General features: G+C 38.1%; 82 protein-coding genes, 1 tRNA gene and 7 pseudogenes (1 of these 90 running past the window's edge). 49 read left to right on the top strand and 41 right to left on the bottom strand.

All coding sequences use genetic code 11. From position 1 onward, the window contains the following. A pseudogene (locus M5121_RS06055) lies at nt 1-114 on the bottom strand (IS701 family transposase); the annotation flags it as partial. Between the two features lie 57 nt (nt 115-171). On the opposite strand from M5121_RS06055, the pseudogene M5121_RS06050 reads away from it, so the two are divergent. From M5121_RS06050 to M5121_RS06045, 3 genes and pseudogenes are all read left to right on the top strand, one after another. Beyond that, nucleotides 172-345: pseudogene (locus tag M5121_RS06050) on the top strand (glutamine synthetase family protein); the annotation flags it as partial. 291 nt (nt 346-636) lie between these two features. Then, nucleotides 637-771, top strand: coding sequence for a hypothetical protein (locus tag M5121_RS15975; RefSeq protein WP_416332998.1), 135 nt, complete (start codon nt 637-639; stop codon nt 769-771). Beyond that, nucleotides 756-995 (top strand): annotated as a pseudogene (locus M5121_RS06045) (metal-dependent hydrolase); the annotation flags it as partial. The gene M5121_RS15975 and the pseudogene M5121_RS06045, both read left to right, overlap by 16 nt. Before the next feature lie 202 nt (nt 996-1197). Here M5121_RS06045 and M5121_RS06040 read toward each other — a convergent pair. After that, on the bottom strand, nt 1198-2316 hold the full coding sequence (locus tag M5121_RS06040; RefSeq protein ID WP_249570641.1) for a Fic family protein: 1119 nt from the start codon (nt 2314-2316) through the stop codon (nt 1198-1200). Nucleotides 2317-2803: 487 nt separating this feature from the next. On the opposite strand from M5121_RS06040, the gene M5121_RS06035 reads away from it, so the two are divergent. From M5121_RS06035 to M5121_RS06020, 4 genes are all read left to right on the top strand, one after another. Beyond that, nucleotides 2804-5122, top strand: coding sequence for a hypothetical protein (locus M5121_RS06035; RefSeq protein WP_249570640.1), 2319 nt, complete (start codon nt 2804-2806; stop codon nt 5120-5122). 271 nt (nt 5123-5393) lie between these two features. Further along, nucleotides 5394-6359, top strand: coding sequence for a YagK/YfjJ domain-containing protein (locus M5121_RS06030; RefSeq protein ID WP_249570639.1), 966 nt, complete (start codon nt 5394-5396; stop codon nt 6357-6359). 341 nt (nt 6360-6700) lie between these two features. After that, nucleotides 6701-8239, top strand: coding sequence for an anti-phage dCTP deaminase (locus M5121_RS06025; protein WP_249570638.1), 1539 nt, complete (start codon nt 6701-6703; stop codon nt 8237-8239). A 295-nt stretch (nt 8240-8534) separates the two neighbouring features. Further along, nucleotides 8535-8849 carry a hypothetical protein gene (locus M5121_RS06020; RefSeq protein WP_249570637.1) on the top strand — a complete coding sequence of 105 codons (315 nt, stop codon included), beginning with the start codon at nt 8535-8537 and terminating at the stop codon, nt 8847-8849. 7 nt (nt 8850-8856) lie between these two features. On the opposite strand, the pseudogene M5121_RS06015 reads toward M5121_RS06020, so the two are convergent. Further along, nucleotides 8857-9156: pseudogene (locus tag M5121_RS06015) on the bottom strand (transposase); the annotation flags it as partial. Nucleotides 9157-9890: 734 nt separating this feature from the next. Between M5121_RS06015 and M5121_RS06010 the strand changes: the two are divergent. The 7 genes from M5121_RS06010 to M5121_RS05980 all read left to right on the top strand — a co-directional run bounded on the left by M5121_RS06010 (nt 9891) and on the right by M5121_RS05980 (nt 14972). Next, the gene (locus tag M5121_RS06010; protein ID WP_249570636.1) at nt 9891-10175 is read left to right on the top strand and encodes a hypothetical protein; all 285 of its coding nucleotides are present in this window, start codon (nt 9891-9893) and stop codon (nt 10173-10175) included. A gap of 4 nt (nt 10176-10179) precedes the next feature. Then, the gene (locus tag M5121_RS06005; protein ID WP_249570635.1) at nt 10180-10491 is read left to right on the top strand and encodes a hypothetical protein; all 312 of its coding nucleotides are present in this window, start codon (nt 10180-10182) and stop codon (nt 10489-10491) included. A 35-nt stretch (nt 10492-10526) separates the two neighbouring features. After that, nucleotides 10527-11150, top strand: a complete 624-nt coding sequence (locus M5121_RS06000) for a hypothetical protein (protein WP_249570634.1) — start codon at nt 10527-10529, stop codon at nt 11148-11150. Between the two features lie 253 nt (nt 11151-11403). Beyond that, the gene (locus tag M5121_RS05995) at nt 11404-12447 is read left to right on the top strand and encodes a DUF932 domain-containing protein (protein WP_249570633.1); all 1044 of its coding nucleotides are present in this window, start codon (nt 11404-11406) and stop codon (nt 12445-12447) included. A gap of 121 nt (nt 12448-12568) precedes the next feature. After that, entirely contained in the window at nt 12569-13618 is a 1050-nt protein-coding gene (locus M5121_RS05990; RefSeq protein ID WP_249570632.1) for a YqaJ viral recombinase family nuclease, read from the top strand. Nucleotides 13619-13715: 97 nt separating this feature from the next. Then, on the top strand, nt 13716-14648 hold the full coding sequence (locus tag M5121_RS05985) for a recombination directionality factor (protein ID WP_249570631.1): 933 nt from the start codon (nt 13716-13718) through the stop codon (nt 14646-14648). Between the two features lie 96 nt (nt 14649-14744). Further along, nucleotides 14745-14972 (top strand): AlpA family phage regulatory protein, encoded by a 228-nt coding sequence (locus tag M5121_RS05980; RefSeq protein ID WP_005402154.1) that lies wholly within the window; start codon nt 14745-14747, stop codon nt 14970-14972. Between the two features lie 53 nt (nt 14973-15025). On the opposite strand, the gene M5121_RS05975 is transcribed toward M5121_RS05980, so the two are convergent. Together M5121_RS05975 and M5121_RS05970 are read right to left on the bottom strand one after the other, a co-directional pair. Further along, nucleotides 15026-16024 carry an NADP-dependent oxidoreductase gene (locus tag M5121_RS05975; protein ID WP_249570630.1) on the bottom strand — a complete coding sequence of 333 codons (999 nt, stop codon included), beginning with the start codon at nt 16022-16024 and terminating at the stop codon, nt 15026-15028. Nucleotides 16025-16078: 54 nt separating this feature from the next. Beyond that, on the bottom strand, nt 16079-16882 hold the full coding sequence (locus M5121_RS05970) for an oxidoreductase (protein ID WP_249570629.1): 804 nt from the start codon (nt 16880-16882) through the stop codon (nt 16079-16081). Between the two features lie 236 nt (nt 16883-17118). On the opposite strand from M5121_RS05970, the gene M5121_RS05965 reads away from it, so the two are divergent. From M5121_RS05965 to M5121_RS05955, 3 genes and pseudogenes are all read left to right on the top strand, one after another. After that, nucleotides 17119-18087: an alpha/beta fold hydrolase gene (locus M5121_RS05965; RefSeq protein ID WP_249570628.1), complete on the top strand. Its 969-nt coding sequence runs from the start codon at nt 17119-17121 to the stop codon at nt 18085-18087. A gap of 41 nt (nt 18088-18128) precedes the next feature. Continuing rightward, nucleotides 18129-18992, top strand: coding sequence for an alpha/beta fold hydrolase (locus M5121_RS05960; RefSeq protein WP_249570627.1), 864 nt, complete (start codon nt 18129-18131; stop codon nt 18990-18992). A gap of 54 nt (nt 18993-19046) precedes the next feature. Beyond that, nucleotides 19047-19424: pseudogene (locus tag M5121_RS05955) on the top strand (helicase). Nucleotides 19425-19466: 42 nt separating this feature from the next. Here the strand turns inward: M5121_RS05955 and M5121_RS05950 are convergent. Together M5121_RS05950 and M5121_RS05945 are read right to left on the bottom strand one after the other, a co-directional pair. After that, a complete protein-coding gene (locus M5121_RS05950; protein WP_004908535.1) occupies nt 19467-19907 on the bottom strand; it encodes a winged helix-turn-helix transcriptional regulator in 441 nt (146 codons plus the stop codon). Between the two features lie 159 nt (nt 19908-20066). After that, nucleotides 20067-20702 carry a TetR/AcrR family transcriptional regulator gene (locus M5121_RS05945; RefSeq protein WP_004908532.1) on the bottom strand — a complete coding sequence of 212 codons (636 nt, stop codon included), beginning with the start codon at nt 20700-20702 and terminating at the stop codon, nt 20067-20069. Between the two features lie 111 nt (nt 20703-20813). Between M5121_RS05945 and M5121_RS05940 the strand changes: the two genes are divergently transcribed. The 4 genes from M5121_RS05940 to M5121_RS05925 are packed head-to-tail and all read left to right on the top strand — an operon-like array spanning nt 20814 to nt 25861. Beyond that, the gene (locus tag M5121_RS05940; RefSeq protein ID WP_004908530.1) at nt 20814-21812 is read left to right on the top strand and encodes an HlyD family secretion protein; all 999 of its coding nucleotides are present in this window, start codon (nt 20814-20816) and stop codon (nt 21810-21812) included. Between the two features lie 10 nt (nt 21813-21822). Continuing rightward, nucleotides 21823-23613: an ATP-binding cassette domain-containing protein gene (locus M5121_RS05935; protein ID WP_249570626.1), complete on the top strand. Its 1791-nt coding sequence runs from the start codon at nt 21823-21825 to the stop codon at nt 23611-23613. Continuing rightward, a complete protein-coding gene (locus tag M5121_RS05930; RefSeq protein ID WP_249570625.1) occupies nt 23610-24737 on the top strand; it encodes an ABC transporter permease in 1128 nt (375 codons plus the stop codon). Before M5121_RS05935 ends, M5121_RS05930 begins: the two co-directional genes overlap by 4 nt. A gap of 5 nt (nt 24738-24742) precedes the next feature. Beyond that, nucleotides 24743-25861 (top strand): ABC transporter permease, encoded by a 1119-nt coding sequence (locus tag M5121_RS05925; protein ID WP_004908521.1) that lies wholly within the window; start codon nt 24743-24745, stop codon nt 25859-25861. 124 nt (nt 25862-25985) lie between these two features. Here the strand turns inward: M5121_RS05925 and M5121_RS05920 are convergent, their stop codons facing one another. From M5121_RS05920 to M5121_RS05905, 4 genes are all read right to left on the bottom strand, one after another. Further along, nucleotides 25986-28346, bottom strand: a complete 2361-nt coding sequence (locus M5121_RS05920; RefSeq protein WP_005402157.1) for an AAA family ATPase — start codon at nt 28344-28346, stop codon at nt 25986-25988. Nucleotides 28347-28863: 517 nt separating this feature from the next. Next, on the bottom strand, nt 28864-30081 hold the full coding sequence (locus tag M5121_RS05915; RefSeq protein WP_004908517.1) for a tyrosine-type recombinase/integrase: 1218 nt from the start codon (nt 30079-30081) through the stop codon (nt 28864-28866). A gap of 174 nt (nt 30082-30255) precedes the next feature. After that, a tRNA-Arg gene (locus tag M5121_RS05910) sits at nt 30256-30331 on the bottom strand. Nucleotides 30332-30401: 70 nt separating this feature from the next. Beyond that, a complete protein-coding gene (locus M5121_RS05905) occupies nt 30402-31760 on the bottom strand; it encodes an amino acid permease (RefSeq protein ID WP_249570624.1) in 1359 nt (452 codons plus the stop codon). 368 nt (nt 31761-32128) lie between these two features. On the opposite strand from M5121_RS05905, the gene prpF reads away from it, so the two are divergent. The 3 genes and pseudogenes from prpF to M5121_RS05890 all read left to right on the top strand — a co-directional run. Beyond that, entirely contained in the window at nt 32129-33316 is a 1188-nt protein-coding gene (gene prpF, locus M5121_RS05900; protein ID WP_249570623.1) for a 2-methylaconitate cis-trans isomerase PrpF, read from the top strand. A gap of 163 nt (nt 33317-33479) precedes the next feature. Then, nucleotides 33480-34391, top strand: coding sequence for a polyprenyl synthetase family protein (locus tag M5121_RS05895; protein ID WP_249570622.1), 912 nt, complete (start codon nt 33480-33482; stop codon nt 34389-34391). 32 nt (nt 34392-34423) lie between these two features. Next, a pseudogene (locus tag M5121_RS05890) lies at nt 34424-34577 on the top strand (DUF3817 domain-containing protein); the annotation flags it as partial. A gap of 47 nt (nt 34578-34624) precedes the next feature. On the opposite strand, the gene M5121_RS05885 reads toward M5121_RS05890, so the two are convergent. The 5 genes from M5121_RS05885 to M5121_RS05865 form a co-directional block, all read right to left on the bottom strand. After that, nucleotides 34625-34945 (bottom strand): hypothetical protein, encoded by a 321-nt coding sequence (locus tag M5121_RS05885; protein ID WP_249570621.1) that lies wholly within the window; start codon nt 34943-34945, stop codon nt 34625-34627. Nucleotides 34946-35065: 120 nt separating this feature from the next. Then, the gene (locus tag M5121_RS05880; protein ID WP_249570620.1) at nt 35066-35917 is read right to left on the bottom strand and encodes an SPFH domain-containing protein; all 852 of its coding nucleotides are present in this window, start codon (nt 35915-35917) and stop codon (nt 35066-35068) included. An 18-nt stretch (nt 35918-35935) separates the two neighbouring features. Then, nucleotides 35936-36397 carry an NfeD family protein gene (locus tag M5121_RS05875; RefSeq protein ID WP_249570619.1) on the bottom strand — a complete coding sequence of 154 codons (462 nt, stop codon included), beginning with the start codon at nt 36395-36397 and terminating at the stop codon, nt 35936-35938. Between the two features lie 152 nt (nt 36398-36549). Next, nucleotides 36550-37467: a patatin-like phospholipase family protein gene (locus M5121_RS05870; protein ID WP_050041556.1), complete on the bottom strand. Its 918-nt coding sequence runs from the start codon at nt 37465-37467 to the stop codon at nt 36550-36552. Nucleotides 37468-37529: 62 nt separating this feature from the next. Beyond that, nucleotides 37530-38156: a 1-acyl-sn-glycerol-3-phosphate acyltransferase gene (locus M5121_RS05865; protein ID WP_050041499.1), complete on the bottom strand. Its 627-nt coding sequence runs from the start codon at nt 38154-38156 to the stop codon at nt 37530-37532. A 144-nt stretch (nt 38157-38300) separates the two neighbouring features. Here M5121_RS05865 and M5121_RS05860 point away from each other — a divergent pair, with 144 nt between their 5' ends. The 5 genes from M5121_RS05860 to M5121_RS05840 all read left to right on the top strand — a co-directional run bounded on the left by M5121_RS05860 (nt 38301) and on the right by M5121_RS05840 (nt 44984). Further along, complete coding sequence (locus tag M5121_RS05860) at nt 38301-39548, top strand: MFS transporter (RefSeq protein WP_249570618.1); 1248 nt, start codon at nt 38301-38303, stop codon at nt 39546-39548. Between the two features lie 336 nt (nt 39549-39884). Next, complete coding sequence (locus M5121_RS05855; RefSeq protein WP_004963704.1) at nt 39885-41015, top strand: porin; 1131 nt, start codon at nt 39885-39887, stop codon at nt 41013-41015. Between the two features lie 304 nt (nt 41016-41319). Next, on the top strand, nt 41320-42960 hold the full coding sequence (locus tag M5121_RS05850) for a phosphoethanolamine transferase (protein ID WP_249570617.1): 1641 nt from the start codon (nt 41320-41322) through the stop codon (nt 42958-42960). A gap of 14 nt (nt 42961-42974) precedes the next feature. Continuing rightward, nucleotides 42975-43652, top strand: coding sequence for a DNA-binding response regulator PmrA (locus M5121_RS05845; RefSeq protein WP_004664536.1), 678 nt, complete (start codon nt 42975-42977; stop codon nt 43650-43652). A gap of 6 nt (nt 43653-43658) precedes the next feature. Beyond that, a complete protein-coding gene (locus M5121_RS05840; RefSeq protein WP_249570616.1) occupies nt 43659-44984 on the top strand; it encodes an ATP-binding protein in 1326 nt (441 codons plus the stop codon). A 42-nt stretch (nt 44985-45026) separates the two neighbouring features. Here the strand turns inward: M5121_RS05840 and M5121_RS05835 are convergent, their stop codons facing one another. From M5121_RS05835 to M5121_RS05825, 3 genes are all read right to left on the bottom strand, one after another. Continuing rightward, nucleotides 45027-45830: a BUD32 family EKC/KEOPS complex subunit gene (locus tag M5121_RS05835; RefSeq protein ID WP_249570615.1), complete on the bottom strand. Its 804-nt coding sequence runs from the start codon at nt 45828-45830 to the stop codon at nt 45027-45029. 61 nt (nt 45831-45891) lie between these two features. Continuing rightward, nucleotides 45892-46608: a phosphatase PAP2 family protein gene (locus M5121_RS05830; RefSeq protein ID WP_249570614.1), complete on the bottom strand. Its 717-nt coding sequence runs from the start codon at nt 46606-46608 to the stop codon at nt 45892-45894. 113 nt (nt 46609-46721) lie between these two features. Then, nucleotides 46722-47909, bottom strand: coding sequence for an ammonium transporter (locus M5121_RS05825; protein ID WP_005161858.1), 1188 nt, complete (start codon nt 47907-47909; stop codon nt 46722-46724). A 413-nt stretch (nt 47910-48322) separates the two neighbouring features. Here M5121_RS05825 and M5121_RS05820 point away from each other — a divergent pair, with 413 nt between their 5' ends. Further along, nucleotides 48323-49993, top strand: a complete 1671-nt coding sequence (locus M5121_RS05820) for a sensor domain-containing diguanylate cyclase (protein ID WP_349628951.1) — start codon at nt 48323-48325, stop codon at nt 49991-49993. Between the two features lie 101 nt (nt 49994-50094). Continuing rightward, the gene (locus M5121_RS05815) at nt 50095-51114 is read left to right on the top strand and encodes a coiled-coil domain-containing protein (protein ID WP_249570612.1); all 1020 of its coding nucleotides are present in this window, start codon (nt 50095-50097) and stop codon (nt 51112-51114) included. 106 nt (nt 51115-51220) lie between these two features. Here the strand turns inward: M5121_RS05815 and M5121_RS05810 are convergent, their stop codons facing one another. Genes M5121_RS05810 through M5121_RS05800 form a run of 3 tightly spaced genes read right to left on the bottom strand, consistent with a single transcriptional unit; the run spans nt 51221 to nt 56162 of the window. Then, a complete protein-coding gene (locus M5121_RS05810) occupies nt 51221-51877 on the bottom strand; it encodes an HNH endonuclease (RefSeq protein WP_249570611.1) in 657 nt (218 codons plus the stop codon). A 1-nt stretch (nt 51878) separates the two neighbouring features. Then, nucleotides 51879-53204, bottom strand: a complete 1326-nt coding sequence (locus M5121_RS05805; RefSeq protein WP_249570610.1) for an ATP-binding protein — start codon at nt 53202-53204, stop codon at nt 51879-51881. A 57-nt stretch (nt 53205-53261) separates the two neighbouring features. Further along, nucleotides 53262-56162, bottom strand: a complete 2901-nt coding sequence (locus M5121_RS05800) for a valine--tRNA ligase (protein WP_249570609.1) — start codon at nt 56160-56162, stop codon at nt 53262-53264. A gap of 404 nt (nt 56163-56566) precedes the next feature. Between M5121_RS05800 and M5121_RS05795 the strand changes: the two genes are divergently transcribed. Then, nucleotides 56567-57229, top strand: a complete 663-nt coding sequence (locus tag M5121_RS05795; RefSeq protein ID WP_249570608.1) for a hypothetical protein — start codon at nt 56567-56569, stop codon at nt 57227-57229. Between the two features lie 18 nt (nt 57230-57247). After that, nucleotides 57248-58054, top strand: a complete 807-nt coding sequence (locus tag M5121_RS05790; protein WP_249570607.1) for an SDR family NAD(P)-dependent oxidoreductase — start codon at nt 57248-57250, stop codon at nt 58052-58054. 19 nt (nt 58055-58073) lie between these two features. On the opposite strand, the gene M5121_RS05785 is transcribed toward M5121_RS05790, so the two are convergent. The 8 genes from M5121_RS05785 to sdsA form a co-directional block, all read right to left on the bottom strand. Then, the gene (locus M5121_RS05785; RefSeq protein WP_249570606.1) at nt 58074-58511 is read right to left on the bottom strand and encodes a YbjQ family protein; all 438 of its coding nucleotides are present in this window, start codon (nt 58509-58511) and stop codon (nt 58074-58076) included. 8 nt (nt 58512-58519) lie between these two features. After that, entirely contained in the window at nt 58520-58870 is a 351-nt protein-coding gene (locus M5121_RS05780) for a YbjQ family protein (RefSeq protein ID WP_005161831.1), read from the bottom strand. A 109-nt stretch (nt 58871-58979) separates the two neighbouring features. After that, the gene (gene adeK / locus M5121_RS05775; protein WP_249570644.1) at nt 58980-60440 is read right to left on the bottom strand and encodes a multidrug efflux RND transporter AdeIJK outer membrane channel subunit AdeK; all 1461 of its coding nucleotides are present in this window, start codon (nt 60438-60440) and stop codon (nt 58980-58982) included. A 5-nt stretch (nt 60441-60445) separates the two neighbouring features. Continuing rightward, nucleotides 60446-63619, bottom strand: coding sequence for a multidrug efflux RND transporter permease subunit AdeJ (gene adeJ / locus M5121_RS05770; RefSeq protein ID WP_249570605.1), 3174 nt, complete (start codon nt 63617-63619; stop codon nt 60446-60448). 12 nt (nt 63620-63631) lie between these two features. Continuing rightward, nucleotides 63632-64894 carry an efflux RND transporter periplasmic adaptor subunit gene (locus M5121_RS05765; RefSeq protein WP_087536964.1) on the bottom strand — a complete coding sequence of 421 codons (1263 nt, stop codon included), beginning with the start codon at nt 64892-64894 and terminating at the stop codon, nt 63632-63634. Further along, the gene (locus tag M5121_RS05760) at nt 64881-65531 is read right to left on the bottom strand and encodes a phosphatase PAP2 family protein (protein ID WP_087536963.1); all 651 of its coding nucleotides are present in this window, start codon (nt 65529-65531) and stop codon (nt 64881-64883) included. The genes M5121_RS05765 and M5121_RS05760 overlap by 14 nt, the downstream gene beginning before the upstream one ends. Before the next feature lie 152 nt (nt 65532-65683). Continuing rightward, nucleotides 65684-67735 (bottom strand): site-specific recombinase, encoded by a 2052-nt coding sequence (locus M5121_RS05755; RefSeq protein ID WP_249570604.1) that lies wholly within the window; start codon nt 67733-67735, stop codon nt 65684-65686. Between the two features lie 14 nt (nt 67736-67749). Continuing rightward, on the bottom strand, nt 67750-68727 hold the full coding sequence (gene sdsA, locus M5121_RS05750; protein ID WP_249570603.1) for an All-trans-nonaprenyl-diphosphate synthase: 978 nt from the start codon (nt 68725-68727) through the stop codon (nt 67750-67752). Nucleotides 68728-69176: 449 nt separating this feature from the next. On the opposite strand from sdsA, the gene rplU reads away from it, so the two are divergent. The 9 genes and pseudogenes from rplU to M5121_RS05705 form a co-directional block, all read left to right on the top strand. Beyond that, the gene (rplU, locus tag M5121_RS05745) at nt 69177-69488 is read left to right on the top strand and encodes a 50S ribosomal protein L21 (RefSeq protein ID WP_004664501.1); all 312 of its coding nucleotides are present in this window, start codon (nt 69177-69179) and stop codon (nt 69486-69488) included. Nucleotides 69489-69505: 17 nt separating this feature from the next. Next, nucleotides 69506-69760: a 50S ribosomal protein L27 gene (rpmA, locus tag M5121_RS05740; RefSeq protein WP_004640422.1), complete on the top strand. Its 255-nt coding sequence runs from the start codon at nt 69506-69508 to the stop codon at nt 69758-69760. 197 nt (nt 69761-69957) lie between these two features. After that, nucleotides 69958-70656: an outer membrane lipoprotein periplasmic chaperone LolA gene (lolA, locus tag M5121_RS05735; protein WP_087546565.1), complete on the top strand. Its 699-nt coding sequence runs from the start codon at nt 69958-69960 to the stop codon at nt 70654-70656. Nucleotides 70657-70776: 120 nt separating this feature from the next. After that, nucleotides 70777-71541, top strand: a complete 765-nt coding sequence (locus M5121_RS05730; protein ID WP_249570602.1) for an RsiV family protein — start codon at nt 70777-70779, stop codon at nt 71539-71541. A 117-nt stretch (nt 71542-71658) separates the two neighbouring features. Next, entirely contained in the window at nt 71659-72930 is a 1272-nt protein-coding gene (serS, locus tag M5121_RS05725) for a serine--tRNA ligase (protein ID WP_249570601.1), read from the top strand. An 88-nt stretch (nt 72931-73018) separates the two neighbouring features. After that, a complete protein-coding gene (locus M5121_RS05720) occupies nt 73019-75904 on the top strand; it encodes an AAA family ATPase (RefSeq protein ID WP_249570600.1) in 2886 nt (961 codons plus the stop codon). Continuing rightward, nucleotides 75901-77274 carry a siroheme synthase CysG gene (gene cysG / locus M5121_RS05715; protein WP_249570599.1) on the top strand — a complete coding sequence of 458 codons (1374 nt, stop codon included), beginning with the start codon at nt 75901-75903 and terminating at the stop codon, nt 77272-77274. The genes M5121_RS05720 and cysG overlap by 4 nt, the downstream gene beginning before the upstream one ends. 37 nt (nt 77275-77311) lie before the next feature. Then, nucleotides 77312-77782 (top strand): tRNA (cytidine(34)-2'-O)-methyltransferase, encoded by a 471-nt coding sequence (locus M5121_RS05710; RefSeq protein WP_004664488.1) that lies wholly within the window; start codon nt 77312-77314, stop codon nt 77780-77782. 41 nt (nt 77783-77823) lie between these two features. Beyond that, nucleotides 77824-78150: pseudogene (locus tag M5121_RS05705) on the top strand (flavodoxin family protein); the annotation flags it as partial. 53 nt (nt 78151-78203) lie between these two features. On the opposite strand, the gene M5121_RS05700 reads toward M5121_RS05705, so the two are convergent. The 6 genes from M5121_RS05700 to rpoD form a co-directional block, all read right to left on the bottom strand. After that, the gene (locus tag M5121_RS05700; RefSeq protein ID WP_249570598.1) at nt 78204-79607 is read right to left on the bottom strand and encodes an APC family permease; all 1404 of its coding nucleotides are present in this window, start codon (nt 79605-79607) and stop codon (nt 78204-78206) included. Between the two features lie 253 nt (nt 79608-79860). Further along, nucleotides 79861-81045, bottom strand: coding sequence for an iron-containing alcohol dehydrogenase (locus M5121_RS05695; RefSeq protein ID WP_005161786.1), 1185 nt, complete (start codon nt 81043-81045; stop codon nt 79861-79863). 1 nt (nt 81046) lies between these two features. Further along, nucleotides 81047-81580 carry a hypothetical protein gene (locus tag M5121_RS05690; RefSeq protein ID WP_249570597.1) on the bottom strand — a complete coding sequence of 178 codons (534 nt, stop codon included), beginning with the start codon at nt 81578-81580 and terminating at the stop codon, nt 81047-81049. An 81-nt stretch (nt 81581-81661) separates the two neighbouring features. Beyond that, nucleotides 81662-82315 carry a lipoyl(octanoyl) transferase LipB gene (gene lipB, locus M5121_RS05685; protein ID WP_005161781.1) on the bottom strand — a complete coding sequence of 218 codons (654 nt, stop codon included), beginning with the start codon at nt 82313-82315 and terminating at the stop codon, nt 81662-81664. A 147-nt stretch (nt 82316-82462) separates the two neighbouring features. Beyond that, the gene (locus M5121_RS05680) at nt 82463-82750 is read right to left on the bottom strand and encodes a YbeD family protein (RefSeq protein WP_004664473.1); all 288 of its coding nucleotides are present in this window, start codon (nt 82748-82750) and stop codon (nt 82463-82465) included. A gap of 130 nt (nt 82751-82880) precedes the next feature. Beyond that, a complete protein-coding gene (rpoD, locus tag M5121_RS05675) occupies nt 82881-84764 on the bottom strand; it encodes an RNA polymerase sigma factor RpoD (protein ID WP_249570596.1) in 1884 nt (627 codons plus the stop codon). Between the two features lie 349 nt (nt 84765-85113). Here rpoD and M5121_RS05670 point away from each other — a divergent pair, with 349 nt between their 5' ends. Beyond that, nucleotides 85114-85314, top strand: coding sequence for a PA3496 family putative envelope integrity protein (locus tag M5121_RS05670; protein WP_004664469.1), 201 nt, complete (start codon nt 85114-85116; stop codon nt 85312-85314). A 76-nt stretch (nt 85315-85390) separates the two neighbouring features. Next, nucleotides 85391-85915 carry a YecA/YgfB family protein gene (locus M5121_RS05665; RefSeq protein ID WP_005161776.1) on the top strand — a complete coding sequence of 175 codons (525 nt, stop codon included), beginning with the start codon at nt 85391-85393 and terminating at the stop codon, nt 85913-85915. 171 nt (nt 85916-86086) lie between these two features. Here M5121_RS05665 and tmpT read toward each other — a convergent pair whose 3' ends face one another. The 3 genes from tmpT to trhO form a co-directional block, all read right to left on the bottom strand. Next, complete coding sequence (gene tmpT / locus M5121_RS05660; protein WP_249570643.1) at nt 86087-86731, bottom strand: thiopurine S-methyltransferase; 645 nt, start codon at nt 86729-86731, stop codon at nt 86087-86089. A 47-nt stretch (nt 86732-86778) separates the two neighbouring features. Continuing rightward, on the bottom strand, nt 86779-87390 hold the full coding sequence (locus M5121_RS05655; protein ID WP_249570595.1) for a DedA family protein: 612 nt from the start codon (nt 87388-87390) through the stop codon (nt 86779-86781). Nucleotides 87391-87536: 146 nt separating this feature from the next. After that, nucleotides 87537-88469, bottom strand: a complete 933-nt coding sequence (gene trhO / locus M5121_RS05650) for an oxygen-dependent tRNA uridine(34) hydroxylase TrhO (protein ID WP_249570594.1) — start codon at nt 88467-88469, stop codon at nt 87537-87539. Nucleotides 88470-88578: 109 nt separating this feature from the next. Here trhO and M5121_RS05645 point away from each other — a divergent pair, with 109 nt between their 5' ends. Next, the gene (locus M5121_RS05645; protein WP_004664457.1) at nt 88579-89070 is read left to right on the top strand and encodes a DUF1289 domain-containing protein; all 492 of its coding nucleotides are present in this window, start codon (nt 88579-88581) and stop codon (nt 89068-89070) included. Here the strand turns inward: M5121_RS05645 and M5121_RS05640 are convergent. After that, on the bottom strand, nt 89067-89723 hold the full coding sequence (locus M5121_RS05640; RefSeq protein WP_249570593.1) for a DUF2306 domain-containing protein: 657 nt from the start codon (nt 89721-89723) through the stop codon (nt 89067-89069). The genes M5121_RS05645 and M5121_RS05640 overlap by 4 nt on opposite strands. 69 nt (nt 89724-89792) lie before the next feature. On the opposite strand from M5121_RS05640, the gene M5121_RS05635 reads away from it, so the two are divergent. Next, a complete protein-coding gene (locus tag M5121_RS05635) occupies nt 89793-90458 on the top strand; it encodes a YARHG domain-containing protein (protein WP_249570592.1) in 666 nt (221 codons plus the stop codon). Between the two features lie 72 nt (nt 90459-90530). Here M5121_RS05635 and gltA read toward each other — a convergent pair whose 3' ends face one another. Further along, entirely contained in the window at nt 90531-91805 is a 1275-nt protein-coding gene (gltA, locus tag M5121_RS05630; protein WP_004664452.1) for a citrate synthase, read from the bottom strand. Between the two features lie 900 nt (nt 91806-92705). Between gltA and sdhC the strand changes: the two genes are divergently transcribed. The 3 genes in view from sdhC to sdhA are tightly spaced (at most 12 nt apart) and all read left to right on the top strand, a layout consistent with a single transcriptional unit that may run on beyond the window. After that, nucleotides 92706-93107 (top strand): succinate dehydrogenase, cytochrome b556 subunit, encoded by a 402-nt coding sequence (gene sdhC / locus M5121_RS05625; protein WP_249570591.1) that lies wholly within the window; start codon nt 92706-92708, stop codon nt 93105-93107. Beyond that, on the top strand, nt 93107-93472 hold the full coding sequence (gene sdhD / locus M5121_RS05620; protein ID WP_004664449.1) for a succinate dehydrogenase, hydrophobic membrane anchor protein: 366 nt from the start codon (nt 93107-93109) through the stop codon (nt 93470-93472). Before sdhC ends, sdhD begins: the two co-directional genes overlap by 1 nt. A 12-nt stretch (nt 93473-93484) precedes the next feature. After that, nucleotides 93485-95218, top strand: partial view of a succinate dehydrogenase flavoprotein subunit gene (gene sdhA, locus M5121_RS05615; RefSeq protein ID WP_249570590.1) — the 5' portion only. 162 nt of this gene lie beyond the right edge of the window; only the first 1734 of its 1896 coding nucleotides appear in the window; the start codon lies at nt 93485-93487; the stop codon falls past the right edge of the window.

Raw genomic sequence — 95218 nt, 5'->3', positions numbered from 1 at the left:
ATAAGTCTCGGCAAGTTGTGTGCAGCTAATAGAGTTCGGTTCTGTCATGAGAAAGCCCATATAAATGGGTAGAGTACAGGTTGTTGTAGAAGCATGTTTAATTCGTCTGATCACAGATACTTTATAAAGCATTTTAATACTTTTTTGAATCCGTCAATGCGTAAGTCCTAACATTATTTATTGCCAATTGAGCAAATTGAAGCTTTAAAATTATTTAAAAATAACAAGATACTTACAGAATATTTAGGTAAAGAATTTATGGAACTATGGTGCACAGTAAAACAAGCAGAACATCAAAGCGTTCACAGTCAAATCACATCAATTGAAAAGTCTTGGGATATTTAGGCGCATCTATTGTTTTATCTAGCCTTGATTTAGCAAATAACTGCTTTAAGGTCACAAAATATCTTTATAGGACAAATTGAGAAAATACATGAAAAACAAATTGACAGCATGAATAGTAGATTATAATTCAATCATAGTTCTAATTTGGAACTATGATTGAATTTATATCTAAGCTTGTTCAAGGGATGATGTAGCTCTTGTCGGTTTTCTGTTGAATATATGATTTCTTGATGGTCTTGTTAATGTAGTTCAAGCTGTTTGCGTTTTAGTTTTAGGGGAAGGAAAGCCATAATGTTACATAATACAATTACGGTGCGCCAAACGCAGTTTAAACCTGAGAAAATTAAAGCGCACTATACTGAATCTACGCTAATGTCACATTTTCTCACAGCACTATCGATGAGCTTTCCACAGTGGGATTTATAACTAGTACGATTGTGATGACCAGTCATCTTGCCTGGCAAGACCGCAAAAATACCTTGTACTCCGCAGCACAACTTTTAAAAAATGCTCAAACGCTTTTAGGGCTGACTCAAATGACATGGCGTTTACTGCCTGATGATTTAGCATTCTATAAAGCTAGTTTTCATCCGTCTGAGATAGACCAGCAAGATTTACTCACCGAAGTGAAAGGATTATTAGCTAATTAAATAGTTAAATTTATTTTTAAAAATTAATTATTTATCGATTTTTACTTTATTCAAGGATGCGAGTGTTTATATCTCAATTATCTAAATGGTGCGCTCAGCGGGACTCGAAACGTTGATTTATATGGTTGAAAAATAATGAAAATATTTATGCGGTAAGTTGATTTTACCGCAAAATATACCGTAAAAAATAAAAGTACGATTTTTATAATTGAGTATTGATCTGATAGCGAGTATTGCGCCCACCACCTTCCAATTTGATTATACACTCTTTTTCGAGCAAGTCAGATAAGTGACGGGTAGCCGTTGCTTTACTGACTTTAGCAACCTTCTGATATTGTGAGGCGCTGATACCATGCTCAAAGCCATTTTCACCACCATCTAATAAGCGATTCAATACTTTGCGTTGTCCTTCATGAATATCTAAGTTTGAATATTTATGCCAAAACTGACTTTTAAACAATGTTCGATTAATTTGCTTTAATGTCGTTTCAAGGCTGTCATTTAAGGTGTCTAAAAACCAAACAAGCCAATTAGTGATATTGGAATCATTTTTTTGGGTTTGTTCTAATATTTCATAGTAACTTTTGCGTTTATTTAATATAACGGGGGATAGTGCATACAAGCGAATACTCTGTTCATCCATTTGTGCCAAGGCAAGGTCTGTGAGGGTACGTGTAATACGACCGTTACCATCATCAAAAGGATGGAGTGTGATAAACCATAAGTGAGTAATACCTGCACGAAGTAAGGGGTCAAGCAAAGCGTCGGTTAGACTGTTATTAAACCAATTTATAAAGGTTTCTAAACGTTCTTCTAGTCCTTTTCTGGGAGGTGCTTCAAAATGAACTGTCGGATAATCTAATCGACCAGAGACAACCTGCATTAGTTCTGAACCTCTGAGTTGACCAATACGTAAACGTTGCATTGTCCAATCAGGATCATTAAAAAGCCATTGGTGCCATTGCATGAGACGTTTAACAGTAAGAGATTGGTTCACATTGTTAAGTGCATCTAGCATGATATTGGCTAAGCCTTCAGATCTGTCTGAGCTTGGATACGGTTGGTCAAGCGTAACACCCAAACGACGAGCAAGAGAGGAGCGTAATGAATAAACATTCAAAGTCTCATTTTCAATCGCTGATGATGCTACAAGATTGGCAAGTAGAGTATCTAAGGTGAATTGTTCTTTGGCTAAATCATGTTGACTTTGCCCAAGTAGGATTCCAATTTTTTGATGAATCTGTCGGGTCTTAGGCAAGATGATTTCATCTTCCCATGTGAAGTTTACCCAATTGTCACTTTGCCAAATCCAATCTTGCATCTTAATCTCCACTCAGAAGCTTTCCAAGATGAGCTAAATATAGCATACATTCGGCTTATTGAATGAGTTGAATATGGTGCTTAATTAGCTCATTTATATTGATGCAACTCTATCGCATGAGGGTGCAGTATTGTTGAGTTGCTGTATTTTGTTTAGTAAAAATAAACAATAACCACCTAATCCAATTTGTACTCATTGCGAAGCCTATGCTTTGTCTAGCTCGTTGATCGTTCTCTATCCTGCTTTAAACGTATCACACCATCTTCTTTTTGAAAGCTTAGCTCAGGTCTTAAGTTTTCAATAATCCTTAGCTTAAGTAATAGCGAATACAGACAGCTTTGATACATAGATTTGTTCTTTTTATTATTAATTAATATCTTACTATGTAGTGAATTATGACTTAGAAAAATAATGATTTTAATATAGAATAAGTACTGATTAATAAAAGTAATGGCTTATTGTAGTCTTGTAAATATAAGGGATTAACGTGGAAAAGTATCATTATCTTAAAAGAATAACAAAGAGTGATTTATATAAGGTACTTCGCTATAAATATCATTTGTCGTTTCAACGCATAGCAAAAAGAAATCAGCAACATGAAGTTGTTATTTTTAGAGAGACGATTGATCTGTTGGAAAACTATGATCAGTTGTTGCTGATGCTCAAAAATGATCAGGAACCAACACTTGAGGAACTTCCATATTTGACTATTGGGCAGCGTGTAGGGCTGAATAAATGGATTAATTGTCTCAGATATCCTCGTGATGTTTTAACTGAACGGGATCATTTTGATTTTTTTATCTTTAGAAAAATTTCACAATATCTAGGTTTTAATCATGAGCTTGATCAAAGCAATCATGGCCTAATACAAAATTTGAATATGCGCTTAGGGCAAAGTGCAATGAGATTGTGTGTTGATTCTCATCCGCTTGTAGCAAGCGAATTTAAAGATTATGAGCTTGATGTTTTTTTTGATTTTTTAGAAAGATTGAAGCCGAAAGTATTAGCAGACTCTTCTATTGATGAACAATTGGGCTTAGATGTTTATGAGGAACAGTACGAGCAAACATTCAAAAAAACTTTAGATGAACATGAGCAGATTTATGTCTTTTGCTTCGATGTCATAATTTACAGAGACCAGCCAAAGGGGGAGGGTGATTACCTAAAATTGTATTCAGACTATGAGGATAAAATAAAAGCGATCTTGCAGAAAGTTGATGGATTAAACACACTTATTCATTACTTGGTTAAACTGGAACCAAGTCAGGAATTTGGCATCAATCTACATTTTGTTTTGATTCTTAAGGAAACCAAGTACTTTCCTGAAAATACATTTATCCTAAAATTCAAGAAAGAGTTGGCAGGTATTTTTTCTACTTTGTCGGATAAGTACACTGTTAGAAATTGGAATGATGTTGTTCGCAAACACTTTAATAAAAAGGCAGTTGGCTTCATCAAAAAAAGTGATGTAGCGGCCATAAACGAAACTTGGTACTGGATATTTAGCTACTTCTTTGCTGTAGAACAGGTTTTCAAATTTAATTTAGGTTTTAGTGCACATCAAATCAAATATGGATGTTTAGCTCAGCAATCATCATTTTTACCTCTTTCTAAGAATTTAGAGTCGCTATCCAAAGGCTATTTTACCCTCAATGATCTAAGTGAACAGGATACAAAGATATTTGCTCATCGAAAACATTTAGCAAAACCTGTACAGCAGTATTTGAGCTATGCTGACCTTACTTATTCAGAATATCCATATTTGCCAGTTAATGAAGGTGGACATTTAACGATAGGTTATCTGTTGGGGCGAATAGAAGTGTTTTGCGAAACCCTAAAAGCGGTGAAACCTGAATTATTCATTATTCCAAACAAAGTGTTGTTTGGTTTTTTCTCACCTGAAGAATATTCAAAAATGCACACTCGATTGGGTCGGATGTGGTTGAATATTTGTAAAACTTTACTTGATGAACCAAACCTCTTTCAACATCTATCAAGCGCACCATTTCGATCTCAAAACGTAGTGTCCTTTTTAAATTTTTTGCAGGAAAATAGGGATGAGCTACAACAGCTTCATTCCCAACAATTGAATGAACCCGCCATCTTTCAATTAAATGAAAAACTAAGCCTGTTAAAAAATGAATTGGTATACCCCAAAAAATCAACTCATGGTGTTTTAGATGGTAGATTGAAAGACCTTACCAAGTACGTTCGTTATTTGCTAGCCAAAGATGTTTATGTTTTACGTATACGGATTGAATTTACTATCCAAAACAAAAGTTTGAGTCAAGCAGAGCAATCACCGATATTGACTGAACTCTTACGAGTGGGTCAGTCAGCGCAACCGCTATGTTGGCTTAGAGGCTATTTGCTGCGTTGGGATCAATATGACTGTCCACGGCGGCAGAGCAGACAAACCTATGCCGATTTAACCTTGTTTTTTGAATATCAACCCAAACTGCAAGATGTCAATTTGACAGAGATGCTAAAGCAGTATTTGGCTAAATTTATCATACGCTATAGCGAAAAGAAGAAACTGAGGAACTCAGCGAATGAAATACATTACAGCATGCGTAGTTGCAATGTTTTTACTCCAAAGGCTGAGTTAAGGCATGAGGTCTTAAAAATTGAAACCATTGATAAAGACCTTCGAAAAAGTTTTATGAAATACTATTTACCTTATTTTTGCTTTTTGGACTTTTTCATACTATGGGTAGAAATGGGAAATGCTAAGAAAATCAAACGTTATACGAGAGGGCAAGAACCAAAAGCTAAGAAAAATTCAACTCAAAAGGACAGTGAATAGTCATGATCAATGGTTCATGTTTTGCTTGATTTTTTCCTTAAGATTTGACAGTAAGCGTTGAATAACTTTAGCTTTGCTGAAAATGATCAATTTCCTAACATTCCCTAGGATAAATAGATTGAAATGTTTCTATATTTCAATGAATCCTAGGGCATTTTTTTCTCTGAAAAGCTGTAGTAGATATTATATATATGAATTATATAACTAAAGATTAAGAATTAAAAAATACTCAAACACCTGATCTGATGAGCATATTACGGAATTACTCATCATGAACATTCACCAACACACTCTCCATGAACTAAAGCGACTGATTGAAATTGAATCTTTTACTAAAAGGATTATTAATGATGGCTTGAAGAGAAAAGACCTACCTGAACTGGTTAGATTGCTAGATGCTTTTGAACAGATCTATTCCTGTAATCATGTATATGCAGACTACGTTGGTTTATTTGAGTTCTTGGCTAGCTATGAGTTTTATGACTTTAAGCAAATGCAAGATGGTCAATACACCTATGCATCGCTTTTAGAAATCAGTGATTGGTTATTAGATGCTTATAGCTGGTCATTCCAAGTTAATAAGAAAAAGGTCCTGAGTGATCTACGTCAGTATAAGTCTAGTGTTAAGAGGAGATTAGGAAAACTTCGAACAACGGTAGAGATATTATTTCACCGTTATTGCCGTAATCTCATTGTCAGGGTAGATTTGAAGTATCATGTGGATAAACAGCATATGGTTGATATTGAAATGTTTAATCTACATGTTCAAACGCTTCGTAACCGTATGGCTAATAAGCATAAGTGTTTTAAAAACCTGAAACTTAATGCTTGGTGTTTAGAACAGGCTCCACTAGGGAGTTATCACGTTCACTTGTTTTTGATCTACGATGGTTCTGCATCTACTTATGACTGCAAATTAGCTCGATGGATTGGTAGGGTATGGATGGATGAAATCACGGAAGGGCTTGGCTATTATTGGAATTGTCATACGAATAAACATGCGGATGAAGATTTGGAAAACAGTGACACGATGGTAGCTAATACAGAAAACATTCAGCAAAAGGAAAGTTATAAATATCTTAATGGGTTAGGGATGATTAAGCGTGAAGACCCAATAGGATTGGAAAGGCTCAAATCTGTGTATAGCTATTTTGCACGTATGACTGCTGAAAAGATAGATCAACGGCTTAGAGTGCGTGTGAAAGGTATGAGGGCTTTTGGTTGTTCTTCATGTTGATTGATTAAAAGGCTATACATCTCAATACAGTTGGATAGAGTTATACATTATTAGCTAAAACAGTCATTTGAGGTTTTTGAAGGAATTGAGTCATACTCGGCTCAACTCCTATAGGTAAAATTTGGATGTTATACTTGAGTATACATTGTTATTCCCAAGTAGAAATGTCCTACCTAATAACTAAATAATTCTTGTAGTGTACTAAAAATGAAATCCCCTCGGGAATTTCGATCGCTTAAATTAGCAAGTTAACTGTCCGTTTTTACGGGGGGAAATACATTTTTAATACTAATATTTTTCAATATTTTAATTATAATGTAAAAAAATAGAGGGTAATGAATGTGACTATAATTATTGATGATTTATTAAGACTTAATGACGATGGCTTAGAAGAAGTTATTATTGGTCTAGTAGGAGCTGTAGGCAGTAATTTATCTACTGTTCAGAATATCTTAAAAACTGAATTAGAAGATACATTTGGTTTCGACACTTTCATTGTGAAAATTTCAGAAGATATTTTATCTAATCATCCTAACATTAAAGATGTTCCTAACTTCGATATATCAACAAAATTCAAAAGAATTCATTCTTTGATGGATCTTGGTAACAAATTAAGAGAATTTCACGGTGAAGATTATATCGCTTTAGAAGTAGCTCAGAAAATACATGATTTAAGAAAGTCCTATACTGGCTCTAAAAAAAGAGTTGCATATATTATTAACTCTTTAAAACATGACGCTGAGGTTATTTCGTTAAAAAAGCTATACAGTCATACTTTTTTTCAAATTTCTGTATTTGAATCAAAAGATAAAAGAAAGGAAACTTTAAATAATACTGTTGGTATGTCTGTAGAAGAAGCCAACTTATTAATTAAAAGGGATGAAAAAGAAAGTGAAAAGTGGGGGCAAAGAACTAGTGTTGCATTTCCCCGAGCTGATTACTTTTTAAAATTAGATGAAAAATCTAGTATTCATATTAAGAATGCTGTTATTAGATTCATCAAATTAATTTTAGGTAATCCTTATATAACTCCGACTTTTCCTGAATCTGCAATTTATATGGCTTTCATGAGCAGCTTAAGTTCAGCTGACTTATCTCGCCAAGTTGGTGCAGTAATTGCGAAAAATAAAAGCATTTTATCTACCGGTACTAACGATGTTCCTAAGTTTGGGGGAGGATTGTATACACCTGAATATATGGAAAGTGATGGGACAATAGTGGATCAAAATGAAGGAAGAGATTACAAGTATAAGGGTGGTCAAGACTGCAATCATATTCAGCGTAATCACTTAATTGAAGATATTTATGAAGCTATAAATCAAAATTTAGAAGGCATTCTTTCAGAAAATATTCCCAGCCAAAAGCAAGTTTTAGCAGATATTAAAAAAGTTCTTGAAAAGAGCGATATTAAAGATATTACAGAATATGGTCGCATGGTACATGCTGAAATGGATGCCATTTTAAATTGTGCTAGATCAAATAACTCCACAGAAGGTGCAACATTATACGTTACAACATTTCCTTGCCATAATTGTGCAAAACATATTGTTGCTGCTGGGATTAAAGAGGTTATGTTCGTTGAGCCTTATCCAAAAAGTAAGGCTTTAGAATTTCATGAAGATTCGATTTCTCTTAGCAAAGCTAACAATAAATTAAGATTTAAGCCCTTTGTAGGGGTAGGGCCTAGAAATTTCATTAATTTTTTCTCATTAACTTTGGGTATCGGAAGGGAACTAGAACGTAAAGATGATAAAGGCAAAAGTATAGAAAATAAATGGAATCCAAAAACAGCTCAGCTGAGAATCAAAGGAAACCCCTCCTCTTATAAATATTACGAAAGACAAATAATTAGTAAATTAAAGGAAATTAAAGGAAGCTAATCTTTAGTTAAGGATGGAACGTAAATGGGAGATTAAAGCTCTAATTTTTATTGTATTTTTTAATTTTTAGGTGTGTTGTACTTTAAGTTTTAAGCCTAATGCATTCACTACACGATTATACGGACATCCATTAATTTCGTATAACAGCCATTATATTAAATGGACAGTAAATTAGTTGAAGATTCTAATATTTTAATTATATTGAGTTTATCTCTATAAATTTACTATTACTTATATTAATAATCCAGAGGATCATTTAGCTGTTAGCGTTATGAGGCTAACTGGAAAAGATGAAATGGGGGCGAAAATAATTGAAGTATGTGGTCTTAAAGGAACTAGACTTTATCGTCCATATTTTGAGTTATTGGTGCAATTTTTTCAGTACGAAGATGACTTATCCGTTGCGTTAGAGGAATATAGTTTTAAAAGCACAGTTATTACGAAAAGAAATCAATTACTTAGAATCATTGAGTCAATTGAAAGATTACAGTGGCTTATGGACAAAAAGTCTAAATATTCATTTTTTTGTTCAAGCTTTATTTTATCAAGTAAGTCTTATCAAGCTGCTAAGGAGTTAATAAGTAGTTCGTCAGAAGATTGGTTAACCTGAATCCTGTTTAAGCTAGCGCTTCACTCACTTGAATCGTTGGCTTATTTTGATGGCAAAGCTGATAAGCACATAATGATGCATAAATCCCTGCAAAATATCCTGTGACACTTCGAGCTTTGCTTGTTACTAGATTGTATGTTCCTTTGAGCAAGCTAAATAAAGTTTCTATTTTATTCCGCTGTTTTAAGTGATATTCATCTTCTTTTGATAATTGAACCGACTGCATGTTTTTACGATGATATGTAATCAAATCAATGTATTGATCCTTCAGTTTTAATCTTAGTTCTTGACTGATATATCCGCGATTCAGGTTAGTTAATAATTTCTAAAATTAACATCATACGCCTTATACGAAATGCTTAAATTTTTCATATAAGCAGCAATATTTTAGTCTAAGCCGTTTTAGGGTTCAGCGCACTGGAACGGTTTTTCATGATTATTCGCGTTTCACGTCTGATATTTAATTAATATTCCACGGTTTTTGTAATCAGAATCAAAATTTAGAAATTGAGTCATGCCGTTTTGTAAGTAAGCAATAAATATATAGAAATATAAAACAAGCAATTTTCATGTGTCCGAATTGACTTCAATCTCCCTCACTATTATTCTTAGCATGCTGACCTACATTGTCAGTCGGTTTTAGCAGACCGAGCGTATAGCGTATCAGGTACTTATATTCTTCCTGAGTATAAGTCTTGTGCGAAACCTTCTCGTCCCCCTTTGCGGTAGAACGGGAGGGGGACGCGTTCGCGCGTGCTGGTTCTATATGCCCAGTCTGCTAACCCCCTTTCGTTCTGCCACCATAATCAAATAGCAGTGATTCGGTAGAACTTCTTATGCATATAGGAGTCCGTCATGGTCATTCAAAACATCCCCTTACTGTACTGAATTCTATTTCAAACAACTGACTTCTGGCCAAGCAGTTGATGGGATTTATTCGTCTCATTTTATTCATATTCGCACATCTTCCTGACTCGGGAGCATGCGTCGTTGTGTCTTAAATTTTGATTTCAATACAGAACAATACCAGAGGGGAGCTTTATGAAAATTCAAACATTCAGCATGCTTGCTGTATGCCTTTTACCTATTTTATCTGCCTGTTCATCTACGGATGCCAAAGACCGTAAAGCCTATATCGAACAATGCATGTATCCAAACGCTGCCATTAAAACCGCAGTGGAAAGTGAAGCAACCTGTAGCTGTCGCTATGACAGCATTCGTGAACAATACGGCAAACCATTCTTTACTGTACCGATCACTAATGATGAAGACAGACGTCGTTTGGACTTTGCCAGAGGTTATACCGTAGGCAAATGCAGAGGATAGGAACATGCTAAACAAAAAATTACTTTTCATTATTGCCGTTGCGTTGCTTACAGGCTGTAGCTCCAAACAAGAGAAAGCTTGTCAGGAAGAAGCCAATGTGGCTGAAACCGTGATGCAGGCACGTTTGACCTATGGTGGCTTTGCCGAAGCGACTTATATGCTTGCAGGCGATAACGATGAACTGAGAGAACAACTCAGACCCATCATTCATGATGCTTTTGAATATGAACGCGGTGGTACAACGACTTTTGAAAAAACCAAACAAGTCTTCAAAGACAAATACTACCAACAGTGCATGGACAAACCAGCACCTTGATGTGAATGCCTAAGCAATATAGGCAAAGAGGCACAATGAAAAAGATCATGATGTTGGCGACCATCGCCATGTTGACGGTCGGTTGTGAAAAGCAACCAGAAGCAGCACAAGCGCAGAATACCGCAGTGAAAACCGAAGCAGTCAAAGCAAAAGTTCAAACAGACAAACTGACTGAGAAAGAACTACAGGATTTGGAGTCTTTAGAAAAATCACCCAGTGAAGAAACGGCAGCTACCGCAGGCTATTATCTCAGTAATTTAGAAGTGACGCCCGTTGCGGAAATAAGAGAATTCATTGCCAAAGGCTGGGAGGAGTGGGAAACCCTGAATAGACAAGAAGCCGAGAAGGATGCGCAACAAGCGCCATCTGACCAAGGCGATGCCTCCATGCAATATCGTATTGAAGTGAAGAATCAGGTCTTTGGGCCAAACAATGTGGTTGAAACTGCCTATCTACATTTAATCTCATTGTCTGATCGCATTGTTCTTGATCGAGTGGTGGTGAATCGGGGCAACTGTAAAGCGGATTACCGTGATGGTGCCAATCCAATTCTGTACGGTAAAACCATGCGCTTCTTCTTGAATTGTGATCCACGGAATGTCAGAGAGGTGGTTGCGGTACTCAAGGATGGACGTGAAATTGTGATGTCACCGCAATAAGCTGAAGGTAATATTTATTCTACATACGCATCACGTACTATACGGTTGAGTCGTTGAGGCTTTTGAACGGATTGAAAGAAATTTCACTTATATAACATAAAGATGAATCAATACACAGAATGCGTTTATTGAGTCCAATTACACGCAGGGCTCAATAAGCATATTCACAAGACCAATCTGAATCAGGCTGCTGGACTTCATTCCAATCAAGGGATGAAGTCCAGCAGCCTTTTTGTTTATAAGGAAACAATACATGGCACATCAACTTGAACAAATGGCCTATATTGGCGAAACCCCTTGGCATGGCTTAGGCAACCAACTCACGCAAAACCAACCGATTGAAGTCTGGGCACAGCAGGCAGGCATGGACTGGCGCATTGAATCGTCCAATGTTAGCTATATGGCACAAAATGAACGAGGGCAGAGCATCATCATGCCCTATGAGGAACAGCGAGTACTTTATCGTTCCGATACCCATGCACCTTTATCTGTAGTCAGTCAGCGTTATCAGGAAGTGCAACCAATGGAAATCCTAAATTTTTACAAAGACCTGACTGAACAATCAGGCTTTGAATTAGAAACCGCAGGGGTACTTAAAGGTGGCAAGAAATTCTGGGCATTGGCACGAACAGGACAAACAACATCACTCAAGGGGAAAGATGTCAGCAATGGCTATATTCTCTTAGCAACGGCTTGTGATGGCACATTGGCGACCACTGCTCAATTCACCTCAATCCGTGTGGTGTGCAATAACACCTTAGCCATTGCACTAAAAGGACAGAACAGCAGTGCAGGCGTGGTCAAAGTGCCACACAGCACCAAGTTCGATGCCGAGAAAATTAAGCAACAATTGGGGATTTCAGTGCGTGCATGGGAAGAGCACATGTATGAAATGAAACAACTCAGTCAACGTAAAGTCACACAGCAGGAAGCGGCTGCTTATTTCGATGCCGTGTTTAACAATACCAGTCTGAGTATTGCTGAACAGGATGACAGTATTATTCAGTTCTATCGTAATGTAGCGATACCCATTACCCCAACAGCCGAATCCACAAAAGCTGAACCTAATGGACGCGCGATGTCCAAAGTCATGACCATGTTTAATGGGCATGGACGTGGGGCAGAACTCAGTTCAGCCAAAGACACCGCTTATGGCTTATTGTGCTCGATCACAGAATTTGCCGACCATGAACGTCGTGCTATGAGCCAAGATCATCGGCTTGACTCCGCTTGGTTTGGTGCAGGAGCAGGCTTAAAGCAACGTGGCTTAGAACAGGCTTTAAGAATGATTGCCTGAGCTCAAACACTTAAGCTAACCAATTCAACAACCAATTAACCAATACAACTTTAGATACCTCACAGCCACATCTTCGGATGTGGCTTTTTTATGCCCGAAATTTACAAAATAGGAAATCATCATGAATACAGCATTGAACACGCCTCTGAACGTAACACCGAATCCAATGGTTAATATCCATGCCAATCGTCCCAAACTGTTTACCGCCAAACGCTTTGTGGATACCAAGAAACTTAGCCAAGCCGAGTGGTTGGAAGTACGTCGGCAAGGCATTGGTAGTAGTGACTGCGCCGCAGCCTGTGGACTCAATCCCTATATGTCGATGCTGGAACTGTGGATGATTAAAACAGGGCGGATTCAACAATCGATTGAAGATGAAAGCGAGGGACATGCACCCTTGTACTGGGGTAAACAGCTTGAACCTTTAGTGGCTGAATACTACAGCATGCACACCAACTATAAAGTCCGTCGAGTCAATGCAGTGCTACAACACCCTGAACCTGATAAGCATTTTATGTTAGCCAACTTGGATTATTCGGTGGTGGGTGATGCCGATGTACAGATTCTGGAATGCAAAACCGCAGGGGAATATGGCGCCAAACTGTGGCGAGAGGGTGTGCCTTTATACGTGTTGTGCCAAGTACAGCATCAATTGGCGGTGACAGGTAAACAAGCTGCACATATCTGCGTCTTGATCTGTGGGCATGAAACCCGAATCTTTAAAGTGACCCGTTCAGAATCGGTGATTCAACACATCATCGATGCAGAGCGTTACTTCTGGGAATGTGTAGAAAAGGATACTCCACCCGAAGCTGATGCCAGTGAATCGGCAGCCAAAGCCTTACAACTACTCTATCCCGAACATGTACCACTCAGTACCACGGACTTATCTGAAGACAAAATTGCTAATCAACAGTTTGAACAACTGCTACAAGCACGTCATCAAGTTGAAAAGCATCAGGAGCAATTCGATCAACTTAAACACCAACTGCAAGCCAAGATGCAGCAGGCTGAACGCGCAACATTCACCAACGGCTCAGTGACGTGGAAAAAGTCCAAGGACTCGATCAGTTTAGACAGCAAGGCATTACTGAAACAGCATCCTGAATATCTGAGTCAATTTCCACAAAGTAAAATAGGTTCACGGCGCTTCAATATTTATACCGATTAGCCTAAGCGAAATATCCAAGCCCACAAACCAGAATCCCATACCTCAGCGTATGGGATTTTTTTATGCAAATTTCATTTACACAAAAGAGGAAATCACCATGATCAAAGGTTTAGCAATCACGCCACCCATACTTGGCAGAATCAGTATTGGTAAAGTGGTAGAAAAGAATGGTAAACGATTGCCCGAAAAGGATGACCAATTCACCATTACCAGTCAAATTCAAGGCAAAGAAGGCTGGATTAAACATCCATTGGATGAACAACTTCGTGCCAAAGCACAAAACCAAAAGCTCAGAACTATTCCTGTACGAATGATCTTTAATGACCCTGAATTGAATCTAAGAGCAGAGTACAGCTTATTTGATCGTCAGACTGGACGTCCCGTGTGTGTAGGCAATGGTGAAACTTGCCAACGATTGACCAATCAAGGGGTAGAACAACATTCATGTCCGTCACCTGATCTCTGTCCATTGGCACAAGGAGGTCACTGTAAACCTTATGGACGTTTGCATGTCAACTTAGATGAAAGTGATGAACTTGGCACCTTCATTTTTAGAACCACAGGTTTTAATAGCATTCGGACTTTGGCAGCACGCTTGTCCTATTACCATGCAGCTTCCAATGGCTTACTGTCCTGCCTACCGTTGCAATTAACCTTGAGGGGTAAGTCCACCACACAAAGCTATCGTACGCCTGTGTATTACGTGGATTTAACACTCAGGGATGGCGTCAATCTGCAACAAGCGATTCAAGTGGCGAAAGACATAGATCAGCAAAGCAAAACTTCAGGATTTAATCAACAGGCTTTAGATCAGATGGCACGGCAGGGGTATGGCAATGCACGGTTTGAGGTGAATTCAGAGGAGGGATTGGACTTGGTGGAGGAGTTTTATACGGATGAAAGCTCTGAAACGGAGCAACAGCTTGTAACAACAGCGAGAACCAAGGCAAAGCCTAAATTCAATCAGGGTGATGGTTTTGTACAGGATATTCAGAAAGGCTTACAGCAGCATGTACGGGCTGTGAATTAGATCGGGGTGGACGAGATTGGACTCAGTAAAATTTTATTGGACTGACCTATTATCTGAGCGAATCACCGCTCGCATCAATGATCAGGAGTCAACATCATGAATGCGTTCACAGGTCAAACTTTTCAGATGAATCAGATTATTAATTTGAAAGAGGTTATGCTAATTACAGGGTTAAGTCGTGCAACGATTTATAACATTATGGATGAGCGTCATAAGCAATATGATCCAACATTTCCGAAACAGACGAATTTAACAGTTGGTCGTGTCGGTTGGTCAGCTTGGGAAATTAATCAATGGATTGAATCCAAGTTGGCAAGTCGATAGAAGGTGGGAGCCGAGGCTCCCTTATTTTTTTGTTTGAATCTCTGGTTCTCACATTAATCTACAATTTTTAAGATGATTTTACCTTTAGCTCGTCCAGTATTTACGTATTCAAGTGCTTCTTTTATTTTAGAAAAATCATATTCTGTATCGACCACAGGCTTTATCTTTCCTATTTCAACAAGGTGTGAGATTTGAGATAGCTGTTGACCATTTGGCTGCATAAACAGAAATGAGTAGGTGATGTCTCTTTTTTTTGCTTTATTGCGAATTGACCAACTTAAAAGTGGAATGATAAATTTTAATAACCAGTTGGCTTTGATCGTTTCAGCAAAAGCACGGTCAGGTGGTCCAGAAATACTAATAATACGCCCGCCACGTTTTATAACACTCAGTGATTTCTCTAAAGTTTTTCCACCTTGAGTGTCTAAGACAACATCATAGTCTTTTAGTTCTTGCTCAAAGTCCATCGTTTTGTAGTCAATAATAATATCCGCACCTAGTTCCCTGACCCAGCGAGTATTTTTACCACTTGTCGTTGTTGCAACGGTTGCACCTAGATGTTTAGCAAGCTGAATTGCAATTGAGCCTACTCCACCTGACCCCGCATGAATCAATACTTTGTGTCCTGCTTTAACATTTGCAATCTCTACTAATGCTTGCCATGCAGTTAAGGATACAAGCGGTAGAGAAGCAGCATGTTCCATTGGGATATTTTTAGGTTTTAGTGCAAGTGAAGCTTGCTGAACGACTGTATATTCGGCAAAAGCACCATTCAAATCTGTCTTGGCATACACTTCATCACCGACTTTGAACTGAGTAACATTTGAACCAACTTGAGCAACTGTGCCTGCAAAATCATTGCCTAAAATAAATGGAAACTTAATGGGCAGGATTGCTTTGAATTCACCTTCGAGTACTCGTAAGTCAAGAGGATTAATACTTGCTGCATGAACCTTAACAAGTACGGCATTTTCTGTAATAGATGGTTCAGGCTGTACATCTAGCTGTACGTCTTCGATTTTTCCATAACGTTTAATGTAGGCTGCTTTCATTTGGGACCTCTATATATTTCTTTTTTGATAATTAGAAATGGATGTATTGAAGGGTTAGACTTTCAAACTTCGCTGAATCAATGTGTCAAAGAGATTTACAGGCGCAAATCGTCTTAGGTTTTTTAATCGCTTTGCAGTTTTACCTGCGGTATAGCGCGAAAGTATCTGTGGGCTATTGATTACTTTTAAAATAGTTTGGGCAACAACATCAGGACTGCCTGATTTATTTATTGATTTTATCATTTGTTGATGTAGCTTCTTGCGAATGTGGTCATACGCTAAGATTTTTGCATCTGCTTCAAGTAAGTTTATGCCTAATGACGTTTTAGTGTAAGCAGGTTCAATCAATGAAACACGAATCCCTTGTGTCCTCAGCTCATGATCCAAAGACTCTGAATAACCTTCAAGTGCATGTTTTGACGCAGAATAAAGCGCACCAAACGGCATGGGCAGAAGTCCTAAAATAGAACTAATATTCAGGATAAGTCCTGATTTCTGTTGACGCATAATAGGGATCACTGCACGGATCATTCTGACAGCACCAAAAAAATTGGTATCAAAAATAGCTTGAGCTTGTTGCATCGAACTTTCTTCAGCACCAGCGGGTGCGATTGCAAATCCAGCATTATTGATCAAAACATCAATTCGACCTTCATTTTCAAGAACTTGCTCTACTGCATGAGTGACTGATTCATTGTTATTTACATCTAGTTCAATTAGATGAAATTTATATTGAGCAGCATTAGTTATATCTCTACTCGTACCATAAACAATAAAACCAGACTCAAGTAATCGTTCTGCCGTTGCTAAACCAATGCCAGAAGATGCACCTGTAATAAGAACTATTTTACTCGTCATACCAAATTTCCCACTCGTAGTGTGTAGGTGATTGGGCAACCAATTTCACCGTGATGTTTTGATCATAATCTAAAATTAAAATAGTTACTACTAAAAAGATAGTGACAATGTGTTTTTGCTGATGTATGGTTAATATTAAATTGATACTGACCTTGTTTTTATTCTCTTTACACAGGGGATAATTCATAAAACTCAGTGAAATCAGCTTAATGCATTAAATCCGAGGATTAAAAGAAGTGAATTTTGTACTGAATACAATTGCGATGGGATTAACGGTAGTCTCTATTTTTAGCGCACCATCGATTCAAGCAACTGAGATTTCATCTAATATCGTTGCCAATCAGCAAGTTGTTGAAATCCGTCAGCTAGATACAAATTGGAAAAATGTACCGACCCAATTTATTAATGCTGGTGGAATTAACTTCGCCTACAGAGAATATGGTCAAGAAAACAGAGGAACACCTGTCATTTTTCTCAATCATTTGGCTGCTGTGTTAGATAATTGGGATCCACGAATAGTTGATGGAATTGCAGCGAAACATCATGTTGTTATTTTTGATAATCGTGGTATTGGCGCTTCTACTGGCTTACCTGCAAAGTCAATTGAACAAATGGCAGACGATGCAATTACTTTTATCCAGGCGAAAGGATTTAAACAAGTCGACTTATTTGGTTTTTCTATGGGAGGGATGATTTCTCAGGAGATCGCTTTAAAGCAACCTCAATTGATTCGAAAAATGATTTTGTCTGGAACTGGGCCTGTGGGTGGGACAGGAATCAGTATTGTTGGACGCGTTTCGAATTGGGATTTAATCCGTGGCATAGCGACTCGCCAAGACCCTAAAGTCTATTTATTTTTTACGCGTACAGATAATGGTAAAGCTGCTGCAAAAGAATTTGTGCAACGTATCAATGAACGTCGTGAAAATCGTGATAAGGAAATCACCCTTTCTGCTTATCGTGCCCAGCTTAAAGCATTAAAAAAATGGGGAAATAAAAAATCTGTTGATCTCTCCGTCATTCAACAACCCGTCTTAGTTGCCAACGGTGATCATGATCGCATGGTTCCGACAATCAATAGCTATGACTTGGCAAAACGCCTACCTAATAGCAAGCTCATTATCTATTCAGATGCAGGGCATGGTGGCATTTTTCAATTTCATCAAGATTTCGTAAAGCAATCACTCACTTTCTTGGCCAAATAAAATTAGACCCAACCCAATATTTAAAAATTAGGACGATGAAAATGACCACAATTACACACCAAACAGCTAAAACTCAGTTCATTGACGTCAATGGAACAACATTCGCTTACCGTCGCTGGGGGAATACTGAGACAGAACAGCCTCCTTTATTTTTTCTTCAACATTTTCGTGGTGGTTTAGATAACTGGGATCCATTGATTACTGATGAATTGGCAATCGGAAGAGAGGTTATTTTATTTAATGGTCGTGGTGTCGCTTCATCTACAGGTCAGCCACGTACCCGTATTGAAGATATGGCTGATGACGCAGCTTTGGTAATTCAGGCTTTAAGTCTAAAACAAGTTGATGTATTGGGTTTCTCATTAGGAGGATTTCAGGCACAGGATTTGGCACGTCGCCATCCTGAGTTGGTCAGAAAATTAATGCTTTTAGGAACAGGGCCACGAGGTGGAAAGCCTAGAGGCGATGATCCAGATGTTGCTGCTTTAGTCTTAAAGCATGCAACCAGTGCTGTACCATCTGAAGAAGATTTTCTGTTCTTATTCTTTGGTCGGTCAGAGGCTGCAATTCAAGCAGGCCATGATTTTTGGCAACGTCGCCATCAGCGCAAAGATCAAGATCCCGCAAGTTCTGTTGAAGTAATGCAAGCTCAGATTGAAGCCAATATGCATTTTTTACCGAAACTTGATGAACAAGACCCTTTTGCTCATTTGCGCGAGATTAAACAGCCTACTTTTATTCTGAATGGTGTAGATGATGTGATGATTCCAACCATCAATGCTTATCAGATGGCGCTTAATATTCCTAATGCACAGCTATTTATTTATCCAGATGCTGGACATGGTGCACAGTTCCAATACCCAGAACGTTTCGTCAAGCATGCAATACAGTTTCTGGATGAGTAATTCATCAGAATACCAACGCATTTAATTTTTTAAATTGATGAACTGAGAAATAAAATGATGAGATTTAAGTTATTACTATGGATGTTGACGAAATTACTGCAACGGGCTGTGAAAGCCAACCCAAAATGTGCAGCCTATGTGAAAGATAAAAAAGTCACATTTCAAATCCAAACGGCAAGTGGTAAAGGGCGTTATTTTGAAGTCAAAAACGGCAAGATAAACTCTCATGCAGGACAAACCCAATCACCTAGTTTTACTTTTACGTTTAAGACAGGTAGTACAGGCTTTGCTGTGTTATCAGCGAAAGATAGTGTAAATACATTCCTCTCTGCCATCAGAACATAGGATCTTGTGATCACTGGAAACTTTGTAGATGTCATGTGGTTTCAGAGTTTGGTAGATTTTATTCAGCCTCATCCTGAGCCATCTTAATGTTGAGAGCGAAAAAGCACTCAGAACGAGTGCTTTTTGGTTTTATCCAGTTTGTTGATGAATCATTCGAGTGCCAATTTCAGCTCCCGTGATTTGATCAATGACAATAGGTTTGATTTCAGTCCCTTGTTCTGCATCAATAAATACAGGCATCTGTTCAGGGTTTTCATAAGGTTTATGTTTACGCCCCCATGCACCAATCACAAATAACACTGGTAAAAAATCTCGCCCTGCTTGAGTTAATACATATTCTTCACGTGGAGGATGCTCTGAATATTGCCGTTTCTCAAGTAATCCTTCCTCAACTAAAACAGATAAACGTTTTGTGAGCATCGTGGGTGCAATGCCGAGGCTTTTACGGAATTGATCAAATCGTGTAAATCCTGCATGTGCATCGCGTAATATCAACATGCTCCAAGCATCACCAAGAACGGATAGGCTTCTTGCAATAGGACAGACGTCAAGGCTGGTATTTTTACTCATGATAAATTAATAAACTGAAAAGTAACTACTGAATAAATAGTAACATGATTTTCTATGCTTAACTATGCCAATCGCCTTTAAGAGGAAAGGGCTTCGTTATTGTCGCTTAATCTATAATGTTTGCTTAACTTTACGCGATGAAGTTTCTTACCTCATTATTTAGTCTTGATTATGTTTAATCGCTTCGAGCCCAGCAATAGAAAAAGTCATTAAATGTTTAACGAGTTGATTTGGTTTCATTTGTGATACATGTTGTATTGGTGTTGGGATATTGGTACTTGCAATAATGAGCATCATACACGGTGCTATTACACTCAGTACACAAGGTAATAGAGCAGGGTTATTCTCATCCAAACCTGATACTTGGCTAATTATTTTACGAACGTATTGGAATTTTCTAGCCCCATCATTTGCCATAAATTCTTGTAAATATGGTGTCGGGGAAAATAGTTCACGAATAAAAACTTTACTGTGCCAAATATCTTTCTCGACTAGCTTACTAATCAGTGTTTCAAAGAAAATTTCAAGTTTTTTTATGGGAGGAATAGAGCTTTGTACCAACTCAAATAACTGTTGTTCATTGATATAATGCGTGTGTGCTTCGGCTAGTACGGCTTTATATAAACCATCACGACCTTCAAAATGATAGTTAATGGCAGCTAAATCGACTTCAGCAATTTGAGCAATCGCTTTATTTGTCGTTTGAGCAAAACCGTTTTGAGCGATCAGGTTTCCAGCAGCTTCTAGAATCTTCGATTTAGTTACATCACCATCACTTCGCCTAGTTCTAGACATTTTTTACTCTGAATCAAACGTTACTTTTTAAGTATAGCTTTTTTTATTAAATTGATATAGTTTAAATTAAAATTGAATTTAAACTTTGGTTTTGTCGAAAAGGACTATTCCATGAAAAAGCGCATGATTGCTGGTACTCTGATCTTCATCATCGTTATTTTAGCAATTGCGATATGGTTGATTAATAAAGATAAAAAATTAGATCAGGATCTGACTCTCTTTGGTAATGTGGATATTCGACAGGTTTCTTTAGCTTTTGAACAAGCTGGACGGATTCAAACTCTTTCTGTACAAGAAGGAGATAAAGTGAAAAAAGGGGAGCTGTTGGCAACTATAAAAACAGATGCCTTAAGGATTCAAGAGCAGCAAGCGGAAGCACAGCTTAATGTGCAAAAACAGATGATCATTGCACAAGAGGTTGGAACCCGACCTGAACAAATTGCTCAGGCAAAAGCACAATTAGTTTCAGCAGAGGCTCAATTTGAAAAAGCAAAAAAGGATTATCAGCGTTTACAAGTTTTGATTAATACCACCTCAGGGCAGGCAACGAGTAAGCAGGAGTTGGATTATGCACAAAGTAGTCAAGCTACTGCTGCTGCTGCCGTAAAGGAGCGTGAAGCTAATTTACAATTATTACAAAAAGGAGCAAGAGCAGAAGACCGTGCAGCAGCCAAAGCGCAATATCAGGCGACTCAAGCCAATCTGAATTTAATTCAATATCAAATCTCTCAAAGTGAGTTACGTTCACCTGTCGATGCTGTGGTACGAGCCAGATTACAGGAGGTCGGTGATATGACTACAGCACAAAAAACAGTGTATACGCTTGCTTTGACTAACCCAAAATGGGTGCGAGTCTATGCCAATGAAAAAGATTTGAGTTCAATCAAGATGGGAGCTAAAGCTCAGGTTATTCGAGATACCGTACCTGATCAGCCGATTATAGGACAAATTGGCTATATCTCATCTGTTGCTGAATTTACCCCTAAAACGGTACAAACTGAAGATATACGTACCACATTGGTTTATGAGGTTCGTGTTTATGTTAATGATCCGAATGATCAGCTTAAAATGGGGCAGCCTGTAACGGTGAAAATTGCTAAGGTCAATTGAGTATCTCCATATGAATGCCTCGCAAAATAATATTCCTCATGTCGTGATTGCTCATAATTTACGGCAACTGTTTAAGGCAGAAAATAAGAAAAGCCCTGATATTTGTGCGCTTGAGGATTTAAGTGTGCAAATTCCATCAGGACAACTAACAGCTTTAGTTGGGCCTGATGGGGCAGGTAAAACGACTTTCTTACGTTTGATTGCGGGATTGTATCAGCCTTCAGCAGGTTCATTAGAGGTATTGGGCATTGATGTTGCGAAGAATCCTCAAATGGTACAAAACCGAATTAGTTATATGCCACAACGCTTTGGTTTGTATGAAGATCTAAGCATTCAAGAAAATCTAGATTTATATGCTGATTTGCATGGCGTCCCACAAGCGGAGCGCAAACAACGTTTTGCTCGCTTACTTGAAATTACTGATTTAAGTAAATTTACACAACGACCCGCAGGTAAATTATCTGGTGGTATGAAGCAGAAGCTTGGATTGGCTTGTACTTTAGTACGATCACCAGAATTATTATTATTGGATGAGCCGAGTGTTGGGGTTGACCCACTATCGAGACGTGATCTATGGATCATTATTGAACAATTAGTCAAAGAGGAGAATTTGAGTGTCATTATAAGTACTGCATACATGGATGAAGCTGAACGTTGCGCTGATATCTATGTCATGTATGAGGGAAAAATTTTAGAGCGAGGTGCTCCGAGGGAGTTGAGTGAGCGAGTGCGTGGTCTAACTTGGCAGGTTGAACCTCCAACAAATATGAAAGCACGCATTTTACAGACCCAGTTATTAAATATGCATCAATATATTACGGATGCTGTGCCTAAAGGTGATATCGTCCGATTTATAACCAAGCCTGATTTTCCAGAATTAGGCATTAAGCAGTTACCACAAGGTTCTATAATTACTCGTCGAGAACCAGAGCTTGAAGATGCTTTTATGTGGTTTTTACATCAAGCTCAGCAAACAAAACATAATCTGAAACAGAACAACATTAGTGTAATTGAAAGTACAGTCGTTAATGATATTGAACAACGACAACCTATTATCATCGTTAAGGATTTAGTTCGAAAATTTGGTGACTTTACTGCTGTGGCAAATACCTCGTTTGAAGTGAGGCGAGGAGAAATTTTTGGGTTGCTTGGGCCAAATGGGGCAGGTAAAACCACCACATTTAGGATGCTATGTGGCTTGTTGCCAGCTAGTAGTGGCACATTAGAAGTTGCGGGTATGAACTTACGTACTGCTCGGGCGCAGGCAAGGGCAAAAATTGGCTATGTCTCCCAAAAATTTTCTTTATACAGTAATTTGACCGTATTGGATAATCTAAAGTTTTTTGGTGGTGCGTATGGATTATCAGGAAAAAAATTAAACCAACAAATCAATGAAATCATCGAGCGTTTTGAACTAAAACCACATGCCAAAAGTGGTGATTTACCGAATGGCTTTAAGCAACGTTTGTCTATGGCTGCTGCTTTGTTACATCAACCTGAAATTGTATTTCTGGATGAGCCTACGAGTGGTATTGATCCTTTGGCGAGGCGTTCATTTTGGTACACCATCGGTGAACTTGCGAATCAAGGTATTACGATCATTATCACGACGCATTTTATGGAAGAAGCAGAATATTGTGATCGTATTGCTATTCAAGACGCTGGGAAATTGTTGGCACTAGGTTCACCCAAGCAGGTTCGGATACAGGCTGGGGACAGTGGTCTAAATGACATGAATAGTGCTTTTATTGCGATTGTTGAGCAAGCGCGTTTTCAGCAATCTAAGGAGGATGGTGTATGAAATTACCTGCATCTGTCCTACGTCTGATTGCTTTAACCCGTAAAGAAAGCCATCAATTAATGCGAGATAAGAGTAGTCTAGCAATTGGACTAATTTTACCTATTATTCTAATTTTATTATTTGGTTACGGTTTATCTTTTGATTTAAGTAATGGTCGTGTTGGTGTTGTTGTACAAAACATGACTCCTCAAAGTAATCAATTCATCACTGGATTAAATGGAACCCCATATATAACAGCAACGGTTTATCAGAATTTTCATCAAGCTGAACAGGCAATTCGGCAGGCAGAAATAGATGCGATTGTTGTATTGCCATCCAATTTTGCAGAGCAAAGTGCCAATAACAATGCTCATGTTCAAATTATTAGCAATGGTCGTTCAACGAGTATGGCTTCAGCATTACAAGGCTATGTGATTGGTGCTTTGACCACAGCTCAAACGATTCAAGCTGATCGCAGTCATATGAACTTATCAAATGGCATAATCGTTGTTGAACAACGTATGTGGTTTAATGAATCAGCCAATAGTACTTGGTTTTTAGTTCCTGGTTTAATTGTATTGGTACTCACTTTAATTGGTGCATTCCTGACAGGCTTATTAATTGCCCGAGAACGTGAACGGGGAACTTTAGAAGCTTTATTTGTTACGCCTGTGCGTCCTCTAGAAATTGTGTTGGCAAAATTAATTCCATATATCGTTATTGGTATGGTTGATATTGTGATGTGTTTGTTCGCTGCTTCTTTGGTATTTGATGTTCCAATTCGTGGTTCATTATTGTCGATTATCAGTGCATCATTTTTGTATTTGCTGGTTTCATTACTATTAGGCCTAACCATTTCTGGTATTTCTAAAAGCCAGTTTCAAGCGAGTCAAATGGCGCTATTGGCAAGTTTTATGCCTGCATTGATGCTTTCGGGCTTTGTTTTTGATACCCGAAACTTACCAATCATTGTGCAGGTGATCAGCCAAATACTACCTGCAACTCATTTCATGACACTAATCAAAACCTTGTTTTTAGGTGGGGATGATTGGGGGTTATGGTTCAAGGAATGCTTCATTTTAATGATCTATGTGGGCGTTTTTACAGTTGCGTCTTGTATATCATTGAAAAAACGTTTGAGGTAATCCGAATGATTCAAGGTGTTGTCGAATGGTTTAGTTATCTGTTGGTATTGGTGAGAAAGGAATTTCTAACCATCTTTAGCGATCCAGCAAATAGGACAATTTTATTTGTTCCTGCTTTGATGCAAGCTTTATTGTTTGGCTATGCTGCTAGTTATGATGTGAATCATGTTGATTATGCTGTCCTAGACCAAAGTAAAGGGCAAGTATCTCAGCAATTTCTATCTCACCTAGATGGTTCTGGCATATTTAACCGAACTGTTACTTTGGAAAATAATACACAAATCAAGCAAGTGATAGATGATCGACAAGCATTGGCTGTGATTACGATTCCTGCTGATTTTGAGGACAAATTGAATCGGGGAGATGTTTCTGCGATACAAGTGATTTTAGATGGACGGAATTCTTCTACGGCAGGAATGGCAGGTTCATATATCAATAATGTCGTTGCAAAAGTCAATCAAGAGCGCTTAGGTGTAGCTTCCACGATCAATATTGAAACACGTACTTGGTATAACCCAAATCAGGAATCGAGATGGGGAATGATGCCCTCTTTAATTGCAGCTCTAAGTATGATGCAAACCCTATTGTTATCTTCTTTATCTGTTGCTAGAGAAAGAGAGCAGGGAACCTTCGATCAATTGTTAGTTACGCCATATACACCTATTCACATCATGATTGGGAAAGCACTCCCTCCAATTTTTGTAGGGCTGATGCAGTCTACAATTATTCTGGTCATTATCATGTTTTGGTTCCAAATTCCCATGAATGGCTCGCTGCTCTTACTCTATTTTGGGCTGCTGTGCTTTAATGTTGCTATCGTCGGTGTTGGTTTATCTATTTCTGCAATTTCATTGAACATGCAGCAATCAATGTTGTTTACTTTCTTTTTGATTATGCCATTAATGTTATTGTCAGGGCTTTTAACTCCTGTCCAAAATATGCCACATATTTTGGAATTAGCAACTTATGCTAACCCATTACGTTTCGGTATTGACCTTGTGCAAAGAGTTTATCTAGAGGGCGCGACCTTTTCACAAGTGAAATGGGATTTTGCGCCTATGTTTGTATTGGCAGTGATAACTTTACCTTTAGCCGCATGGCTGTTTAGAAATAGATTGTCATAGAGTTAGGTCTTTTAGATTGAAGAATAATGTGTTGGGCTGAATTTAAATTTAAGAACTAAAAAAAGAAGAGATTTCTCTCTTCTTTTAAATAGGTGATCCATTCTAGATCAGGTTTAAAACTCTTCTACAATACTGTTTCAATATTGTTAAATAAGTCCTGTTCGATAATTTTGGTATTTTCAATATCATCCCCCGTTTGTAAAGCTCGATTAACTGCATGACGTGTTGCACGTGTGATCAATGAGTTTAAATCACGACCTGAATAATTTTCAGTTTGTTTTGCAAGCTGTATCGCAATGGTTTCAACATCAAAATTAGTTGGTTTTTTCCGTAAAATATTTGCAATGATTTGCGAGCGGGCGAATTCATTCGGTAAGCCAATCTCGATCTTTCGTTCTAAACGAGACATTAAAGCACTATCAATATTTTCAGGGTAGTTACTTGCTGCTAATAAAAAGACTTGCCCTTCTTTGGTTGCAATACCATCTAACTCTTGTAGCATTTGCCCTACAATTTCTTGAATAAAGCTGTCATTTGACCCATTACGTGCTCCAGCCACAATATCAATTTCATCGATAAAAAGAATACAAGGGGCTTGAGAACGGGCTTGTTCAAATAATTGTTTTACTTTGCTACCAGACTGTCCAATGTAATTTGCTTTTAAATCTGATGTTGTTGCACCAATGAAGGATAGGCCTGATTGGCTTGCGAGTACGCGTGCAATTTGGGTTTTACCTGTCCCTGGTGGGCCGTAAAGTAAAATACCTTTTGGGGTAGAAATACCTAATTCAGCAAGTTTTTCAGCATTACGAAGTTCTTTACCTAAATTTTGAAATTCCGACATCGTTGAATTTGGTAAAACAATATCATCCCATGTCATTGCTTTTACATTTGTTGAGCCTTTTCCTCGAATTTTACGGATATGTTCAAGTAACATATCTGCATTCAAGTCACGGTTAAGGCTTTCTGCAACTAAGGAGGCAATCAATGTATGTAAATCACGCCCTGACATACCTGCTGTTTCATGCACAATATCATCATTAACTTTAAACTGCATGTCGGCTTGGGCAAATTCATTCTCTAAAATTCGTTTGCGTGCTTTGCCATTTGGTAGACCAATCTCGATTGTTGTTGTAAATCGTGAAAGAATAGCATTATCAATAATATCCTTACGATTCGTTGCAGCAACCACAAAGACTTTACCTGCATCTTGATTAAAACCATCCCATTCAGAGAGGAAGGTTTGTACTAATTCATTGCCAAAAGCATCCGTATCAGCTCCACCTCGACGAGCAAACGTACTCTCGCATTCATCAATAAATAAAATTGTAGGTGCATTGTCTCGGCATCGTTGCCATAACGCTTTGACTTTGGGTGCAGTTTGACCAATATATCCTGCTTTTAGGTCAGAAATATTGACTGCTTCAAAATGGCAATTTGCATGCTTTTGTAATTTACGAGCTATTAATGTTTTACCTGTTCCAGGAGGGCCGTAAAGTAAAATACCTTTAGGCGTGGGTTTTCGATCTGAAATGAACAAATCTACGAGTTTTAAAATTCTATCTAAAGTTTCTTCTTCAATCGCAATATCTGACCATTCCTCAACCACAGTTGATAAGGTCTTTAATCGTTGTTGTAAGGTATTGTAATATTTATGGTCTTTAGCCCAAATTTCAGCATATTCAGAAAAAACTTGAATTGGTTTGACATAGTTTTCTAGTTTTGAAGCAACTTCTTGCAAGAATGCTTTTTGAATACTCCAAATACTTTGTTGTATTGCTCCTGCTTTGATCGGGATTAGGGCAGCTTTCCGATCATTCTTAGGCATTGATAAGACCATATGAATGTTTTCAGAGTCTATAGGCATATTCAAGGGATGAAATACAATAAAATCTGCTCCAAACAGTGGACCAAATTCGTTATTAATACGCCATGAGGAAAACACATCTTTATTGGGCCAAGGTGCTCTAACCACATCATAAGGATAAGCGCTATCACCACTTTCCTTTTCAGTAAAATGCATAAAAGAAAAGGAGTACTGCTTTAAAGACTGAATGGCATCAATTGTGTTTTGGCTTTTTTTGGTAGCAGCGATTTGTATACTTTTTTTGGATAGAAAAACATAAAGTCCAATAGCAATAAGATAACCTAAAAATTTACTACTAATTAAAAATCCAATCAGAAAAGGGATAACTAATATTAGGCCAATCCAAAGCATAATCACAAATTTTTGATTGATAAATAAGGGGCGTAAGCTTAATCCTAATCCAATACATTCTTTTCGAGCTTGAGTTAGAACTTGATCAATTCTATTTTGTACAAGTGTGTGAATTGTGAGTTCTACATCCTGTACAGCTGTTTCAACATCTGAATAGTACTGAAATGCTTGCTCTTTAGATGTATTGACTTCTTTTGCTGCTGCCTCCAGTGCTTGATTGGCTTGTTGAAGTTGTTGACCAAGGTAACTTTCCTGACTTTTATCCATTATTGTTGCCACCATTGCACTGAATGAGATTGTTTTTTTATTATGCAATAAAAAAGGTGGCATTAACAACATGGATTTTATATATAATTCAAGTGAAAACATGGGGTTATTATTGTTATTTTATTTAAATAACTTTGTGATTATTGCAAGCTTATGAAAGCAGTAAATAGTCAAAAAATATTTTTTGGCTGACAATGTATTCAGCTAAAATACATTTAAGAAAAATTAGTTACGTTGGATGATCTCAGTCAAAATAAAGGTTAATAGATTTTAATATTGGTACAATAAAGAACCTCTACTTTCAGTGAATTTAGATGCTTTCATGCAGAATCTCCTACCTATACTGTAATAGAAAATTCTACTTTTAGATCCTTTTATTTTTTAGGGGGAGATGACCCTGTATAAGTGTCCTTGCATTGATAGTATCTTAAAATAAACGATTAAAATTATGGTTTGGTATATTTTTAATAGTTATCAACTTTCGAATCAGGTTATTGAATTAGTAATATTCCAAAAACTATTCTGTAATCTTCTTTATTTCTCCACAATAATCCGCCCATCTCTGCATCATGATTTTTCTTTTCTCTAAATGCTTGGTACGGTTATACGCACGACCATGCATATCTTTTACTTGATGTGCCAGTTGTTGCTCAATCAGTTCAATTGGAAATTCTAAGACCTCTTCTAAAATTGTACGAGCAGAAGCACGGAAGCCATGTCCACATGCTTGTTCACTGGTATAGCCTAAGCGACGTAAAGCTTGATTGATGGTATTTTCAGACATCGGCTTTAAGTTGGAAGTCGTTGCTGAAAATACATACTCACTCTTAGCTTTTGTTATTCGAGCAAGTTCAGAAAGTAAATGAATGACTTGAGTTGATAGAGGGACAATATGCTGAACTCCTGTCTTTGATTTTGTTTTGGGAGGGGTGTAACTCCACAAACCTTTTTCAAGGTCGATATCTTGCCATTTGGCATGTCTTAATTCGCCTGGGCGAACAAAAACTAGGGGCGCAATACGAAGAGCATATTGGGTGACTACTGAACCCTCATAGTGATCAATATCTTGTAAGAGCAAGGCAAAATCTTTAGGCTCAATCAAAGCTGCCATATGTGTCACTTTGGGTGGGGATATCGCACCTTTTAAGTCTTGAGTAACATCGCGATCACATAATCCTGTTGAAACTGCATAGCGCAGAACTTGACCACATTTCACTTTGACCTTTTTAGCAGTTTCTAATTTTCCTTCTTTTTCGTAAATCCGACAAACTTTAAGGATATCCATAGCTTTAATTTCATGGACTGGGATTTTTCCAATATGCTGATTAATTACGTCTAATAAGCGTTGTTGTCCTTTAATTGTTGATTCAGCAAAGTCTTGCTTTGCCATCCATTCATTTGTAATATTTTGGAAATTATTATTATTCGTACTTAATATCTCATTCTTAATTCTAGCCTTTTCAACATGTGGGTCGATATTTTGAGAGAGAAGGGTACGGGCTTCTTCACGTCTAATTCTTGCATCTGCTAAAGAGACTGTAGGGTATGAACCAAAGCTTAAGGAATTTCTCTTCTTGGTATAGGGGCGTGAGTAATCAAATCTCCAGCTCTTATCCCCAGTCTTAGAGATAATCAGAAATAAACCATTACCGTCGGAAAGTTTCTGTACTTTCGTAATATCTGCTTTGATAGTTTTAATCTTGGTATCTGTAAGTGGTATAACGATTTTTGGCATTTTTACGGTAGGATTTTCTTTGGTAATAGATCTTACCGTAAAAATTACCGCAAAGAAACACGCATTAAGTTGGAGTTCTCTAGACTTATTTAGATTTTAATTTTATTAAACAGTTGAATTTTATATATTTTTAATATTGGTTTGGAGTGTTGTAGATCAAACTAAACCACAAAATGGTGCGCTCAGCGGGACTCGAACCCACGTCGGTCGCTTAGGAGGCAACTGCTCTATCCAGTTAAGCTATAAGCGCATAATTTTATGATTATAAACAAAAAAGTGATTGCCTAAGCAATCACTTTTTGATGAATTTGATCAGATATTTAATCTTTCGCTTTAAGATTTAAAGCTTTATATAGCACAAACATCAATACAATCCAGATTGGGATCATCAGCACAGATTCTTTGAAACCTTGTTGCCACATGATGTACAGTACGACTGCAATGAAAACTAAGACTAAGTAGTTACTGATTGGTGACCATAACGCAGGGAAACTCGTTTTTAAATTCTTTTCCTTGACCATCGCTTTGAATTTTAAATGAGTTAAGCTGATCATCGCCCAGTTAAGCACTAGAGCGCCAACCACCACATACATCAAATGACCTAAGGCATCTTCTGGAACAAAATAGTTCAACAGTACGCAACCAAAAATCAATAAAGCAGATAATAAAACAGCAGGAATCGGTACACCTTGTTTATTTACTTTAGCGAAAACTTTAGGCGCATTCCCTTGTTGTGCTAAACCGAAAAGCATACGGCTATTGGCAAACATACCGCTGTTATATACAGATAAAGCTGCTGTTAAGATAATGAAGTTAAGTAAATGAGCCGCCCAACCAATTCCCATTTGACTAAAAATCATCACAAATGGACTTTTGTCTAAACCACCTAAATCCAGTTGGTTCCAAGGCACAAGTGAAAGGAGAATCGCTAATGAGCCAACATAGAAAACCAAAATACGCACAACAACTTGATTAATTGCTTTTGGAATGGTTTTCTTTGGATCATTCGCTTCTGCCGCAGCCATACCAATCAGTTCGATTCCACCGAAAGCAAACATAATAAAGGCAAGCATGTAAAACAAACCATCAAAACCGTTTGGAAAGAATCCACCATGTGACCAAAGGTTACTAAAAGAGGCTGTTGAATTCGCATCTGCTGTGAAAAGTAAAAACAAACCAAATAAAATCATAGCGACAACAGCTGTGACTTTAATGATAGCTAACCAAAACTCTGATTCACCATATAATTTAACGTTAGTTAAATTAATTGCCGTAATAATGACAAAGAAAAATAACACTGATTGCCAAGCCGCAATATGAGGCCACCAGTAGTTAATGTATTTTGCAACCGCAGTCAGTTCACTCATCGCAACAAGGATATATAGTACCCAATAATTCCAACCTGATAAGAATCCTGGAAACTTCCCCCAATATTGATAAGCAAAATGACTAAATGAACCAGCGACAGGTTCTTCGACAATCATTTCACCTAATTGGCGCATGATGAGAAATGCAATCAAACCACCGATTGCGTAACCCAAAATAATTGATGGTCCAGCAGACTGGATGACTTGCGCAGAACCTAAAAATAAGCCCGTACCAATAGCTCCACCCATAGCAATGAGCTGGATATGGCGGTTTTTTAGTCCACGCTGAAGTTGAGAAGAATCGTTGTTCAAAGGACTGAGCTCGACGAGGAATAAGTGGAATATTCTAATAGATTGCAAAGTTTTAGCCTAGTAAAAGTACAGCTTGGCTATGACTGGAAAGTAGTTTTTAAAAGTTATTTAAAATCATATATTTGAACGAATGGTAAACTAGGTGGTGGTGGTATTTTAGACATTTAAATCAAACTTTTGTTTTTTAAACAGCAGTTGTTTATTTTCGTGCCATTGTTGAGTTATTCAACTTTACTCAATATATACGATGTGCTTTATCTATTCCGTTTTGCTTTAATCGTATAGTCGTATGGCATTTCAGATGACTCTACGATAATTTAAGCTCACATTCACTTGCACCAAGAACATGATAAAAGGATGAAATTGACATGAGTTCAGTACCACAAATTAAAGTCCCTGCAACCTACATGCGTGGTGGCACGAGTAAAGGTGTCTTTTTCAATCTCAATGATTTACCTGAAGCCGCACAAGTTGCAGGAAAGGCACGTGACTTGCTCTTGCTACGAGTTATAGGAAGTCCAGATCCTTATGGTAAACAGATTGATGGTATGGGCGGTGCAACTTCAAGTACCAGTAAAACTGTGATCTTGGCAAAAAGTGCCGAGCCAGAGCACGATGTCGACTATTTATTTGGACAAGTTTCAATTGATCAAGCTTTTGTAGATTGGAGTGGTAACTGTGGCAACTTGACAGCAGCAGTCGGTTCATTTGCGATTTCTAATGGTTTGGTCGATGCAGATCGTATTCCTGAAAATGGGATTTGTACGGTACGCATTTGGCAAAAGAATATTCAAAAAACCATTATTGCACATGTCCCAGTAACTAATGGTCAGGTTCAAGAAACAGGTGATTTTGAATTAGATGGAGTGACTTTCCCTGCAGCAGAGGTGCAAATTGAATTTTTAGACCCTGCTGATGATGGTGAAGAGGGTGGGGATATGTTCCCTACAGGAAATGTTGTTGATCAATTGGTTGTGCCTGATGTTGGAACATTCCAAGCGACATTTATTAACGCAGGTATTCCAACTATTTTCTTGAATGCTGAAGATATTGGCTATCAAGGAATAGAATTACAAGATCATATTAATGGGGATGCCGCAGCCTTAGCACGTTTTGAAAAAATTCGCGCATATGGTGCAGTTCAGATGGGCTTGATCAAAGATATTTCAGAAGCAGCAGCACGTCAGCATACACCTAAAATCGCTTTTGTTTCAGAACCTAAAAGCTATACTTCTTCAAGTGGCAAAACTGTTGAAGTATCAGATGTTGATTTATTGGTACGTGCATTGTCTATGGGTAAGCTACATCATGCCATGATGGGGACAGCAGCCGTGGCGATTGGAACGGCAGCCGCAATTCCGGGTACTTTAGTGAATTTAGCAGCAGGTGGTGGCGAGCGTGAAGCAGTTCGTTTTGGTCATCCATCAGGCACTTTACGTGTCGGTGCTCAAGCCGAGTTAATTGATGGGAAGTGGGCTGTCAAAAAAGCGATTATGAGTCGTAGTGCACGTGTATTGATGGAAGGTTGGGTACGTGTGCCGGGTGATACTTTCTAAATGCTGATTTGATTTTATGAATAAAGCCTTCGTTTGAAGGCTTTATTATTTTAAAGTTATTAAAAACACAAAAACAATTTCTCTAAATAAATAATGTTATGATGTTGTCATTCTGGCAAGTTTTTGTCGGTTGATCCTTTCATTAAAATTTCCCGAGGCAATCGTGTCATCTATTTCTCAAGTTAATGCGGATGTTTTACAACAATCTCAACAACGTATTCAACAAGATTTATTGACAGCATTGGCTGCATTTTCTATTCCTGAACCTTTAAAGTCAGCCGTTCATCATGCAGTAATGTTGGGCGGCAAGCGTGTTCGTCCTGCATTATGTTATGCAACAGCAGCTTTATTGCCAAATCATAATTTTGCAGCGGCCCGTCGTGCTGCCGTTGCAATTGAGTTAATACATTGTTATTCCTTAGCACATGATGATTTGCCGTGTATGGATAATGATTTGTTACGTCGAGGTCAACCAACTTGTCATGTAGCATTTGGCGAAGATACTGCACTATTGGCTGGTGATATTTTACAGTCCATGGCATTTGAGATATTGGGCAGCCGTTTGTTTGATGAACAAGGTCAAGGTACAGATGCAGCCATTGTCTTAAAACAAATGCAGATTTTGGCGACAGCAAGCTCTAAAATGGTTTGCGGACAGGTGCTTGATTTACAAGCTGAAGGTAAACAAGTTGATCAAACTGAATTAGAAAATATTCACCGTAATAAAACGGGTGCATTGATTCAAGCTGCGATCATGATGGGTGCAGTGACTATCTTTACTGGGACAGATCAAGCAATTCCTAAACTACGCCAATTTGGGCAAAGCATTGGTTTAGCTTTTCAGGTTCAAGATGATATTTTAGATATTACAGCAAGCACTGAAATTTTAGGTAAAACTGCGGGTAAAGACGAGCAAGTGCAAAAATCTACTTATCCTGCATTGATGGGATTGGCTCAAGCTCAGGCTTATGCTCAAACTTTACACGATCAAGCTTTTGAAGCATTAGCATATTTCGGGGATGATGCTAAAGAACTTGTTGAAATTTCTCAATTCTTGTTAGCACGCCAAAGTTAACTAGAGGAACATAATGAATATTCAGTCGTTACGTGTTGTTTTTACTCTTTTTAGCGATGCTCTTTGTGGTGTGCTATCGTATGAAGTGGTCGTTATGTATTTTTAATTTGGGCTTAGTTGCAGCAATTTTACCTTTTGGTCCTTTTATTTTTGATAAAAATTAAACAACTGACTGAAAATCGCTGAAATTAGATATGTATGGATGATTAGAGTGTATATAAAATATGCTCTCACTATTGTTGATTTTGATTAAAGATTTTCAAAAGTTCATTAAACTCTTTGTGTTGTCCTTTAAAAGCAATAATCCAAAAGATAAATTGGACCATAAATAGAATACAGAAAATTTGAATGGCAAATTGATGAAAGAAATAGTTTAACAGCCATGCAAAGCTTAAAAATACAATTTGGAAAAATGGGATAGCTGGAATGATGGAAGCCCCAGCATTAGGCTTTCGATCATTTTGGAGGTGGACGATATTACCTTGTAATGCTGATAAAATTATGTTTTGCCAAGTGAAAATAAAGCTTAATACAAATGCAATGATGTATATCATCTTAAAGAATATTCCTATAGGGTTGGATGGTAATCCAACCCTATATTTAAGTAATATTTTATAGGGTAATGATTTTAGGACAGATTGTTATCTGTCCTGACTATAGCCTGATTAATGATATTAATGTTTCCCCATAATTCCACGGATAGCATTAAGTACATCCGATGGGAGTACCACAGTTTTTGCATTGTTTGATTTAGATAGATCCTGCATTGCTTTCACATATTGCTCACCCAATAAATAAGCAACAGGAATTTCTTTATCGCCTACAGCAGTGGTGATCATTTCAATCGCACGTTGTGAAGATTCAGCAAGGACTACCTGAGCTTCTGCATCACGACGGGAAGCTTCTAAACGACCATCCGCCTCTAAAATCGCAGCTTGTTTTTCACCATCTGCTTTCGTCACCGTTGCACGACGTTGACGTTCAGCCGCTGCTTGTGCTTCCATCGCAGCTTGCATGGTGTGAGATGGTTGAATATCTTGAATTTCAACTGTTTTAAGGGTAATGCCCCAATCTGAAATGTCATCAGAAATGGCAGCTTTTAATTTCGCCTTAATGTGGTCACGAGATGATAAAGCATCATCTAAATCCATTTCGCCGACGATCGAACGTAATGAAGTTTGCACTAGATTTTGAATCGCCCACGTATAATTTTCAATTCCATACACGGCTTTTTCTGGAGTTGTTAGATTGATATAAGCGACTGCATTCATCACTAAAACAGCATTGTCTCGAGTAATCACTTCTTGTGATGGAATATCTAACACAATATCTTTAGTTGTAATTTTATATGCCACTTCATCGATATAAGGAATAACAAAGTTCAGACCCGGGTTTAGGGTGGTATGGTATTTACCTAGACGTTGTACAATCCATTTATACCCTTGAGGAACAATACGCACCCCTTTAAAAATAGTTATGCCAATAAAAGCTAAAAGTGCTAAGACAACAATATTACCGATATACATTGGAAACCCTCTTTATGTTTATGAGTTGCTGTGTGGTTGAACGACTAAATCATTACCTAAAATATCAATTACTCGGACACGATCACCAACTTGTACTGGAGCTGTAGAACGGCAATTCCACTCATCAGAACCTAAAAGGGGCATGGGAAAGCGTACGACGATTTGTCCATGATCAAGTCCAGTTTTAATCACCATACCCACTTGCCCTATGGTTGATTCACGCGCTAGACCTGCTTTAGTTTTATCAATTGAAAGTGGTTTGATAAACTTGAACCAAAGAATCGTACATAAAATGGATAAAATTCCCCATGTGATCACTTGAGTGGTAAAGCCGATCATTGGGAAAAGCCATAGTAAAATGCAGACCATAATTGCGGCTACGCCAAACCATAACGCAGCAAAAGCGGTCAAAATCAACTCTGAAAGGATCAGCAAAATTCCTAATATAAACCAGTGCCAAGGTTCAACTACAAACTCCATAGATTTGCTCGCATCATTAAACTGAGTTAGGTGAAAAACATTCACTTTGGCACTGTAGCAGATCATTATGTTTATGAATATAAAAAGATTGTTTTTTTAGATATTGGGGCTGATGATTATTATAAAATAGCAGCAGCCCCTGAAGATAATGATTAGAATTTAGCTTTTGCTGCAGGTTTAAATGCAGCAGGAGATTTCTTAAATGTTGCAATTGCATTTTGGATTGATGTAATTTTCGCTTGAGCCGATTTTTCGCCTTCTAAAATTGCTTGATTACTCGATTTCAGATCAAGTACACCCAAATGACCGACTTTCGGTTGAATTACAACATTTGCTTGGCTCAATTCTTGATTAATACTTTGTTGCCCCATAATATTAATGGTCTGATCCAATAAACCCCACATGCTTAATGGTTTATCACCTGTTGGACGTGCAGATATATCGACTGCAATCACAATATCAGCACCCATATCTTTCGCAGTTTTCACAGGAATAGGACTGACTAAACCACCATCTACATACTTGGTATTACCGATCACAGCTGGAACAAAGACGTTGGGAATACTGCAAGAGGCTCGTACGGCTTGACCTGCATTTCCTTTAATAAACTCAGCTTTTTTACCATTGTCTAAACGAGTGGCAACCGCCGCAAAGCGAATTGGAAATTTTTCAATTGGTTTGTTACCAACTTGCGTATTGACATAGTTTTGCAGTTTTTGCCCAAGGATAATGCCTTGGCTATTGATGGTAAGATCACGCAAATCAGATTCTTGCAGTTTTAATGCGAGATTTTGCATTTGATAAGGGGTTTGCCCACTTGCATAAATACTTCCAACAAAGCTACCTGCACTTGTTCCAGTGACAATCTTAGCTTTAATACCATGAGATTCTAAAACTTTAATGACGCCAATATGCGCAAAACCTTTTGCACCACCTCCACCTAAAGCCAAAGCAATAACAGGTTCACGAGCTTTAATCGAAGTCGTAGGAGGAGCATTTTTTACAGTTTGATCACAACCAAATAAAGCTAAGCTGAATAAAGCCAAGCAAGACAGTCGAGCAATTTTCATATGAAGTGGAGATAAAATAGACAAAAAGATGGGCACATCAGAGCAGATTTACCCCTAATTTTCTAGTCCTTTTTCACTAGTTTTTGTAATGGTTCTGCCAGCCAAGCAGGATTCTTTGGAGAAAAATGACCAACATAATGCTGCATAATCTGTTCAAGGTCATTTTGATAGTGACCTGTTGGTGTAAATGCTCCTAGGCTGTAAATAGTTTTGCGATCGTAGTCGAAAGCAAACATCACTATGGGTATTCCTGCTGCATGAGCTATATGATAAAAGCCACTTTTTATTTTTTCAGCTTTTTTCCGCGTTCCCTCGGGCGCCATGCCAACCCAAATTTTGTCATATTTGTGAATAGTCGCAACCACTTGCTCAGTGAGGCCATTGGTGCTGTCACGGTGAACAGGAATGAGTCCTGCCCAATCTAAAATTGACTTAAAAGGTGGTTTAAATAAAGTATCTTTTCCCAAAACTGTAATTTTTAAACCGAGCCCTCCAATTGCCAAGAAACCATACCAACCATCAATATTTGAAGTGTGTGGAGAAATAATCGCAACTGCTTTGGGTAAGTTTGGAATTTCTCCAACCACAGTCCAACCTTGTCCTAAAAACAGTTTTCTACACAAAGTACGACTGAAAGCCGTTCCACGTTGCGGAACTAACGGAGGTAAGTCAGGAAAATATTGTGGCATAAATCTGTAAATACGATGACAACTACAACTTATGTTAAACGCTCATGAGTGGTCTAGCATTGGCAAAAACTAAGATTTTATTGCCAGATCAATGAAAGGATTGGATACTTGAGTTCTCTCTTTTGTTACTCTGGAAAACTGTAAATGCTTAATCTTCGACAGATTTACATTTTATTGTTTTCTTTATATTGGGCACAGGGATTACCTGTAGGTTTCATGACCCATGCCTTACCCGTAATTTTAAGGGCACAAGGTGTCTCTTTAGCACATATCGGTGGTTTTGGTTTACTGATGCTACCTTGGTCGATCAAAATCTTTTGGGCGACGTATGTTGATCGTTTTGCACTTTCTCGTTTAGGGCATTACCGTAGCTGGATTATTCCGACGCAATTATCCAGTGTTTTTATTTTGGTTATTTTGTCATTTTTCCCTATTCAAGCACTTGATCAACCGAGTTATTTATTTATTTTCTTTGTCTTACTTTTTTTGATGAATTTTACTGGTGCGACACAAGATATTGCCACAGATGCTTTAGCTGTCAATTTACTCAAACAGGATCAACAGCATTGGGGTAATACTTTTCAAGTGATTGGTTCACGCTTAGGATTTATTGTTGGTGGTGGAGCAGTGCTTTGGTGTTTAGATTGGTTAAATTGGCAAAAGACATTTCTTATTTTAGCCATGTTGGTCTTTTTGAATACCCTACCTATTTTGTTTTATCGAGAGCCTAGGCATGATTTTACAAATAGCGCGCAGACAACTTCTTCGATTTCATTTAGCCGATCAATTAAAAATTATCTTACGTATTTTACATCTTCTCAAGAGTTAAAAACGTGGTTGATGGTCTTATTGAGTTTTAAAGTTGCTGATGGTTTGGCAGGACCAGTATTAAAACCTTTGATGGTAGATATGGGCCTAAATTACACCCAAATAGGTGTTTTTATCACCATATTTGGTGCTATGGCAGCGCTGGTGGGAGCAGGTGTTGCAGGGCTTTTATTGAAACATTTTTCCAGAATACAATGCTTAATTACTTTCTCAATCCTGAAGATCATCAGTTTAGTTGCTTATACGGGCATTGCTTATGGCTATGAAACTAATCAGCAGATTACGCCATTTTGGTTATATATCGTCAATGCATTTGAAGATGCATGTTCAGCAATGTTATTGGTGGTCATCTTAACTTTGATTATGCAGTACAGTCGCAAAGCATTTGCAGGTACAGATTTTACTTTCCAGGTATCGATTATGGCTACCATGAGTGGTTTACTCTACTTAGGAAGTGGAATTTTGGCTGATGCGATTGGGTATTATCGTTACTTATGTTTGATTTGTATGGTTGCTATTTTGTGTCTATTCCCGATGTTCTATTGGAAAGAAAATACAAGATGAAAACAAATTTTTATTACAAATTTCTTTTAATATTTCTTAATTTTGAAATATAAAGGATAGTTTTTATATTGCTTCATTCGCAAAGTTTATTGTTTTAACTCAAAGTCTCGTGATTGCGTATAAGTATTTTTCATGGAATAGTGTTTTTAATAATATTATTTAATTCATTGAAATTTATTAATAAAAAACAATTTTTTATAAAATTCATAAAATGTAATTGATGTGTGTAAAAATTAAACTTTAGTCGAAAATAGAATAAATAAATAATATTTTAATCGTTTTGTCATATAAAGTTAATGTGTAGGATTTGTTACAAATTTAGCTAGGACGTAAACAATGAAAATCAAAATTGTAACAGCAGCAGTGCTTGGTTTACTCGCAACATCAACATTTGCAGCACCAACAATCTATGGTGAGATTGATGCCAGTGTTGATTATTTACCAGAAAAAAATGCAACGATTGGAAATAAGGATGTTTGGGAAATTAGCTCAAATATTTCGTTCATTGGGATTAAAGGCGATGAAAAACTCACTGATCGTTTAAGCGCTGTATATGCTGCAGAATGGGGTTTAAGTGCTGATGGCGATACCACTGATTGGAGCCAACGTAACCGCTTTGTTGGTTTGAAAGACGCTCAGTTAGGTACAGTTAAAATTGGTAAACATGACACACCAGTCAAGCAACTCTCAAGTGTTGTAGATACCTTCAACAACTATGTTGCTAACAAAGCAGATGTAACAGGGATTTTTACTGGCGAAAACCGTATTGATAATGTAGTGATCTATGAGTCACCTGCAGTCAAAGTTCTTGATGGTGCATTTAAATTTAATGCTTTACTGGCAACAGGTGAGGCGACTGGGATTAAGCAAAGCAGTGGTGGTGCTAAAGTTGAAGGTCAGGGCTTAGGTGATGCTTGGTCAGCTTCGGTAACTTATGAAAATCCACTTTTTGTTGCGGGTCTTGGTTATGACAAAGCGATCCCAAGTACGTTCTTAGGTAAAGGTATTTTAAATGCATCTGATCCTGAAATTGCTGGCGGATCAGTGTTTGCTGCTGCAAATACAGTTCGTGCGATTGGCCGATTAAATCCAATTGAAGGTTTAGCGCTTAAAGCACTTTATCAAAGTTCAGAAGTTGAAGAAACTTCTTATGCTGATGCAGGTGATGCAACTAAATGGGCTGCAAAAGCTAAAAATATTGATGATGCACAAGGTTGGTTAGTTGGTGCTGAATATAACATTCCACAGTCTAAAAACTGGACAGTGAAAGCTCAATACAGCCAAAACGATACCAGTTTCAAAGACAACAGTGCAGACTTCAAAGCCAAACAAGTGATTGCTGGTGCTGACTATGCATTTAGCAAACAAGTTAAAACATACGGTTATGCAGGTTATCTAACGCTTGAACAAGCGGACAAAAAAGATAAGCAACCTGTAGCAGGATTAGGTTTAGAATTTAAATTCTAATATCTTGTATCTAAAAACACCCCCTAAGTTTGACTTAGGGGGTGTTTTTTTATTTCTATTTTATTATGTTGTAATATAATCATTTAACTGAATAAAATGATTTTCGATAATAAAACTAAGATAAATTTTAGATGGAAAGTAAATGGAATTCATTGTTTTAAAATGAATTATTTTGAAATATACTTTGATGTCTAGATATAGATCCATTGTTTTGTTAACTCTCAATTATTTAGTTTAAGTCATTTTTAAGTTTTTATTCTTATCTTAAGCAAGTTAAGAAATCTATTTTCAGACTGTGAAGATCATGTTCCTACAGAAACTCAAGACCAAATCGATATCCTTGTTTGCATTTAATCTATTGCTTGCAATATGGTTAGGTATTTTTCTTAACTTAGCTTTTTATGAAAAAATCCAATCGCTTACGCCCTATACTGGGATAAAAGCGGGAATGTTTGTCGCAGCATCCGTTATAGTCGTTGTTGCAGCTTATCATTTTATTTTTCAGCTTTTTAACTGGAAATGGACAGCAAAACCAATAGCGATTGTTTTAGTTTTTATTGGTGGCTTTGCTTCATATGCTGTGAATACGCTTGGTGTTTTAATTACATCAGACCAAGTGCAAAATTTAATGCAAACTGATGTTGCTGAAGCACGTGATACATGGTCTTGGCATTTAGTTGTATGGACATTAGGAATGATAGTACTTCCCATCATTGCTATTTTAATGGTGAAGTTAAAGCCTGAACCAATGCTGCGTCAAATTGTAAAAAAAGTGATTGCTTCAATTGTTTCATTGGCTTTGGTTGGTGGATTATTGTTTGTTTTTTACGTTGATTTTGCAGCGATATTCCGTGAACACCGTGATTTAAAGGGAATGATCTCACCGCAAAATATGATTGCTTCATTTGCTTCATATTATAAGAAGAAAGCACCTAAAGAAAATTTACCGTTAGTGACTTATGGTGAAGATGCTTCAATGCAGAAAGCGAATGTTGCTGCTTTACCTAAATTGATGGTTTTAGTGGTGGGTGAGACGGCACGTGCAGAAAACTTTTCTTTGAATGGTTACGCTAAGAATACCAATCCGAAGCTTGCGAAACAGGATTTAATTAATTTTGCTCAAGTGAGTTCTTGTGGTACAGCGACAGCTGTTTCCGTACCATGCATGTTCTCAGGTATGCCACGTAAAGAATATGATGAACGACTTGCAAGCCATCGTGAAGGTCTACTCGATATTGCAAAACGTGCAGGTTATCAAGTGACATGGATTGATAATAATTCTGGTTGTAAGGGAACTTGTGATCGAGTTGAACAATTTAAGATTCCAGAGCCAATTCAAAAGAAATGGTGTAAAGATGAAGAGTGTTTTGATGATATTTTAATTGATAGCCTGAAAGCTTATCTTGCAACAATTCCTAAAGATGATACGCGCCCACGCTTAGTGGTACTACATCAAATGGGTAGTCATGGTCCAGCCTATTACAAACGTATTCCAGCAGAATTTAGAGTTTTTAAACCAACATGCGATACCAATGCGATTCAGGGTTGCTCGCGTGATGCACTTGTGAATAGTTATGATAATACCTTGCTTTATACGGATTATGTTTTGGACTCATTGATTGAAACGTTAAAAGGTCAAACACAGCACGAAGCAGGTTTGTGGTATTTATCGGATCACGGTGAATCAACAGGTGAAAGTGGCATGTATTTACATGGAGCACCCTATGCAATTGCCCCGACCCAGCAAACCCATGTTCCAATGTTTATGTGGTTCTCTGATCTTTGGAAAAAACAAGCTCCAGAACAAATGAAATGTTTAGCGAAGCAAAATAAGAGTGAATTGAGTCAAGACAATTTGTTTCCAACGATGTTAAGTTTACTTGATGTCAAAACTAAGGTGATTGACCCTAAAAATGACATGTTAGCGACATGTTCTAACCCATAAGGTGAGATAAAGTCATGACCAAAATCTTGATGATCGAAGATGATTTTATGATTGCAGAGTCAACATTGACTCTGTTGCGCTACCATCAATTCGAGGTAGAGTGGGTCAATAATGGCGTAGATGGGCTATCCTTATTAGCAAAGCATAATTTTGATTTGGTTTTGCTTGATTTGGGTTTGCCTATGATGGATGGTATGCAGGTATTGAGACAAATCCGTCAGCGTAGTGCACTTCCAGTATTAATCATTTCAGCCAGAGATCAACTGCAAAACCGTGTCGATGGATTGAATCAAGGTGCGGATGATTACCTAATTAAACCTTATGAGTTCGATGAGTTATTGGCACGAATTAATGCACTATTACGTCGAGGTCATGCAGAAACAGCACAACTTAAAAATCAATCGCAGTTATTGAAAAATGGTGATTTGGTTCTTGATGTCGAGCAGCATTTGGCGACCTTCAAAGGACAGCAGATTGAGTTATCAAACCGTGAATGGGCAATTTTAATTCCGCTTGTAAGCCATCCAAATAAAATCTTCTCCAAAGCAAATCTTGAAGATAAGCTTTATGATTTTGATAGTGAGGTGACCAGTAATACCATAGAGGTTTATGTACATCACTTACGTGCAAAACTAGGGAAAGATTTTATTCGAACCATCCGTGGTTTGGGTTACCGACTAGGACAATCATAAATATTTATGAAAATATCTAAGCAATACTCACTGAAAAAAAGACTGATTTGGGGAACCTCGGTCTTTAGTTTGCTGCTTGGATGTTTATTAATTTTTACAGCTTATAAAACAGCTTTACATGAAGTTGATGAGATTCTTGATACACAAATGCAATATATGGCTGAGCGTTCGACTGCTCAGCCATTAACAACTGTTGTGAGTAAAGTTGAATTGCATCGCACATATCACGAAGAAGATTTATTGGTTGATATTTGGGCTTATAAAGATCAAAGTCATTTATGGCATCAAACACACTTACTCATTCCCCCTGTAAAACAAGCGGGCTTTTATAGCCAAGACACGCCACAAGGCAAATGGCGTGTCTATGTCATTCCTTTAAAAGACTATCAAATACAAGTTAGTCAGCAGGAAGATGTTCGCCAATCATTTGCTTGGGAATTGGCAGGGAGTATGTTTGTTCCCTATATTATTTTATTGCCTTTTGCGATTTTGGTTTTAGCTTTTATCATTCGTTTGAGTTTAAAACCTCTCGACGATTTCAAAACAGAATTAAGGCAACGTGATTCAGATGGTTTAGCACCTATTGATGGCAATGATTATCCTCAAGAGTTGATCCCAACTATTGAGGAGATGAATCATTTATTTGAACGAATTCAACATGCTCAAACCGAACAAAAGCAGTTTATAGCAGATGCTGCACATGAATTACGAACACCCGTCACTGCACTCAATTTACAGACCAAGATTCTGATTAGTCAATTTCCTGAACATGAAGCATTGCAAAATTTGAGTAAAGGCTTGGCACGTATTCAGCATTTGGTGACGCAGCTTTTAGCTTTAGCAAAACAAGATGTTGGATTAAGTTTAATCGAACCAAATACTCACTTTCGTTTGAATGATGTCGCACTCAATTGTGTTGAACAGCTTGTTAATCTTGCAATGCAAAAAGAAATTGACTTAGGTTTTGAACGTAACGATTTGATTGAAATGCAAAGTCTTGAATCAACTGTTCATTCAATTATTTTTAATCTGATTGATAACGCGATTAAGTACACGCCAGATCAAGGTATTATTAACATTTCGGTTTACAGTGACAGTGACGATTTTGCTTGTATTCAAATTGAAGATAGCGGTGTTGGTATTGATGCTGAACAATACGATAAAGTTCTAAAACGTTTTTATCGAGTGCATCATCATTTAGAGGTGGGCAGTGGTCTTGGACTTTCAATTGTCGATAAAGCTACGCAGCGACTAGGTGGAAGCCTAGTTTTGTCTCGAAGCCTTGATTTAGGTGGTTTATCGGTTTTGGTTCGCTTACCTAAAAAGCTCTAAGTTTAGCTATCGATGATTTGATTGATTGAATTATCAAATGAGTTAAGTAATTGTTTCGGAATGCTCTTTTAAGTAACGTAAAAATAAAACACATTTCTGAATACGTTTGCCATCATTACCAACTTTGCTAATATTAAAGTTCAGAACCCATTTTAAGCGTTTCCCAACTTTGCATACATCACTATAAACTTGCGGTTCAGCAAGGAGGGCTTGATAAAGAATTTGACTAGCATCGGATAATTGTTCAAATTCGAAATGATAGGCTGTAGAAAAAATAAATAGCAACCAGTCACGAACAAAACAATCATGTAGACTCAGGACTTCATGCGGGTCAGTTTCAAAATCAATAAAACTAAATCGGTTATTTTCATCGACGAGAATGTTGCGAGCGAATGCTTCGCTTAAATAGCCTTGTTTAGAATGAATATACTGAATGGCTTGAATTGATTGGCTAAATAATAATGATTTTGAATCAATATCTTTTTGACAAGCCAATGCTTGATCTAGTTGTGAGACGCTACTTTGATGTTGTGATCCGATGTCTTCAAGCAAAATTCCTTTTTTTGAAACTGCAAGGACATTCGATGTAGAAACACCTAAAGATTTGAGTGTTTGAATCCGATTGTATTCACATTGAATTGCAGTAGAACCGCCTTGATTAGGAACAGGAGTAATTGCACCTAAATTAAATATTTTTGCTAACCACTTCAATGGGGTGTAAAGCCATAAACCGTGACGTTCAGATGCTTTCTTTAACCATACTTTTTGAGAACCTAGATCGTAGGCTTGAATGGAAGATTGTTGCTTAGTTAAAGTAGTTTCTAAGAAATTTTGAAAGTCATCCATCAGCAGCAAACAGTACCTAAGTGAATATCATGATCATGCATGAAGCCATGCGAGTAGGGCATCACTTTATCATATCAGGACTCATTTGCGTTACAGAATTAGCCGCTGCATGAGCTAAATGACGTTTATACGTGATCATATAAATCACAACATTGATAGCAAAGCAAATCCAAGCTGTCCATAAATTATGACTGAGGAAATGTGCACCACGCATCATTTGTGCCCAGCCCATTGCGAAGCCAAGTAATACACCTGCAAATAAATAAAACCAAGCTCTTTTACGCTGATCGAGGCGATAAAGAAAATAGCCTGTAACTAAGGCAAAACCTGTACTTGCATGACCACCTGGAAAACAATGTCCAGCGGTTGCTGAAAAATCCCAAATAAAACCTGTGACAGTCTTATTGGTCATATCCCATGGGCAAGCATGAGCAGCTTGTGCTTTCATTAGACCAATAATGCATGTACATAACATACTGACCCAAAACATATAGCCATACTGCCAACGTTTCGCTTTGAATTTTTCTATTTTAAAAGAAGCGATCCACAGCAAGAAAAAGCTTACATAGACAATAGTTAAAACTTTTTTGACATAAGTATGATTGAGCTTTGCAAGATACCAATCGCCTTTCAAAGCAAAATCGCCAAAAGTTCCTACCCATGGTTGAATCAAATATAGATCTATTGCTCCGCCGACTGGAAACACAAATAAGAGGATAAAAAAACTCACAAATAATAAGAAACTTGCGATTAAGAAAAAACGTGTTTTTAAAATCATAGAGCATGCAATTCGGCAGAATCATAGTTTTGTTATTTAATAATTTGAAACTTAATTGTCTCTTAAAATGTTCATAAAAAAAGCGGCTGAATAGCCGCTTTAAAAAATTCTTTTTAAAACATTGATTCTTCTGAATTTGCTGAAATTTTATGAATTGAAAGATCTGCACCACGATATTCATCTTCTTGAGAAAGGCGAATCCCCATCGTAACTTTCAATATGCCATAAACGGTGAAACCACCAGCAAGCGCAATCACAATGCCTAAAACTGTTCCAATGATTTGAGAAATGATAGAGACACCTCCTAAACCACCTAATGCTTGTAGACCGAATATGCCTGCCGCAATCCCACCAAATGCACCACATACACCATGTAAAGGCCATACACCCAAAACATCATCTACTTTAAGTTTATTTTGTGTATAAGTGAATAAATACACAAACAAAGCACCCGCAGCACCACCAATTACAAGTGCACCAATTGGGTGCACAATATCGGAGCCTGCACAGATTGCGACCAAACCTGCGAGAGGGCCATTATGTAAGAAACCAGGGTCATCTTTACCCATGAAGTTTGCTGACAATGTACCACCAACCATTGCCATAAGAGAGTTAATCGCAACTAATCCTGAAATAGCATCAACGCGTTGTGCGCTCATGACATTAAAGCCAAACCAACCAACAATTAAAATCCAAGAGCCTAAAGCAAGGAATGGAATCGATGAAGGTGGATGTGCACTCACACGACCATCATGCTTATAACGACCATGACGCGCGCCAAGTAAAATCACTGCGGCTAATGCAATCCAACCACCCATTGCATGTACGACAACTGAACCTGCAAAGTCATGAAAGCTCGCACCAAAAGAGCTTTCTAACCATTTTTGAAAGCCGTAGTTACCATTCCAAATCATGCCTTCGAAGAAAGGATAGATTAAAGCAATCAGAATTAAAGTGGCGATTGCTTGTGAACGCATTTTGGCGCGTTCTGCGATGCCGCCAGAAATAATTGCTGGAATCGCTGCTGCGAAGGTGAGTAAGAAAAAGCAACGCATTAGGTTATACCCATGGTCAGCCGCTAAAGTGCTTCCTGCATGGAAAAAGTTTTGTCCGTATGCAATCCAGTAACCGACAAAGAAATAAGCGATTGCTGAAATCGCAAAATCGGTCAGAATTTTACTGAGCGCATTGACTTGGTTTTTGTGGCGGACTGTACCAAGCTCAAGAAATGCAAAACCTGCATGCATTGCCAATACGAGTACTGCACCGAGCAGTAAGAAAAATAGATCTACGTTTTGCATAGTGGTGCTCAAAAAAAGTGCTAAATTTAATTTAGATGCAAACATTTGATTCGTTTTTTGCACCAAAATAGATTTAGTAAATCTAAAAACTTAAGCTGTCGTTGAACAACTCAATTTGATAAAAAATATAAAGCAAAAAACGCACCAATTTAGAAAGTAAATTGTAATTTTGGTGAAAAGTGGTGCATTTTTTTAAAAATAGCACCATTTATTATACTTTGAGAATTAAATTCTTAAATATGAATGCGTTATTGCAACCGAAAATTACAGCTTAAGCTTGAGTAATAGAACTTGAGTCTATTTTCATCGGATTTAGTATTTTTCCAAGTACATTCGTTACTTTGACTTAATAATTCATAAAAGATCTTTGATATATTGCTGAGTTTAAAAAGTGATTTGCTATTAGGATGCAAATGAATATATTTCGCATAGATTCCTTTCGTAATCGACTACTGGTCCTGTTCGCAGGGATGTCTTTTATGTTTGGACTATGTATTACTTTATATATTGGTAAGACTGCTTCGGCGCAAATGAGTCAAACCAGCGGTCAAACCTTATATATTGCAGCGAAAAGTATCAGCAATACCTTGGCAAACTCGCTTACAGAACGTGAGCGAGAAATGGTGTTATTAAGTCAATCTCCATTTTTTGCTGAGGCAGACTTTCATAACCCGCGAGTACAGCAACAACTTGAGCAAGTTAAAAAGTCTTATAAATATTATGCTTGGTTAGGAATCGCCAATACTCAGGGGCAAGTGGTCGTTGCAGCTAATCATTTACTAGAAGGGGCAGATGTTTCAGAACGCCCGTGGTTTATTCATGGTGTAAATCAAGTTTATCTAGGCGATGTACATAAAGCTGTTTTACTGGCCAAGAAAATTAAAGCGATTAATCCTAATGAACCATTACGTTTTATTGATTTCGCTACGCCAATTTATGATCCATCGACACAGAAAATTAAAGGCGTTTTGGCTGCACATGCAGATTGGAGTTGGGCGAGTCATGTATTAAGTAGTTCATTATCGGAAAATGCTGCACAACGAGGTGTTGAGGTATTTATTGTCAATCAGCATGGTGAAATTCTATATCCCTTTAAAAGCATTGGACAAGTTCAGCCTCCTGCATTTCAGGCAAATCGTGGACATCATTTTTTGCATAATTGGAATGAAAAACAACAGTATTTAACTACAGATGTCCCTGTACTTTCGCAAACTAAGAGCAATTTAGGTTGGCACGTGATTATTCGTCAGCCTATTTCGATTGCTTTAGCAGAAGTGAAATCACTGCAACATAAAATATTAGCTCTGGGCTTTATTTTGTCATTATTGCTATTGCTACTTACTTATAAATTGGCGAATAAGTTCAGCCGTCCGATTGAATTATTAGCAGATTCAGCGCATGCCGTGGAAAAAGGGCAAGAAGATATTCAATTTGAAGCACAGACCAGTATTCGTGAGATTCGGGGCTTATCTCAGTCGTTGCAAAGCATGACCGATACCTTGCTTACTCAGAAACATCAACTTCAAGATGCCAATGCCACACTTGAGCAAAAAGTTGCAGAACGTACGCACGAACTACAAGTTGCCAATGTCGAGTTAGCTCATATTGCGCGTTATGATGCGCTTACGGGCTTACATAATCGCCGTGCTTTTAATGATTATTTGTCCTATCTATTTAGTCAAATGTCGCGTACACAACAGACTTATGCAGTGCTATTAATGGATATCGATTTCTTTAAAAAGGTGAATGATACCTTTGGACATGAAACAGGTGATCAGGTATTGCAGCGTGTTGCAGAAATTCTTCCAGCTGCTTTACGGATTACTGATTTCGTTGCACGCTTAGGTGGCGAAGAGTTTATTGCCTTGTTGCCTGCTACTTCATTGGATGGAGCTGCGATATTGGCAGAGAAAATCCGATCTACGATTGAGCAAGAACAAATTATTGTAAATCACGCCATCAGTTTAAGTATTGGTGTAAGTGTAGTCCTGTTAGATGATACTGATATGAATGATGCGATTCGTCGTGCAGATAAAAATTTGTATATGGCGAAGCAGCAAGGACGTAATCGAGTGATTTCTTGATTGCTATAGTGGATTCAAAGTTCATGTAAATAGCTTTGGCAAAGCACTGCTTTTAATATTTGATAATTGCTAGGGTTTTTAAAATTTTTAGGTGAATGAGCATGTCCTTTGATCTCAAAGTTAGTTTACAACAAAGGGCTGAGCCGTCTGCGCAGCAGAAAAAGCTGAATCGCCTGATTGATAAAATTGAACAGCAAAAAATTAGCCTTGCCACATGGCAAAATGCCCAAGCTGAAATTCAGCAACATACACGGCAAAAACTTTTGCCCGTGTATAGCGAACTCCATGAAATATTATTTCAGCAGTTAGAGCAACTTTGGAATATGTTACACAGCCATGAGTTTTCCAAAGCTAATCTAGAGCAACTGGATGAAAAAATTGCCCAACTTGCGCACATGTTAAAACGTTCCAAGATGTTGAATGATGAACAGTTAACACTGGTCAAGCAGATCGAAACCTTTTATCAGCAACATACACAGCAATCATCGAAAAAGAATAAAAAAGTACAGTCAGTTAAGTTCGAACTTAATGAAAAATTTGATCAAAATATAGAATTAGAAGAAGGTGACTTTGAACAATATGCTGCTGAGCAGCAACAAGCACGTGAGCAGGCCAAACAAATTAGACAACAACAAAAACGTGAACAAGCTGAGCAGATGGCAGCACAGTCACTCAAAACAGTATATTTAAAGATCGCTGCGATGATTCATCCTGACCGTGAGCAAGACGAGACCAAGAAGGAAGAAAAAACTGAGTTATTTCAACAGGTGAGTCAGGCTTATGAACAGCAGGATTTATTTTATTTATTGAAACTTCAATTACAGCTTGAGCAGAACAAAGATGTTGGAGCTAAAGAGTTATCAGCGGAGCAAGTGAAGTTTTATAAACTGGCTTTGGATGCGCAAAGTCAGCAGCTTGAAAGCCAAATTAGTGAGATTTTAGATTCTTTTCAGTTGGCGAAAAAAGTAAAAGCCGAGCATTTGCATATTTGCGATGTGTATAAATCCATAAATGCCGATTGTGCTGAGTTAAAGCAGCAGTTGAAGTGGGAAAAAGAGCGTTTAAAGCATATGAAAAAGGTGAGTGGGGTAGAGATGTTGTTAGGGCATGGGGTGCTTTGATTTTTTTTAAGTATTTTTTTCTAAAAAAGAAGATAACTCATACTCTATTGAGCAGAAATATAAATATTATATGTCACTTAACATTTCTATATAAGACGCCAAAAATTTACATGGATGCCATAATTCTCTGAACCAATTCTATTTTTTGTTCTTTTGTAAGATCATTTAAATCTTTTTCTATAAAATTATCTAAGCTCGAAACTTGTTTACCTTTCATATCTTTGTAACCCGCAAATTCTTGATAAAAACGATTTAAATCACACATTTTGGCAGTTGCTTTTCCTTTCGGTGTGTGGGCTTTGAGAAAATAATGATCAGGATATTCACAATGATTCGCAGGTACACGTTCAATATGTTCTTCATACTTATCAAATAAAGGGTGAATAATTTTAAATCTACTAGTAGTACTTGGGTAATTTGGACGATTACAAGCCCTCCTTCCTTCGGTATGGGGGTTTTGGTCACCTTTCTCATGATTACAATCAGGGCAAATAATAATTAAATTTCTAGGTTCAAAAAGGAATTGGGGAAATATAGATTTAGGTAGAATATGTTCAACTTGCCAATGTAGTCCATTGGTAGAAAAAATATATTGTTTACAGTAAAAACAAGTAAATTTCTGATCAGAGACATAATGGTTCCTAATTAATCTACGAAAATTATTAACATCTTTATTCTTCTCATCATTCCAAAGTTGATAGCTTTTCTTATCATATCTATTAATAAAATCTTGTAGCTCAGTAGGAATCTGAAAAATTTCCATTTTAACCTCGATAACTATTTACAAGATTGAAAAGAATCCTAACTTTATCCTCTTGGTCTATTTTTTCTTCTTTTAATAACTGATTTATATGTTTAAGAAAATTGTTTGATTCGGTGTCTAGTATAAAGTCTTCTTCATTGTTTAGTTTATTCAATAGAAGAATAAGTTTTCTAATTAAATATTCATTATTTTTTCCAGGGAAGTTAAAAACCTCTGATAGTTGAAAATCAGATGATCTATTTTTGAAACTTTCAATGGTTTTTAATGTATTATTAGTTAAATCAAGAATAAAGCTATTTTTTTCTGAAATTCCTGATATGAGTTGTGGAGAGTGAGTTGCAATAAAAAAATGACATCCATAATAGTTTTCAGATACTAACTCAATAAGTTCAATAATTTTTTCTTGCCATTGTGGGTGTAAATTTATTTCTGGTTCATCTATGCATACTAATGAATTATCAGTGATTGTAGCTGTCAATCCTAAAACTAAACTTAAAACAGCAAGCTCTCCAGAGCTTAAATCTGTATAATTAAATGTTTTTTTATCTTTAGAAAAGGATATTTTATATATCCTAACGAGTCCTGATTCTATTAAGAAAGATATACTTTTAAGCTCGTATGAAGATAAGTGAAGTAAGTCAAAGCTTCTTAAGCTTTTCAAATCATATAAGCTATCTTTTAAACATCTAAATATTTCATACTCTTCACTTGAAATGTTTCTAGAATTAGTAAAATGATTATTAATTTTAATATTTAAATCTTCTATTTTAAAGCTATTAATTGGTAAAATTGTACATTTTACATAGTGATCTAATTTTAAGAAGTCTAAAATTGTCAATAGATTATAGTATGGTTTTTCTTTAAAAGAGAATTGAGTTAAAAATGATTCAAAGGATTGAGTGAAGTTAAGGTTCGTGTTTAGGTTCTTATGAAATTTAATATTATTTTCTTCAAAAAAATTAAAAAGATAATGATAATTTTTTTTTGAAAAATTATTTATTTTTTTTCTGTAATCATAGCCACCAGAGTAAATAGGTGTTCTAGCTTCAAAAGCTAGTCTGGTATATTTATTGTTTGATATCTGCTCTTTATTCGGAAGATCACGGTAGGAAGGGAATTTATGGTATTGAGTGTTAGAAAGAGCTAAAACTTTATCAAATTTATCTTCTTCTAATGCATGAATGATAAGACTTCTTAAAAGCCGACTTTTACCAACAGAGTTTTTACCAACTAAAAAAGTGAATATATTAGTAGTTTGTAATTCAAAATCATTGTCTATAAATTTAAGAATATTTTTGTTTTGTTCTAATTGATATATGATTGGCATAAAATCCCCCTCAGATTTGAAAGGGATTTTAACTTAAATGTTAATCAAATTAAAGTGTTACAGAGCAGCAATCTGCTCCATACTTTGCTTAATTTTCGCTAACTGGTCGGCAAACTCAGCAAGTTTCACTTTCTCGCCTTCAACCACAGCAGCAGGTGCTTTTGCCACAAACCCTTCATTTGCAAGTTTAGTTGCAATTTGATCATGCTGTTTTTGAACTTTGTCTAAGTCTTTTTGTAGGCGACCAAGTTCCGCTTTCGGGTCAATTAAACCTTTCATTGGAACAAATACAGACACATGACCCACGACAGATGAAGACGACAATGGAGGTTGCTCAGCATCAGCCAAGAACGTAATGTTTTCTACTTTTGCTAGAGCTTTAAACAACGCTTCGATACGTGTAATCTGTGCTTTTTCCGCTTCCGTTGTGTTTTGAAGCAACACTGGTAATAAACGTGCATTACCTAAGCCCATTTCACCACGGATGTTACGCACCGCACCAATCAAACCTTGTAACCACTGCATGTCCGCTTCAGCTTGCTCATTGATTTTCTCTTGAACAGGCACAGGATATGCCGCAGTCATAATGGTTTTGCCTTCAATACCGAGCATTGGTGCAAGGGTTTGCCAAATTTCTTCAGTTAAGTACGGCATAATTGGGTGAGCTAAACGTAAAGACGCTTCCATCACAGCCAATAACACACGACGAACTTCAGCTTTGCGTTCTTCCGACACTTCAGCATCGTTCAATACTGGCTTGGTGAGTTCTACATACCAGTCGCAGTATTCATTCCAAATGAAGTCATAAATCGCTTGTGCAGCCAAGTCTAAACGATAAGTTGCAAAGGCTTGTTGAACCGCAGCTTCCGCTTTTTGCAAACGGCTGATGATCCACTGTTCAGGCAATTCCCAAAGATCAGGGCGAGCAGTTTGACCAACGGTTTGACCTTCTACATTCATCAATACGAAACGGGTAGCGTTCCAGATCTTGTTACAGAAGTTACGGTAACCTTCAACACGCTTCATATCGAATTTGATGTCACGACCTGTGTTGGCAAGCGCACAGAATGTGAAACGAACGGCGTCTGTACCGTAAGCCTGAATACCTTCTGGGAATTCTTTACGGGTTGATTTTTCAATCTTGGCTGCTTGTTTCGGGTTCATTAAACCCGTCGTACGTTTTTGTACTAAAGTTTCAAGATCTACACCATCAATCAAGTCGAGCGGGTCAAGTACGTTACCTTTCGACTTAGACATCTTCTGACCTTCGCCATCACGAACTAAACCATGTACATAGACAGTTTTGAACGGAACTTGAGACGTACCATCTTCATTTTTCATGAAGTGCATGGTCATCATGATCATGCGCGCAACCCAGAAGAAGATAATGTCAAAACCAGTCACCAACACATCTGTCGGGTGGAAGGTATTGAGGAAATAGTTTTCAGCATCTTTTGCTTTGTCACCAGTCCAACCTAAAGTTGAGAATGTCCAAAGCGCAGAAGAGAACCATGTATCCAATACATCTTCATCTTGACTCAATGCAACATCAGCAGGGATGTTGTTATTGGCACGAACTTCTGCTTCGTCACGACCAACGAATACATTACCTTCAGCATCGTACCAAGCGGGAATACGATGACCCCACCAAAGCTGACGTGAAATACACCAGTCTTGAATGTTGTTCATCCATGCCATGTACATGTTGCTGTATTGTTCAGGAACAAACTTGATGCGACCATCTTTCACCGCTTCAATTGCAGGTTCTGCAAGAGGTGCAATTTTCACATACCATTGGTCGGTCAATAATGGCTCAACAATCACACCTGAACGGTCACCACGTGGTGGCTTCAAGGTATACGGTTGAATTTGGTCTAACCAGCCTTCAGCTTCAGCTTGTTCAACCAATTTTTTACGTGCAGCAAAACGCTCTAAACCAACGTAGTCTGCTGGTGCAGCGATGGTTTTAGAAATTTGCTCACCAGCTTTTGCGATGTATTCAAACTCAGCCAATACTTCCGCATTTTTGTTAAAGATGTTGATAATCGGCAATTCACAACGCTTACCGACTTCATAGTCATTGAAGTCATGTGCAGGCGTAATTTTTACACAGCCTGTACCGAATTCTTTATCTACATATTCATCTTTAACGATTGGAACTGCACGACCTGTAATTGGCAGAATGATATTCTGACCCACAAGGTGTGTATAACGCTCATCATCAAGTGCAACAGCAACGGCAGTATCACCTAACAAGGTTTCAGGACGTGTGGTTGCTACAACAATGTGATCTTTACCATCGTGTGTACGAAGCGATTTGTCTTCAAAGAAGTATTTGAAGTGCCACAATGAACCTGCTTCTTCTTTGTCTGACTCAACTTCAAGATCAGAAAGGGCAGTTTGCAGTTTCGGATCCCAGTTTACGAGGCGTTTACCGCGATAGATCAAGCCATCTTCGTGCAGTTTAACGAACACTTCTTTGACTGCATTGGATAAACCTTCATCCATGGTGAAGCGTTCACGTGACCAGTCAACAGAAGAGCCTAAACGGCGAATTTGACGAGTAATCGTACCACCAGATTGTTCTTTCCATTCCCAAATCTTTTCAATGAACTTTTCACGACCTAAGTCATGACGGCTGATGTTTTGTGCGCCAAGCTGACGTTCTACCACCATTTGTGTTGCAATACCTGCATGGTCAGTACCCGGTTGCCATAAGGTATTTTTACCAGACATACGGTTGTAGCGAGTCAAGGCATCCATAATGGCATTGTTAAAGCCATGCCCCATGTGCAAGCTGCCCGTGACGTTTGGTGGTGGAATCATGATACAGAATGATTCACCTTGACCTGATGGTTTGAAGTAACCCTGTTGTTCCCAGATTTGATACCATTTCTTTTCGATCTCAGTTGGATCGTAAGTAGTTGCAATATTTTGAGCAGATTGAGCGTCAGTCATAGTACAGAAGATTAAAATTGAATAAAAAATTAGATCTATTGTAGCAAAAAAATGATGAATATTTTCATCAAAAAAAGTCGATGAAAACAGTTGGTTTTTTTCTTGAAAAAGTTAGATTTATGTGTGTTACATCACGCAATTAAAAATGTTTAAGCATAAAACAACGATATAAAAATATTAAAACTTAAAAAAGGACGGTTACGATGAGTTATTCAATTCTATTAAAAATTAATGAAGCAACACACGGTCAACCATTTTTGGCATTTATGCATGTTGATCGTGAATAGAATGTGGTAAATTCAGCATTTGAAAAGCCAAAAATGAAAGAAAAACAGAATCTAAGGATGAATAAGGGTTTATTGAATAAGCCCTTATTTTATGGAATCTAGAATAGGGTGATTAGAATGAACACTGCCGTTTTTTTAAATATTCATGCCGATACATACGCGCGATTTGCTCATATCCGTACGCAGCTCTTACAGGGGAGTAAAGAAAGCCAAGCAAATGCTTTGGGGGCAGTTTTATCTGAAATTGCATGTGAAGTGATAGAACAAGTTTTTATGGTGCTATTGCAAGACAATCAACATCACTCACTCACAGGTGAATCTGAAAAAGTGATTCAGCAGATTTTAGAAGCAATCCGAAAATATATGCCATGGTCAGTGTCATTCTTTGGGAATGATCGTCTAGTTCCATTGATTGAACATTTATCTAAAACAATTCGAGTTGAAGATGATTCGGTATATATGACTTATCCGATTGAGCAACAGTTGACTCAACAGGTTAAAGCTTCGAGTCAAAAATTAGCTGAAGGGGAAAGTCGGGAAATTGCCAATTCACTGAAGTTGCTCACAGAAGTGATTGATGTAGGTGTCACTCATTTAATTCGTGAGCCGAAAAAGAGCCTAAAATTTAATTTTGTAGTCGATAAAACCTTAAATGGCGTCATTAATATGACGACACATTTAGGGTATAAGCGTTTAGAAAAATTAGGTACTCAACTTGATCAACAAGCTGCGGCAACTTATGTAGATCACTTTCTTAAATTTATGCGTCACCCTGCATAAATAAAGGAGATATATGACATGGCGAAACTTAAAAGTCTTGAAAATAAAGTCGTATGGATTACAGGTGCATCTTCGGGCTTAGGTAAAGCTTTGGCACGAGAGTGCGCTTTACAAGGTGCTCAAGTTGTACTGACTTCACGTCGTTATGATGAGTTGGAATCGGTTCGAGTGGGTTTACTTAAGCCTGAACAGCATCTTTCAATCGCTGCTGATATTACCGATGAAGCTCAAGTCCGCCATGCACATGAACGAGTTCTCGCAACCAAAGGACGTATTGATTGGCTGATTAATAATGCAGGCTTGAGTCAGCGTGCGTTGATTGAAGAAACGAGTATGCACACTGAACGTGCCATCATGGAAGTGGATTATTTCTCCCAAGTGTTCTTTACCAAAACCGTATTACCCACTTTGCGCAAACAAAAATCAGGTCGGGTGGTATTTATTTCGAGTGTGGCGGGTCTTTTAGGAACCCAATATCGCGCGACTTACTCTGCGGCTAAGGCTGCAATTCACATGTGGGCCAATAGCTTACGTGCGGAAGTCGCCAAAGAGGGAATAGCAGTTTCAGTGGTTTTTCCTGGTTTTGTTAAAACCAATGTTTCATTTAATGCTTTAAATGGTGAGGGCAAACCACAAGGGCATCAAGATGAAGCGATTGAAAATGGTTTAGAAGCGGATGTATTTGCAGAACGTGTCGTTGAATCTTTGATGGCGGGAGATGAATATATTGTTGTTGGTGGGAAAAAAGAACAATTGGGTGTATTGGTGTCCCGTTTGTCGCCAAGCCTGTTGTATAAAATGATTCGTAAAACCAAAGTGAAGTAAAAGGAGTTTTTGCTCCCTTTTACTCATTTAAAATAGCCGTACCATAAGCAAATACTTCAACCATACCACCTTGCATACCTAATTCTGTGGTGCTGAGACGAACCCCCATAATATGGTTTGCGCCTATTCGATCTGCTTCTTGCTTGAGGCGGAGCATGGCTTCACGACGTGCACGTTCAACCACACTTTCATAACTGGTCAGGCGACCGCCGAAAAAGTTTTGAATATTGGCAAGTACGTATTTAAAGTAATCATGTGAGATGACGACATTGCTACTCACCAATTGCCCCTTTGCTGATGTTTCAATAAATCGATTGGTATCAATTCGAATATGGGCAAATTGTTTTTCTTTTTCATCTAATTCACGTAAATGTTTTTGTTCGATATGACGACCAAATCCCCATCCGACTGAAAACAGAATCAAGAAAAGAATAACCTGAAAAATTAATCCACTCATAGACATACCTAAGCACTAAATGGATCAGGAAGTTTTGGTGTGATCGGCTGGACTACGACAGCTGTTCCATAGACAAAGAGTTCAGATGCACCTTGAGCGATATTTGAAGTCGAGAAGCGGATTCCAACAACAGCATTCGCACCCAAACTTCGCGCTTTATCAATCATACGTTGAGTTGCTTCTTGACGAGATTCTTCAAGTAATTCTGTATAACCTGTCAGTTCACCACCCACGATGTTTTTCAAACCAGCCATTAGGTCACGACCAACGTGTTTACTACGAACAGTACTGCCATAAACAACATCTAACTGACGTAAAATAGTGTGCCCAGGCATAGATTCTAAACTGCTTAATAACATAGTATTTGTCTAAATCATGGATATTCTATCTTTGAAGATAAGAAAAATTTGCATGTGTTGCAATAAAAAAGCTCACCGAAGTGAGCTTTTAAACCGAAAATAATCAAAATTATTGAGCGGCGTGAATTTGTGCGCTAGACGGTTGTGGATTTACAGTTTCACTTGTATTGGCCTTTAAACCACCACCAAGCGTTTTATAGAGTTCCACTTGGCTATTTAAGTTCGCTTGTTGTAACAACAATAAACCTTGCTCAGCCGAATATGCTGAACGTTGCGCATCTAATACAGTTAAGTAACTATCAATACCTGCACGGAAGCGAGCATTAGAAAGTTTATAAGTCGTATTTGTTGCTTCAACTAAACGACGTTGAGCTGTTAAACGATCACCAATATTGGCACGCGTTGCAAGCGCATCATTCACTTCACGGAAAGCCGACTGTACTGACTTTTCATAGTTAGCAAGTGCAATTTTTTGATCCGTTTCAGAAATCTTCACATTCGCTTTGCGTGTACCCCAATCGAAGATTGGCATGTTAATACTTGGTCCAATAGACCATAACGCATTTCCAGACTTGAATAAATCACTCAAGTCAGTTGATGCATAACCTGCCGAACCAGTCAAACTAATGGTTGGGAATAATTGTGCTTTTGCTGCACCAATATTTGCACCAGCAGCACTCAGTTGATATTCGGCAGCTTTCACGTCTGGACGGTTATTTAACAAATCACTTGGTAAGCCTGCACTTAACGCATTTTGCTGGGTAATGCGAGTTACTTGTTGTTGAGGCAGCAGGTTCTGAGGAACAGGCTGACCAACAAGCAAGTTTAACAAGTTCTGCGCTTGAGCAATTTGGGTTTTGTAGTTAGCAACGTCATTACGTGCAGTTTCAACTGAAATTTGCGCCTGACGCACAGGAATTTCACTATCAATCCCTACATCGAAACGTTTCTTATTCAGACTAAATGAATCTTGTTGCGCTTTGAGGGTTTGCTCTGCAAGTTTGAGTTGTGCACTGGCAAATGAATAATTCAACCAAGCTTGAGTGACTTGGCTGATTAAACTGATTTGCGTTGCATCACGTGAACTTTGAGTTGCTAGATAACTGTCTAATGCAGCATCTTTTAAGCTGCGTACGCGCCCCCAGAAATCAAGCTCATAAGAGGTGAGACCTAAACCAACTTGATAAGTTGAATAAGGATTATTCGGATCACGAGAAGGGCTGACTTGGCGAACCGCACTACCACTTGCTCCGATTGTTGGCAATTGATTGTTTTCTGAGATTTGATATTGCTGTTGAGCTTTTTGGATATTCAATGCAGCAGTACGTAAATCGCGGTTATTAGCAAGAGCCAAATCAATGACCTGTAATAAACGTTGGTCAGCAAAAAAGTCTTTATAACCTTGTTCAGCAATTGATTTTCCAGAAGCATTACCATAAGACGCGTAGCTTTCAGGAGTATTTGTGCTCACAACAGGCTCTGGCCCGCGCATACTTTGGCAGGCAGCCAAAGACAGCGCGAGTGCAGAGATTGCAATGCCACGACTGGAAATAGACCAAACAGTTTGCATCACGATCAATGCTCCTGAGTATTTAAAGTTTTAGGTTTGTACTTAAAGATACTACGAATCCACACGAAGAATACAGGGATGAAGAAGATACCTAAAAGTGTTGAAGAAATTACACCACCAAGTACACCATAACCGACTGAGTGCTGACTACCAGCACCTGCACCGCTTGCTAGGGCTAATGGTAAAACACCAAAACCAAAAGCAAGTGTAGTCATGATAATTGGACGTAAACGCATTTTTGCAGCATGTAAGGTTGCATCAAATAAATCTTCACCTTGCTCCTGCAATTCTTTAGCAAATTCTACAATTAAAATTGCATTTTTGGCAGAAAGACCTATGACTGCTACGATCGCGACTTGGAAGTAAATATTAAAGGACAGGTTTGGATCGCCTTTAATGACCATACCCAACCATGTCAATGTAAAGGCACCGATAATACCTAAAGGTACAACCAATAATACAGAAATCGGAATTGCCCAACTTTCATATAATGCCGATAGACATAGGAATACAATCAATAACGAAAGAATCAGCAAAGGCAGGGTCTGATTACCAGAATCACGTTCTTCTAAAGATAATCCAGTCCATTCATAGTCGAAGCCTTGTAAGCCCATAGACGGTAACTTACCAATGATTTCTTCCATTGCCAACATCGCGTCACCAGAGCTAACACCCGGTGCAGGAGTACCTTGAATGTTGACAGATGATACGCCGTTATAACGTTCTAAACGTGGTGAACCATACGTCCATTCGCCTTTAGCAAATGCTGAGAATGGAACCATTTGACCTTTGTTATTGCGTACATACCATTTGTTGAGGTCTTCTGGCATCATGCGAGTATCCGCTTCACCTTGGACATAAACTTTTTTGACACGACCACGGTCAACGAAATCATTGATATAAGAGCCACCCCAAGCCATGCTCATGGTGCTGTTAATATCACTAATACTGACACCCATTGCACCAGCTTGCGCTTGATCAACAGTGATTTTGTATTGAGGTGTATCTTCTTGACCATTCGGACGAACACCTGCAAGACGTTTGTCTTGTGATGCCATACCTAAAATTGCATTTCTTGCCGCAATCAGTTTTTCATGGCCTTGACCACTGACATCTTTCAGCTGGATATTAAATCCTGATGATACGCCTAATTCTGGCATAGCAGGCAATTGTAATGGCATGATGTAAGAAGCATCTTTTACAATCATATTCAGTGCCATACCACGCTGAATAATCGCACCAATTTGTGATTCAGGTGTTGTACGTTCGCTCCAGTCTTTCAATTTGATAAATGCAAGACCAGCATTTTGACCAACCCCTGTAAATGAGAAGCCAGACACAGTAAAGATCGACTCTACATGCTCTTTTTCCTTATTTAAGAAGTAATCAGTCATAGTGGTGATGACTTTATCTGTTCTTTCAAGACTTGCACTCGGTGGTAATTGAACAAGTGTCATAACTACACCTTGGTCTTCTTCAGGTAAGAAAGACGAAGGCAACATCTTGTATAAACCAACTAAAGCAGCAATAACAACGATATAAATGACTCCAGAGAACAACTTATGATGGGTCATACGGTTGACACCACCTTGATATTTCTCTGAAAGTTTTTCGAACCCACTATTAAAACCACGGAAGAAACGTGCAAAGATACTGTTGCTTTGTTCTTTGTTTGGATCGTGTTGTTTTAATAACGTTGCACAAAGGGCAGGGGTGAAGGTTAATGCCACGATCAGTGACAAAATCATTGCGGTAACTAGCGTAATCGAGAACTGGCGATAAATAACCCCAGTTGTACCACCAAAAAATGCCATTGGTACGAATACCGCTGTTAATACACTGGTAATACCAATTAAAGCACCAGAAATTTGACTCATTGACTTTTCAGTCGCTGCTACAGGCTCCAAGTGCTCTTCTTGCATCACACGTTCGACGTTTTCTACTACAACGATGGCATCATCGACCAACAGACCAATCGCTAGTACCATTGCGAACATCGTCAGCGTATTGATCGAAAAGCCAAAGATATTAATAACAGCAAATGTTCCCAATACCACCACGGGTACAGCAAGTGTTGGAATAATGGTTGCGCGCCAGTTCTGTAAGAACAGGAACATCACAATAAATACCAATACCACAGCTTCAATCAGTGTATGAACTACACTTTCAATAGATAGCTTAATAAATGGCGTTGTGTCATACGCAAGTTTGTCTTTTAAACCACTTGGGTAGTTATTACGAAGCTCTGATAAACGTTTCTCAACCGCTTTTGCTGTATCAAGCGCATTTGCTCCTGTTGCAAGTTTAATTGCAACACCACCCGCAGGATTACCATTAAACTTAGAATCAAATTGATAGTTATCCGAGCCTAATTCAACACGTGCCACATCGCTCAAACGAACTTGTGCACCATCTGCAGTGTTTTTAAGGAAAATATTTCTAAATTGCTCAGGTTTTTGCAACATACTTTGTGCATTGACAGTCGCATTTAAAATTTGACCCTGAACTGCTGGAGCACCACCTAATTGACCTACTGCAACTTGAGCGTTTTGTGAACGTATAGCCGCAGCAACATCTGAAGGTGTGAGATTAAAGCTGGACAGTTTCGCTGGATCTAACCAGATACGCATTGCATAAGAACCACCAAATACTTGGAGTTCACCTACACCTGCCACACGACTCAGTGGCTCAGAAATATTTGAGTTCACATAATCTTTAATGTCAGAAGCAGAAAGGCTGTTATCTGGCGAATAAAATGCAATAACTTGCAAGAAGCTTGCACCAGACTTCGTCACTTTTACACCTTGACGTTGTACGTCAGCAGGTAACAGTGCTGTTGCTGATTGCAGTTTGTTTTGAACCTGAACTTGAGCGATATCAGGATCAATGCCTTGTTCGAAGTTTAAGTTGATCGATGCTTGACCATTACCCGCACTGTTTGAAGAGATATAACGCAAACCATCCAAACCATTCATTTGCTGTTCAATGATTTGAGTAACCGTATTCTCAACAGTCTGAGCTGAAGCACCTGGATATGTTGCAGAAATTGTCACCGTGGGCGGTGCAATTGTTGGGTATTGCGCAACTGGCATTTTGGTGAGGGTGAGAATACCCGCCAGCATAATTACCAGTGCTATCACCCATGCAAAAATTGGGCGATGGATAAAAAATTGAGCCATGCAATCTACCCCTTAAGCTTGTGAAGTAGCTTTTTGTTCAGCTTTTGCTGAATCGGCTTGCTTTTGTTGTTCAGCGGCGGCTGGTGGTGTAGCATTTTGACCTTGTGGTGCTTTTGCCTGTGGTTGATAAGGCTTAGCAGAAACTTCTTGCCCTTCTTTGACCTTAGCAACGCCATCGACTACAACTTTATCACCAACTTTTAAGCCTTCAGTCACAATCCAATCTTGGCCTTTTACGCCGACTGTTGTGATAGGGCGAGTTTCAATTGCACCTTTCGCATTTACGATCAGTGCGATTGCTTGACCTGTTGGTAAACGTGTTACAGCCGCTTGAGGAATCAAGTAAGCATTCGGTAGAACTGCTTGAGAAATTTTTGCAGTTGCATACATACCTGGTAATAACAGATGATTTGGGTTTGGGAATACCGCACGTAAAGTCACTGTACCAGTTTCTGGATTAACGCTAGCGCCAGAGAATGCAAGTTGTCCTTCTAATGGATAATCTGAACCATCTTCAAGTGTAATTTTGACCCGAGTATTGTTGCTATTGTCTAAACTACCTTTGCTGAGTTGCTGACGCAGACGTAATAGTTCAGCACTTGACTGATTGATATCAACATAGATTGGGTCAAGTTGTTGAATTGTCACTAATGGATCTGCTTGATTTGCTGTAACTAAAGCACCAGAGGTAACTGATGAACGACTCGATTGTCCTGAAATAGGTGCTCGAACAGTTGAGTAACCTAAATTAATTTCAGCATTTTTAAGCGCTGCTTGTGATGCTGCGACATCTGCTTCAGCGAGTTGAACTTGAGCATTGATATCATCATATTCTTGTTTAGAAACAGCATTAGTTCCAACCAATTGACGATAACGACCTTCTTTCACACGCAGCGCATTTAAATTTGCTTGCTGACGCAATAAGGTTGCACGAGCACTATCAGCAGTTGCACGATTTGTATTCGCATCAATTTCATAGAGTGCTTGACCTGCTTGTACATAACTGCCTTCAGCAAATAAACGCTTTAAAATGACGCCGCCTGTTTGTGGACGAACTTCTGAAATTTGATATGCAGACGTTCGACCCGAAAGTTCTACGTTTTGTTCAACGCTTTGTGGTTGTGCAACGATGATACCGACTTCTGGAGGTGGCATTTTTTGTGCAGCAGCGGTTTGCTGTGCATTTTTAGGATCTTTGCTACAACCAACAAGCGCAATGCTTGTTGCTAATGCGCAAGCAGTCAGGGCAGGTGCCCAAAGCTTAGCCGACATCATTATTCCACCTCAATTTAGATTTGTTATCTAAAAACAAATTGTTGCTGAAATTGCTTTGATACAGCCAAAACCAAAGCAACGAAGTCAAAATCAACCCAATACCCCAACCAGCCAATACATCAGTTGGAAAGTGAACCCCTGCATAAACTCTAGATATCCCCATGAAAATAAACCATAACGTAGATACTAAAATGACACTAATGCGATATTTATGTTGCTGAAGCAATAACATCATTAAACTCGCAAGGGTTGCTGCATAAAGGCTATGGGCACTTGGGAATGATGCGCCATAGCTTTGAACTAAGTGATAAAACTCCAAGGGTCTTGGTCGATCAATACTCCATTTCAGAAGCCAACCAATCCCAATACTTCCACCCACACTTAAAGTGATAAAAATCACATTCTTATAGTTTTTAATCCAAGTTTGATAAAGACACAAAAAAGTGGTTAAAAATAATAAAAATGGCATCCCACCCAACAGAGAAAGTAGAATTGTCACACGGTTAAGCGTCAATGAACGGTGTTCAAAAAAAGCTTGAACACTAAAAAGGTCTAAATTTGATGTGTTTGGAAAAATGAACCCAATCACGCCCAATCCTAAAAAAAAGCAACCAATACAAAGCAATAGGTACGGCATGCGAACCTCATTTTTTGCTTAACCATTGTTCAGGGTTATCGAATGTTTTGAAGTGTACTAGCGAGTACACTTTTGGTCAAGTCTTGAAATTTTATGATAATTTCATTTTTATATTTGTACAAGCTTCATTAAAAAAACATAACAAAATTCGATTAATGTCTCACTTTTTGCTCAGTTTTATTTTGTTCTTCTAACTGTACAGGTTGACTCGGGGGCCAAAAAAAGTCACTTGGTCGGGTTAAGAAATGAGTCATCACTAATTTTGCGAGTGGTTTCCATTGAGCGAAGCGGACGCGTCGGGCACGAAGTGCAACAATAATTGTCAAGGTAAAGCTGACAAATAAGTTAGTCAGGCCGATGAGCATAACCCCTAAAAAAGACACGATGATTAAACCAATATCAGGGCTACCGATGGTCATAAGACCTTGAATAAAATTGGCAGAGGCAAAGGCAATATGTCGAATATCTAAAGGTAAACCAAGAATAAAACCAATGGTTCCCATACTGCCAAGCATGATGCCAAAAAGAAAATTACCAGCCAAAGCCCCAAGATTCGTTTCAATATAATTGGCAAATTTATCTAAACGCTGTTGTCCCATCCAGCGTTTCAAACGATGGTGTTGTTTTAAACGAGGACCAACTTTTCGGTAGATGGCCAAATTATCGAAGTAGCCTGCAAGTAGTCCTGAGAAAAATAAGCATATTCCAGCAATTGCAGCATGGGGTACAGCTAACGAAGTAAATGGATTTAGATCATGTAAGGTTTTGGTTGCTTTTGTTGATGAAAGCAAAGGTTCATGTAGATTGTATTGCCATAAAAAAGTAATTAAAGCTGCTACTGGTATAGCAATCGAAATGTTACCGAGGATTGCAATAAATTGAGTTCGAATAATGTTGATAATCAGAGCAGCTAATTCAGCAATTTGAGCTGTTTTACTGCCTTTTTGGTGTTGTACTGTTGCGGCAAGTGCTGCCGCTGTCATCGCGGGTTGTTTAGTCGCAACGGTAAAGTGTAAGACATGGATAAGCATGAAGCCTAATGCATAATTCATACTATATAAAAAAGCATGTGTAAAAGGTGCGAGCACTAAACGAGCAGTTAAAATCTTTAAAGTGGCCATCGTTGCGATAATTGCACCAGCACCTGCTGCTGCTTTATACATACCCAAAAATCCAGCTCTATCAGTGCTTACATAATGTTCACCTGTTTTACTCGCATTTTCAGTGACCTGTAATGCAACCAGTTCGCTGGTTGAGCTGAGTAAATGACGAACACTTTTTTCATCATAATGTGCCTTGGTGAAGTCAGTAAGTAATTCACCTAATGCAAGATAGCGTATCTCATTTTTACTTGCCAATAAGCTCAATAAAAGTTCAATACGATCAATTGCTTGCTCAAGTAGAGACAATAAATAGGTTAAGCTAACACTCACACCAATACGTTTAGTTGCACGGCGAATTTTGAGTACGACTTCACGGCATTGATCTAGCATTACAAATGCCTGAGAAGCATCAGGTGGTGGCATTACAACAACTGTATCTTGATCATCAATTTGTTTTTTATATTTCTCGATGAATTCAACAATTTCTCGATTTTGAACTAAGAAGGGGGATTCATATTCAATAATATCTGGCTGAGCATTAATAAATTCAGGATATAAACCTATACCACTGATTCGATAAGACAAAACGGTAATCGCTTTGATTAACTCATTTTTAGAAATTTGTTTTTCAACCGTATTACTTTGGCTTTCGGCTAACAGATTAAATAAAGTGATCCAGTCTTGATTCTCAATCAGATCAAGCCATTGGCTATCTGTTTCTTGGTAAAATACTTTTCCAATAAGAGTCTTTAACTGCTGACCGTCTTCAACCAATGGAAGAAAGTGCGCACCAAGGCGTTGACTCAGTTGATTCCAAAAACCATCTAATGAAAGAATACCACTATCAGCATATAAGCTAATCTGTTTGTACTGGCTAATCAGTTTGAGTAAGAAGTTTTGTAATAGGAGCGCAGACGTCGGCGTCAATAATAATATTTTGATGAAGCCTTGAATGTGTTGTTTAACTTCGTCCGCGTCCTTTGGATTTTTTGGCCGTAAGCGGTTAATTAATTCGATGATAATATTTTCATCTAAAACAGCTTGGTTTTGATCAAGCTGTTCCTGCATTTTTAAAAATAAATCAGATAAAGTTAAATGCATAGGCACTCATAAAATTATTGAAGTCGATGTAAGGCCATTAAGGTCAAATTAATCAGTGCTTGGCGATATTCATTATCTGGTAGCGCTTTAAGCGCTTCCAAAGCTGCATCCGTTTCTTGTTTGGCACGTTTTTGACAGTAGTCTAAGCCGCCTGAGTTGTGAACAATTTCAATGACTTTGTCCAAATGCTCGATACCACCTGTCGCGATACTGCGACGAATAATCGCATGATCATCTGCAGTTGAATGAGCTAATGCTGAAATTAACGGTAAAGTCGGTTTACCTTCCATTAAATCATCACCAATATTTTTACCTAATGTGTCGGCATCAGAGGTGTAGTCCAAAATATCATCAATAATCTGAAAGGCATTGCCAAAATGGCCAGCAAAACGGCGTAGTGGCTCACGATATTCTTCTCTGCCCGCCAGAATTGCCGCGCCTTCAGTTGCCAGTTCAAACAGGCGTGAGGTTTTACCATGAATAATTCTGAGATAGGTTTCTTCAGTGGTGTCTGGCTGGTGCTGTGCCTGAAGCTGTAAAACCTCGCCTTCCGCAATCTCACAGGTTCCTGTTGAGAAGTCCTTGAGCAAAGTGATGTTGTTTAAATCCACCAGCAAATCAAAGGCCCGTGCTATCAGGAAGTCACCCACCAAAACGGCGGTCTGATTGTTCCATGTTGCATTTGCGGTTGGACGACCACGGCGTAAGTTGGATTCATCAACGACATCATCATGCACCAATGTTGCAGTGTGTAGCATTTCGATAATTGCCGCTAAATGTTGGGCATGTTGCATGTTTGCGACGCCGCAAGCACGAGCAGCAAGTAAACACATGATTGGGCGCATACGTTTACCGCCAGCTTCAACCACATGTTTACTCACCGACATAACAAGACCGACTTTAGAACTTATACCTTCATTGATCAGGTGATCCATCGCAGCAAAATCTGTCGCAACAGGGGAGAGAATGTTTTGCTTGAAATCGATAACCATATGAAGGAAAACCTCGTATAGGTGGATAATGTTGCCAAGTGTATCAATTAATTTATTGCTAAACAGTTATACAAGTCATGTAATCTGTGATTTACAACAAGACGGTGAGTTTTTTGGTCTTAATTTAGCCAAATAAAGGCAATTCTCTATAAACCGATATCACTCTACTTATGACTTGATAAAAACACAGTTTGTTATTGTCGCAATTTGTTTTTAAAAATGTATTTCAAATTTTGATCAGAATCAATCAAAACAAGCCGACATCAATCTAATTGATTTCATTAAAAAATCCAAGCAACTTATCAATATCTCTGCATTTGTGCAAAATGACTTGTTGTTTGATCAATTTTCACTTAAAATTTGTCCCCTTGTATAACCCCAGTGGCGTTCGTTTTAAGCTCGGTATATCCCTTTATCGACACGACGACACGGGCATGTTGGAGTACATTATGTACGCAGTAATCCAAAGCGGTGGTAAACAGCACCGTGTTGTTGAGGGTGAAACCCTTAAAGTAGAATTGTTGAAAGCAGAAACTGGTTCAACTATTACGTTTGATGACGTATTAATGGTTGTTAACGGTGACAGCATTCAAATCGGTGCTCCAGTTGTCGCTGGCGCAAAAGTAACTGCAGAAGTAGTTGGCCATGGTCGTCACGACAAAATCCGCATCATCAAAATGCGTCGTCGTAAACACTACCGTAAGCAACAAGGTCACCGTCAATGGTTTACCGAGTTGAAAATTACTGGTATCGCAGGCTAACTCAGGAGTAAATAGACATGGCAACTAAAAAAGCCGGTGGATCGACGAAGAACGGTCGTGATTCGAATCCTAAGATGTTAGGTGTTAAAGTTTACGGTGGTCAAACTGTAACTGCTGGTAACATCATCGTTCGTCAACGTGGTACAGAATTCCACGCTGGTGCAAATGTTGGTATGGGTCGTGACCATACTTTATTTGCTACTGCTGACGGCGTAGTAAAATTTGAAGTGAAAGGTCAGTTTGGCCGTCGCTATGTAACTGTTGAAGCTTAAGCTTTAATGGTTCAGAAAAACCCGCTTTTAGCGGGTTTTTTATATTTACAATCTCTACATAAAGGCAGAAACTTCATACACAATGCAGAACTCTGCGACACGAAATACACAAAACCTGTGTATTTCTTCATTTTTTTAGTGATCAAAAACAGTAAGATGTCGTCATAACAGTAAAAATCTGATAGAAGGTTCATTTTATGAATTTCGTAAAAAAAATCGCTTATGCAACAACTTTAAGTGTAGCTACACTTGCTCCTGTTGTGAGTAGTCAGGTATTTGCTGCACCTGTGGCTGCATCGACTCAGCAGGCGACGAATAGTTTGGTTCAACAACTCTCTGGCTTACAAAGATTCACAGCAGATTTTGAACAAAGTACCAAAGTAGCTGCGAGTAATAAAGCAGTTCAGAAAAAAGGTTTAACTGCACAACATATGAACCAGACTTTTAAAGGTTCAATGAAAGTTGAACGACCTGGAAAGTTTTATTGGGAAACCACAAGTCCTGCTAAACAAACGATTGTGACTACAGGTAAAGTCGTCTGGATTTATGATCCTGATCTTCAACAGGCAGTACGTCAAAGTTTGGATGATCAAATTGCGAATACCCCAGCGCTTTTACTGTCAGGGAATACCAAACAGATTATGCAATCTTATCGCGTAACGCAGCCTGATCGTAGTAAGCTTTATTATACTTTGTATCCAAAACAAGAGGATGGAGCATTTCAAAGTTTAACGATTAGTTTTGGTGCAAATAAGGCACCTAACTTGATGGTCTTACAAGATTCTTTAGGTCAAACAACGAATGTTCGATTTACTAATGTAAAAGTTAATCCAACTATTCCTGCATCAGTATTTAATTTCACGCCACCGAAAGGTACGGATATTATTGATCAGTAATATTCTAAATACTCAAAGAGCTGCAATTACTGTGGCTCTTTGAGGTGAAATGTAGATACATTTCTTAATTTCATCTATAGGCAAGGCTTTGTATAGTGAAGAAAAACATCAGAGACTTGCATGACGATGAACTTTACACAATTATCAAAAAATATTCCGCTTCTTCCTATCCTGACAGTTATTGCATTAACAGGTTGCCAACCTAAAAAAGATACAACTAATGAAAAGGACAAAGTAGATATTCCACTCATTCAAGCGAAAGTTATTGCAGTCAAAATACCCAAACAAAAAGTCTGTTTAGAAGATGGTTGTACCAATTATGATTTACAAAATGTTGAAACCAATCAAAAATGGATTGATGAATATTTTCTCAATCGTATGAAAAAAGCTGAGCCGAATGCATTTTCGAACTTAGCTGATCAACAGGTAAAAGTCGCTGCTGGTGAACCTTCACTAAGTGAAAGTAGTACCTATGTACGTTTTGTAGGGCAAAATTATAATTTGGCGACTTTCGCAATTCAGACTTACTCATATTCAGCTGGTGCTGCGCATGGTATGTCACATCAAGAATTTGTGAATTTTGATTTGTCGAATAAGAAACATATTACTGTTGCTGAGTTGTTGAAACCCGAAATGAATCAAAAACTTCGTGATGAGTTATATGCAGCTAATCAAAACTGGTTAGATGATCACCAAATTAAGAAAGATCAATTGCAAGTCAGTGATAATTTTTATTATGGAGTCAATGGGATCGTGTTCGTCTATCCATTGTATGAGTTGGCTTCATATGCAGAAGGGATGAGCGAATTAACTTTACCGTATTATTCAGCCAAAAAATTTATCAAGTCTGAATATTTGCCAAGCTTACCGAAAGAGCCAAATTAGTTGTTAGTCAGCATCTAAACATTGTTTATAGATGCTGATAGTTTATTGCCAATCGCTGTATTTTTTTAGGTTAAAGCCTTACACTATAGCCAGTTTTTTCTCTATTCATGATTGATTATGATCGACCCAAAATTACTCAGAAATAATATTGAAGCAGTGAATGCTGCTTTAGCAAAACGTGGTATTCAGCTTAATGTACAAGAATGGGCTGACTTAGAAGTTCGCCGTAAAGATTTACAATCCAAAGCTGAAAATTTACAGGCTGAACGTAATGCAGGCGCAAAACAAGTTGGTCAAATCAAAAAGTCGGGCGGAGATGCATCTGAAATTATGGCACGTATGGCTGCCATTGGTGATGAAATCAAGGCTGCTGAAGTGGCTTTGGCTGAGCTGCAAACTGAGCTTGAGCAGAAGTCACTAGCGATTCCAAACCTGCCAGATGAGTCTGTGCCTGAAGGGAAAGATGAGAGCGACAACCTTGAAATCCTGAAATGGGGCACGCCGCGCCAGTTTGACTTTGAAATCAAGGACCACACCGATCTTGGCGAATGGATGGGTGGTCTTGAGTTTGAAACAGCAACCAAATTAACAGGTTCACGTTTTAGCGTACTCAAAGGTCCTTTGGCACGTCTACAACGCGCTTTGACGCAGTTTATGTTAGATACGCATACGCTCAAAAATGGTTATACCGAAGCGTATGTACCCTATTTAGTCAATGCAGATAGTTTACGTGGTACAGGTCAGCTACCTAAATTTGAAGAAGACTTATTCAAGTTGCAAGGTGAAAAAGAATATTACCTGATCCCGACCGCAGAAGTGCCAGTCACTAACTTTGTGCGTGACGAAATCTTAGATGCAGATCGTTTACCACTTAAATACGCAGCACATACACCATGTTTCCGTAGTGAAGCAGGTTCTTATGGTCGTGATACCCGTGGTTTGATTCGTCAACATCAGTTCGATAAGGTCGAAATGGTGCAAATTTCAAAACCAGAGCACTCAATGCAGGCGCTTGAAGAACTAACTGCACATGCAGAGGGTATTTTGCAGGCATTAGGCTTACCATATCGTAAAATTTTGCTCTGTGGTGGTGATATGGGTTTTGGTGCAACCAAAACTTATGACTTAGAAGTATGGGTGCCAAGCCAAAATACCTATCGTGAAATCTCAAGTTGCTCAAACATGGGCGATTTCCAAGCACGACGTATGAAAGCACGCTACCGCGTAGATCAGAAGAAGATCGAATTGGTGCATACGTTGAATGGTTCAGGTTTAGCTGTAGGTCGTACTTTGCTTGCAGTGATGGAAAACTATCAGCGTGCGGATGGTTCGATTGAGATTCCTGAAGTTTTACGTCCATATATGGGCGGTACGACCTATATTGATTAATTGATTTTACTTATACGATTAATTTTATATTCATTCCCTCTTTTTATGAAAGAGGGATTTTAATTTAAACTTTGAGTTGATGGAAGATATGGATATCATTATTTATAATGAATTAGATACAGCAAAAATAGTGGGATTTAAAAAGCTTTATACTTATTTATTAAATGATGATTTTAAATCGGCTGAAGTTAAAAAAATTGATCATAATCTCTATCGTGCCAAACTAAATCGTAGTGACCGAATTCTATTTTCTATTTTTCAATATCAATCGAAAAAATATATCTTATTACTAGAATACTTAAAAAGTCATAATTATCAAGGTTCTCGATTTTTAAATAAACACAGCGTGATTGATGATGATTTGATTCCAACGGTTCAGCATGTGGATGAACTGGAATCGGAACAGATGATTTATATCAATCCGAAAAATCCACAATTTGTCTGCTTAAATAAATTTATTTCTTTTGATGATGTACAACAGCATATTTATCAGCAAAATTTGCCTTTGATTCTGATTGGTTCGGCAGGTAGTGGAAAGACAGCAATTTTATTGGAGAAAATAAAAAAATTAGAAGGGCGGATTTTATATGTGACACTGTCTTCTTTCTTGGTGAAAAACTCACATGAGCTTTATTATTCACATCAATATCATCATGCAAATCAAGAAGTTGATTTTTTCTCATTTAATGAATTTATCGAAAGTATTTTAGTTCCTAAAAAGAAAGTGATTCATTTTGATATTTTCTATCAATGGTATATACGACATTATAAGAATAAAGATTTTAATGCGCATACTGTATATGAAGAATTTAAAGGGGTGATCACAGGCTCTTCGATTCAGTCCGCTTATTTAGATAAACAACAATATTTAAGTTTAGGTGTAAAGCAATCTATTTTTTCGACTGAACAGCGTGAGAAAATTTATGATATTTTTGAGCATTATTTGCGCTTTTTAGCCAATGAACCTTATTATGATAGTAATATTCTAAGCTTTGAATACTTGGAAAAAATTCAGCCTTGTTATGATTTTGTGGTGATTGATGAGGTTCAAGATATTACAGCAATTCAACTCTATTTGATTTTAAAAACCTTAACACAGCAAGGGCAATTCTTGTTGTGTGGTGATGCCAATCAAATTGTACATCCTAACTTTTTCTCTTGGGCAAAGATAAAAAGTTTATTTTATCAAGATGAACAATTACATCAAAACGAAAACATTACGCAAATCTTACATCATAATTATCGTAATTCGCAACGTGTGACTGAAATTTCTAATCGTATTTTATTGCTGAAAAATGCTCGTTTTGGTTCGATTGATAAAGAAAGTCATTATTTAGTAGACAGTAATGCAGATATAAATGGTGGTGTTTATTTTTTAAAAGATCGTAATGAAATTTTAGCTGAACTCGATAATAAAACCAGTATTTCAACTCAGTTTGCTGTTGTAGTGATGCATGATGAACAAAAACAAGCTGCACAACGGTTCTTTAAAACACCATTAATCTTCTCTATCCAAGAAGCTAAAGGTTTGGAATATCAAAATATTATTCTATATAATTTTGTGAGTAATGAAAGTCAGAGTTTTAATGAAATCTGTAGGGATGTTCGTGGCGAAGATTTAAAAAAAGATTTTATTTTTTCCCGTAATAAAGACAAAACTGATAAATCTTTAGAGATTTATAAATTTTATATTAATGCCCTATATGTGGGTTTGACTCGTGCAGTGGTCAATTTATATTGGGTGGAACAAAAAGATCAACATGCGATTTTTAATTTACTTGGTTTAGAGAAAGCCAGTGATTATTTAGATTTGGCTGAACAAAAATCTAGTTTACAAGATTGGCAAAGAGAAGCACAAAAACTTGAATTACAAGGTAAAAAAGAACAAGCAGACCGTATTCGTAAAGAAATTTTAAAAGAAAAAACCGCCAATTGGGATATTTTGACAGGTGAATCATTACAAAGCTTGGTACATCAAGCATTATATACAGAGAAAGAAGATAAGAAAGCAAAACTCAGTTTGTTTGAATATGCAATTGTGTATAAAAACAAACGTTATTTATTTGAACTCGATCGTAAAGGGTTTAAACCTGCAATAGCAGTCTTGGATAGGAAAAATAGCCAAATGCTGAAAGCAGTGCAAGGGATTGAGCAAAAATATTATTTACCTTATACCGTGAAAAATCCAACTGCATTAATGAAAAAGATTGAGCAATTTGGAATAAATTTTAGAAATGAATTTAATCAAACACCACTTATGGCAAGTGCATGGGTAGGTAATATTGACTTATTTAAAAAGTTGCTCGCAGATGGTGCAGATGTTTATGCTTTTGATAATGAATATCAAACGATGTTGCATATTGCTTTGTCAAAGGCGTGTCAATCTGAAAAATATAATAAATCATTTTTTGCTGAATTTTACCCATTATTAAAACTGGAAAGTTTAATTTTACAGGTTGATCATAAGCTCTTTAAAATTGAGCCAAATCAAGCAGAATATCTTATTTTTCATAGTATCTTTGCTTTGTTTATGAAAAAAATACATATGTTGTGGGTGGTGCAATCTAAAGCAATTCATACTGCACTATTGGTCGAATGGTTTAAATATTTACCTGACCATGTTATGACAGAAACACGCAAAAAACAAAGCTATTTGAGTTCGATATTGTCAAAGAATGAACGTGATAGTAGCAATAGATATGGTAAAAAATTATTTTTGCGTATCGAACATGGTCAATATGTGTTTAATCCTGATTTATTGATTAAGATTAATGATGAATGGTATAAAATTTATGATCTGCTCAATATTCGAGATATCGATTATTTTGCTTATCAATGGGATAGGGATATACCAGAATGGTTAAATCAGGAACTCATGGAAGCAGCAGATAAAAGTTTTAATGCTAAAATAAACTATTTATTTTTAATGTTAAATATCAATCGTCAGGCAGATGTTAAAGGTGTAAATGAATGAATATTTTCCCAATCTCTTTAAAGTTGCAGCAGCAACGTTGCCTGATTGTGGGTGGTGGGCATATTGCCTACCGCAAAGCAAACTTGTTAGTCAAAGCTGGTGCGATTATTGATGTTATTGCACCAGAGATTGAGCCTGATTTGCAACAATTAGTTGAGAAGTCACAGGGTCAATATATCCAAGCCCCTTTTTCTGTAAATATTTTAGCAACGCCTTATCGCCTAGTGATTGCAGCGACAGATCAGCCTGATGTGAATAAAGCTGTCTTTGAGCAATGTGAGATACGTAATCTTCTCGTCAATAGCGTAGATGATATTCCAAATTGTCGTTTTATGGTGCCTGCAATTATTGATCGGTCACCACTCGTTATTTCTGTGGCTTCAAATGGAGCTTCGCCTGTTTTATCACGTCAAATTCGTACACAGTTAGAAAGTTCTATTCCACATGGTATGGGTAAATTAGCTGAGTTTTCTGGTCAATGGCGTAAACAGGTGAAAGAAAAAATTGCGAATCCAGATGAGCGTCGTATTTTTTGGGAAAACTTATACGCAAGTCCACTAAAAGAGCAAGTCTTTAATGACAATCTTGAGGTGGCAAATAATTTAATTGAACAAGCCTTAACAGAATGGACTGCACCGAAAGGTGAAGTCTATTTAGTGGGTGCGGGTCCTGGTGATCCAGAGTTGCTGACTTTAAAAGCATTACGTTTGATGCAACAAGCTGATGTGGTGATTTATGATCGTTTGGTCTCTGCACCAATCTTAGAATTGTGCCGCCGTGATGCTGAAAAGATTTATGTCGGTAAAGCACGTTCTAATCATTCAGTCCCACAAGATGGTATTAATGCTTTGTTGGTTGAATATGCACAAAAGGGTAAGCGTGTTTGCCGCTTAAAAGGTGGTGATCCATTTATTTTTGGGCGTGGTGGCGAAGAGATTCAAGAATTAGTTGAAGCTGATGTTACATTTCAAGTTGTGCCGGGTATTACAGCGGCGTCAGGGTGTTCTGCTTATGCAGGTATTCCACTCACGCATCGTGATTACGCACAAAGCGTACGTTTTTTAACAGGACACCTTAAAGAGGGATCACCAGAACTTCCTTGGAATGAGCTAGTCTATGAAAACCAAACTCTGGTGTTGTACATGGGCTTAGTTGGTTTAGAACGCATTTGTGAGCAACTGATTGCTCATGGTCAGCGTCCAAATATGCCAGTTGCACTTATTTCCAAAGGTACTACGCCAGATCAAAATGTGGTGGTTGGAACTTTAGCGGATATAGCGACCAAAGTATCTGAGCATCATATCGTAGCCCCGACTTTAACCATTATTGGTGAAGTGGTCAGTCTGCGTGAACAGTTAAAATGGTTGTAGGGTGCATGATTGCGTCCTGACAGAGTGAGAGAAACAAGTGATTCATGTTGTCCTATACGAACCAGAAATACCTGCAAACACAGGTAATATTATTCGTTTGTGTGCCAATACAGGTGCTCAATTGCATTTAGTGAGACCTTTAGGTTTTGAACTAGACGATAAGAAATTGAAGCGAGCAGGTTTGGATTACCACGAATGGGCAAGAATGCAAATTTGGGACAATATCGAACTCTGTCTTGCCGATTTAAAAACCAAAGGTGTTGAGCATGTTTTTCCACTGACCACGAAAGGTACAGCGACACCGCATACTGTCGATCTTAATCGTCCAGTTGCTTTGTTAATGGGACCTGAAACAAGGGGTTTGCCTGAACAAGTGCGTTTAATGTTCCCACAAGAGCAATGGATTCGTTTGCCGATGGCTGAGAACTCAAGAAGCTTAAACCTTTCTAATGCGACTGCGGTAATCGTCTATGAAGCGTGGAGACAACAGGGTTTTAAACAACTTTAATTCCTTGGGTTAGAGATCACCATACGGGCTTGCAACAACCAAGGTTATGGTTCACACGTGGTTGGCAAGATAAAGTTTTTGCAGGATTTACAAACAGTGCGAGTTTAAATGGTGATAAACAAGTGACGTTGATTCAATTACAAACCTTAGCTTCTCAGCATGGTGGTATTTGGGTGAGTTTAGGTTTACTTCCAGCCAATACCAAAGCCGCAAAACGCGAAGATGTGAATAATTTAGGCGGTTCTGTTGGTTTACTGGTTCAATCACCTTCTGATGCGAGTGTAGATGAGATTCCAACAGGGGACTTAGAAACAGCGAAGCTGTATGCGGAACGTGTTAAATCAATTGTTGAAAAACTGCATAGCTAAGTTTTTGAGTTAATAAAAAGGCGCATTTAGCGCCTTTTTAGATTTAGATGATTTTATTCGTGTTCATTGTGTTGAGGTGCATTATATTTAAAGCCTTTGGTTTTATAGCCTAAATATAAAATACCAAACATTGCCCACCATAAACCGTATTTTAATGCTGTATCTTCAATTTCTAGCCACATAGCGAAGACGCTGAGGAAGCCACAAAGAGGAATGATGACAAAGTTTAAAATATCTTTGAAATTCTTTGTACGGCCATCACGTAATGCATAGCGAGAAATCACTGAGAGATTCACAAAAGTAAATGCAATCAAAGCACCAAAGCTGATCATTGAAATCACAACATCCAAACTCATAAAACCAGCGCTTAATGCGACCAATCCTACAATGATAATATTATAAGATGGGGTATATGTTTTATGACTAATATGGCCGAAGATTTTCTTGTTAATCACACCGTCCCGACCCATCACATACATCAGACGTGATACGCCAGCATGAGCTGAAATACCAGATGCCATGACAGTCACAATTGCAAACGCTAAAACGTAAGACTGGAACAGCGAACCACCCACCAACAATAAAATATCTGGTTGAGTTGCTGCGACATCTTGGAAGTAACTTTTTGGATCATTTGGAAAGTAAATTTGCATAAAGTAGGTGCTGATAATAAAAATTACACCTGCGAATAATGCGGTCAAGAAAATCGCTTTTGGTAAGGTCTTTTCAGTATCTTTAGTTTCTTCTGCTAGAGAGCTTAGCGAGTCAAAACCTGTAAATGAAAAGCACAGTAGGGTTGCACCTGTAATTAACGCGCCAATAGAGGTTAGCTCATTCCAGAATGGTTGTAAGCTCCAAAGTTGATAGCGTGTTTCTGCAGTAATTGGACCTTCTGCGTTATACCCCATTTGTAGTTTGTTATAAACTAAATAGGTGAATACACCGATGACGATCAGTTGAACTAAAACAATCAAGCTATTAAAGTTTGCAACAAAACGAGCGCCACGCAGGTTGATGCCAGTCATAAAGGCAGTCAGGATAATCACCCAGACCCAGTGGTTTACATTTGGAAATAAGGCATCCAGATAGATTCCCGCCAAGATGATATTGACCATCGGTGATAGTAAATAATCGAGCCAAGAAGACCACCCCACCATAAAGCCAACATTTGGATGGATTGATTTTTGAGCGTAAGTATAAGCCGATCCAGAAGATGGATAACGGCGAATCATGTGCCCATAGCTTAGCGATGTAAATAAAATCGCAATCAATGCCACAATGTAAGAGGTAGGAACGTGGTGATGACTTTCTTCTGATACCAGACCGAAGGTGTCAAACAAGGTCATCGGTTGAATATAAGCCAAACCAATAATGATAATGTGCCAGAGACCTAGCGTTTTTTGCAGTTTAGCTACCGATGGAGTACCAGAAATATTTGTCAACGGCGTTATCCTCATAATCGTTGATCAAAGATCAGCTATGGTTTTAAGGGTCATTTGAGACAAAAATGACCCCTGCTACAAAAAAAAGAAGTGCGCCAATTTATCGTAATTTATTATAAATTGTCAGTACTTTTATGCTTCTTTTAGCAATTTTTTTGCCAATTCGCCAAAGAAATAGATGAATAAAGATTCATTTAAAATGGCAAAGCCCCGATAATGAGATTATATCGGGGCTTTGAAAGTTAAATTATTTATTTAACTTAATGAATTACCATGCTTTTTGCAAAATTGCACGAAGATCTTCTAAATTCGCTTCTTTTGGGTTGTAAATGATTGAACCATCATTTAAGGCTTTTTCAGCAACTTCGTCTAACTGCGCTTCTGTCACTTTACCCGTTTCACGTAAAGTACGTGGAAGTTTAGTAAGCGTGAATAAACGATCACGCATGGTTAAAATAGTTGCAATGGCTTTTTCTGCTCGCAGATGAGCAGGTGTCTGTGCATAAATATCTGCACCTGCAAGTGGAAGCAATAATTCACCAATCTTAGCACCATTGACTTCTTTATTGTATTCAAGCACATATGGCAAGAATAAGTTCATACAAAGACCATGGGGTAGGTGAGCCACCGCACCCAGAGCATGGCCAAGTGAGTGAACCAGACCAACCATTGAATTAGAGAATGCGATTCCCGCCATAGTTGATGCTTGAGCAAGCTCTAAACGACCTTGTGCATCACTTGGATTGTCTAAAACTTTGAATAAGTTTTCACTAATTTTCTTGATGCCAGCACTTGCATAAGCATCGCTTAAAGGATTCGCTGCTAAGCATGTATAAGCTTCAACACAGTGAGTTAGTGCATCCATACCTGTCATTGCGGTTAGGTGTGGTGGCAATGTTTGTGTCATGCGCGGATCAAGAATCGCTGCATGTGGCATGAGATAGTAAGAAGCAAATGCAAGTTTGACATTTTTTTGCGTATCAGAAACGACAGCAACCATAGTTGCTTCAGAACCTGTACCAGACGTTGTCGGAATCACGAAGAATGGTTTTAATGGTTTTGGTAGGTTATGCGCACCTGAGTATTGCAATAAATCATCGCCACCTTCTGAAACTAAAATATTAGTTGCTTTCGATGTATCAATAACCGAACCACCACCAATCGCAATAATCGCATCACATTTTTTTTCACGATACAGTTGTGCTGCTGCACGTACTACTTCCAAGCTTGAATCAGGTGGAACGTCATCAAAAATTGCACCAATTACAGCATCTGTTGTGCTAAAAGCAGCTTCAATTGGGCTGAGTAGACCATTTGCACGTACGCCTTTATCGGTAATGATCATTGGGCGTTTTGAACCAAGAGTCGCAAGTTCAAAAGGGATGTGCTCTAACGCAGCATTACCAGCAATTACCTTTACAGGACAAAAAAATTCGTAATAAGGCTTAGCCATGTTATGTGCTCCGTTTGAAATATGATTGTGCGACTTTGAGGTAGATATTTTTTGCGCCAGTGAATTTTTCTTTGAATGTTAATTCAGCTGGATAACGTTTCACAGCAAGTGAGGCAATTAATTTAGGTAGAATTAACGCTTCCATTTTATTTAAACAACGCACTAAGCGAATGGCACTTGAAACATCACCATCAGCAATCATACGGTCATTGGCAAATGCTTGAGCAGTACTTTCTTGGAAAGAAAATACCAGAAAAGCATGAGTTAAATGTTTGAAGGTAATTGTTAAATCAGGTTTGCCTTTATAGTTGGATAAAAGCTCTAATTGTTTTTCTTCGGTCACTCGTGCAATAAATGCAGGACCATTTGGGAAAACATTCATTGAAAGTATAAAGCCAACTGGAAATTTAGAGACTTCCTGTTGTACTTCGTCATCCACTTGGCTTGCCATTACTAAACCACGACCGACGACATCCATCATGAGTTTTACGTAGGCAAATTGCAAAGTGGGCTTCACTGCTTTGGTCGAAATCACTCGCGTATCCCTTGTTAAAATTATGCAAAAGCAAATTTAGAGTAATTACTCTAATTTATTTCTTTGGAATTTAAAAGTAGTTTATTCAGATTTGACTATAAGGTCATGAAAGAAATTCGTATTTTGTAAATAGCGAATAAAATCATGACAAAGTTGCTCAAAGCTTGGGTAATCTTCAAGCAAGTCTTGCAAGCGTACCATTTCTAAACCTGCGTATCCACAAGGATTAATGGTTTGAAAGCCTGTTAAATCACAATCAATATTTAAGGCTAAACCGTGGTAACTACGACCACGGCGAATTTTAAAACCTAAAGACCCGATTTTACGACCATCAACATAGACTCCTGGCGCATCAGGCTTAGCGTAAGCATCAATGTTGTATTGTTTCAGCAAGTCAATCATGGCTTGTTCAGCAAAGCTGACTAGAGTTCGAACATGCCATTTCAAACGGTTTAAATCTAATAGGAAATAGGCAACGAGTTGACCCTTACCATGCCAAGTGACCTGTCCCCCGCGATCAGTATGGACAACTGGAAGGCTGCTGTGCGTAAGGATATGTTCAGCTTTGCCTGCTTGCCCTTGAGTCAAAACATCTTGATGTTGTAATAACCAAACTTCATCGGGTGTGGTTTCATCACGATTGGTTGTGAAGTCTTTCATTGCTTCAAAACGAGCTGTGTAGTCTTGTAGATCATTGAAACAACGAATGATTAAAGTAGGTTTTACAGAGCTCATTACAATAAAATTTCCTTTGCAGCTTTAAAGAGATAAGTGGTTGAATTATGTAATTATTTAAGTTGGATAAATAGGGGTGATCTAAAAGTCGTACGTTATTTTTTATTAAAAAAAATCCAAAACACTTTCGTATTTTGGATTTCTTATTTAAAGCGCTGTTTTAATTAAAGGGCAGGCTGCAAGATCAGCATATAGCGCATGAACTTGTTCTAACTCTTCAAAGCGTAATTGTGCGGTTAAAGAGTGGTATTTACCTGTACGTGAAGGTTGTACTTTTACTGTACCACCATCGAATTCAGGGAAGTGCTTCTGCAAAATATCAACAACAGCCACTCGAAGTTCATCCCCTGCATTACCAATCAATTTGATTGGATAGTCCATCGGGAAAACCCAAAGATGTTCTTGTAATTCACGAGAAGGAGTGCGGTCTAACATGAGCAACCTCTTTAATTTGAAACGCCCGCATCAGTGCAGGCGCTTATGATCTAATAACTAAATGGGGATGAAGTACTTAACTTCAAGTCATGAACGAGGGCTTTGACCATCGTTCAAACTTTCCCAATAATTAGTCATTTTCCAAGAATGAACGTAAATGTTCAGAGCGAGAAGGGTGGCGAAGTTTACGTAACGCTTTCGCTTCAATCTGACGGATACGTTCACGTGTTACGTCAAACTGTTTACCCACTTCTTCTAAAGTATGGTCGGTTGGCATATCGATACCAAAACGCATTTTTAAGACTTTAGCTTCACGTTCTGTTAAGTTTTCAAGCACTTCACGTGTCGCTTCTTTTAAACCTTCTGAGGTCGCAGCATCGACTGGAGATGTGATGTTCGAGTCCTCAATGAAGTCACCAAGATGCGAATCTTCATCATCACCGATCGGTGTTTCCATCGAAATCGGTTCTTTTGCGATTTTAAGTACTTTACGAACTTTAACCTCGTCCATTTCAAGACGCTCACCTAATTCTTCAGGTGTCGGTTCACGTCCCATTTCTTGAAGAAGTTGACGTGATACACGATTGATCTTGTTAATCGTTTCAATCATGTGGACTGGGATACGAATAGTACGCGCTTGATCGGCAATTGAACGAGTAATCGCCTGACGAATCCACCAAGTTGCATAAGTCGAGAATTTATAACCACGACGATATTCAAACTTGTCTACAGCCTTCATCAAACCGATGTTACCTTCTTGAATCAAATCAAGGAATTGTAAGCCACGGTTAGTGTATTTCTTCGCAATTGAAATAACCAAACGTAAGTTTGCTTCAACCATTTCTTTCTTGGCACGACGTGCTTTCGCTTCACCAACTGCCATACGTTTAGAGATATCTTTGATATCTTTTACGTTCAAACCAAGGTCTTTCTCAATATCGGCAATTTTCTGTTGGAATGCCAATACGTCAGGGCGCACTTTTTCTAAATGTGCTTTGGTTTCAGCAGGGGCTTTCGCGATTTGTTCATCTAACCAAGCTGGATTTGACTCTTGTTCAGGGAAGGTTGTACGGAATTGATTACGATCCATACGACCACGACGCACTGCATAACGCATGATTTCACGTTCGTTGGTACGAATTTGCTCATGTGTGCCACGAATCATTTCTGAAATGATGTCAAATAAACGTGGTGTGAATTTGAACATCATAAAGACAGCAGCTAAAGCTTCTAGTGCAGCTTTTGCTTCGTCACTATTGCGACCATGTTTTGCTACAATTGCTTTTGTATCATTCCAAGCAGCTTCTAGTTCAGAAAAACGAACTTTGGCGATTTCAGGATCTGGACCTGAATCACCTTCAGAATCATCATCACCTTCAGATTCTTCGTCTTCGTCATCATCGTCAAGTTTTACATCTTTCGTCGCAGGTGAAGCGCTTTCAGCTTCTTCAAGTTCTGCTTCTTCTTCCAGTACTTCTGGAATGTCATAATCAGTTTCTGGGTCTAAATAGCCAGAAAGAATATCGGCAAGACGACGCTCACCTGTTAAAAAGTCATTATATTCTTGTAAAACGACTTCAACAGCATTTGGCCAATAAGCAATTGAATGTAAAACGTCACGAATACCTTCTTCGATACGTTTTGCAATGCTAATTTCGCCTTCACGCGTTAAAAGTTCAACTGTCCCCATTTCACGCATGTACATACGTACAGGGTCAGTGGTACGACCAGGCTCGCTTTCAACCGATGCGAGTACGGCAGCAGCTTCTTCTTCAGCGACTTCGTCCGCAGCTTCAGTAGACTCACCAAACATGGTGTCATCAGTTTCTGGCGCACGTTCATGCACTGGAATACCAACGTCTTGAAGCATCTGGATGATGTCTTCAATCTGCTCACTTTCCGTAATTGAGTCTGGTAGATGATCGTTAACCTCAGCGTAAGTTAAGTAACCTTGTTCTTTGCCTCGGCTAATCAGAGCCGCTACTTGCGAAGTAGGGGAATTCATATCGCTCATCTTTGCTTACTCTTTTGTTGAATCTGTGGCGGTGAAAAACCGTGCATGATAGCACAATTCACGAGGAATGTTTTGGATTTGATCCGTTAGCTTTAAATAAAAAATAGGTTGGATTGAACTGTAGTTTCTTAGATATTGGGATGTGTCATAATTTTTCAAGCAGAGAATTCCTATTCAAGAATTTTTTCATTTGTACAATTGTTAGAATATAAATACACAAAAAAACGATGAAAAAAAGTACAAAACACCATTTTATAGTAAAAAAATCAAATAAAACTTGACAAGGTTTGATAAGACCGATAAATAGCGGCTAGACCCATTTATATTTTTTCATTTAGAGGTACTGTTAGTGTCTTCTACAGATTTCGAATTAGATGATGATAACTACGGTGAGGATGATGTTGGTTTTGATGAGTCATCAGGCAAAATCAGTGCCAAAGAATCATTAGAAAAGCGCCGTTTGATTGATGATCTACTCGCTCAACGCCGTTTAGAACGAGAATTAAAAGATTTCGATTATGATTTCGACGACGATGATTTGGATGACTAAAGTGAAGCAAAATTGCTAAGACTTTATGTTTGAAAATGTTATGCTGTTGCCGTGTATTTAAAATTTGGATTATAAAATGAGCACATTAGATTTAGACTTATTGAGTAATTTTCTTGACGGTGATCAAAATGAGCACGGTTTAGATTTTGCAGCGACTCATGGCTTTTTGTGTGCTATTGCGGTTGGTCCAAAATTTGATCGTTGGTTGGATGAGCTTTTTGAGAGTAATCAAAAGAAAGTTCCTAGTGAAATCATTGAACAAATCAAAGCTTGGTTAGAGTCTATTCGCCAAGATTTAGCCAATGAAAACGGAATTGAATTCCCTTTTGAAATTGAAGAAGCAGATGTTGATTCAAGTTTAGGTGATTGGAGTGTTGGTTTTGTTGATGCAATGTTCTTAAATGAAGAGGCATGGTTTGCTCCAGAGTTTGAAGAACAATTGGTTGATTTAACTTTACCAATTATGGTGTTTAGTGGCATTGATGAAGAAGATCCACAAATGGAATCTTTCCGCCGCAATGGTCAATTGATGGATGAATTAGCAGAAGAAATTCCTGATAATTTGAACGAAATTTATCTTATGTATCACACGCCAGCGTGATGCTACATCTTATGTAGTTATAAAAGTAATGCATAATTTGACACCAAATTAAATAAAAAAACGTCCTTTAGAGGACGTTTTTTATATCTCCTTTGGGAGTTAATGTTTTTGTGATTGAGGAAGCATCAAGTGGAGATCACTATTCAATGCTTTTATATTTCTCTTCGCTATTTAATCTATTTGGGATGATTTGCCCAGAGACCAAACATTTTCAGAGGCGATTACTTTACCCTTAAGATTCTCTGTTATCGTTTCCAATAATTTAATTTGATAATGCGTTGCATAATGCTCAGTTAATTCATGTTCAGGAACGGAGAATGGTGGTCCTTTAAGTGAGTTTTGATCATATTCAAGGCTAATTAATAGCTGAGGTGCTTGTTTTGTAATGTCTAACAAATGTTGTGTGTATTGGCTTCGCATTTGCGGTGGAAGAGCGATTAGGGCAGCTCGATCATAAACAGCATCTACATCACCAAGTTGTTGTGCTGTTAACTGGAAAAAATCACCAACGAATAATTCAATTTGAGGATGTTGATAGTGAGTCAATTCACCTGATTGTGCCTCTTTAAAGCTCAATCCTAAATTTGAAATAAGATCTTGGATTGCAATAGGGCTAAGATCAATACCAACTATTTGATAACCCTGATTTATTAGCCAGCTTATATCTAAACTTTTACCACAAAGTGGAACAAAAATACGAGCATGAGGCTTTAAATCTAATGATCTAAAATATTGGGTAAGTAGGGCGTGAGGTTGGTCTTGATGAAAACCAATATTATTGTTTTGCCATTTGTCATGCCAAAAATCATGTTGCATTATTTGAACCTCGGTATCCATGTAAATAGAGTTGAAAATGTCATTTACTATTTTTTTGATAAATAGAATTTTTTGATTAAGAACCAAAGGACGTATGCTATTGCAATAGCTAAAATAATAGTGCCAATACGCTGTGTAATAGCACTCATCAATGCTGGATTTTCACTAAAATGATAACCAACATAAGCAAGTAGGGTGGTCCAAAGGATTGTACCTGCAGCACTGTAAGCCATGAACTTACTAAAAGGCATTTTGCTCATACCTGCTGGGATACTAATTAAAGAGCGAACTGCAGGTACCATACGACCAAAAAAAACGATCCTATGCCCATATTTTTCAAACCAAGCCAATGATTTTTCAAGATCAGCAACACTAATACGTAGGTATTTTCCGTAGCGTTCGACAAGAGTAAAAAGGTGGTGTTGCGGAATTTTTCTACCAATCCAATACAGTAATGCCGCGGCTAGGAGTGAGCCGATACTACCAGCAATAATAACGCCAATTAAGCTCAAGTCTCCCTTAGAGGCGGTATAACCCGCAGAGGGCATAATGATTTCGGATGGAATTGGTGGGAAAATATTATCAAGAAACATTAAAAATGCGATACCCAAGTATCCTAGTTTCTCCATGATGGATAATACCCAGCCTTCCAGTCCCATAGCGCCTAAATGTGATTTGTGAGTTAGGGGTTAGAATAATGGTTGTCTAGATAACTCTCAATGATGTATTGGTTAATAATTTTGATGATTAAAATAAAAAAAGCCTTAGTTTGAGCTAAGGCTTTTTATTAAATTTTTATACTTATTTATAGGCGTTTGCGTTTTGCCGCTGCAATTTGTGACTGACGCATACGGAAGCCAGCTTTTTGTTTATCCGTAGTTTTATCAATACAGTAAACACAAGACACACCGTGTTCATAGCTTGGTAATTCAGCTTCAACCTTAGTAAGTGGCCATCCACAAGCGTGACACTTAATATTTTCACCTTCTTCAACGCCGTGAGTCACCGCAGTACGACCATCAAATACGAAGCATTCACCTTCCCACATACTTTCTTCGGCAGGGGTTTCTTCTAGATATTTTAAAATACCGCCTTTGAGATGATAAACTTCCTTAAAGCCTTCTTGAAGAAGGAGAGAAGTTGATTTCTCGCAACGAATACCGCCTGTACAGAACATCGCAATTTTTTTGTCTTTGTGCTGCTCAAGGTTTTGTTTTACATATTCAGGAAATTCACGGAATGTTTCCGTTTTAGGATCGATTGCACCCTTGAATGTACCAGCTTTGTATTCATAGTCATTACGAGTGTCGATCAGGATTACGTCATCACGACTAATCAGATCATTCCATTCTTTAGGATCAAGATAATGGCCTACTAAATCACGTGGCTTAACTTCGACACCTAAAGTGACAATTTCATTTTTAAGTTTAATTTTCATTTTACGGAATGGCTTTTCAGAGCTTTCAGACTCTTTATATTCCATTGCATTGAAACCTTCGTTTAAAAGGAATTGATGAACCGTGTCAATTGCTGCACGGTCGCCAGCAACCGTGCCGTTAATTCCTTCAGAAGCGACAATCAGAGTTCCACATAAATTGATGCTCTTCACTAAGTTCAAAAGACGTTGTTGCAGGTCTGCTGCATCTGAAACTTCTTTAAATTGATATAGTGCCGCAACAACCCAATTATTGGTCGCTTGCTGTTCTACAGGTGCAAGCTGTTCTACAGTAGCGTTCATGGATAACTCCAAATGTATTAAGATAGAAAAATAAGGCGCACATTTTAGCGCGAAATCTGAAAATAAGCGAGAAAGCCATAAAACAAATATGGTTTTAAAGGAGTTGGTTTTGAGTAACGATCGTCGAATTCCATCATTGACCCCCTGTGCAGGACGTTGCTCAACGGTATTTGGTGATCTGGTTTGTCGTGGTTGTCGACGTTTTAATCATGAAGTGATTCAGTGGAACACCTACACGCCTGAACAAAGACTCATGGTTTGGAGGCGATTGGATGCACAATTGAATCAAATATTAGTACCTTTGCTACCTCATGCGAATCTTCAACATATTGAAGGTTTTATTCACAGTAAACATATTCGTGTCTTAGAGACAGCAACGACAGGGCGGAAGTTGTATCATGCTTTGAAAATTTGCGAGAAGAATAAGCATTTGGCACATGATAGTGGGCTTGGTATTACAGATTCACAGGTTAAACCCATTTGGGATGAGTTTGAGCGACGTGTGCTGGCTTTGGCGAAGGCGAGTTATGAATTGGCATGGTTACGTGCAGATGGTATCAGTGCAACCTTGTTACGTGCCTTAGAAGAAGATGAGATCTAAAAAGATTTTTTACGAAAAGTTAGCCAATAAATAACCATTTCAGCAATTAATACATTGATCGTCCAGCCTAACCATGCTTCAAGCTGATAAATGTGGATTGGTGTAAGCCAATCCCAATAGGGTTGAATTTGGTAAAGTGCAAGTTTCCATGTTCTTAAGCTTAATGCAGATAATGCTAAAGCAAAACTTCGAATCATCCAGTTACGATGTGCAATCCATTTTTTTTCAAAAGCATAATAAAGTGCAAATAGGGTACTTGTTCCCCATAATAATCCAAGAATGACAAAGCAGATTTGAGTACTTAGACCTCCATTTGCTGAGATTGCAAGAATGAAGCCGCTAGGCAAGGCGGCTCCAAGTGTTGCAATAATATAAAGCCAGCCCGCATAGCGATGTAAACGTGGTGTGTTGTTACGAATTGAATGTGAGAATTGGGTAAAACCCGCCAATAATACCAAGCTGCTAGTGATAACATGAGTTTGAAATGCAAAGCGCCAAGGCTGAGAGTGTACGACATCTTGCTTAAGAACTAAAAAATTGGTGCTATCCGACCAAGGGAAATAATTCAGGCAGATTTTAAGCATTAACCAAGATAGATAGCCGAAAACTAATATGATGATCAATTGAGAGAATCGGTTGAGTATTTTCCACATAAATATTGATCACTGATATGCTGTGCAAGCAAAATAATTTAAATAGTCTTTTTAGATGAGAACATTAAAATGAATAAGCCTAAACAATTATTAATTGCGATTGCTATTTTATCAAGCACTCCGCTGACTTTAGCACAGCCCGCTCAAATAGCACCTTCATGGACAGGGTTATATAACGATGAACAAAAAATTTCTTTGTTTATGCAGCAAAAAGGTAATGATGTTAATGGTTATAGTGTTTTGAATGGCAAGCAACTAAATTTTAAAGGGAAAATTAAGCAAACTGATTCAAATTATACATTAACCTTGAATGAGATTGGGCAAGGTGTGGATGTTGGTCGATTCGTATTGAATTATAAGGGGAATACTTCACCGATTGAAGCGCAATGGTTGTCTGTAAGTCAAACGGTAAAACCTAAATTTTTTAGTTTAAATGCACAGCAATGTAAATATGCAAAAGGGCAAGGTGAATTTCCTGATGCTTCGGTGCGTTTGTTGAAAGATGCTGATTTACAAGTGCCTTTAGGGCAGTTGCAATATATGCGTAATGAAATTTATGCACGTCATGGTTATGCTTTTCAGAGCAAAAAATGGGCAACTACATTTTCGCAATATGATTGGTATATGCCTTGCTATACCAATGTGGATACACGTCTAACTCAACTTGAAAAAGAAAATATCAAGCGGATTAAAATGGTCGAACCTTATGCAAAAGATATAGATTGGGGGCGTTAAGATATTTCTATTTTTTGTGCATAAAAAAGCTGCCATTTGGCAGCTTTTTTAACATTAATTTTAAAAATAAAATTAACGTTTGATGTCGCGTTGAGTCGAGCCTGTGTAAAGCTGACGTGGACGACCGATCTTGTAAGGACCGCTGTGCATTTCTAACCAGTGGCTGATCCAACCAACAGTACGTGCAAGAGCGAAAATTACAGTAAACATTTCTGTTGGGATACCAATCGCTTTTAAGATGATACCTGAATAGAAGTCTACGTTTGGATACAAGTTACGCTTGATGAAGTATTCATCAGAAAGCGCAATTCTTTCAAGTTCCATTGCAAGAGCAAGTTGTGGATCTTGGATGCCTAAAGCTTCAAGTACTTCGTCACAAGTTTGTTTCATGACTTTCGCACGTGGATCGAAGTTTTTGTAAACACGGTGACCGAAGCCCATGAGTTTAACTTCTTTGCTCTTCACTTTTTCCATGAATTCAGCAACGTTTTCTACGCTACCAATTTCATCTAACATTTTAAGTACAGCTTCGTTTGCACCACCGTGAGCAGGTCCCCAAAGTGCAGAGATACCAGCAGAGATACATGCATATGGGTTCGCACCAGTAGAACCAGCAAGACGAACTGTAGACGTAGATGCATTTTGCTCGTGGTCAGCATGAAGCGTAAAGATACGATCCATTGCACGTGCAAGAACAGGATTTACTTTGTAGTCACGATCAGCAGGAGTAGCAAACATCATGTGCAAGAAGTTTTCTGCATAACCTAAGTCATTACGTGGGTAAATGAATGGTTGACCTACAGTGTACTTGTAGCTCCACGCTGCAAGCGTAGGGATTTTCGCGATTAAGCGAATTGCAGTAATTTCACGATGGTTAACATCTTCGATGTCTAAACCGTTGTGATAAAACGCAGATAATGCACCTACTACACCAACCATGATTGCCATAGGGTGAGCATCACGACGGAAACCATTGAAGAAACGGCTTACTTGGTCATGAACCATAGTGTGATTGCGAACTTTAGCATCAAATTCTGCTTTCTGTTCAGCATTTGGAAGCTCGCCATTTAATAATAAGTAGCAAGTTTCTAAATAGTCTGCTTGAGTCGCTAATTGATCAATCGGATAGCCACGGTGTAATAACACACCTTTGTCACCATCAATGAATGTGATCTTAGATTCGCAAGCAGCTGTCGCCATAAAACCAGGATCGAAAGTAAAATGACCAGATGCTAATACATCTTTAACGTCAATTACATCTGGGCCCAATGTGCCGCTGTAAATTGGTAATTCAATTTCTTTGCCATCAAGCTGTAATACGGCTTTTTTGCCAGTTGCTGCAGACATTCAATAGATCTCCTGTCCTGGTGAATGATTATCTGACTCGAAATCCTAATCTTGTCATGTGCGAATCAGACGGTGTCAAAATTTGCTATAAGATTAGTGGCTACTAAAATTTTGTCAATTATACTTAGGGATAAAAAACAACGTTATTGCAGTCAATTAGTCATTTAGTATCAAAGAAAAAATTGAGTAAAATCACAGCATCGGTCGAGTATAATATGTCAAATCAGGTTTGAGGTGCATAAAAAAAATGAAGCACCAGTACAATTGTAAGTAAATTTTTATCCGAGTTATATTTTGGTGCTTAAAAAATAAATACTTACCACAATTCAAAAGCCTATATATCTCAGGGTTTAGAATTAACTATCCATTAAAAAACAGATTAAAAGTTTTATATATTGAGTCATAATTGATTCATTATGGTGCGATTAACTGTATAAAAAATAGCTTATTTTTTATGAGTAACTGGTGTGAGGAAACAGATTATTGATCCCTGATATTTAATATATAAATGAGGGGTATTATTTTCGCCTATATTTAAGATTGTATTTTTTGATTAATTTTTAGACACTAAGTGGAGTGTTATTGAAATATATTAGAAATAATTTTGACAAAAAATTTAGTAAACTAAAAAATAATAACTCATATTTTATTTTTATATAACAGTAATATATTGGGTTTTATTGCAGTTTCCAACGCAGCTTAAACACGCATTAAATGTGAATGATTCTTATTTCATTGTATTTTCGACTAAAGCGAAAACTGATTGTTTGTATTTTGATATTTCACGTTTTATAATTCGTTGTCGTTATATAGGTTAGGCGTGCATTATGCTTGCCTGACTATGCCAGCTTTCCTTTGAATTAATTCAAACAAACTCCGGATGGAGTTTCTACCTACAGGATGCCCGCTGTGAAAAGCAACAGACCTGTCAATTTGTCCATGGGTCAGGTGTTAGCGGTAAATTTACGCTCACCCGTGGCTATTGCATCAATTCTACACCGTTTATCAGGTGTAATCGTTTTCTTATTAGTCGCTGTTCTTTTATGGATTTTGGATAAATCTTTATCTTCACCAGAAGGATTTGACTACGTTAAAAATGTCGTTTTCGGAAATATCTGTGTACGTTTTATCGTATGGGTATTTGTAGCTGGCTTAATTTTTCACTTCATTGCTGGGGTAAAGCATTTACTTGCTGATCTCGGTTTTGCTGAGGAACTTCAAAGCGGTCGTATCGCAGCTACTATTTCATTGATCTTGTCTGCGCTTGGTATTCTCGCGGCATTTGTATGGATTATGTTCTGATGAAAAGTGCTACAGGTTTAACAGGTTCAGGTTCTCGCGATTGGTATATCCAACGTGTCAGTGCTGTAGTTTTGGCTGCTTACACTGTGGTGATGTTCGGTTGGATCTTGTGTAATAGCGGATTCGGTTACGAACAGTGGGCTGGCTTTATGTTGACTCTACCAATGAAGATTTTCTCTTTATTGGCAGTATTGTCACTTGTTGCTCATGCTTGGATTGGTATGTGGCAAGTCTTTACTGATTATGTAACGACTCGTCAAATGGGTCCTTCGGCTTCAGGTTTACGCCTTGTACTCACTACAGCTGTCATTATTTCAGTGTTCGTGTACGCAATCTGGGGTATCCAGATTTTCTGGGCAAATTGATAGGAAGAGATCATGGGCGCAATTAACCCTAAAGAAGATTATTCAAATATTCAAAACCTCACTTTCGATGCAGTTATTGTTGGTGGTGGTGGTTCTGGTATGCGTGCTTCTTACCAACTTGCTCAAGCTGGTTTAAAAGTTGCAGTATTGACCAAAGTATTCCCGACACGTTCGCATACTGTTGCTGCTCAAGGCGGTATTGGTGCATCGTTAGGTAACATGCAAGAAGATAACTGGCATTATCACTTCTATGACACGGTTAAAGGTTCGGATTGGTTAGGCGATCAGGACGCAATCGAGTTCATGACACGTGAAGCGCCAAAAGTTGTTTATGAGCTTGAACACTTAGGTATGCCGTTTGACCGTAACCAAGATGGTACGATCTATCAGCGTCCATTTGGTGGTCACTCTGCAAACTACGGTGAAAAAGCTGTACCGCGTGCGTGTGCTGCTGCTGACCGTACAGGTCATGCATTACTTCATACTTTGTATCAAAGTAACGTAAAAATGGGTACTCAGTTTTACGTTGAATGGATTGCATTAGACCTAATCCGTAACGAAGCAGGTGATGTTCTTGGTGTAACCGCAATTGACCAAGAAACAGGTAACATTGCAGTATTCCAAGCGAAAGCGACTTTGTTTGCAACTGGTGGTGCTGGTCGTGTTTATCGTGCATCAACAAATGCTTATATCAACACTGGTGACGGTCTTGGTATGGCTGCTCGCGCAGGTATTCCATTACAAGATATGGAATTCTGGCAATTCCACCCAACGGGTGTTGCGGGTGCGGGCGTATTGTTAACTGAAGGTTGTCGTGGTGAAGGTGGTATCCTTCGTAACAAAGACGGCGAACCATTCATGGAACGTTATGCTCCAACTTTAAAAGACTTGGCGCCACGTGACTTCGTATCACGTTCAATGGACCAAGAAATTAAAGAAGGTCGTGGTTGTGGTCCTAAGGCGGATTATATCTTGTTAGATATGACGCATTTGGGTGCTGAAACGATTATGAAACGTCTACCATCTGTATTTGAGATTGGTAAGAAGTTCGCAAACGTTGACTGTACCAAAGAGCCAATTCCAGTTGTACCAACAATCCATTATCAAATGGGTGGTATTCCTACGAATATTCATGGTCAAGTGGTTGTACCACACGGTGTTGAAGAGGGTGAATTCTCTGCGCACTATGATAAAGATACGAAAGAGTATTCTTATAAAGGTACACGTGACTATGTGAAACCAGTAAAAGGTTTCTATGCGATCGGTGAATGTTCTTGCGTATCAGTACATGGTGCAAACCGTTTAGGTACAAACTCATTGCTTGACCTTGTTGTATTTGGTAAAGCAGCGGGTGAACACATCATTGACTACGTGACTAAACATCATGGTGATGACTATCAACCGCTTCCGACTGATGTGTTGGAAAATACATTAAAGCGTATTCGTAAGTTAGATGATTCAACGACGGGTGAAAACGCGCAAGAAGTTGCTGATGCAATCCGTGACATCGTACAAGATCACGCAGGTGTATTCCGTACTCAAGCATTGCTTGATAAAGGCGTAAAAGAAATTCTTGCGATTGAGCCACGTGTTCGTAACATTCATTTGAAAGACAAATCTAAAGTATTTAACACAGCACGTGTTGAAGCATTGGAAGTTGAAAACTTGTATGAAGTTGCAAAGGCGACTCTAATTTCTGCTGCTGCACGTAAAGAATGTCGTGGTGCGCATACAGTTGTTGACTAT

The sequence above is a fragment of the Acinetobacter sp. ANC5681 genome, from assembly GCF_023488045.1.
Taxonomy (GTDB): domain Bacteria; phylum Pseudomonadota; class Gammaproteobacteria; order Pseudomonadales; family Moraxellaceae; genus Acinetobacter.
The sequence above is the reverse complement of the archived record's forward strand: the minus strand, read 5'-3'. Positions and strand labels throughout refer to the sequence as shown.

Excerpts from the sequence above, each read along its gene's own strand:
- M5121_RS15975 (WP_416332998.1), top strand. The coding sequence starts at position 637 with ATGTTACATAATACAATTACGGTGCGCCAAACGCAGTTTAAACCTGAG.
- M5121_RS06040 (WP_249570641.1), bottom strand. The coding sequence starts at position 2,316 with ATGCAAGATTGGATTTGGCAAAGTGACAATTGGGTAAACTTCACATGG.
- M5121_RS06030 (WP_249570639.1), top strand. The coding sequence starts at position 5,394 with ATGAACATTCACCAACACACTCTCCATGAACTAAAGCGACTGATTGAA.
- M5121_RS06020 (WP_249570637.1), top strand. The coding sequence starts at position 8,535 with ATGGGGGCGAAAATAATTGAAGTATGTGGTCTTAAAGGAACTAGACTT.
- M5121_RS06010 (WP_249570636.1), top strand. The coding sequence starts at position 9,891 with ATGAAAATTCAAACATTCAGCATGCTTGCTGTATGCCTTTTACCTATT.
- M5121_RS06005 (WP_249570635.1), top strand. The coding sequence starts at position 10,180 with ATGCTAAACAAAAAATTACTTTTCATTATTGCCGTTGCGTTGCTTACA.
- M5121_RS06000 (WP_249570634.1), top strand. The coding sequence starts at position 10,527 with ATGAAAAAGATCATGATGTTGGCGACCATCGCCATGTTGACGGTCGGT.
- M5121_RS05995 (WP_249570633.1), top strand. The coding sequence starts at position 11,404 with ATGGCACATCAACTTGAACAAATGGCCTATATTGGCGAAACCCCTTGG.
- M5121_RS05990 (WP_249570632.1), top strand. The coding sequence starts at position 12,569 with ATGAATACAGCATTGAACACGCCTCTGAACGTAACACCGAATCCAATG.
- M5121_RS05985 (WP_249570631.1), top strand. The coding sequence starts at position 13,716 with ATGATCAAAGGTTTAGCAATCACGCCACCCATACTTGGCAGAATCAGT.
- M5121_RS05980 (WP_005402154.1), top strand. The coding sequence starts at position 14,745 with ATGAATGCGTTCACAGGTCAAACTTTTCAGATGAATCAGATTATTAAT.
- M5121_RS05975 (WP_249570630.1), bottom strand. The coding sequence starts at position 16,024 with ATGAAAGCAGCCTACATTAAACGTTATGGAAAAATCGAAGACGTACAG.
- M5121_RS05970 (WP_249570629.1), bottom strand. The coding sequence starts at position 16,882 with ATGACGAGTAAAATAGTTCTTATTACAGGTGCATCTTCTGGCATTGGT.
- M5121_RS05960 (WP_249570627.1), top strand. The coding sequence starts at position 18,129 with ATGACCACAATTACACACCAAACAGCTAAAACTCAGTTCATTGACGTC.
- M5121_RS05950 (WP_004908535.1), bottom strand. The coding sequence starts at position 19,907 with ATGAGTAAAAATACCAGCCTTGACGTCTGTCCTATTGCAAGAAGCCTA.
- M5121_RS05945 (WP_004908532.1), bottom strand. The coding sequence starts at position 20,702 with ATGTCTAGAACTAGGCGAAGTGATGGTGATGTAACTAAATCGAAGATT.
- M5121_RS05940 (WP_004908530.1), top strand. The coding sequence starts at position 20,814 with ATGAAAAAGCGCATGATTGCTGGTACTCTGATCTTCATCATCGTTATT.
- M5121_RS05935 (WP_249570626.1), top strand. The coding sequence starts at position 21,823 with ATGAATGCCTCGCAAAATAATATTCCTCATGTCGTGATTGCTCATAAT.
- M5121_RS05930 (WP_249570625.1), top strand. The coding sequence starts at position 23,610 with ATGAAATTACCTGCATCTGTCCTACGTCTGATTGCTTTAACCCGTAAA.
- M5121_RS05925 (WP_004908521.1), top strand. The coding sequence starts at position 24,743 with ATGATTCAAGGTGTTGTCGAATGGTTTAGTTATCTGTTGGTATTGGTG.
- M5121_RS05920 (WP_005402157.1), bottom strand. The coding sequence starts at position 28,346 with ATGGATAAAAGTCAGGAAAGTTACCTTGGTCAACAACTTCAACAAGCC.
- M5121_RS05915 (WP_004908517.1), bottom strand. The coding sequence starts at position 30,081 with ATGCCAAAAATCGTTATACCACTTACAGATACCAAGATTAAAACTATC.
- prpF (WP_249570623.1), top strand. The coding sequence starts at position 32,129 with ATGAGTTCAGTACCACAAATTAAAGTCCCTGCAACCTACATGCGTGGT.
- M5121_RS05885 (WP_249570621.1), bottom strand. The coding sequence starts at position 34,945 with ATGATATACATCATTGCATTTGTATTAAGCTTTATTTTCACTTGGCAA.
- M5121_RS05880 (WP_249570620.1), bottom strand. The coding sequence starts at position 35,917 with ATGTATATCGGTAATATTGTTGTCTTAGCACTTTTAGCTTTTATTGGC.
- M5121_RS05875 (WP_249570619.1), bottom strand. The coding sequence starts at position 36,397 with ATGGAGTTTGTAGTTGAACCTTGGCACTGGTTTATATTAGGAATTTTG.
- M5121_RS05870 (WP_050041556.1), bottom strand. The coding sequence starts at position 37,467 with ATGAAAATTGCTCGACTGTCTTGCTTGGCTTTATTCAGCTTAGCTTTA.
- M5121_RS05865 (WP_050041499.1), bottom strand. The coding sequence starts at position 38,156 with ATGCCACAATATTTTCCTGACTTACCTCCGTTAGTTCCGCAACGTGGA.
- M5121_RS05860 (WP_249570618.1), top strand. The coding sequence starts at position 38,301 with ATGCTTAATCTTCGACAGATTTACATTTTATTGTTTTCTTTATATTGG.
- M5121_RS05855 (WP_004963704.1), top strand. The coding sequence starts at position 39,885 with ATGAAAATCAAAATTGTAACAGCAGCAGTGCTTGGTTTACTCGCAACA.
- M5121_RS05850 (WP_249570617.1), top strand. The coding sequence starts at position 41,320 with ATGTTCCTACAGAAACTCAAGACCAAATCGATATCCTTGTTTGCATTT.
- M5121_RS05845 (WP_004664536.1), top strand. The coding sequence starts at position 42,975 with ATGACCAAAATCTTGATGATCGAAGATGATTTTATGATTGCAGAGTCA.
- M5121_RS05840 (WP_249570616.1), top strand. The coding sequence starts at position 43,659 with ATGAAAATATCTAAGCAATACTCACTGAAAAAAAGACTGATTTGGGGA.
- M5121_RS05835 (WP_249570615.1), bottom strand. The coding sequence starts at position 45,830 with ATGGATGACTTTCAAAATTTCTTAGAAACTACTTTAACTAAGCAACAA.
- M5121_RS05830 (WP_249570614.1), bottom strand. The coding sequence starts at position 46,608 with ATGATTTTAAAAACACGTTTTTTCTTAATCGCAAGTTTCTTATTATTT.
- M5121_RS05825 (WP_005161858.1), bottom strand. The coding sequence starts at position 47,909 with ATGCAAAACGTAGATCTATTTTTCTTACTGCTCGGTGCAGTACTCGTA.
- M5121_RS05820 (WP_349628951.1), top strand. The coding sequence starts at position 48,323 with ATGAATATATTTCGCATAGATTCCTTTCGTAATCGACTACTGGTCCTG.
- M5121_RS05815 (WP_249570612.1), top strand. The coding sequence starts at position 50,095 with ATGTCCTTTGATCTCAAAGTTAGTTTACAACAAAGGGCTGAGCCGTCT.
- M5121_RS05810 (WP_249570611.1), bottom strand. The coding sequence starts at position 51,877 with ATGGAAATTTTTCAGATTCCTACTGAGCTACAAGATTTTATTAATAGA.
- M5121_RS05805 (WP_249570610.1), bottom strand. The coding sequence starts at position 53,204 with ATGCCAATCATATATCAATTAGAACAAAACAAAAATATTCTTAAATTT.
- M5121_RS05800 (WP_249570609.1), bottom strand. The coding sequence starts at position 56,162 with ATGACTGACGCTCAATCTGCTCAAAATATTGCAACTACTTACGATCCA.
- M5121_RS05795 (WP_249570608.1), top strand. The coding sequence starts at position 56,567 with ATGAACACTGCCGTTTTTTTAAATATTCATGCCGATACATACGCGCGA.
- M5121_RS05790 (WP_249570607.1), top strand. The coding sequence starts at position 57,248 with ATGGCGAAACTTAAAAGTCTTGAAAATAAAGTCGTATGGATTACAGGT.
- M5121_RS05785 (WP_249570606.1), bottom strand. The coding sequence starts at position 58,511 with ATGAGTGGATTAATTTTTCAGGTTATTCTTTTCTTGATTCTGTTTTCA.
- M5121_RS05780 (WP_005161831.1), bottom strand. The coding sequence starts at position 58,870 with ATGTTATTAAGCAGTTTAGAATCTATGCCTGGGCACACTATTTTACGT.
- adeK (WP_249570644.1), bottom strand. The coding sequence starts at position 60,440 with ATGCAAACTGTTTGGTCTATTTCCAGTCGTGGCATTGCAATCTCTGCA.
- adeJ (WP_249570605.1), bottom strand. The coding sequence starts at position 63,619 with ATGGCTCAATTTTTTATCCATCGCCCAATTTTTGCATGGGTGATAGCA.
- M5121_RS05765 (WP_087536964.1), bottom strand. The coding sequence starts at position 64,894 with ATGATGTCGGCTAAGCTTTGGGCACCTGCCCTGACTGCTTGCGCATTA.
- M5121_RS05760 (WP_087536963.1), bottom strand. The coding sequence starts at position 65,531 with ATGCCGTACCTATTGCTTTGTATTGGTTGCTTTTTTTTAGGATTGGGC.
- M5121_RS05755 (WP_249570604.1), bottom strand. The coding sequence starts at position 67,735 with ATGCATTTAACTTTATCTGATTTATTTTTAAAAATGCAGGAACAGCTT.
- sdsA (WP_249570603.1), bottom strand. The coding sequence starts at position 68,727 with ATGGTTATCGATTTCAAGCAAAACATTCTCTCCCCTGTTGCGACAGAT.
- rplU (WP_004664501.1), top strand. The coding sequence starts at position 69,177 with ATGTACGCAGTAATCCAAAGCGGTGGTAAACAGCACCGTGTTGTTGAG.
- rpmA (WP_004640422.1), top strand. The coding sequence starts at position 69,506 with ATGGCAACTAAAAAAGCCGGTGGATCGACGAAGAACGGTCGTGATTCG.
- lolA (WP_087546565.1), top strand. The coding sequence starts at position 69,958 with ATGAATTTCGTAAAAAAAATCGCTTATGCAACAACTTTAAGTGTAGCT.
- M5121_RS05730 (WP_249570602.1), top strand. The coding sequence starts at position 70,777 with ATGACGATGAACTTTACACAATTATCAAAAAATATTCCGCTTCTTCCT.
- serS (WP_249570601.1), top strand. The coding sequence starts at position 71,659 with ATGATCGACCCAAAATTACTCAGAAATAATATTGAAGCAGTGAATGCT.
- M5121_RS05720 (WP_249570600.1), top strand. The coding sequence starts at position 73,019 with ATGGATATCATTATTTATAATGAATTAGATACAGCAAAAATAGTGGGA.
- cysG (WP_249570599.1), top strand. The coding sequence starts at position 75,901 with ATGAATATTTTCCCAATCTCTTTAAAGTTGCAGCAGCAACGTTGCCTG.
- M5121_RS05700 (WP_249570598.1), bottom strand. The coding sequence starts at position 79,607 with ATGAGGATAACGCCGTTGACAAATATTTCTGGTACTCCATCGGTAGCT.
- M5121_RS05695 (WP_005161786.1), bottom strand. The coding sequence starts at position 81,045 with ATGGCTAAGCCTTATTACGAATTTTTTTGTCCTGTAAAGGTAATTGCT.
- lipB (WP_005161781.1), bottom strand. The coding sequence starts at position 82,315 with ATGAGCTCTGTAAAACCTACTTTAATCATTCGTTGTTTCAATGATCTA.
- M5121_RS05680 (WP_004664473.1), bottom strand. The coding sequence starts at position 82,750 with ATGTTAGACCGCACTCCTTCTCGTGAATTACAAGAACATCTTTGGGTT.
- rpoD (WP_249570596.1), bottom strand. The coding sequence starts at position 84,764 with ATGAGCGATATGAATTCCCCTACTTCGCAAGTAGCGGCTCTGATTAGC.
- M5121_RS05665 (WP_005161776.1), top strand. The coding sequence starts at position 85,391 with ATGAGCACATTAGATTTAGACTTATTGAGTAATTTTCTTGACGGTGAT.
- tmpT (WP_249570643.1), bottom strand. The coding sequence starts at position 86,731 with ATGCAACATGATTTTTGGCATGACAAATGGCAAAACAATAATATTGGT.
- M5121_RS05655 (WP_249570595.1), bottom strand. The coding sequence starts at position 87,390 with ATGGGACTGGAAGGCTGGGTATTATCCATCATGGAGAAACTAGGATAC.
- trhO (WP_249570594.1), bottom strand. The coding sequence starts at position 88,469 with ATGAACGCTACTGTAGAACAGCTTGCACCTGTAGAACAGCAAGCGACC.
- M5121_RS05640 (WP_249570593.1), bottom strand. The coding sequence starts at position 89,723 with ATGTGGAAAATACTCAACCGATTCTCTCAATTGATCATCATATTAGTT.
- M5121_RS05635 (WP_249570592.1), top strand. The coding sequence starts at position 89,793 with ATGAATAAGCCTAAACAATTATTAATTGCGATTGCTATTTTATCAAGC.
- gltA (WP_004664452.1), bottom strand. The coding sequence starts at position 91,805 with ATGTCTGCAGCAACTGGCAAAAAAGCCGTATTACAGCTTGATGGCAAA.
- sdhC (WP_249570591.1), top strand. The coding sequence starts at position 92,706 with ATGCCCGCTGTGAAAAGCAACAGACCTGTCAATTTGTCCATGGGTCAG.
- sdhD (WP_004664449.1), top strand. The coding sequence starts at position 93,107 with ATGAAAAGTGCTACAGGTTTAACAGGTTCAGGTTCTCGCGATTGGTAT.